At 72.3% G+C, this 114775-nt stretch carries 100 protein-coding genes, 2 tRNA genes, 1 pseudogene and 1 riboswitch (2 of these 104 cut by a window edge); of the genes and pseudogenes, 62 read left to right on the forward strand and 41 right to left on the reverse strand.

What is annotated here, in order from left to right; all coding sequences use genetic code 11:
* Nucleotides 1–429: the 5' portion of a magnesium and cobalt transport protein CorA gene (locus ACWCWD_RS09730; RefSeq protein ID WP_450771554.1), read on the reverse strand. Its footprint begins 699 nt before the window's first position; 429 of the gene's 1128 nt are visible here — the first part of the coding sequence; its start codon is at nt 427–429; the stop codon falls past the left edge of the window.
* A gap of 417 nt (nt 430–846) precedes the next feature.
* Here ACWCWD_RS09730 and ACWCWD_RS09735 point away from each other — a divergent pair, with 417 nt between their 5' ends.
* Nucleotides 847–1431: a suppressor of fused domain protein gene (locus tag ACWCWD_RS09735; protein ID WP_450771556.1), complete on the forward strand. Its 585-nt coding sequence runs from the start codon at nt 847–849 to the stop codon at nt 1429–1431.
* Nucleotides 1432–1554: 123 nt separating this feature from the next.
* Here the strand turns inward: ACWCWD_RS09735 and ACWCWD_RS09740 are convergent, their stop codons facing one another.
* Entirely contained in the window at nt 1555–2787 is a 1233-nt protein-coding gene (locus ACWCWD_RS09740) for an MFS transporter (RefSeq protein ID WP_450771557.1), read from the reverse strand.
* 220 nt (nt 2788–3007) lie between these two features.
* Between ACWCWD_RS09740 and ACWCWD_RS09745 the strand changes: the two genes are divergently transcribed.
* From ACWCWD_RS09745 to ACWCWD_RS09755, 3 genes are all read left to right on the forward strand, one after another.
* A complete protein-coding gene (locus ACWCWD_RS09745; RefSeq protein ID WP_450771559.1) occupies nt 3008–3685 on the forward strand; it encodes a DUF6758 family protein in 678 nt (225 codons plus the stop codon).
* Nucleotides 3686–3903: 218 nt separating this feature from the next.
* Entirely contained in the window at nt 3904–4770 is an 867-nt protein-coding gene (locus ACWCWD_RS09750) for a PHP domain-containing protein (RefSeq protein WP_450771561.1), read from the forward strand.
* 250 nt (nt 4771–5020) lie between these two features.
* A complete protein-coding gene (locus ACWCWD_RS09755) occupies nt 5021–5626 on the forward strand; it encodes a MarC family protein (protein WP_450771563.1) in 606 nt (201 codons plus the stop codon).
* A 106-nt stretch (nt 5627–5732) separates the two neighbouring features.
* On the opposite strand, the gene ACWCWD_RS09760 is transcribed toward ACWCWD_RS09755, so the two are convergent.
* Nucleotides 5733–5885 (reverse strand): hypothetical protein, encoded by a 153-nt coding sequence (locus ACWCWD_RS09760; RefSeq protein ID WP_327177840.1) that lies wholly within the window; start codon nt 5883–5885, stop codon nt 5733–5735.
* 211 nt (nt 5886–6096) lie between these two features.
* On the opposite strand from ACWCWD_RS09760, the gene ACWCWD_RS09765 reads away from it, so the two are divergent.
* Nucleotides 6097–7005 (forward strand): NYN domain-containing protein, encoded by a 909-nt coding sequence (locus ACWCWD_RS09765; protein WP_450771564.1) that lies wholly within the window; start codon nt 6097–6099, stop codon nt 7003–7005.
* 160 nt (nt 7006–7165) lie between these two features.
* Here the strand turns inward: ACWCWD_RS09765 and ACWCWD_RS09770 are convergent, their stop codons facing one another.
* Both ACWCWD_RS09770 and ACWCWD_RS09775 read right to left on the reverse strand, forming a co-directional pair.
* Nucleotides 7166–8017: an alpha/beta fold hydrolase gene (locus ACWCWD_RS09770; RefSeq protein WP_450771566.1), complete on the reverse strand. Its 852-nt coding sequence runs from the start codon at nt 8015–8017 to the stop codon at nt 7166–7168.
* A gap of 211 nt (nt 8018–8228) precedes the next feature.
* The gene (locus ACWCWD_RS09775; RefSeq protein ID WP_450771568.1) at nt 8229–10322 is read right to left on the reverse strand and encodes a DEAD/DEAH box helicase; all 2094 of its coding nucleotides are present in this window, start codon (nt 10320–10322) and stop codon (nt 8229–8231) included.
* A 453-nt stretch (nt 10323–10775) separates the two neighbouring features.
* Here ACWCWD_RS09775 and ACWCWD_RS09780 point away from each other — a divergent pair, with 453 nt between their 5' ends.
* Nucleotides 10776–11522, forward strand: a complete 747-nt coding sequence (locus tag ACWCWD_RS09780; protein WP_450771570.1) for a ferritin-like fold-containing protein — start codon at nt 10776–10778, stop codon at nt 11520–11522.
* 23 nt (nt 11523–11545) lie between these two features.
* Here ACWCWD_RS09780 and ACWCWD_RS09785 read toward each other — a convergent pair whose 3' ends face one another.
* From ACWCWD_RS09785 to ACWCWD_RS09800, 4 genes are all read right to left on the reverse strand, one after another.
* The gene (locus tag ACWCWD_RS09785) at nt 11546–11821 is read right to left on the reverse strand and encodes a hypothetical protein (RefSeq protein WP_450771572.1); all 276 of its coding nucleotides are present in this window, start codon (nt 11819–11821) and stop codon (nt 11546–11548) included.
* A gap of 306 nt (nt 11822–12127) precedes the next feature.
* Nucleotides 12128–12355: a DUF3107 domain-containing protein gene (locus ACWCWD_RS09790; RefSeq protein ID WP_450771574.1), complete on the reverse strand. Its 228-nt coding sequence runs from the start codon at nt 12353–12355 to the stop codon at nt 12128–12130.
* 123 nt (nt 12356–12478) lie between these two features.
* The gene (locus ACWCWD_RS09795; protein WP_327177847.1) at nt 12479–13114 is read right to left on the reverse strand and encodes a TetR/AcrR family transcriptional regulator; all 636 of its coding nucleotides are present in this window, start codon (nt 13112–13114) and stop codon (nt 12479–12481) included.
* Nucleotides 13115–13432: 318 nt separating this feature from the next.
* Nucleotides 13433–13648 carry a hypothetical protein gene (locus tag ACWCWD_RS09800; RefSeq protein WP_450771576.1) on the reverse strand — a complete coding sequence of 72 codons (216 nt, stop codon included), beginning with the start codon at nt 13646–13648 and terminating at the stop codon, nt 13433–13435.
* A 114-nt stretch (nt 13649–13762) separates the two neighbouring features.
* Here ACWCWD_RS09800 and ACWCWD_RS09805 point away from each other — a divergent pair, with 114 nt between their 5' ends.
* From ACWCWD_RS09805 to moeZ, 12 genes are all read left to right on the forward strand, one after another.
* Complete coding sequence (locus ACWCWD_RS09805; protein ID WP_450771578.1) at nt 13763–14728, forward strand: alpha/beta fold hydrolase; 966 nt, start codon at nt 13763–13765, stop codon at nt 14726–14728.
* Nucleotides 14729–14736: 8 nt separating this feature from the next.
* Nucleotides 14737–16161: a DUF3152 domain-containing protein gene (locus ACWCWD_RS09810; RefSeq protein ID WP_450771580.1), complete on the forward strand. Its 1425-nt coding sequence runs from the start codon at nt 14737–14739 to the stop codon at nt 16159–16161.
* Nucleotides 16162–16239: 78 nt separating this feature from the next.
* Nucleotides 16240–16335 carry an Ms4533A family Cys-rich leader peptide gene (locus tag ACWCWD_RS09815; RefSeq protein ID WP_327177851.1) on the forward strand — a complete coding sequence of 32 codons (96 nt, stop codon included), beginning with the start codon at nt 16240–16242 and terminating at the stop codon, nt 16333–16335.
* 382 nt (nt 16336–16717) lie between these two features.
* Nucleotides 16718–18442: an ABC transporter substrate-binding protein gene (locus tag ACWCWD_RS09820; protein ID WP_450771582.1), complete on the forward strand. Its 1725-nt coding sequence runs from the start codon at nt 16718–16720 to the stop codon at nt 18440–18442.
* A gap of 2 nt (nt 18443–18444) precedes the next feature.
* Nucleotides 18445–19428 carry an ABC transporter permease gene (locus ACWCWD_RS09825; RefSeq protein ID WP_450771584.1) on the forward strand — a complete coding sequence of 328 codons (984 nt, stop codon included), beginning with the start codon at nt 18445–18447 and terminating at the stop codon, nt 19426–19428.
* A complete protein-coding gene (locus ACWCWD_RS09830) occupies nt 19425–20414 on the forward strand; it encodes an ABC transporter permease (protein WP_450771585.1) in 990 nt (329 codons plus the stop codon). Before ACWCWD_RS09825 ends, ACWCWD_RS09830 begins: the two co-directional genes overlap by 4 nt.
* Nucleotides 20411–22054 carry a dipeptide ABC transporter ATP-binding protein gene (locus ACWCWD_RS09835; protein WP_450771587.1) on the forward strand — a complete coding sequence of 548 codons (1644 nt, stop codon included), beginning with the start codon at nt 20411–20413 and terminating at the stop codon, nt 22052–22054. Before ACWCWD_RS09830 ends, ACWCWD_RS09835 begins: the two co-directional genes overlap by 4 nt.
* Before the next feature lie 198 nt (nt 22055–22252).
* Nucleotides 22253–24235: a DUF3492 domain-containing protein gene (locus ACWCWD_RS09840; protein WP_450771589.1), complete on the forward strand. Its 1983-nt coding sequence runs from the start codon at nt 22253–22255 to the stop codon at nt 24233–24235.
* Nucleotides 24228–25640 carry a hypothetical protein gene (locus tag ACWCWD_RS09845; protein ID WP_450771590.1) on the forward strand — a complete coding sequence of 471 codons (1413 nt, stop codon included), beginning with the start codon at nt 24228–24230 and terminating at the stop codon, nt 25638–25640. The genes ACWCWD_RS09840 and ACWCWD_RS09845 overlap by 8 nt, the downstream gene beginning before the upstream one ends.
* A gap of 332 nt (nt 25641–25972) precedes the next feature.
* Nucleotides 25973–26938: an NAD-dependent epimerase/dehydratase family protein gene (locus ACWCWD_RS09850; RefSeq protein WP_450771591.1), complete on the forward strand. Its 966-nt coding sequence runs from the start codon at nt 25973–25975 to the stop codon at nt 26936–26938.
* Entirely contained in the window at nt 26926–27759 is an 834-nt protein-coding gene (locus ACWCWD_RS09855) for a spherulation-specific family 4 protein (RefSeq protein ID WP_450771593.1), read from the forward strand. The genes ACWCWD_RS09850 and ACWCWD_RS09855 overlap by 13 nt, the downstream gene beginning before the upstream one ends.
* 85 nt (nt 27760–27844) lie before the next feature.
* Entirely contained in the window at nt 27845–29023 is a 1179-nt protein-coding gene (gene moeZ, locus ACWCWD_RS09860) for an adenylyltransferase/sulfurtransferase MoeZ (protein WP_450771595.1), read from the forward strand.
* An 80-nt stretch (nt 29024–29103) separates the two neighbouring features.
* Here the strand turns inward: moeZ and ACWCWD_RS09865 are convergent, their stop codons facing one another.
* Both ACWCWD_RS09865 and ACWCWD_RS09870 read right to left on the reverse strand, forming a co-directional pair.
* A complete protein-coding gene (locus tag ACWCWD_RS09865) occupies nt 29104–30690 on the reverse strand; it encodes an alpha/beta hydrolase (protein WP_450771597.1) in 1587 nt (528 codons plus the stop codon).
* Nucleotides 30691–30889: 199 nt separating this feature from the next.
* Complete coding sequence (locus ACWCWD_RS09870; RefSeq protein WP_450771599.1) at nt 30890–33691, reverse strand: lysylphosphatidylglycerol synthase domain-containing protein; 2802 nt, start codon at nt 33689–33691, stop codon at nt 30890–30892.
* A 276-nt stretch (nt 33692–33967) separates the two neighbouring features.
* Here ACWCWD_RS09870 and ACWCWD_RS09875 point away from each other — a divergent pair, with 276 nt between their 5' ends.
* The 5 genes from ACWCWD_RS09875 to nudC all read left to right on the forward strand — a co-directional run bounded on the left by ACWCWD_RS09875 (nt 33968) and on the right by nudC (nt 44502).
* Complete coding sequence (locus ACWCWD_RS09875; RefSeq protein ID WP_450771601.1) at nt 33968–34507, forward strand: MGMT family protein; 540 nt, start codon at nt 33968–33970, stop codon at nt 34505–34507.
* Between the two features lie 405 nt (nt 34508–34912).
* On the forward strand, nt 34913–38410 hold the full coding sequence (locus ACWCWD_RS09880; RefSeq protein WP_450771603.1) for an ATP-dependent helicase: 3498 nt from the start codon (nt 34913–34915) through the stop codon (nt 38408–38410).
* A 96-nt stretch (nt 38411–38506) separates the two neighbouring features.
* Nucleotides 38507–42103, forward strand: a complete 3597-nt coding sequence (locus tag ACWCWD_RS09885) for an ATP-dependent helicase (RefSeq protein ID WP_450771604.1) — start codon at nt 38507–38509, stop codon at nt 42101–42103.
* 10 nt (nt 42104–42113) lie between these two features.
* Nucleotides 42114–43517 carry a dipeptidase gene (locus tag ACWCWD_RS09890; protein ID WP_450771605.1) on the forward strand — a complete coding sequence of 468 codons (1404 nt, stop codon included), beginning with the start codon at nt 42114–42116 and terminating at the stop codon, nt 43515–43517.
* A gap of 37 nt (nt 43518–43554) precedes the next feature.
* Nucleotides 43555–44502, forward strand: a complete 948-nt coding sequence (nudC, locus tag ACWCWD_RS09895; RefSeq protein ID WP_386891944.1) for an NAD(+) diphosphatase — start codon at nt 43555–43557, stop codon at nt 44500–44502.
* A gap of 192 nt (nt 44503–44694) precedes the next feature.
* Here the strand turns inward: nudC and ACWCWD_RS09900 are convergent, their stop codons facing one another.
* Nucleotides 44695–44952, reverse strand: a complete 258-nt coding sequence (locus ACWCWD_RS09900; protein ID WP_266708857.1) for a glutaredoxin domain-containing protein — start codon at nt 44950–44952, stop codon at nt 44695–44697.
* Between the two features lie 291 nt (nt 44953–45243).
* Here ACWCWD_RS09900 and ACWCWD_RS09905 point away from each other — a divergent pair, with 291 nt between their 5' ends.
* The 5 genes from ACWCWD_RS09905 (at nt 45244) to ACWCWD_RS09925 (ending at nt 49443) form a co-directional block, all read left to right on the forward strand.
* Nucleotides 45244–47466 carry an ATP-dependent DNA helicase UvrD2 gene (locus ACWCWD_RS09905; RefSeq protein WP_450771606.1) on the forward strand — a complete coding sequence of 741 codons (2223 nt, stop codon included), beginning with the start codon at nt 45244–45246 and terminating at the stop codon, nt 47464–47466.
* Between the two features lie 175 nt (nt 47467–47641).
* Complete coding sequence (locus tag ACWCWD_RS09910) at nt 47642–47977, forward strand: hypothetical protein (RefSeq protein ID WP_450771608.1); 336 nt, start codon at nt 47642–47644, stop codon at nt 47975–47977.
* A 172-nt stretch (nt 47978–48149) separates the two neighbouring features.
* Nucleotides 48150–48518, forward strand: coding sequence for a WhiB family transcriptional regulator (locus ACWCWD_RS09915; protein ID WP_450771610.1), 369 nt, complete (start codon nt 48150–48152; stop codon nt 48516–48518).
* Nucleotides 48519–48550: 32 nt separating this feature from the next.
* Complete coding sequence (locus ACWCWD_RS09920; protein WP_450771915.1) at nt 48551–48874, forward strand: hypothetical protein; 324 nt, start codon at nt 48551–48553, stop codon at nt 48872–48874.
* Between the two features lie 368 nt (nt 48875–49242).
* Nucleotides 49243–49443, forward strand: coding sequence for a hypothetical protein (locus tag ACWCWD_RS09925; RefSeq protein WP_450771612.1), 201 nt, complete (start codon nt 49243–49245; stop codon nt 49441–49443).
* 208 nt (nt 49444–49651) lie between these two features.
* Here the strand turns inward: ACWCWD_RS09925 and ACWCWD_RS09930 are convergent, their stop codons facing one another.
* Nucleotides 49652–51196: an ABC1 kinase family protein gene (locus ACWCWD_RS09930; protein ID WP_450771614.1), complete on the reverse strand. Its 1545-nt coding sequence runs from the start codon at nt 51194–51196 to the stop codon at nt 49652–49654.
* Between the two features lie 71 nt (nt 51197–51267).
* Entirely contained in the window at nt 51268–52428 is a 1161-nt protein-coding gene (locus ACWCWD_RS09935; RefSeq protein WP_450771616.1) for a ThiF family adenylyltransferase, read from the reverse strand.
* Nucleotides 52429–52654: 226 nt separating this feature from the next.
* Between ACWCWD_RS09935 and ACWCWD_RS09940 the strand changes: the two genes are divergently transcribed.
* From ACWCWD_RS09940 to ACWCWD_RS09955, 4 genes are all read left to right on the forward strand, one after another.
* The gene (locus ACWCWD_RS09940) at nt 52655–53275 is read left to right on the forward strand and encodes a M48 metallopeptidase family protein (protein ID WP_450771618.1); all 621 of its coding nucleotides are present in this window, start codon (nt 52655–52657) and stop codon (nt 53273–53275) included.
* 107 nt (nt 53276–53382) lie between these two features.
* Nucleotides 53383–54999 carry a TerD family protein gene (locus ACWCWD_RS09945; RefSeq protein WP_450771619.1) on the forward strand — a complete coding sequence of 539 codons (1617 nt, stop codon included), beginning with the start codon at nt 53383–53385 and terminating at the stop codon, nt 54997–54999.
* An 11-nt stretch (nt 55000–55010) separates the two neighbouring features.
* Nucleotides 55011–55691 carry an AIM24 family protein gene (locus tag ACWCWD_RS09950; RefSeq protein ID WP_450771621.1) on the forward strand — a complete coding sequence of 227 codons (681 nt, stop codon included), beginning with the start codon at nt 55011–55013 and terminating at the stop codon, nt 55689–55691.
* 19 nt (nt 55692–55710) lie between these two features.
* Nucleotides 55711–56457 carry an AIM24 family protein gene (locus ACWCWD_RS09955; RefSeq protein ID WP_450771623.1) on the forward strand — a complete coding sequence of 249 codons (747 nt, stop codon included), beginning with the start codon at nt 55711–55713 and terminating at the stop codon, nt 56455–56457.
* Between the two features lie 87 nt (nt 56458–56544).
* Here ACWCWD_RS09955 and ACWCWD_RS09960 read toward each other — a convergent pair whose 3' ends face one another.
* Both ACWCWD_RS09960 and ACWCWD_RS09965 read right to left on the reverse strand, forming a co-directional pair.
* A complete protein-coding gene (locus ACWCWD_RS09960) occupies nt 56545–57081 on the reverse strand; it encodes an NUDIX hydrolase (RefSeq protein ID WP_450771625.1) in 537 nt (178 codons plus the stop codon).
* Complete coding sequence (locus tag ACWCWD_RS09965; protein ID WP_450771627.1) at nt 57078–58553, reverse strand: zinc-dependent metalloprotease; 1476 nt, start codon at nt 58551–58553, stop codon at nt 57078–57080. The genes ACWCWD_RS09960 and ACWCWD_RS09965 overlap by 4 nt, the downstream gene beginning before the upstream one ends.
* A 192-nt stretch (nt 58554–58745) precedes the next feature.
* Here ACWCWD_RS09965 and ACWCWD_RS09970 point away from each other — a divergent pair, with 192 nt between their 5' ends.
* The 4 genes from ACWCWD_RS09970 (at nt 58746) to ACWCWD_RS09985 (ending at nt 62062) form a co-directional block, all read left to right on the forward strand.
* The gene (locus tag ACWCWD_RS09970; protein ID WP_450771629.1) at nt 58746–59888 is read left to right on the forward strand and encodes an SDR family oxidoreductase; all 1143 of its coding nucleotides are present in this window, start codon (nt 58746–58748) and stop codon (nt 59886–59888) included.
* Nucleotides 59889–59981: 93 nt separating this feature from the next.
* Entirely contained in the window at nt 59982–60443 is a 462-nt protein-coding gene (locus tag ACWCWD_RS09975; protein ID WP_450771631.1) for a molybdenum cofactor biosynthesis protein MoaE, read from the forward strand.
* Nucleotides 60444–60602: 159 nt separating this feature from the next.
* On the forward strand, nt 60603–60773 hold the full coding sequence (locus ACWCWD_RS09980; RefSeq protein WP_266708887.1) for a hypothetical protein: 171 nt from the start codon (nt 60603–60605) through the stop codon (nt 60771–60773).
* Nucleotides 60774–60973: 200 nt separating this feature from the next.
* Complete coding sequence (locus ACWCWD_RS09985) at nt 60974–62062, forward strand: YlbL family protein (protein ID WP_450771632.1); 1089 nt, start codon at nt 60974–60976, stop codon at nt 62060–62062.
* 75 nt (nt 62063–62137) lie between these two features.
* Here the strand turns inward: ACWCWD_RS09985 and ACWCWD_RS09990 are convergent, their stop codons facing one another.
* Nucleotides 62138–62698 carry a PPA1309 family protein gene (locus ACWCWD_RS09990; protein WP_450771634.1) on the reverse strand — a complete coding sequence of 187 codons (561 nt, stop codon included), beginning with the start codon at nt 62696–62698 and terminating at the stop codon, nt 62138–62140.
* A 135-nt stretch (nt 62699–62833) separates the two neighbouring features.
* On the opposite strand from ACWCWD_RS09990, the gene ACWCWD_RS09995 reads away from it, so the two are divergent.
* The 4 genes from ACWCWD_RS09995 (at nt 62834) to ACWCWD_RS10010 (ending at nt 68429) form a co-directional block, all read left to right on the forward strand.
* Entirely contained in the window at nt 62834–65782 is a 2949-nt protein-coding gene (locus ACWCWD_RS09995; RefSeq protein ID WP_450771917.1) for a UPF0182 family membrane protein, read from the forward strand.
* A gap of 78 nt (nt 65783–65860) precedes the next feature.
* Nucleotides 65861–65934, forward strand: a tRNA-Met gene (locus tag ACWCWD_RS10000).
* Nucleotides 65935–66143: 209 nt separating this feature from the next.
* The gene (locus ACWCWD_RS10005) at nt 66144–68255 is read left to right on the forward strand and encodes a tetratricopeptide repeat protein (protein WP_450771636.1); all 2112 of its coding nucleotides are present in this window, start codon (nt 66144–66146) and stop codon (nt 68253–68255) included.
* A 100-nt stretch (nt 68256–68355) separates the two neighbouring features.
* A tRNA-Met gene (locus ACWCWD_RS10010) sits at nt 68356–68429 on the forward strand.
* 111 nt (nt 68430–68540) lie between these two features.
* On the opposite strand, the gene ACWCWD_RS10015 is transcribed toward ACWCWD_RS10010, so the two are convergent.
* Nucleotides 68541–68963, reverse strand: coding sequence for a Fur family transcriptional regulator (locus ACWCWD_RS10015; RefSeq protein WP_450771637.1), 423 nt, complete (start codon nt 68961–68963; stop codon nt 68541–68543).
* Between the two features lie 154 nt (nt 68964–69117).
* Between ACWCWD_RS10015 and ACWCWD_RS10020 the strand changes: the two genes are divergently transcribed.
* Entirely contained in the window at nt 69118–70587 is a 1470-nt protein-coding gene (locus ACWCWD_RS10020; RefSeq protein WP_450771919.1) for a catalase, read from the forward strand.
* Between the two features lie 102 nt (nt 70588–70689).
* Here ACWCWD_RS10020 and ACWCWD_RS10025 read toward each other — a convergent pair whose 3' ends face one another.
* Nucleotides 70690–71091, reverse strand: a complete 402-nt coding sequence (locus ACWCWD_RS10025) for a CBS domain-containing protein (protein ID WP_450771638.1) — start codon at nt 71089–71091, stop codon at nt 70690–70692.
* A gap of 591 nt (nt 71092–71682) precedes the next feature.
* On the opposite strand from ACWCWD_RS10025, the gene ACWCWD_RS10030 reads away from it, so the two are divergent.
* Together ACWCWD_RS10030 and ACWCWD_RS10035 are read left to right on the forward strand one after the other, a co-directional pair.
* Nucleotides 71683–71826 carry a hypothetical protein gene (locus ACWCWD_RS10030; RefSeq protein ID WP_450771639.1) on the forward strand — a complete coding sequence of 48 codons (144 nt, stop codon included), beginning with the start codon at nt 71683–71685 and terminating at the stop codon, nt 71824–71826.
* A 349-nt stretch (nt 71827–72175) separates the two neighbouring features.
* Nucleotides 72176–72453, forward strand: a pseudogene (locus tag ACWCWD_RS10035) (tyrosine-type recombinase/integrase); the annotation flags it as partial.
* A 37-nt stretch (nt 72454–72490) separates the two neighbouring features.
* Here the strand turns inward: ACWCWD_RS10035 and hisN are convergent.
* The 5 genes from hisN to ACWCWD_RS10060 all read right to left on the reverse strand — a co-directional run bounded on the left by hisN (nt 72491) and on the right by ACWCWD_RS10060 (nt 76982).
* Entirely contained in the window at nt 72491–73291 is an 801-nt protein-coding gene (gene hisN / locus ACWCWD_RS10040; RefSeq protein WP_450771640.1) for a histidinol-phosphatase, read from the reverse strand.
* A gap of 82 nt (nt 73292–73373) precedes the next feature.
* Nucleotides 73374–73697, reverse strand: a complete 324-nt coding sequence (locus tag ACWCWD_RS10045) for a DMT family transporter (protein WP_327177888.1) — start codon at nt 73695–73697, stop codon at nt 73374–73376.
* 144 nt (nt 73698–73841) lie between these two features.
* Complete coding sequence (gene rsgA, locus ACWCWD_RS10050; protein WP_450771643.1) at nt 73842–74858, reverse strand: ribosome small subunit-dependent GTPase A; 1017 nt, start codon at nt 74856–74858, stop codon at nt 73842–73844.
* Nucleotides 74859–74861: 3 nt separating this feature from the next.
* Nucleotides 74862–76208, reverse strand: coding sequence for a 3-phosphoshikimate 1-carboxyvinyltransferase (aroA, locus tag ACWCWD_RS10055; protein WP_450771645.1), 1347 nt, complete (start codon nt 76206–76208; stop codon nt 74862–74864).
* A 60-nt stretch (nt 76209–76268) separates the two neighbouring features.
* Nucleotides 76269–76982, reverse strand: a complete 714-nt coding sequence (locus ACWCWD_RS10060; protein ID WP_450771646.1) for a M50 family metallopeptidase — start codon at nt 76980–76982, stop codon at nt 76269–76271.
* A gap of 53 nt (nt 76983–77035) precedes the next feature.
* Here ACWCWD_RS10060 and ACWCWD_RS10065 point away from each other — a divergent pair, with 53 nt between their 5' ends.
* The 9 genes from ACWCWD_RS10065 (at nt 77036) to ACWCWD_RS10105 (ending at nt 85809) form a co-directional block, all read left to right on the forward strand.
* Complete coding sequence (locus tag ACWCWD_RS10065) at nt 77036–77851, forward strand: SOS response-associated peptidase (RefSeq protein WP_450771648.1); 816 nt, start codon at nt 77036–77038, stop codon at nt 77849–77851.
* A 31-nt stretch (nt 77852–77882) separates the two neighbouring features.
* On the forward strand, nt 77883–78542 hold the full coding sequence (locus ACWCWD_RS10070) for an alpha/beta hydrolase family protein (protein ID WP_450771650.1): 660 nt from the start codon (nt 77883–77885) through the stop codon (nt 78540–78542).
* Between the two features lie 371 nt (nt 78543–78913).
* Complete coding sequence (locus tag ACWCWD_RS10075) at nt 78914–79570, forward strand: sigma-70 family RNA polymerase sigma factor (RefSeq protein WP_266708915.1); 657 nt, start codon at nt 78914–78916, stop codon at nt 79568–79570.
* Nucleotides 79567–79887, forward strand: coding sequence for a mycothiol system anti-sigma-R factor (rsrA, locus tag ACWCWD_RS10080; RefSeq protein ID WP_266708917.1), 321 nt, complete (start codon nt 79567–79569; stop codon nt 79885–79887). The genes ACWCWD_RS10075 and rsrA overlap by 4 nt, the downstream gene beginning before the upstream one ends.
* A gap of 243 nt (nt 79888–80130) precedes the next feature.
* Nucleotides 80131–81591, forward strand: coding sequence for an HD-GYP domain-containing protein (locus tag ACWCWD_RS10085; RefSeq protein ID WP_450771652.1), 1461 nt, complete (start codon nt 80131–80133; stop codon nt 81589–81591).
* A gap of 95 nt (nt 81592–81686) precedes the next feature.
* Nucleotides 81687–82997, forward strand: a complete 1311-nt coding sequence (locus ACWCWD_RS10090; protein ID WP_450771921.1) for an HD-GYP domain-containing protein — start codon at nt 81687–81689, stop codon at nt 82995–82997.
* A gap of 81 nt (nt 82998–83078) precedes the next feature.
* Nucleotides 83079–84071, forward strand: coding sequence for a tetratricopeptide repeat protein (locus ACWCWD_RS10095; protein ID WP_328719507.1), 993 nt, complete (start codon nt 83079–83081; stop codon nt 84069–84071).
* A 123-nt stretch (nt 84072–84194) separates the two neighbouring features.
* A complete protein-coding gene (gene def, locus ACWCWD_RS10100; protein ID WP_450771654.1) occupies nt 84195–84833 on the forward strand; it encodes a peptide deformylase in 639 nt (212 codons plus the stop codon).
* A gap of 238 nt (nt 84834–85071) precedes the next feature.
* The gene (locus ACWCWD_RS10105) at nt 85072–85809 is read left to right on the forward strand and encodes a D-Ala-D-Ala carboxypeptidase family metallohydrolase (RefSeq protein WP_450771656.1); all 738 of its coding nucleotides are present in this window, start codon (nt 85072–85074) and stop codon (nt 85807–85809) included.
* 64 nt (nt 85810–85873) lie between these two features.
* On the opposite strand, the gene ACWCWD_RS10110 is transcribed toward ACWCWD_RS10105, so the two are convergent.
* Nucleotides 85874–86848 (reverse strand): GlxA family transcriptional regulator, encoded by a 975-nt coding sequence (locus tag ACWCWD_RS10110; RefSeq protein WP_450771658.1) that lies wholly within the window; start codon nt 86846–86848, stop codon nt 85874–85876.
* A gap of 92 nt (nt 86849–86940) precedes the next feature.
* On the opposite strand from ACWCWD_RS10110, the gene ACWCWD_RS10115 reads away from it, so the two are divergent.
* The gene (locus tag ACWCWD_RS10115) at nt 86941–87150 is read left to right on the forward strand and encodes a hypothetical protein (protein ID WP_450771660.1); all 210 of its coding nucleotides are present in this window, start codon (nt 86941–86943) and stop codon (nt 87148–87150) included.
* 125 nt (nt 87151–87275) lie between these two features.
* The gene (locus tag ACWCWD_RS10120) at nt 87276–87953 is read left to right on the forward strand and encodes a maltokinase N-terminal cap-like domain-containing protein (RefSeq protein ID WP_450771661.1); all 678 of its coding nucleotides are present in this window, start codon (nt 87276–87278) and stop codon (nt 87951–87953) included.
* 67 nt (nt 87954–88020) lie between these two features.
* Here the strand turns inward: ACWCWD_RS10120 and ACWCWD_RS10125 are convergent, their stop codons facing one another.
* The 7 genes from ACWCWD_RS10125 to ACWCWD_RS10155 all read right to left on the reverse strand — a co-directional run bounded on the left by ACWCWD_RS10125 (nt 88021) and on the right by ACWCWD_RS10155 (nt 96198).
* Complete coding sequence (locus ACWCWD_RS10125; protein WP_450771663.1) at nt 88021–89046, reverse strand: ribonucleotide-diphosphate reductase subunit beta; 1026 nt, start codon at nt 89044–89046, stop codon at nt 88021–88023.
* The gene (locus ACWCWD_RS10130) at nt 89046–91457 is read right to left on the reverse strand and encodes a ribonucleoside-diphosphate reductase subunit alpha (protein WP_450771665.1); all 2412 of its coding nucleotides are present in this window, start codon (nt 91455–91457) and stop codon (nt 89046–89048) included. The genes ACWCWD_RS10125 and ACWCWD_RS10130 overlap by 1 nt, the downstream gene beginning before the upstream one ends.
* A gap of 142 nt (nt 91458–91599) precedes the next feature.
* Nucleotides 91600–91722: riboswitch (cobalamin riboswitch) on the reverse strand.
* A 162-nt stretch (nt 91723–91884) separates the two neighbouring features.
* Nucleotides 91885–92397: a GNAT family N-acetyltransferase gene (locus ACWCWD_RS10135; RefSeq protein WP_450771667.1), complete on the reverse strand. Its 513-nt coding sequence runs from the start codon at nt 92395–92397 to the stop codon at nt 91885–91887.
* A gap of 55 nt (nt 92398–92452) precedes the next feature.
* On the reverse strand, nt 92453–93097 hold the full coding sequence (locus ACWCWD_RS10140) for a hypothetical protein (RefSeq protein ID WP_450771668.1): 645 nt from the start codon (nt 93095–93097) through the stop codon (nt 92453–92455).
* Nucleotides 93098–93271: 174 nt separating this feature from the next.
* Nucleotides 93272–94906, reverse strand: coding sequence for a monocarboxylate uptake permease MctP (gene mctP / locus ACWCWD_RS10145; protein WP_450771669.1), 1635 nt, complete (start codon nt 94904–94906; stop codon nt 93272–93274).
* Nucleotides 94903–95175 (reverse strand): DUF3311 domain-containing protein, encoded by a 273-nt coding sequence (locus tag ACWCWD_RS10150; protein ID WP_450771671.1) that lies wholly within the window; start codon nt 95173–95175, stop codon nt 94903–94905. Before ACWCWD_RS10150 ends, mctP begins: the two co-directional genes overlap by 4 nt.
* 258 nt (nt 95176–95433) lie before the next feature.
* A complete protein-coding gene (locus ACWCWD_RS10155; protein WP_450771673.1) occupies nt 95434–96198 on the reverse strand; it encodes a GntR family transcriptional regulator in 765 nt (254 codons plus the stop codon).
* 346 nt (nt 96199–96544) lie between these two features.
* On the opposite strand from ACWCWD_RS10155, the gene ACWCWD_RS10160 reads away from it, so the two are divergent.
* The 4 genes from ACWCWD_RS10160 (at nt 96545) to ACWCWD_RS10175 (ending at nt 101382) form a co-directional block, all read left to right on the forward strand.
* A complete protein-coding gene (locus ACWCWD_RS10160; RefSeq protein ID WP_450771674.1) occupies nt 96545–97846 on the forward strand; it encodes a sugar ABC transporter substrate-binding protein in 1302 nt (433 codons plus the stop codon).
* Nucleotides 97847–97982: 136 nt separating this feature from the next.
* Entirely contained in the window at nt 97983–98978 is a 996-nt protein-coding gene (locus tag ACWCWD_RS10165) for a carbohydrate ABC transporter permease (protein WP_450771676.1), read from the forward strand.
* The gene (locus ACWCWD_RS10170) at nt 98975–99832 is read left to right on the forward strand and encodes a carbohydrate ABC transporter permease (RefSeq protein WP_450771678.1); all 858 of its coding nucleotides are present in this window, start codon (nt 98975–98977) and stop codon (nt 99830–99832) included. The genes ACWCWD_RS10165 and ACWCWD_RS10170 overlap by 4 nt, the downstream gene beginning before the upstream one ends.
* An 8-nt stretch (nt 99833–99840) precedes the next feature.
* Nucleotides 99841–101382: a glycoside hydrolase family 3 protein gene (locus ACWCWD_RS10175; RefSeq protein ID WP_450771923.1), complete on the forward strand. Its 1542-nt coding sequence runs from the start codon at nt 99841–99843 to the stop codon at nt 101380–101382.
* A gap of 98 nt (nt 101383–101480) precedes the next feature.
* On the opposite strand, the gene nagB is transcribed toward ACWCWD_RS10175, so the two are convergent.
* On the reverse strand, nt 101481–102266 hold the full coding sequence (gene nagB / locus ACWCWD_RS10180; RefSeq protein ID WP_450771924.1) for a glucosamine-6-phosphate deaminase: 786 nt from the start codon (nt 102264–102266) through the stop codon (nt 101481–101483).
* A 769-nt stretch (nt 102267–103035) separates the two neighbouring features.
* Here nagB and ACWCWD_RS10185 point away from each other — a divergent pair.
* On the forward strand, nt 103036–104502 hold the full coding sequence (locus ACWCWD_RS10185; protein WP_450771925.1) for a sensor histidine kinase: 1467 nt from the start codon (nt 103036–103038) through the stop codon (nt 104500–104502).
* A gap of 226 nt (nt 104503–104728) precedes the next feature.
* Here the strand turns inward: ACWCWD_RS10185 and ACWCWD_RS10190 are convergent, their stop codons facing one another.
* Nucleotides 104729–104986, reverse strand: coding sequence for a WhiB family transcriptional regulator (locus ACWCWD_RS10190; RefSeq protein ID WP_003953983.1), 258 nt, complete (start codon nt 104984–104986; stop codon nt 104729–104731).
* 318 nt (nt 104987–105304) lie between these two features.
* On the reverse strand, nt 105305–106270 hold the full coding sequence (locus ACWCWD_RS10195; protein ID WP_450771680.1) for a diacylglycerol/lipid kinase family protein: 966 nt from the start codon (nt 106268–106270) through the stop codon (nt 105305–105307).
* A 168-nt stretch (nt 106271–106438) separates the two neighbouring features.
* Here ACWCWD_RS10195 and ACWCWD_RS10200 point away from each other — a divergent pair, with 168 nt between their 5' ends.
* Entirely contained in the window at nt 106439–106906 is a 468-nt protein-coding gene (locus tag ACWCWD_RS10200) for a hypothetical protein (RefSeq protein ID WP_450771682.1), read from the forward strand.
* Nucleotides 106907–106979: 73 nt separating this feature from the next.
* On the opposite strand, the gene ACWCWD_RS10205 is transcribed toward ACWCWD_RS10200, so the two are convergent.
* The 3 genes from ACWCWD_RS10205 to ACWCWD_RS10215 all read right to left on the reverse strand — a co-directional run bounded on the left by ACWCWD_RS10205 (nt 106980) and on the right by ACWCWD_RS10215 (nt 108905).
* Nucleotides 106980–107918 (reverse strand): RNA polymerase sigma factor SigF, encoded by a 939-nt coding sequence (locus ACWCWD_RS10205; protein ID WP_450771684.1) that lies wholly within the window; start codon nt 107916–107918, stop codon nt 106980–106982.
* Between the two features lie 23 nt (nt 107919–107941).
* A complete protein-coding gene (locus tag ACWCWD_RS10210) occupies nt 107942–108355 on the reverse strand; it encodes an ATP-binding protein (RefSeq protein WP_266708962.1) in 414 nt (137 codons plus the stop codon).
* Nucleotides 108356–108644: 289 nt separating this feature from the next.
* Complete coding sequence (locus tag ACWCWD_RS10215) at nt 108645–108905, reverse strand: UBP-type zinc finger domain-containing protein (protein ID WP_450771686.1); 261 nt, start codon at nt 108903–108905, stop codon at nt 108645–108647.
* A gap of 35 nt (nt 108906–108940) precedes the next feature.
* Here ACWCWD_RS10215 and ACWCWD_RS10220 point away from each other — a divergent pair, with 35 nt between their 5' ends.
* Nucleotides 108941–110542 carry a Na+/H+ antiporter gene (locus ACWCWD_RS10220; protein ID WP_450771688.1) on the forward strand — a complete coding sequence of 534 codons (1602 nt, stop codon included), beginning with the start codon at nt 108941–108943 and terminating at the stop codon, nt 110540–110542.
* On the opposite strand, the gene ACWCWD_RS10225 is transcribed toward ACWCWD_RS10220, so the two are convergent.
* The 3 genes from ACWCWD_RS10225 to ACWCWD_RS10235 all read right to left on the reverse strand — a co-directional run bounded on the left by ACWCWD_RS10225 (nt 110518) and on the right by ACWCWD_RS10235 (nt 113341).
* Nucleotides 110518–111420: a 1-aminocyclopropane-1-carboxylate deaminase/D-cysteine desulfhydrase gene (locus tag ACWCWD_RS10225; RefSeq protein ID WP_450771927.1), complete on the reverse strand. Its 903-nt coding sequence runs from the start codon at nt 111418–111420 to the stop codon at nt 110518–110520. The genes ACWCWD_RS10220 and ACWCWD_RS10225 overlap by 25 nt on opposite strands.
* A gap of 166 nt (nt 111421–111586) precedes the next feature.
* Nucleotides 111587–112789, reverse strand: a complete 1203-nt coding sequence (locus ACWCWD_RS10230) for a globin domain-containing protein (protein ID WP_450771690.1) — start codon at nt 112787–112789, stop codon at nt 111587–111589.
* Between the two features lie 102 nt (nt 112790–112891).
* Nucleotides 112892–113341 (reverse strand): Rrf2 family transcriptional regulator, encoded by a 450-nt coding sequence (locus ACWCWD_RS10235; protein WP_450771692.1) that lies wholly within the window; start codon nt 113339–113341, stop codon nt 112892–112894.
* A gap of 180 nt (nt 113342–113521) precedes the next feature.
* Between ACWCWD_RS10235 and ACWCWD_RS10240 the strand changes: the two genes are divergently transcribed.
* Nucleotides 113522–114775, forward strand: the 5' portion of a protein-coding gene (locus tag ACWCWD_RS10240; RefSeq protein ID WP_450771694.1) for a family 2B encapsulin nanocompartment shell protein. 153 nt of this gene lie beyond the right edge of the window; only the first 1254 of its 1407 coding nucleotides appear in the window; the start codon lies at nt 113522–113524; its stop codon lies off the right edge, out of view.

Genomic DNA, 114775 nt, shown 5'->3' on the forward strand with positions numbered 1-114775 from the left:
CTCGACGACCTCGCTGGTCGCGGTGAGCTCGGCGTGCTCGACGTAGTGGATGGTCTTGAAGACCGTGAAGAGCGTGTCGTCGTACCGCTCCAGCTTCGGCCGCTGGTGGGCGTGGACCGCGTCCTCCACCGCCAGTGGGTGCAGCCCGAACTCCCGTGCGATGACGGCGAATTCGGCCTCGGTGGGCTCGTGCAGCCCGATCCAGGCGAAGCCGCCGCCCTCGCGCACCCGAAGCATCGCCTCGTGCGGGGTCTGGCAGGCGGACGCCTCCATGCGACGGCCGTCGCGGTAGACCGCGCAGTCCACCACGGCACTGGAGGCGGACGGGTCACGGGTGGTGTCGTAACCGTTGTGCGGGACGGGTTCCTTGCGGAGGGACGGACGCAGGGAGGGGCGCACGGCGGCGCGCAGGTCACGGATCATGGACATGGCTGGCTCCTACACGAAAGGGCCGTGCGGTGCGCGCAGGCGGAACAGCCCGGAATGGAGACGTGTGAACCACGTCCGCAAAGCGGGCGGCACCGCGGAGCGGTGGCGACGGCGTTCGCTACAGACAGGCAAAAACGGGATGCTCTTCCGCCGTGCGACAAGCCACGAGCCCTGACCGAGAGGGCTTAAGAAATCACCGGGATACGGTGGAGACGGAAGAGCGCTTGGTACTGCACGGTCGACTTGGATCCATGGCAGTCCCCACCTCCTCCGGCCGGTCCCCCGTGGGGGACGACGTGCTGTCGGGACGGAGAGGGCGCCGCGTCGCGCGCTGTCCCGACCGGCGGCCAGGCTATCAGCCCGGCCAAGGGTCAATCCCTTACTTTGCCCGTTCGATACGCGTTCTATGCTCGCGACATGGAAGAAATTCTCGCGCTCGTCGAAGCCCGGCTGTGCACCGCCCTCGGGGAGCCGGACGCCCGCGCCGCCGTGACCTTCCTCGGTACGGACCGCATCGAAGTGCTGCGCTTCCTCGACGGCGACGTGGTCCGCTACGCCACCCTCGGCATGTCCGCCCAGCCCATGGCGGACCCCACCTCGCCGCTCGCCGACCCGGTGAAGGGCCCCCGCGCCGAGCTGGTGCTCTCCGTACGCGCCGGGCTCGCCGACACCGACCAGGTGCTCCGCCCGCTCGCCGTACTCGCGGCGTCCCCGCAGGTCGAAGGAGTGATCGTGGCACCCGGCGCCTCCCTCGACGTGGGCGACCCGCTCTGGCCGTCCGCCCCCTTCTCCTCGGTGCTGGTCGCCGAGTCCGGCGGGCTGGTGGAGGACCTGGAGCTGGACGAGCCGATGGACCCGGTGCGCTTCCTGCCGCTGCTCCCGATGACCGCGAACGAGGCCGCCTGGAAGCGGGTCCGGGGAGGCCAGGAGCTCCAGGAGCGCTGGCTCTCGCACGGCACGGACCTGCGCGACCCGCTGCGTACCTCCGTACCGCTGGACTGACCGCGTACCGCCGTACCGCTGAGCTGACCGCCCCGGTTCGGGGCCGCGGTCGTACGAAGAGGGGCCCCGCCGGCCGTGTCCGGTCGGCGGGGCCCCTCTTTTCCTGTCCGCTCTCCGGGGCCGTCAGCCCGCGAAGGCCGAGACGCCGTCCTCGGTGGCGTGCCGGGGCTGGACCTCCTCGGCCTCGTGGGTGAGCGCGGAGCGGCGTACCCAGACGATCAGGGCACCGGCCACGGCCGCGACGGCGGCGACCACGAACGGGACGCGCGCATCGCTCCACTCCTCGATCTTCGGCGCGAGGTAGGGGGCGGCGGCCGCGGCGAACCAGCGGACGAAGTTGTAGCCGGCGCTCGCCACCGGGCGGGGTGCGTCGGAGACGCCGAGGGCGAGCTCGGTGTAGACGGTGTTGTTCATGCCGATGAAGGCGCCCGAGACGATCGTGCAGACGATCGCGGTGACGTGGTCGCCGTACCCGAGGACCAGCAGGTCGGCCGCGAAGAGCACGAGCGAGGCGCCCAGCACCTTCAGTGAGCCGAAGCGCGCCTGGAGCCGCGGGGCGACGAAGACCGAGAAGACCGCGAGCAGCAGGCCCCAGGCGAAGAAGACCGCGCCCGACTTGTACGGGGTCATGTCCAGCACGAACGGGGTGAACGCGAGGATGGTGAAGAACGCGTAGTTGTAGAAGAACGCCGAGCCCGCGACCGAGGCCAGTCCGCCGTGGCCGAGCGCCCTGACCGGGTCGAGCAGCGAGGTCTTCCTGGCCGGCTTCGGCTGCTCCCTCAGGAACGCGCCGATGCAGACGAACCCGATCGCCATCAGGGCGGCGGTACCGAAGAACGGGTAGCGCCAGCTGGCGTTGCCGAGCAGCGCGCCCACCAGCGGGCCGCACGCCATGCCGAGGCCGAGCGCCGCCTCGTACAGCAGGATCGCCGCCGCGCTGCCACCGGCGGCGGCGCCGACGATCACGGCCAGCGCGGTGGAGACGAAGAGCGCGTTGCCGAGCCCCCAGCCGGCCCGGAAGCCGACCAGCTCGCCGACCGAGGAGGACGTACCGGAGAGCGCGGCGAACACCACGACCAGCGCCAGCCCGGCCAGCAGGGTCTTCTTCCCGCCGATGCGGCTGGAGACGAAGCCGGTGACGAGCATCGCGAACGCGGTGATCAGGAAGTACGAGGTGAACAGCAGCGACACCTGGCTCGGCGTCGCGTCCAGTCCCTTGGCGATGGACGGCAGAATCGGGTCGACCAGACCGATGCCCATGAACGCCACGACCGAGGCGCCGGCGGTCGCCCAGACCGCCTTGGGCTGGCGAAGGATGCTGGTGGCCCCTTCGTCGAACGGATCCTCTCCCTGCATGGTGTTCCCACTCTCCTCATGGCGGCTGCGGTCCTGACGGCCGCAAGGCCCCGGCGCACCGCCCGTGGCGCACGGTCCGGGACAGATGCCTGTGCGATACACAGAATAAGTTAGGTCCGCTAATAGATGCAAGCTACATCTATTGCCCCTGGTGGGAGCCACGCTGCGGACGGGTGACCGTCCTTGACGTGGCGACCCGGGAGGGGGACCGTGGGTCGCTATGAGGGGCGAACCCAGTTGCCCGAAGTGCGGTGGCCGGGTCAGGGCGCCCGGTCTCTTCGCCGACTCCTGGCAGTGCCCCGCGCACGGTCCGGTCCATCCGATGCAACCGGTGGTCCCGCCCAGCGTGGAGGCCCTCGGAGTGGTGGTCCACCGCGCACAGGTGCCGGTGTGGATGCCGTGGCCGCTGCCGGTCGGCTGGCTGTTCACGGGCGTGGCACACGCCGGCGACGACCGCAGCGGCGGCCGCGCCACCGCACTGGCCTGCTCGGGACCGGGACCGCTCGGCGGGATGGGCGAGATGCTGCTGGTCGCCGAGGAGCTCGGCGTCGGGCTCGGCGCCCGCTACGCCGGGATCGAAGGCCCCGACCCCGGCCCCCGGATGCGCGTCGACGGTCCCCCCGTGGCCAAGGTGCTCGCCGCCGGACGTCCGACCCCGCTCTGGCAGGTGCACGGCGTACCCGAGGACCGGGCCGTCTTCGCGGGCGAGGCGCGCGGGCTCTGGCTCTGGGCGATCGTCTGGCCCCAGCAGTCGGCGCTGCTCATGTACGACGAACTGGTCCTCACCGACCTCCGCGACGCCGGCGCCGAAACGGACCTGGTGCCCTGCGGCGCCCTCACCCCGCGCCTGCTCGGCATCCCCGAAGGCCCGCCCCGGCAGGGCCCCGCACCGCGCTGACGGCAGTGGGCATCGGGCGGGCCGGGCCCGGCCGTTCCCGTCGGCGCAGGGCCCCGCACCGCGCTGACGGCAGTGGGCAGTCCCTGGGCCGGGCCCACTGGGCCGTACCCGGCACCGCCCGGCGGCGGGGCGGGTCCGTGCGGCCGTCCGGGTGAGGTCGCGGCGTTCGTTATCCTGGAGCGTCCCCACCGTCCGCCGCGAGCACAGGAGTCACCGTCGTGCGTATCGACCTGCACACGCACTCCACCGCGTCCGACGGTACGGACACCCCGGCCCAGCTGGTCGCCAAGGCGGCCGCCGCCGGACTCGACGTCGTCGCCCTCACCGACCACGACACCGTGCGCGGCCACGCCGAGGCGCTCGCCGCCCTCCCCGAGGGCCTCACCCTCGTCACCGGCGCCGAACTCTCCTGCCGCCTCGACGGGGTGAGCCTGCACATGCTGGCGTACCTCTTCGACCCCGAGGAGCCCGTCTTCGCCCGCGAGCGCGAACTGGTCCGGGACGACCGGGTGCCGCGCGCCCGGGCCATGGTGGGCAAGCTCCAGGCGCTCGGCGTGCCGGTGACCTGGGACCAGGTCGCGAGGATCGCCGGGGACGGCTCGGTGGGCCGCCCGCACGTCGCCGCCGCTCTCGTCGAACTGGGCGTCGTCCCCACCGTCTCCGACGCGTTCACCCCCGAGTGGCTCGCCGACGGCGGCCGGGCGCACGCGGGCAAGCACGAACTCGACCCCTTCGACGCCGTCCGGCTCGTCAAGGCGGCGGGCGGGGTCACCGTCTTCGCCCACCCGGCGGCCGTCAAGCGCGGCTCCGTCGTCCCCGAATCGGCCATCGCCCGGCTCGCCGCCGCGGGACTCGACGGGATCGAGGTCGACCACATGGACCACGACACCGCCACCCGCGCCCGGCTGCGCGGCCTCGCCGCCGACGTGGGGCTGCTCACCACCGGCTCCAGCGACTACCACGGCAGCCGCAAGACCGTCGCGCTCGGCGAGTACACCACCGACCCCGAGATCTACGGCGAGATCACCCGGCGCGCCACGGGAGCCTTCCCGGTGCCGGGCGCCGGTGGAGCCCTCCACCGCTGAGGGCCGCATCCCTTTCTTCCGGGTTCTCCGGAAGCTTCCTCCGGGTTCCCCGGTTCTTCCGGGTTCTCCGGCGGCCGGATCTCCGGCCGCCGCAGCCGTACCCGGCCGCACCCCGGTGCCGCGCGCCCTCCGCACCCTCTCCCGCCGTCACCGCACCCCGGCCGGTCCCGTAGCCCCGCGCTCCGGTGGGCCGGGGCCGCCCGCGCGGCCGCCCCCGACCTGCTCGTTCTCTTCTCCCGCAAGGCTCACCGTGTTCGACGTCGCTGTTTTCGGTTCCCTCTTCCTCACCCTCTTCGTGATCATGGACCCGCCGGGGATCACACCGATCTTCCTGGCCCTCACCGCGGGCCGCCCCGCGAAGACCCAGCGCAGGATGGCGCTCCAGGCGGTCGCGGTCGCCTTCGGGGTGATCGCCGTCTTCGGCGTCCTCGGCCAGCAGATCCTGGACTACCTGCACGTCTCCGTACCCGCGCTGATGATCTCCGGCGGTCTGCTCCTGCTGCTCATCGCGCTGGACCTGCTCACCGGCAAGACGGACGAGCCGACGCAGACGAAGGACGTCAACGTGGCGCTCGTACCCCTCGGCATGCCGCTGCTCGCCGGACCCGGCGCGATCGTCTCGGTGATCCTCGCCGTGCAGCACGCGCACACCGTGAGCAGCCAGATCTCGGTCTGGGCGGCGATCGTCGTCATGCACGTGGTGCTCTGGCTGACCATGCGCTACTCGCTGCTGATCATCCGGGTCATCAAGGACGGCGGTGTGGTGCTGGTGACCCGGCTCGCCGGAATGATGCTCTCCGCCATCGCGGTGCAGCAGATCATCAACGGCGTCACCCAGGTCATCCAGAACAGCTGAACCGGTCCCCGGCCGCCCGGGACCGGCCCCGGACGCACAGCGCCCCCGTACGGAGATCCGTACGGGGGCGACTCGTCATCTCATCAAGGCGTACTGCCGGAAGGTGTTACGAGGCCGGGCTTTCGGCCGGCCGAATGTAGATGCGCTGGCCCATTGCCGCGGCCTGCTGCACGATCCGGTTGACGGAGGCGGCGTCTACGACGGTGCTGTCCACGGCGGTACCGTCGACATCGTCGAGTCGCATGATCTCGAAGCGCACAGGGCTTCCCTTCGTCCGATCCTCCTGCTGGAGAACTACTGGTCGGACGGGGATTCCCGTCCGCAAGGATAAGGAAGCGAGGCCGCACGGTCCCGCTCCCTACGAGGGGTACAACGGCGCACCCCACGGAAAACATTCCCTACGCTAAGGAAATTTTTTGGATGTCTAAGTACCCGCAGGTAGTCGCCCCGACACGGACGTCGAGCCGCCCATGACCGAAGCCGGTTTCCCCACCACCCCGGACGACATCCGCGACCGCCTGGACCTGACGAACCAACTCCTCCAGCGCGTCCTCGCCGAGGTCTCGAAGACCCCCTCCACCCACGCGATCTTCGTCGACGCGGGTTACGTCTACGCCGCCGCCGGACTCCTCGTCACCGGGACCGAGGACCGCCGCTCCTTCGACCTCGACTCCGGAGGTCTGATCGAGGCGTTCATCGAACAGGCCCGCACGATCTTCGCGGACAGCCGGCTGCTCCGCGTCTACTGGTACGACGGCGCCCGGCGCCGCATCCACACCACCGAGCAGCAGTCCATCGCCGAACTGCCCGACGTCAAGGTGCGCCTCGGCAACCTCAACGCCAACAACCAGCAGAAGGGCGTCGACTCCCTCATCCGGACCGACCTCGAATCGCTCGCCCGCCACCGCGCCATCAGCGACGCCGCGCTCGTCGGCGGCGACGAGGACCTCGTCTCGGCCGTGGAGGCCGCCCAGGGGTACGGCGCCCGCGTGCACCTCTGGGGCATCGAGGCCGGCGAGGGCCGCAACCAGGCCGAGCCGCTGCTCTGGGAGGTGGACAGCCAGCGCACCTTCGACCTGGACTTCTGTCGCCCGTACGTCACCCGCCGCCCGGTCACCACGTACGAGGACGAGGGCCCGGCGCCCTCCCGCGAGGACGTTCGCTTCGTCGGGGCGCAGGTCGCCGCCGCCTGGCTCGCCGCCAAGGGCCGCGAGTCCCTGGTCGACCTGATGCCGGGCCACCCGTACCTGCCGGGCTCCGTCGACCAGGACCTCCTGGTCGAGGCGGAACGCCTGCTCCAGCACTCCCTGCGCGGGCACGCCCCGCTGCGCCGGGCGCTGCGCGACGGCTTCTGGCAGCACCTCCAGGCGCAGTTCTAGCCGCAGACGTCAGGGAGGGCCGGGAGTCTGCGGGCTTCGGGGAGGGCCGGGAGTCTGCGGGCTTCGGGGTAGGCCGGGAGTCTGCGGGCTTCGGGGAGGGCCGGGAGTCTGCGGGCCGGGCCCGGGAGTCTGCGGCGAAGCCCGGGAGGCTCCGGGGGGATCAGAGGCTCTCCCAGAACGCCACCAGCGCCGCCGCCGTCTCCTCGGGGCGCGCGGTGTTGGGGGAGTGCTCCGCGCCCGCGACCGTGGTGCGGCGGGCACCCAGCCGGCCGGCCATCGCGGTGAGCAGCCCGACCGGCCACACGTCGTCGCGCTCACCGGACAGGACGTGGACGGGCAGGCCGGTCGCGGCCAGCTCGTCCACCCGGTCCGGCTCCACGGACAACTGGCGGCCGGTGGCGATCAGCTGCGCGGGGTCGTTCATCAGCCACCGGCGGCGCAGATCCTCGCCGCCGCCGGTGGCCGCGTCCTCCGGCGGGTCCAGCGCCCGCATCGCGTCCCACACCTGATCCATGGTCAGCGCGGCCAGCGCGTCGCCGAGCAGCTTCACCTTGTCCCGCTGCCCGGCGGAGACTTCGGCCGGTCCGGACGACATCAGCGTCAGCGAGCGGAACGGCGCGGAGTCGATGAGCACGGCCGCACGGGCGATCTGGCCGCCCAGCGAGTGGCCGAGCAGGTGCGTCGGCGTGCCGTCGGCCGTATCGGCCGCCAGCGCCTGCGCGAGGACGTCCAGCGCCAACTCGCCCTGCGCGTACGTCTCCTGACGACCCGTTCCCCGGCTTTCGTACTGCCCCCGGCCGTCCACGGCGACGGCGCGGAAACCGGCGGCGGTCAGCGGTTCGAGGAGGGCGACGAAGTCCTCCTTGCTCCCGGTGTAGCCGGGGAGCATCAGGACCGTGCCGCGCGGGTCCGTACGCGGCATGGCGTCCAGCACGGCGAAGTCGCCGCGCGCGGTACGCAGCGCGCGGGCACGGGCACAGGGAGGCGGGGTGAAGGTCGGCGGCCGGCTCATGGGACGAGGTTAGGCGGTGTCCGGTGATTCCCGTCGGGCGGGCGGGGGCGTGCCGACGGGCGCGCGTGCCGGGCGGACGCGTGGGCCGGTGGGCGCGTGACGGGCGGACGCGTGGGCCGGTGGGGGCCCGTGCACCGGAAACGCCGGACGGCCCCGCCCCCCGGTGTGCGGGGAGCGGGGCCGTCCGGCGTTCGGTGCGGAGCCGCGAGCGTCAGCTCTCGGTCGACGCGGCCTCGGCGGTCGCCGGGCGGGTCGTCCGTCGGCGGCGGGTCCGGGGGGCCGGAGCCTCGGCCGCTTCGCCCGCCACGGCCTCCGCCTCGGCGACCACCGTGGTCTCCGGCTTGGCGACGGCGCGGCGACGGCGCTTCGGCTTCTCCTCCGCGGCGTCGGCGGCCGGTGCGGCCACGGCCGCCTCGGGCTCGGCCTTCACGGCGGTCTTCGGCGCGGCGGCCTTGCGGGTCCGGGGCTTCGCCTCGGCCTTCGTCTCCGTGGCCGGCTTGGCGGCCGTACGGGGACGGCGGCGCGGGCGGCTCTCGGACTCGGGCTCCGAGGGCGGGGCGATCTGGAAGTCGACCTCGTCCTCGGCGGGCTTCACGACCCGGGGACGGCGGCGCGGCTTCGTCTCGGCCTTGACCTCGGCGGCGGGCTCGGTGAAGCCCACGGCGACGGCGGCCACCGTCTGGAACTCCGGCTCGGCCGGAGCGGCGGCACGGGTGCGGCGGCGACGGGCCGGCTTGGCGGGCTCGACGGCCACGGGGGCCTCGACGACGACGGCCTCGGGCGCCTTCGCGACCGGTGCGGGAGCCTCCGCCACGGCGACGGCTGCAGCCTCGGCGGCGACGGCCTCCGCGACACCGACCCGGCCACGACGGCGGCGGCGCGGGGTGCGCGGCTCCGTCGCCCCGGCGCTCTCCGGCGCCGGTACGGCCTCGGTGGCGGGTGCGGGCACCGTGGCGGCGCCCTCCTCCTGGCCGGCTCCGCCACGGGTGCGGCGGCGCTGACGCGGGGTGCGCGCGGGGCGCTCCTCACGGGCCTCACGAGTCTCCCGGGCGGGACCCGAGGAGGCGGGAGCCTTGCGGCCCCGGCCACCGGTCTCGCCGAGGTCTTCGAGCTCCTCCGCGCGCAGACCCGCACGGGTCCGCTCGGCACGCGGCAGTATGCCCTTGGTGCCCTCGGGGATGCCGAGGTCCGAGAACAGGTGCGGCGAGGTGGAGTACGTCTCCGGGGGGTCCGGGAACTTCAGGTCCAGCGCCTTGTTGATCAGCTGCCAGCGCGGGATGTCGTCCCAGTCCACCAGCGTGACGGCGGTGCCCTTGGCGCCCGCGCGGCCGGTACGGCCGATGCGGTGCAGGTAGGTCTTCTCGTCCTCGGGGGACTGGTAGTTGATGACGTGGGTCACACCCTCGACATCGATACCGCGTGCCGCGACGTCGGTGCAGACGAGGACGTCGACCTTGCCGTTGCGGAAGGCGCGCAGCGCCTGCTCACGGGCGCCCTGACCGAGGTCTCCGTGGACCGCGCCGGAGGCGAAGCCGCGCTTCTCCAGCTGCTCCGCGATGTCGGCGGCGGTGCGCTTGGTGCGGCAGAAGATCATCGCCAGTCCCCGGCCGTCGGCCTGGAGGATGCGCGAGACCATCTCGGGCTTGTCCATGTTGTGCGCCCGGTACACGAACTGGGTCGTGTTCTTGACCGTCGTGCCCTCGTCGTCGGGCGACGTGGCGTTGATGTGCGTGGGCTGCGACATGTAGCGGCGGGCGAGGCTGATCACGGCGCCGGGCATCGTCGCCGAGAAGAGCATGGTCTGACGCTTGGCCGGCAGCATCGTGAGGATGCGCTCGACGTCGGGCAGGAAGCCCAGGTCCAGCATCTCGTCGGCCTCGTCGAGGACGAGGGCGCGGACGTGGGACAGGTCCAGCTTGCGCTGGCCCGCCAGGTCGAGCAGCCGGCCGGGGGTGCCGACGACCACGTCGACGCCCTTCTTCAGCGCCTCGACCTGGGGCTCGTACGCCCGGCCGCCGTAGATGGCCTGGACGCGGACGTTACGGACCTTGCCCGCGGTGAGGAGGTCGTTGGTGACCTGCTGGCAGAGCTCGCGGGTGGGCACGACGACGAGCGCCTGCGGCGCGTCCGTCAGCTTCTCGGGCGCGGCCCGGCCCGCCTCGACGTCGGCGGGGACGGTGACGCGCTCCAGCAGCGGCAGGCCGAAGCCCAGCGTCTTGCCGGTACCGGTCTTCGCCTGGCCGATGACATCGCTGCCGGAGAGCGCTACGGGGAGCGTCATCTCCTGGATCGGGAAGGGGGACATGATGCCGACGGCTTCGAGGGCCTCGGCCGTCTCGGGGAGAATCCCGAGGTCGCGGAAGGTAGTCAGGGTGCTGCCTCTTCTGTGAGACGCGGACCGAGGCGAACGCTGGGGGTCGTACCGTGCCGGGGTTGGTCATCCGGCCCTCGGGGAGGGCGCGGGTGGCGCGGGACCACTGCCGTCGCTCGAGCGCTCGTGCCGCTGAGGGGGCCCCTCATCTGCGGTCGTACGGTGTGTACGACCCGCGTGGAGGGCTGTCGGGTCGGAGCCGATCGGGCCACCGACCGGGCATCCTCATTCAAGGGCGCGCCTCTGGCATACGAAAATGCTCAGTAAGCGCAATACCACTGTACCCCGGATTCGCGCATGTGTGTTGGGCGAATTCATCGGAACGGTGTGATCTCGGTGGTGGACCGGGCCCTTACCACCAGGGCCGTGCGGGCTATTGTGCGCTCCATGGAGACGCCTGACAACGCCGCTCGCACGCCCGACGAAGCCCCCGCACCGACCGGCACCGCTGCCGGAAGCTGGTCGACGGCATCGGTCGACCCGCAGTACCGCGCCGCCGTGGTGGATCTGCTGGGCGCCCTCGCGTACGGGGAACTGGCCGCTTTCGAGCGGCTCGCCGAGGACGCCAAACTCGCGCCGACCCTCGGCGACAAGGCGGAACTGGCGAAGATGGCCTCCGCGGAATTCCATCATTTCGAGCAGCTCACCGACCGGCTCTCGGCGATCGGTGAGAACCCGACCGGGGCCATGGAGCCGTTCGCCAAGGCGCTGGACGACTTCCACCGCCAGACCGCCCCCTCCGACTGGCTGGAGGGCCTGGTGAAGGCGTACGTCGGCGACTCGATCGCCAGCGACTTCTACCGCGAGGTCGCCATCCGGCTCGACACGGACACCCGGGACCTGGTGCTCGCCGTCCTGGACGACACCGGTCACGGGAACTTCGCGGTGGAGAAGGTACGGGCCGCGATCGAGGCCGACCCCCGCGTCGGCGGCCGGCTCGCCCTCTGGGCCCGGCGGCTGATGGGCGAGGCGCTCTCGCAGGCCCAGCGGGTGGTCGCCGACCGCGACGCGCTCTCCACGATGCTGGTGGGCGGGGTGGCGGACGGCTTCGACCTCGCCGAGGTCGGCCGGATGTTCTCCCGGATCACCGAGGCGCACACCAAGCGGATGGCCGCCCTGGGCCTCGCGGCCTGAGGTACCGCGGACGGGGGCGGTGACTACCGCGCCGCCGCCGAACCGGTGATCCGGCTCCGGCCGCGCGGCCGGATCAGCAGCGACAGCGTCACCGCTCCGACCACCAGCGCGCCGGCCACCGTCGCCGTGGCGTGCCCGGAGTAGAGCACACCGTCCGTCAGATACGCCCCGAACAGGGCTCCCAGGGCGCCGGAGGGGTACACCGCACGGGCCGACGGAAGCCGGCCGGGCAGGACGCGGAGGGCGGCCCAGGACAGGGCGAGACCGACCACGGCGGAGCCGAAGGATTCCCAGATCACGGAGCATCACCTCGCGGAGTTCGTGGTTCCGTCCCCGCGGTCGCGGGGGCGACGGAGAGGGCTTCTCAGCCCTGGAGCCTTCCGTCCGGATCGAGTGGAAGGCCCTGTGCCGTCCTACCCGTGACCTGCGTCACGCAACCCTTCCGCGGCCTGGGGAAACCTTTCGGCGGAGCGCCGCGTTCCGCCGGGTCGACGCGCGGGGCGGCGCGCTTCCCGAACGTGCGGAGCGGTGTGCTCCCCGAACGCGCGGAGCGGCCCGGCGGGACATCCCGCCGGGCCGCTCCGTCGTGCCGCGCCTGGTGCCGCTTAGAGCGCGCCGAACCCGACACGCCGGGCCGCCGGCTCGCCGATCTCGACGTACGCGATCCGGTCGGCCGGCACCAGGACCTTGCGGCCCTTGTCGTCCGTGAGGCTGAGCAGCCGCGCCTTGCCGCCGAGCGCCTCGGTGACCGCGCTCTCGACGTCCTCGGCGGAAAGCCCGCTCTCCAGAACGATCTCGCGGGGCGTGTGCTGCACCCCGATCTTGACCTCCACGGCTATGTCCCTCCGACGGTCAGTCCCTGCGCGGTAGCCGCGCCGTACGCAGCCACATTAGCCCGGTGGGCCGAGCGCTCAGGGCCCGACCGGCCACGCCCGCAGCGAACACGCCGGGTGCCGCTATTCGGCCCCGTGCAGCGGGAAGCCCGCGATGCCGCGCCAGGCGAGCGAGGTGAGCAGCTGCACGGCCGTGTCGCGCGGGATGCCGGAGGGGCTGGAGAGCCAGTAGCGGGCCACCACCTGCGCGACCCCGCCCAGCCCGACGGCCAGCAGCATCGATTCGTCTTTGGACTGGCCGGTGTCGCCCGCGATGACGTCCGAGATCGCCTCCGCGCACTGGAGCGACACCCGGTCCACCCGCTCGCGCACGGCGGGCTCGTTGGTCAGGTCCGACTCGAAGACCAGGCGGAAGGCGCCGCCCTCGTCCTCCACGTACGCGAAATACGCGTCCATGGTGGCTTCGACGCGCTGCTTGTTCTCCGTCGTCGACGCGAGCGCGGTGCGCACGGCCTGGAGCAGCGACTCGCAGTGCTGGTCGAGAAGGGCCAGGTACAGCTCCAGCTTCCCGGGGAAGTGCTGGTACAGGACCGGCTTGCTGACACCGGCCCGCTCGGCGATGTCGTCCATCGCGGCGGCGTGGTACCCCTGTGCGACGAAGACCTCCTGGGCGGCGCCCAGGAGCTGGTTGCGTCGGGCGCGGCGGGGCAGGCGAGTGCCCCGCGGGCGCGCTGCCTCTGTCTGCTCGATGGCGCTCACGCCGCCTCCCAAATGTGTGTTCCGACACGGTGTCCACTGCTGACCGCGCCGCATGGCCATCGTACTTTTGGGTAACCCGGGTGCGCGCGGCGCGGACGCAGAATTTCACGGACCGGACAACTCCGGTAGCCATGGACCGGGGCCGCGACCTCGTCCGTGCCGGGACGAAGCGGTCCTGACATGCACGTTTCGTGGGTAATCATCCATGGCGGGGCGAGTTTCGGTCATTTCTCGGCCGCTCCTGCGGGCGGCCCGGCCCACACCGCCCCGTCACCGGCCGCGGTGGCGGCCGGTGACGGGGCGGTGTGGGGCACGACCTCAGCGGTAGTCGTCCTCGTCCTCGACGACCACCTTGGTCTGCTCCGCGACGTCGGCCGCGTCGGCCTCCTCGCCGCCGGCCTCCGTCAGCGGGTCGTCGTCCTCCTGCCGGACCTCCGTCCGCTGCTCCGCGGTGTCCGCGTCGGGGGCCTCCAGTCCCGGCGGGGCCGGCTGCTCCTTCTCGAACGTCTCCGGGTCGCTCGGGTCGACCGTCATGGTGACTCCCTTCCGTCCCTCATCCGAAGCCTATGAGCTCGACTCCTGCCCCGCGATGCGGCCTGTGACCGCGAACACATGAATCAGCGCGTGATCGTCTCGTAACATTGCCGCATGTCTTCGACCGAGCTGCCGGGTGTCCAGGCCGCCGCCGCGGCGGTCGCCCCCACGGTCAGTGCCGTGCACGTCGGGTCCGGGGAGAGTCTGCGCACCGTCCCCCTGGCCGGGCTGAGCCTGACCGTCCGTTCCCGGCCCGGCGCGCGCGCCGGGCTCCCTCCGGCGCTGTACGTGCACGGGCTGGGCGGGTCCTCGCAGAACTGGTCCGCCCTGATGCCGCTGCTGGCCGACGTGGTGGACGGCGAGGCGGTCGATCTGCCCGGGTTCGGCGACTCCCCGCCGCCGGACGACGGCGCCTACTCGGTGACCGCGCACGCCCGGGCGGTCATCCGGCTGCTCGACGCGCAGGGGCGCGGCCCGGTCCACCTCGTCGGCAACTCGCTGGGCGGCGCGGTCTCCACCCGGGTCGCGGCCGTCCGCCCCGACCTGGTGCGCACCCTCACCCTGGTCTCGCCCGCCCTGCCCGAGATCCGCGTCCAGCGCCCGGCCGTGCCGACCGGGCTGCTGGCGCTCCCCGGGGTCGCCGCGCTCTTCTCCCGGCTCAGCCGGGGCATGACCGCCGAACAGCGCACCCGCGGTGTCATGGCACTCTGTTACGGCGATCCCTCGCGGATCACCGAGGAGGGGTTCCGCCAGGCGGTGGCCGAGATGGAGCGACGGCTGGAACTGCCGTACTTCTGGGACGCCATGGCGCGCTCCGCCCGTGGCATCGTCGACGCGTACACGCTCGGCGGGCAGCAGGGGCTGTGGCGCCAGGCCGAGCGGGTGCTCGCGCCGACGCTCCTGGTGTACGGCGGACGGGACAAGCTCGTCTCGTACCGGATGGCGCGCAAGGCGTCCGGGGCGTTCCGCGACTCGCGCCTGCTGTCGCTGCCCGAGGCCGGGCACGTGGCGATGATGGAGTACCCGGAGGCGGTCGCCCAGGCGATCCGGGAATTGGTGGAAGACAACGACGGGAGCTGATCCGGGGCGTGGGACGACACAGCCGAAGGGGCGCCGGGGCCGAAGGTCCGGCGGGCGAAGCCGCACCGGACCGGGCCGGTGCGCCGGGGGCGGGCTCCGGCAGTGGCCGCCGCAGGCGGGCGCCCGAACCGGCGCCCCCCGGGCGCGACGGACAGCGGCCGCCCGAGGCGCCCGCGGACACCCCGTTCCAGGGCGTCCCGCAGGTGCGCGGCGGCCACCCCGAACAGCGTGAACCTGGTGGCGGCTGGGGCACGGGACCGCAGCCGCGCTACGGCCGGGGCGAGGCCCCGCAGGCCGGACGGCCCGCACAGCCCGTAGGCCCGGCCCGGCAGCAGACACGTTCGGGCGAATTCCCGCCCAGCAGGGCGGCCGGCGCGGGTGCGTCGGTCGGCCGGTCGGTGTCGCGGCCCGCGCCCGGCGGTACGCCGCTGATACCTGGCCCCCGGCCCGAGTTCGTAGAGGCGTTCGACGCCCGGTCCGCCGGACTTCCGGTGCGGCCCGTCCCCTCGCGGGTGTCCGCACCCGCCGAGGCGCCCGCCTCCGGGGACCGGCGCGACGACGGTCCGGACGGCGGCGGCGGAGACGGCGCCGAAGGCGCGGACGGCACCCCGGGCAAGGGTGGCCGGGGCGGCAAGGGACGGACGTTCACCGGTATCGCGGCGGCCGCGGTGACCACCGTGCTCGCCGTGGTCGTGGCCGGGCAGGTGGCCCAGGGGCACGGCGGCGACGGTTCCCCGCAGGCGTCCGGCACCCGGGGGAGTGGTCAGGGGGCCTCGCGGTCCGACGACCGCCCGACCCCCGGGACGGCCACGCCCGCACCGCTGAAGGCCATGTCGTACGAGGAGAAGATGGCCACGCCCTTCCCGCTCGCCGCCGATCTGGCGGGCGGCGGGAAGTTCGAGGTCGTCCCGGGTGCGGCCAAGGCTCCCGGCACCGGGCACAAGTACCGCTACCGGATCGACGTGGAGGTGGGACTCGGCCTCGACCCGTCCCTCTTCGCCGAGGCCGTGCAGAAGACCCTGAACGACGACCGGAGTTGGGCGCACCACGGGGACATGACCTTCGAGCGGATCTCCACGGGCACACCCGACTTCGTCATCACCCTGGCCAGCCCCGGCACCACCGGGGTCTGGTGCGCGAAGTCCGGTCTGGACACCACCGAGGACAACGTCTCCTGCGACTCCGCGTCCACCGAGCGCGTCATGATCAACGCCTACCGGTGGGCCCAGGGTTCGGTCACCTTCGGCCCCGACAAGCTTCTGCCCTACCGGCAGATGCTCATCAACCACGAGGTCGGACACCGGCTCGGGCACAACCACGTGAGCTGCCGGACCCCGGGAACGCTCGCGCCCGTGATGCAGCAGCAGACGAAATCGCTCGACATCGACGGCATCCCGTGCAAGCCCAACCCTTGGGTCTATCCGGTCAGTTGATCCGTCCTGTCCATATATTGGTACGACCGTCTCATTTCGCATTGACATGCGGATGAGCGGTCGTTCATATTTCTCCGCATGTCACGCATCCTGATCACCTCCGAGAGCGCCGCCCTGGAGCGCGCGCTCATCGGCGTGACCAGGCACTGCGTCGCCGACATTCTCTGTCGCTGACCCCTGCCCGGTCGTGCTCCGACCGCCGTCCGAAGCCCGAAGGGCATCCGGTGCGGCGCTCCGGCCCACGTCCCCGGCGCCCACCGGTCCGCAGGCGCGGCCTCTTCCGGCAGATGCCCCGGACCCGGTTCCTCCCGGGTCGGACCCGCCCGGCACGCGCCGGCCGGCCCGGCGGACCTCCTCCCCTCCCCGGGCCTCGCGCGACACGTACGGGTACCCGGTGAGGCGCGCCGCGCTCCCGCGGTCCCCGTTTCCCGGGCCGTCTCCCGACGTGCGTGTCCTCCTGCGCTTTCTCCTGCTTTCTCCCGCTTTCTCCTGTGTTCTCCGCCCCGCCGATCCGCCCCGCCGAACCGGCCGGGCAGTACCGAGAGGTCCCCTTCCGATGCGTCAGCCGTCCGCCATATCCCGCCGCGTCTCAGCGGCCGTCGTGGTTCTCGTCGTGGGCTCGGCCGTCGCGGCCTGCGGCCCGAAGGAGAGCGGGAGCGACGCCGGTTCCGGTGCCTCCTCGGCCGCTCCCGCCAAGGGCGGCACCCTCAGCGTCCTCAACCGCGCTCCCCAGGCGAACTTCGACCCGGCGCGGCTCTACACCTCCGGCGGCGGCGCCGTCCCGTCGCTGGTCTTCCGCACCCTCACCACCCGCAACCGCGAGGCCGGTGCCGCCGGTGCCGAGGTGGTCCCCGACCTGGCGACCGACCTGGGCACGCCCAGCGAGAACGCCACCGTGTGGACGTACACGCTCAAGGACGGGCTGAAGTACGAGGACGGCACCGCGATCACCAGCGCGGACGTCAAGTACGGCATCGAGCGCTCCTTCGCCGCCGAACTCTCCGGCGGCGCACCCTACTTGCGCGACTGGCTGATCGGCGGCGCCGACTACGCGGGCCCGTACAAGGACAAGAAGGGCCTCGCCTCGATCGAGACGCCCGACGACCGGACCATCGTCTTCCACCTGAACAAGCCGGAGGGCGAGTTCCCCTACCTGGCGACGCAGACCCAGACCACACCGGTACCGCAGGCCAAGGACACCGGCGCGTCCTACGAGAACCACCCCGTCTCCTCGGGGCCGTACAAGGTCGTCTCCAACGATGGCGACGGCGAGCACCTCGTCCTGGAGCGCAACCCCTACTGGTCCGAGAAGACCGACTCCGAGCGCAAGGCATACCCGGACAAGATCGACGTCCGCTCCGGTCTGGACCCGGCCGTCATCAACCAGCGCCTCTCCGCCTCGCGCGGGGCCGACGCCGCCGCCGTCACCACCGACACCAACCTGGGCCCGGCCGAACTCGCCAAGGTCACCGGCGACAAGGCCCTCGCCGCCCGCGTCGGCGAAGGCCACTTCGGCTACACCAACTACATCGCCTTCAACCCGAAGGTGAAGCCGTTCGACAACCCGAAGGTGCGCCAGGCGATCTCGTACGCCGTCAACCGCACCTCCGTCATCAACGCGGCCGGCGGTTCCTCGCTCGCCGAGCCCGCCACCACCTTCCTGCCCGAGCAGAAGTCCTTCGGGTACACGGCGTACGACGCCTTCCCCTCCGGCGCCACGGGTGACGCCGCCAAGGCCAAGGAAGTGCTGAAGGAGGCCGGTTACCCGAACGGGCTGACCGTCACCCTCACGCACGACAACGAGAAGAACTTCGCCACCAGCCCCGAGGTCGCCACCGCCATCCAGGAAGCCCTGAAGAAGGCCGGGATCACGGTCGAGCTCAAGGGCCTGGAGGACAACGCCTACTCGGAGACCGCGTACAACGTGAAGTCCGAGCCCGGCTTCTTCCTCGCCGGCTGGGGCGCCGACTGGCCCTCCGGCGGCCCGTTCCTCGCGCCGATCTTCGACGGCCGGCAGATCGTCGAGGACGGCTACAACTTCAACACCGGCCGGCTGGACGACGCCTCGGTCAACAAGGAGATCGACGAGATCAACAAGCTGACCGACCTCGACGCCGCCGCCGCCCGCTGGGGCGCCCTGGACAAGAAGATCGGTGAGCAGGCACTGACCGTGCCGCTCTTCCACCCGGTCTACCAGCGCCTCTACGGCGCGGACGTGAAGAACGTCGTCATCAGCGACTGGACCGGCGTACTCGACATCGCGCTGGTCTCGGTCAAGTAGCCATGGCCGAAGCACTGCTGGTCACGGAGGCGGGGACCGACACGGCCCCCGCCTCCGGGGCGCTCCCGTTCTGGCGCCGGCTCCGCGCCCGCCGCTCCGCACTCGTGGCGGCCGTCGTCGTCGCGCTGCTCGCCCTCATCGCCCTGGCCGCCCCGCTGCTCGCGGCGGCCGAGGGCCAGGACCCCAACGCCTTCCACGCCGACCTGGTGGACTCCGCGACCGGCGGCGTCCCCCTCGGCTCCTTCGGCGGGATCAGCGCCGAACACTGGCTCGGCGTCGAACCCCTCACCGGCCGCGACCTGTTCGCCCGCGTCGTCTACGGCGCCCGCGTCTCGCTCGGCGTGGCGCTCGCCGCCACCCTGGTCCAGGTCGCCATCGGCGTCACCCTCGGCATGGCGGCCGGACTCGGCCACCGCCTCGTCGACCAGCTGATCAGCCGTGCCACCGACATCGTCGTCGCCCTCCCCGTCATGGTCACCGCACTCGGCGCGCTCGCCGTGGTCCCCGCGGGCTTCCCCCGCCCCGTGCTGATCGCGGGCATGGTCGGGCTCGTCGGCTGGACCCACCTCTCCAAGGTCGTACGCGCCCAGACCCTCGCCCTCAAACGGACCGACCACGTCTCCGCCGCCCGGCTCAGCGGCTGGAGCGGCACGCGGATCGCCCGCCGCGAACTGCTGCCCGGCCTCGCCGCACCCGTCATCACGTACGCCGTGCTGCTCTTCCCCGGCAACATCGTCATGGAGGCCGCGCTGTCCTTCCTCGGCGTCGGCATCAAGCCGCCCACACCGTCCTGGGGACAGATGCTCAGCGACGCGGACACCTGGTACCAGGCCGCGCCGACCTACCTGCTCGTCCCCGCCCTGCTCCTCTTCGTCACCGTGCTGGCGCTGACGGTGCTGGGCGAGGGAGTGCGCAACGCCCTCGACCCCCGGGTCGCCTCGCGGCTGCGGGTCGGCACCGGCACCAAGAAGGAGGCCGGCGCGTGACCCGGTTCCTGCTGCGGCGCCTCGGCGGAGCGCTCCTCGTGCTCTTCGCCCTCAGCGTCGTCGTGTACGCCGTCTTCTACGTTGCCCCGGGCGACGTCGCGCAGATCGCCTGCGGCCCGCGCTGCTCGCCCGCGCAGGTCGCCCAGGTCACCGCGCAACTCCGGCTCGACGACCCGGTGTACGTGCAGTACGCCCACTTTGTCCAGTCCCTCTTCACCGGCCACGACTACTCGACCGGCACCGGCACCGAGCACTGCCCGGCACCCTGCCTCGGCCGCTCCTACCGGGACGACGAGCAGGTCACGGAGCTGATCGTCACCAAGCTCCCCGCCACCGCCTCGCTCGCCGCCGGCGCCTTCGTGCTCTGGGTCCTCGTCGGCGTCGGCACCGGGCTGCTCTCGGTGTGGCGGCGCGGCCGGGCGACCGAGCGCATCCTCACCGGGGTGACGCTCGCGGGCATGTCGACGCCCGTCTTCGTGCTCGGTCTGATGCTGATCATCGTCTGCTGCTCGACGCTGCAGATCCTCCCGTTCCCGGTCTACGTCCCGCTGACCGACGACCCCGAGCAGTGGTTCTGGAACCTGCTGCTGCCCTGGGTCTCGCTGGCCCTCGTCTCCGCGGCCCCGTACGCCCGGATGACCCGCGCGGCGATGCTGGAGACGCTCGCCGAGGACCATGTGCGCACCTTCCGCGCCTACGGGGTGAGCGAGCGGCGGATCGTCGTCCGGCACGCCCTGCGCGGAGCACTCGCACCGGTGATCGCACTCGGCGCGGTGGACATCGGCGCGATGTTCGGCGGCGCCGTGCTCACCGAATCGCTCTTCAACATCCCCGGCGTCGGCCGGGAACTCGTCGACGCCGTGCAGACCGTCGATCTCCCCGTCGTCGTCGGACTGGTGCTCGTCACCGGGTTCTTCGTCGTCCTCGCCAACGTCGTCGCGGACATCCTCCACGCGGCGGCCGACCGTCGGGTGGTGCTGTCATGAGCCTGGTCGAGGTATCCGGTCTCACCATCGACTTCGGCGGCGTCCGCGCCGTCGACGACCTCTCCTTCACCCTGGAGAAGGGCGCCGCCCTCGGGGTCGTCGGGGAGTCCGGCTCCGGAAAGAGCGCCTCCGCGTACGCCCTGCTCGGCCTCCACCGGGGAACCGGGGCGGTCGTGGGCGGCTCGGTCACCGTGGCCGGAGTGGACGTGCAGGCCGCGGACGACGCGGGACTGCGGGCGCTGCGCGGAGCCAAGGCGGCCATGGTGTTCCAGGACCCGCTCTCCTCGCTCGACCCCTACTACGCCGTCGGCGACCAGATCGCCGAGGTGTACCGGGTGCACCACCGGGTCTCCCGGCGCGCCGCCCGGGCCCGCGCGGTGGACGTCCTCGGCCGGGTCGGCATCCCGGACCCGGTGCGCCGCTCGCGCTCCCGGCCGCACGAGTTCTCCGGCGGCATGCGCCAGCGGGTCCTCATCGCGATGGCGCTGGCCTGCGAGCCCGAACTGCTCATCGCTGACGAACCGACCACCGCACTGGACGTCACCGTGCAGGCGCAGGTCCTCGACCTGCTCCACGACCTCCGCCGGGAGACCGGCATGGGACTGCTGCTCGTCACCCACGACGTCGGGGTCGCCGCCTCGACCGTCGACGACATCCTGGTGATGCGGGGCGGCCGGGACGTCGAACGCGGCCCGGTCGCGGAGGTACTGGGCGCCCCCCGGCACCCGTACACCCGCGCACTGCTGTCGGCCGTTCCCCGCGTCGACGCGCCGCGCGACCGGCGCGTCCCCGCGGTCCCGGTGTCCGGGGCCGCCGAGGCGGGCGAGCCACTGCTCGAAGCGGTGGACCTGCGGTGCGAGTTCGGCCGGGGACGCGACCGGGTCACCGCCGTGGACGGCGTGTCCCTCACCCTCCGGGCCGGCGAGACGCTCGGCATCGTCGGCGAGAGCGGGAGCGGTAAGACCACCCTCGGACGCATGCTGGTACGGCTCCTCGACCCGACCGGCGGCCGGCTCCGCTACGCGGGCACGGAGATCGGCTCGCTGTCGGCGAGGGAAATGCGCCCGCACCGGCGCGAGCTCCAGATGATCTTCCAGGACCCGGTCGCCTCCCTCAACCCGAGGCGGTCCGTGGGCGAGTCCGTCGCCGACCCGCTGCGTGCGGCGGGCGAACTCGACGACACCCGCATCCGGCACCGGGTCGGCGAACTCCTGGAACGGGTGGGGCTGGACGCGGCCCGGTACGACAGCTACCCGCACGAGTTCAGCGGCGGGCAGCGCCAGCGCGTCGGGATCGCCCGCGCGCTCGCCGCCGAACCCCGGATCATCGTCTGCGACGAGCCCGTCTCCGCGCTCGACGTCACCACCCAGGCCCAGGTCGTCGCGCTCCTCGCCGAACTCCAGCGGGAGCTCGGCATCGGCCTCGTCTTCATCGCCCACGACCTCGCCGTGGTCCGGCAGGTCAGCGACCGGGTCGCGGTCATGCGCCACGGCCGGATCGTCGAACACGGGGCCGTCGACGAGGTGTACGGCTCTCCCGAGGACCCGTACACCCGGCAGCTCCTGGCCGCCGTGCCCGCCCCCGATCCGGGGGAGGCGGCGGCCCGGCGGGCCGCGCGCAGGGAGCTCGCAGCGGCCTGACGGGGCGTGGAGCGGAGGCGCCCGGAGGGGTGTTTCGCGGCGAAACGCACAAAGACCGGGAAAGTTACGCCGGTTCACCCCTTCTGGTGGCGTGACGGACAACCGTCCGTCGCGCCACCGGCGTATCCGCTTACGGTCGTCCCGACGCTGGTCACCGGCCAACGGTGGCTGCCCACATGGGAGATCGGGGGTGTACTCGTGCGTATCGGCCTGCTCACCGACGGCGGTTATCCGTATGCGGACGGTGAGTCCAGACTGTGGTGCGACCGCTTGGTACGTGGTCTGCCCCAGCACGAGTTCGACCTCTACGCGCTGAGCCGCTCCGCCCGCCAGGAGAAGCTCGGGTGGGTGAGCCTGCCGCCCCAGGTGGGGCAGGTACGGACCGCGCCGCTCTGGACCGCGCCGCCCGGAACCCCGGACGCGAGCGCGCGTCAGGACGATCGGGGCGGCTGCCTCACCCGGCTCGTGACGGGCGGCGGGGGCGCCTACGGCCGCCGCGAGCGCCGGCGCTTCACGGCGCATCTGACGGCGCTCGCCACGGCGGTCAGCGCCTCCGGTGCCGGTGTCGGTGCCGGTGTACCGGTATCCGCCGGGAGCGACGCACCGGGCGGGGCCGGCCGGGCGGCCGACGGGCCGGCCGGACTCTTCGCCGAATCTCTCTACGGACTCGCCGATCTGGCCCGGGAACACGGCGGACTGCCCACCGCGCTCCGTTCCGAGACGGCCCTGCGCGTGCTGGAATCGGCCTGCCGCGCCCGGGGTACCGGCCGTACCGTCCAGCGCGCCACCGTCACCGACCACCTGGCCTTCGCCACCGAACTCGCCCGTCTGCTGCTGCCGCTCTCGCTCGACTGGTACACCGCCGAGGCGCTCGGCGGCGTCGACGTCTGCCACGCGGCCTCCGGTGGCACCGCCGCCCTCCCCGGACTGCTGGCCAAACGCTTCTTCGGTGTTCCCCTCCTGGTCACCGAGCACGGCCTGCCGCTCCGCACGCACTACCTCTCCGCCACGGACACGCCGTTCGGCGCGCCGGTACGCACCCTGCTCGCCAACTTCCACGCACTGCTCGCGGCCGAGGTCTACTGCCAGGCCGCCGTTGTCACCCCCGGCAACACCCACGTACGCCGCTGGCAGCAGCGCTGCGGCGCGGACGCGGCGAAGCTGCGCACGGTGTACCCGGGCATGGAGACCGGGCGCTTCCCGCAGGTGGGCGAGGGCGACAGCGCCGGTCCGGACACCCTGGTGTGGGTGGGCCGGGTCGAGCCCGCCAAGGACCTCGTCGCCCTGCTGCACGCCTTCGCCGAGGTGCACCGGGCCGAACCCGGGACCCGGCTGCGGATCTTCGGTGTCCCCGCCGAGGGCCCCGAAGGCGCCGCGTACCTCGCGCACTGCCGCGCCCTGGCGGAGCTGCTCTTCCCCGGGACCACCGCCGGGGACACGGCCGAGTCCGGGGACCGGGCGGGGGACGGGGACACGCGGGGGGCGGGGAGGTCCGGTGCCGGAGAGCCCGGGGCCGTGGAACGCCCGGTCTCCTTCGAGGAGATCGGCGGAGCCTCCGGAACGGACGACCTCGCCGGGGCGTACGCGGCGGGCGGGGTCGTCGTGCTGTCCAGTGTGGTCGAGGGTTTTCCGATCAGCCTGGTGGAAGCGATGTTCTGCGGCCGGGCCACCGTCTCGACGGACGTGGGCGCGGTGGTCGAAGTCATCGGCGGTACAGGGCTGGTGGTCCCCCCGCGCGACACCCCGGCGCTCGCGGACGCCTGCCTCGCGCTGCTGCGCGACCCGGAGCGCCGTGCGCGCCTGGGCGAGGCGGCGCGGGAGCGCGCCCTCGAACTCTTCACCGTGGAGCAGAACCTCGCGGCCTTCCGTGCGCTCTACCAGGAGCTGACCACGGGCCATCCGCCGCACCCGACGGGCACCGCCCCCGCCGCCGGCCGCCCGGCGGCCGGGAGCGGCGGAGCGCCGGACGCCTCGGCGCCCCGCCCGTTCGCGGTCCCGCCCGAGGAGTACGTACGCCACGGCCGGCCCCGTACCGAACCGGTGGGGCGACGGCCCGTCAGGGCAGCCGCCGGGCGGACCCCGGCCTGGGCCGCGGCACCGGAGAAGGCCGCCCCCGGGAAGACCGTGCCCGGGAAGGTCGGCGCCGCCGCGACGGCCGGAGCGGGGGACGGCGATGCGTGACCCCCTCGACCACCTGTCCGCCCCGGGCAACGAACCGTACGGAGGAACCCTCATGGGCCGCGCGCCCGAAGCCCTCGACGTGCCGAACGGTCCCTCGCCCGCCCCCGCGTCACCCGCCCCGGCGGCCGAGCACGTCCCGGCCGACAACCTCCCGGCCGAGCGCGTTCCGGAGGAGGAGCACGCGAGGACGGAACCCGTGGAGGAGCCAGGCACCAAGGCGCCAGGCACCAAGGCGCCAGGCACCACGGAGGCGGACACCACGGAGGCGGACACCGCACCGACCGTCCCCGCGCCGACCGTCGCCGTGCGGCCGGTCATCCCCTCCCCGAGGGCCGTCCCCACGCCGGCCGACCCCGTTCGCGCCCTGCTCCACCGCCACCGCGAGCTCTGCGAACGCGCCGTCGACCCGCTGGAGATCGCCGCCGGTCTGGAGGCGCACGGGCTCACCGACCGGGCCGCCGCCCGCTACCGCCACCGGGACGTCTTCTCGCTGGCCGAGGAGCTCTACGCCCGGGTCCCCCGGCCCGCCACCGGTCCGGTCCGGGCGGCGGCCGACCGGCGGACCGGGCACGAGCCCGACCACCGTGCCGCCTGGACCCTGCACGTCCTGCTGCCCGGGGCCGCCTGCCTCGCCACCGTGGGGGCGCTCCGGGTGACGGAGGGGGTGCTCGGCGCCGGCGCACGGAACGTCCTGACGACCGCCGGTGTCCTGCTGGTCTTCCTGGCGCTCCGGTCCGCCCTGGCCGCCGGCCCGCTGCACGCCCCGGCGGGCTCCGGCCGGACCGCCCGCTACACCTGCTGGCTCCTCGGCTACGCGGTGTACGGGGAGGAGCTGCTCGCCCAGGTCCTCAGCGGTGGCCCGGACGGCCATTGGCCCGGCACCCCGGCCCCGCTCCTCGGCCTCTCCCTCGCCGTGGCCCCGGCCGCCTGGTGCGCCCACCTCTTCGCCGTACGCGCCCGGCGCAAACTCGGTGGCAGCCGCGCGCTGGAGGAGTTCAGCGCGGGGGTGCGCCCGGTGCTGCTGACGAGCGTCGCGCTCTTCCTCGCCGCTCTTCTGCCGCTCATGCTCCTCGCCGGCCTCGGGTACGGCGGACACGGCGTCCCGCTCTCGGCCTACGCCCTCGGGCTGCTGCTCTTCCTGGCCCGGCTGGAGACCGCGCACGGCCTCCTGGCCCCAGCCGTCACCGCGTTGGCCGCCGCCAGCGCGGTCGAGGCGGCGGCCCCGCTCCTCGTGCTGAGCGGCCGGCTGCCCGGCCTCGGTCTCCTGGCCCGGCCCGTCGACCTGCTGGTGATGGCGGGCGGTACCGGCGCCGTACCCACTCTGGCCTGCGGCGGGGCCGCGCTCGGGCTGCTGGCGCACGCAGCCGTGGCGCTCGCCCGTGCCTCCGCCCACCACCGCCACTGACCCCCACCCGCCGACACCGGGCGCACCGGCCCCGCGCACCGAGCGCCGACGTACCGCGCGCACCGGCGGCGAGGGGCGCCGCCGCAGGGACCGTGCCCGGTCCGGTCCGAAGACCGCACCACCACGCACGACCCCGCACCACCGCGCCCCATCCCGTACCACCCCGCCCCACCCCGTACTTCCCACCGCCCCACCCCGTACTTCCCACCGCCCGCGGAGCCGACGCCGCGGGAGATCCGTACCGCACACGCCTTTCCCACCAAGGAGAAACCGGACATGACCCGCCGACCCGCCGCACCGGCCACGCGCCGCCGGCACCCAGGGAGCGCACGATGAGGGTTCTGCTGCTCGGCGCCAACGGATTCCTCGGCCGCTTCGTCGCGGACCGCCTGCTGGCCGACCCGGCCGTCCACCTCACGGCCCTGGGCCGGGGCGACGACGCCGACGTACGGTTCGACCTCGCGGGCGGCAGCCCCGGGGCGCTCACCCGCTTCCTGGACGCCGTCCACCCCGGGGTCGTCGTCAACTGCGCCGGGGCCACCCGGGGCCAGGCCCGCGAACTGACCCGGCACAACACCGTCGCCGTCGCCACCGTCTGCGAGGCACTGCGCCGCAGCGGCTGCGGGGCGCGGCTCGTCCAGGTCGGCTGTGCCTCGGAGTACGGGCCCTCGCAGCCGGGGTCCTCCACCGCCGAGGACGCCGTGCCGCGCCCCGGTGGCCCGTACGGCGTCAGCAAGCTCGCCGCCACCGAACTCGTCCTCGGATCCGGGCTCGACGCGGTCGTGCTGCGGGTCTTCTCGCCGGTCGGCCCCGGCACCCCGGCCGGCTCCCCGCTCGGCCGGCTCGCCGAGGCCATGCGCCGCGCGATGCAGTCCGGCGACGGCGAGCTGAAGCTCAGCGGGCTCGGCGTCCAGCGCGACTTCGTGGACGTACGGGACGTGGCGCGGGCCGTGCACGCCGCCTCGCTCTCCGCCGCCCAGGGTGTCGTCAACATCGGTACCGGCCGGGCCGTCCGGCTGCGCGACGCCGCCGCCGTCCTCGCCCGGGTCTCCGGGTTCGCCGGTGTGCTCCACGAGTTGGAGCTGCCGCCGGGTCGCCTCCCGATCGGCGCCCAGCGCACCTCCGCCGAATCGGTGATGGAGCACCTCGCGGCCACCCCGTCGCCCTACCCGGACGGCTGCGGTGCCTGGCAGCAGGCCGACGTGCGCACCGCCCGCGACCGACTGGGCTGGCGCCCCCGGATCAACTTGGAGGAGTCCCTTGCCGATATCTGGATGGAGGCGGCGTGCCGCATCTGACCGGCACGGGAACGGCCCGCCGGGCGAGCGGCAATGAGCAGATGGGTTTCGGTGTGCCTGGATACGCTCACCCGTTGCTCGCTCCCACGGAGTGGGCGGAACTCACCCGCCCCGGGACACCGTTGCACTGGGCGGTCCTCAACATCGCGGACGGGCCGGGCACCCGGCCCGACCCGCACTGCCTGGAGGCGGCCGGAAAGCTGCACAACGCCCGGGAGCGCGCCCTGCAGGGGTGCGCTCCCGGCGCCGCCGCCCCGGGCGGCCTGCTGCTCGGACACCTCGATCTGGTCCACGGGGCACGGCCGTTCGGCGATCTCGTCGTCGACGCCAAGCGGTTCCTGGACTGGTACCGGGTCGGCGGCTTCTACCTCGGCCGCTGCCCCACCGAGCGGGCCGGCCTCCCGGCGGTCCGCCGGCTCACCGCCACCCTGCGCGAACTGGTCGCGCAGAGCGAGGCCGACCGGGGTGCCCCGGCGGCCGACGGCGGGCGGATCGTGCTGGGGCTCGGCACCCATCCGTACCCCGGTTACGCCGAGGCGGCCGACCAACTCGTCACCTTCCGGGGGTCCTGGCCCGACTACCGCTGGTCGCAGGTGGCCCAGTGGACCGCCGAGTACCCGCCCGAGCGGTTCGCGCACTTCGTCCACGGCGTCCCCCGTACCCACCTGGACGAGGCGATGCGCATCGCGCGGTGGCAGGGCGCCGGCACGATCTTCTTCACCGACCGGGACGGACGTAACCGGCAAACCGATCCATTCGCGGCGCTGCCCGGTTACTGGGACGAAATCGTCTCGCGGATCGGACCGGGTATCTCGGAATGACTGCGGGCGTGGCAGTGTTACCGGGAGAACAACCGTACGTAACTGAAGTACGTAGAAACCGACCACCTGCATTGTTGAGGTTCCTGTGTCGCTGCCACCCTTGGTCGAGCCGGCTGCCGAGCTCACCGTCGATGAGGTCCGCAGGTACTCCCGCCACCTGATCATCCCGGATGTCGGGATGGACGGACAGAAGCGGCTGAAGAACGCGAAGGTGCTCTGTGTCGGCGCCGGCGGCCTCGGCTCGCCCGCGCTGATGTACCTGGCCGCCGCTGGTGTCGGCACGCTCGGCATCGTGGAGTTCGACGAGGTCGACGAGTCGAACCTGCAGCGCCAGATCATCCACAGCCAGGCCGACATCGGCCGCTCCAAGGCCGAATCGGCCAAGGACTCGGTGCTGGGCATCAACCCGTACGTGAACGTGATCCTGCACGAAGAGCGGCTCGAAGCCGAGAACGTGATGGAGATCTTCGCCCAGTACGACCTGATCGTGGACGGCACGGACAACTTCGCCACCCGCTATCTCGTCAACGACGCGGCCGTACTGCTGAACAAGCCGTACGTCTGGGGCTCCATCTACCGGTTCGACGGACAGGCGTCCGTGTTCTGGTCCGAGCACGGTCCCTGCTACCGCTGCCTCTACCCGGAGCCGCCCCCGCCGGGCATGGTTCCCTCCTGCTCCGAGGGCGGGGTGCTGGGCGTGCTCTGCGCGTCCATCGGCTCCATCCAGGTCACCGAGGCCATCAAGCTGCTCGCCGGTGTCGGCGACCCGCTCGTCGGCCGACTGATGATCTACGACGCGCTGGAGATGCAGTACCGCCAGGTCAAGGTGCGCAAGGACCCCGACTGCGCGGTCTGCGGCGAGAACCCGACCGTCACCGAGCTCATCGACTACGAGGCCTTCTGCGGCGTCGTGTCCGAGGAGGCGCAGGAGGCGGCGCTCGGCTCCACGATCACTCCCAAGCAGCTCAAGGCGTGGATCGACGCCGACGAGAAGATCGAGATCATCGACGTCCGCGAGCCGAACGAGTACGAGATCGTCTCGATCCCGGGCGCCAAGCTGATCCCGAAGAACGAGTTCCTGATGGGCAACGCCCTCCAGGGCCTGCCGCAGGACAAGCGCATCGTCCTGCACTGCAAGACCGGTGTCCGCAGCGCCGAGGTCCTCGCGGTCCTCAAGTCGGCGGGCTTCGCCGACGCGGTGCACGTGGGCGGCGGCGTCATCGGCTGGGTCAACCAGATCGAGCCGTCGAAGCCGGTCTACTAGACCTGCGACGTGTGTGGAGGGGCCCCGCCGCGAGGTGATCGTGGCGGGGCCCCTCCACGCGCATCCGGACCCGGACCGCGTCAGGACGAGCAGACCGAGCCGTCCGCCGGGACCTTCCCGTCGAGGAAGTAGGCGTCCGTCTTCGCGGTCACGCAGGTGCCGTGGCCGTAGGAGCCGTGGCCCTCACCCTTGTTGGTGAGCATCACGCCGACGCCCTCGCCGAGTTCGTCCGCCATCCGCTTCGCGCCCTCGTACGGGGTCGCCGGGTCGCCGGTCGTCCCGATCACCAGGATCGGCGCCGCACCCGGGGCGCTCGCCTCCGGGGTGTCGTGCTCCCCGGCCACCGGCCAGCCGGCGCACCACCCGGCGGTGTCCCAGGCGAGGAACGGGCCGAAGACCGGCGAGAGCTTCCGGAACTCCGGCAGTAGCGCCCGGGCCTCGTCGGCGGTCGGCCGTGCGGTGCTGTCCGCGCAGGAGATGGCCCGCTGGGACTGCGACTGCGTGTCGTAATGCCCGTTCTCGTCCCGGCCGTTGTACGCGTCGGCCAGCGCGAGCAGCGTGTTGCCGGTGCCGTTGTTCTCCGCCTCGTCGAGCGCCTGCGTCAGCGCCGGCCAGCTGCTCTGCGAGTACAGGGGCGCCACGATGCCGGTGACGGCGAGCGACTCGCTGAGCATGCGGCCGGAGTCGGTCGGCAGCGGGTCCTTGTCCAGCTTCGCGAGCAGCCGGGCGATGCGCGCGCTCCCCGCCTCCGGGTCCTCGCCCCGGTCCTCGAGGTAGTTCTCCAGCGCGCGCTGGAAGCCCGTCGCCTGGTTCCGGGCGTGCCCGAGCGAGTTCGCCGTAGGGTCCACGACCGCGTCCAGCACCACCCGGCCGACGTTCTCCGGGAAGAGATGGGCGTACGTGCCGCCCAGCTCCGTGCCGTACGACATGCCGAAGTAGTACAGCTTCCGGTCGCCGAGCACCTGGCGGATCAGGTCCATGTCGCGGGCGGTGTTGGTGGTCGTCAGGTACGGCAGGACCTTGCCGGAGCCCTTCTCGCAGCCGGAGCCCATGTCCGCGCCGTCCTTCAGGAACGCCGCCTCCTCGGCGGGCGTGTCCGGGGTCATGTCGACGCGTTTCAGGGCCGCTTCGGTCGCGCCGTCGCTCCGGCAGTCCACGCCCTCGCTGGCGGCGACGCCGCGCGGGTCGAACCCCACCAGGTCGTAACGGGAGTTGAGCTTCCCGTACGCGGTCGCCGCCTGGGGCAGGATGCTCACACCGGAGCCGCCCGGACCGCCGAAGTTGAAGAGCAGTGAACCGATCCGCCGTCCGGTGGAGGTCGCCTGACGCTTGATCAGGGCGATGCCGATCGTGTCCCCGTCCGGCTTTTGGTAGTCCAGCGGCACCTGGACGGTGGCGCACCGCCAGCGGCTGCCGGGGGCCTCACCGCCCTCGGGGGCCTCGCACTTCTTCCAATCGGCCCTCTGCGAGGTGAGCGCGGCCGGCAGCGCGGTGGAGGCGGGTGCGGGCGTGGCGGTCGCGGTGGCGGCCGGAGTCCCGGCGGTCGCGCTGCCCTTGTCCGAAGGGGCGGCCTCCGTGGAGCTGTCGCAGCCCGCGAGCGCGACCGCGGTCAGCAGCGCCGCCCCCGTCAGAGCCGTGACGCGGCGGGCGCGTGGGTGCATGTGCATGGTGTCGTCGTCCTCCCCGATGCCCGGAGCGGTGGACCGCCCGGGCACGACATGTGTGCGGCCACGGTAGTTGGGCCATGGACACCGCCCGCCGCCGGGAGTGGCACGCACCACGGGTTCCGGCGGCGGGCGGTGGCCCGGCGCGCCGTACGCCCTCCCGGCGCCGTACGCACTCCCGGCGTGCCGAACGCCCTCCCGGTTACAACTGGCCCCGGCGCGTCAGCTGGTTGAAGCAGAGCCAGCCGGGCAGCACCGGCAGCCAGAGCGTCATCACGCGGAAGAGCAGCACCGCCGGAGCCGCGACCTCCTTGGGCAGCCCGACCGCGATGAGGCCGATCGTCAGCGCACCCTCCACCGCGCCCATGCCGCCCGGGGTGGGCGCCGCCGAACCCAGGGCGTTGCCCGCGAGGAAGACCACCGCGACGCTCGCGTACGACAGCGTCGGCACGTCCGGCCCGCTGAACGCCCGGACCGACGCGTCCAGGCAGAGCACGAACAGCACCGTCAGCAGCAGCATCCCGCCGATCCCGGTGGCCAGCTTCTGCGGACGCTGCACCACGTCCAGCATGCGCGGCACGACCCCCGCGAACAGCGACCGCACCCGCGTCACCACGAACTTCCGCAGGAACGGGATGGCCGTCACCACCAGCACCAGCACCGCGACCGTGAGCAGCCCGGCGATGACCGTACGGGACGGGGTCAGCGAGTCCGGCGTCTTCTCCGTACCCGTCAGATACCCGAACAGGGCCAGCAGCAGGATGTGGCAGCCCAGGCCGAACAGCTGCGAGGCGCCCACGCTCGCGACCGCGAGACCCGGCCGCACCCCCTGGCGCTGGAGGAAGCGGGTGTTCAGCGCCACCCCGCCGACCGCCGCCGGAGCCACGATCTTCACGAACGACCCGGCCACCTGGGCCAGCACCGTGCGCCGGAACGGCACCCGCTCGGGCACGAAGCCCAGCAGGCTCATCGCGGCGGCCACGTAACTCAGTGCCGAGAAGCCCAGCGCCGCCGCCACCCAGCCCCACTCGGCCTGCTCCACCACCGTGCCGAAGTCGGCCTGGGTGATCTGCGAGATCACGAAGTACGCGGCGATGGACCCGGCGATGAAGCTCAGCAGGGTGCGCGGCTTGATGCGCTCCAGCCGGACCGGTTCGACCGGGGCCTGCGGGCGGATCAGCAGCACCTGGCGGCGGATCTGGGTGAGCAGGTCCTCCTCCCGGGCCTCCTCCCGCGCATCGTCCAGAGCCCGCTTCTCGGCCTGCTTCTCCGTCCGCTGCGTCTTCCGCTCGGACTTCTTCCGGTCCGCGGGGGAGGCCACCGTGGAGGAGGCGGACTCCGCACGGTCCCGGCGCGCCGCGTCCGAGGCCTCCAGCGCCGCCTCGCGCTCCCGCTGCGCGCGTTCCCGGGCGAGCCTGCGCAGGGTCGCCCGGGTGGAGCGGGTCAGCGCGATCGGCTGGAGCAGCGGCAGACACCCCGCCACCGCGTCCGGCCCCAGCACGGCGAGCGCCCCGGCCACCGACCGCTCGGCCCCCACCCGCAGACCGAGCGTGGTCAGCAACTGGGCCACGTCCATCCGCAGGATCAGGTCACCCGCCGCGATCTCACCGCCGCGCAGATCGGTGACGTACACCTCGCCCTCGTCGTCCACCAGGATCGCGTCCCCCGCGAGCCTGCGGTGCGCGATCCGCCGCGACTGGAGCGACCGGACCTGCTCCCAGGCGCCGCGCACCAGCTCGTCGGTGATCTCCGAGTCCTCCAGGGAATCCAGCGACCGGCCGCCGATGTGCTCGTACACCAGCATCACCGCGTCCGGGCCCAGCTCGGAGGTGGCGATCAGCTTCGGAGCGTTCGCCCCCGCCGCGATGGCCGCGTACGCGAGCAGCGCCTCCTGTTCCAGGGCCTGGCGCAGCGACTGGACGGTCCGCCGCTGCGTGATGGAGCGCAGCGTGATCCGCCGCCAGGCCCGGTAGAAGAACCCCTGGGCCTGCTGCTCCCGGTCCACGACCGTCACGTCGAGCGGCGGGCCGTCCTCCAGGGTGACCCGGTAGCGACGCCCCCGGTCGGTCTGGTCCGGGTTCTCCGGCGCCTCCTCGGCGCGCAGCGCGGCGACCGGCCGGAAACCGACGTGCCGCAGACCGGCCATCAGGTGCTGGCCGGTGGGCCGGACGTTCGGGGAGCCGACCCCGTACAGCGTTCCGTACGCGACGGTCCAGCCGATCAGCACGGTGAGGACGATCGAGAACGGGGTGGTGTACCCGCCCACCAGCATCGCGAACGCGTCGAGCAGCAGCACCACCCAGAGCACGACCCGCCAGCGCGGGCGCCGCGCCATGCCGACCGCCGTCATGTACGCGATGACGGGCGCGAGGTAGCCGTGCACCGGGTCGGTCAGCGCGTGACCGGGCTGCTGCTGGGTCAGCGCGTCCTGGATCGAGCCGGGGGCGGACCGTGAGACCCAGAGATCGGTGGCGAGCGTCACCCCGTGCGCGAGCACCGCGGCGAGCACCCCGTCCGCGATGCGCAGCCCGTCGCGTTTGATCAGACGCTCGATGGCGAAGGCGACCGGGACGAGCAGCACCGCGATGCTGGACACCAGCCCGGCGATCTTGATCAGGAGATCGGGCGCCTGCTCGGTGCCCCGGGAGATGTCGTCCTCCAGGCCCGTCGTGGTGCCCTGGGCGAAGGCGGCGACGGCCAGCAGCACCACGATGGCGAGCACGCCGACGAGCAGCCGCAGCAGGTCGGACGGGCGGTGCACCCGGGCGGCGAGCAGCGGCTCGTCGCCCGAGACGCGTTCGGCGGGCCCGTCGCCGGTGCCCGCACGCGTCGAGCCGGTCAGGCGCGGGGGGCCGTCGGGGGCTGTCCCGGGGGCGCCGGGTGCCTCGCCGGTGGCTGCGTCCTTCTCCGTACGGGTGGGGTCACCGGTGGGGTCCGGCGTGGAGCCGGAGCCGCCTGGCTGCGAGTCGGCATCGGAGGCGTCCGCCGCCCGGGATGGCTGCACGCCCTGCTCCTTCGTCGCATCTGGTCGATCTTCGTGTTCTCGTATCACCGGTCACCGCCCGCACGATGGTGGCACGGCGGGAGGACACACGGAGCCATCAGGGTGCATTGCCCGCGCGCGCGAGGGGCAGGATTCGCTCCTTTGCACGGGCGCGCGTTCCCGGCCGACGCGGTCCGCGCGCCCCCTGCCGGGAGTTTCCGCGCGCCCCCTGCCGGGAGGTACGGACATGTCCGTACGAGCGCCCCGATGTCGGTGGCGTACGGCAGGATGGGACGGATGAGACAGGACCGGACGCCCCGGCACGGCGACGCGGACGACGGCGTGAACGACGGCGTGAACGACGGCGTGAACGACCGCGCGGGCGACGGTGCGGGCGACGGCACCTCCCGCCGCCGGTCGGCGGACGGCGGCACCGCCGGCGCCCCGGCCACGCAGGCCCACGCCGAGCTCCCCGAGTACGCCGAGCGGGTCCTCGACGTCGCCGACCTGATCCCGCCCGGCCACGTCATGACCTACGGCGACGTCGCCGAGTGGCTGGGCGACGGCGGACCGCGCCAGGTCGGCCGGGCGATGGCGCTCTACGGCTCCGCCGTGCCCTGGTGGCGCGTCGTCCGGTCGGACGGCACGCTCCTGCCCGGCCACGAACTCCGCGCGCTGGCCCACTACCGCGACGAGGGCACCCCGCTGCGCGGTGCCGCCCGCTCGGCGGAGGGGCATCTGCCGCGGATCGACATGCGGCGCGCACGGTGGGACGGCGGGACCGGGGAGCCCGGCGGGACCGCCGGACCGGACAGGGGCGAGGAAGCTCACACCTGACAGCTTCGGCCATCGGAGCCCGGCAGTCGCCCTCCTCCGGTCCCGTATCCCACGCGTCGCCGGACGGGCCCCGCGGGGCCGGGGACACCCCGGGCGGGCCGGGACGAACCGCACACGTGACGAGCGACGCAGCGGACCCGCGCCCGCCCGCGCCCCCACTGGCGTAGCGTCGATGCCCGACGCGGACCCGAGCCCCTGCCGCACCGCTTCCATCCGCGTACCTCTCCGTTCCTCTCCGTTCCTCTCCCGACCCACCCCGGGACCGCCCCCGGCCGGTGCACCACCGGCCCGCACCACCAGCCGGCGCGTCACGTGCCGGAGCACCACCAGCCGGCGCTCACGTGCCGGTGCACCTTCAGCCAGCGCACCACCAGTCAGCGCACCACCGACAGGACCGGCGAACCAGTGAGCTCCTCCTCCACCACCCGGCACGACCCGCCCCGCGAAACGCGACGGCGGGCGCCGGGCGCGTACCGGCTGGTGCGCACGCCCCCCGGGTCGGTGGAGCCCCCTGTGCTGGACGCCGCGCAGCGCGCGGTGGTTGACCACCCGGGCGGACCGCTCCTCGTGCTCGCCGGACCCGGCACGGGCAAGACCACGACGCTCGTGGAGTCCGTCGCCGCCCGGGTGGCCGCCGGTACGGACCCGGCCCGCATCCTCGTGCTCACCTTCAGCCGCAAGGCCGCCGTGGAACTGCGCGACCGGATGGCGGCCCGGCTCGGCGCGGCGCGCGGACCGCAGGCCACCACCTTCCACTCGTACTGCTACGCCCTGGTCCGCGCCCACCAGGACGCCGACCTCTTCGCCGATCCGCTGCGCCTGCTCTCCGGGCCCGAACAGGACGTCACCGTCCGCGAGCTGCTGGCGGGCCAGGTCGACCTGGAGAAGTCCGGCCACGCCCACATCCGCTGGCCCGACGAACTGCGGGCCTGCCTGACCACCCGCGGCTTCGCCGACGAGGTGCGCGCCGTCCTGGCCCGCAGCCGCGAGCTGGGCCTCGACGCGGACGCCCTGGCCGACTTCGCCCGCCGCACCGGCCGCCCCGACTGGGGCGCGGCGGCCCAGTTCCTCGCGGAGTACCTCGACGTGCTGGACGCGCAGGGCGTCCTCGACTACGCCGAACTGGTGCACCGCGCGGTCCTGCTCGCCGAGCGCCCCGAGGTCGCGGAGCGGCTGGCCGGGGAGTACGACGCCGTGTACGTCGACGAGTACCAGGACACCGACCCGTCCCAGGTGCGGCTGCTGCACGCGCTGGCCGGCAACCGCGTGGGGCGTACGCCGGCGGGCACGGGTCCCGGCGCGGGCGCGGGCGTGCGGGGCGGTACGGGCCCCGGCGCGGGCGCGGGCGTGCCGGGCGGTCGGGCGCGGGGCGGCGGCCGGACGCTGATCGCGTTCGGCGACCCGGACCAGTCCATCTACGCCTTCCGGGGCGCCGACGTGAACGGCATCCTCGACTTCCCCGACGCCTTCCGGCGCGCGGACGGGGCCCCCGCGCCCGTGGGCGTCCTCACCACCTCGCGCCGCTCCGGCGCCGGCCTGCTCGCCGCGACCCGGCTGCTCACCCGCCGGATGCCGCTCACCCGGCTGCCCGCCGACAAGGTGCGCGCCCACCGCGAACTCTCCGCGGTCCGGGACGGCGGCCAGGCCGAGGCGTACACCTACCCGACCGCCTCCACCGAGCTCGACAACATCGCCGACCTGCTGCGCCGCGCCCATCTGGAGGACGGCGTGCCGTGGAACGAGATGGCGGTGCTGGTACGCGCCGGTGGGCGCTCGATGCCCTCCGTGCGCCGGGCGCTGACCTCCGCCGGGGTGCCGCTGGAGGTCGACGGTGACGACCTCCCGCTCCGCCACGAACCCGCCGTCGCCCCGCTGCTGACCGCCCTGCGCGTGGTGGCCGAGGCCGCCCTGCGGCAGCCGCCGGCCGACACCGCCGATACCCACACCGACGACGCCGGCGCCACCGACAGCGCCGACGCCACCGACGCCACCGCCGCCGACGCGGCGGCCGTGACCGGTCCCGCGAGGAGCGTGCTGGACGAGGAGACCGCCCTCACCCTGCTCACCTCCCCGCTCGGCGCCATGGACGCCGCCGACCTGCGCCGCCTCGGCCGGGCCCTGCGCGACGACGAGCGGGCCGCCGGCAACCGCGTACCGCCGCCCTCCGGCGAGCTGCTCGCGCTGGCCCTCGCCGAACCCGAGCGCCTCGCCACCCACGACCCCTCCCACGCCCGGGGCGCCCAGCGCCTCGGCACCCTGCTGGCCCGGGCCCGGACCCTCCTCCAGGAAGGAGGCACCGCCGAGGAAGCGCTCTGGACCCTCTGGAACGGCACCCCCTGGCCCAGCCGCCTGGAGCGCGCCGCGCTGCGCGGGGGCGCCGCCGGGCGCAACGCCGACCGCGACCTGGACGCCGTGTGCGCCCTCTTCGAGACGGCGGCCCGCGCCGAGGAACGCACCGGCGGGCGCGGGGCGCTCAACTTCCTGGAAGAGGTCGACGCCCAGGACATCGCCGCCGACACCCTGTCGCGCCGGGTCGTCCGGCCCGACGCGGTCCGCCTGATGACCGCCCACCGCTCCAAGGGCTTGGAGTGGCGGCTCGTCGTGGTCGCCGGGGTGCAGGAGGGCCTCTGGCCCGACCTGCGCCGCCGGGGCTCCCTGCTGGAAGCCGACCGGATCGGCCGCGACGGACTCGCCGAACCCCTGACGCCCGGCGCGCTCCTCACCGAGGAACGCCGGCTCTTCTACGTCGCCGCGACCCGCGCCCGCGAACGCCTGATCGTCACCGCCGTCAAGGCACCCGCCGACGACGGCGACCAGCCGTCCCGGTTCCTGGCCGAACTGGGCGTCGAGCCCCGCGACGTCACCGGCCGCCCCCGCAGGCCGCTCGCCGTGGCCTCCCTCGTCGCCGAGCTGCGCGCCACCACCGTGGACCCCGCCGCCTCCGACGCGCTGCGCGAGGCCGCCGCCCAGCGCCTCGCCCGGCTCGCCGCGCTCACCGACGACGAGGACCGCCCGCTGGTTCCCGCCGCCCACCCGCACCGCTGGTGGGGCCTGGACGAACCGACCCGGTCCGCCGTCCCGCTCCGCGACCGGGACCAGCCCGTCGTGCTGTCCGGCAGCGCCCTCGACCAGCTCGCCCACACCTGCGCGCTCCAGTGGTTCCTCGGCCGCGAGGTCAAGGCCGACGCCCCCGCCACCGCCGCCCAGGGCTTCGGCAACGTGGTGCACGTACTCGCCGACGAGGTGGCCTCCGGCCGCACCCCCGCCGACCTGGACGTCCTGATGGAACGCCTCGACACCGTCTGGAACGGCCTGGCCTTCGACGCCCCCTGGAAGTCCGACCAGGAGAAGGGCCAGGCCCGCGCCGCCCTCGAACGCTTCCTCCACTGGCACGTCATGGACCGCTCCGGCCGCACCCCCGTCGCCGGGGAGCACGGCTTCGACGTGACCCTCGAAGCGGGGGAGTACGCCGTCCGCATCCGGGGCTCCATGGACCGCGTCGAACGCGACGCCGAGGACCGGGCGTACGTCGTCGACTTCAAGACCGGCAAGGCGGCACCCACCAAGGACGAGGTGGCCCGCCACCCGCAGCTCGCCGTCTACCAGCTGGCCGTCCGCGAAGGCGCCGTCGACGAGGTCTTCGACGGCCGGCGCCCCGAACCCGGCGGCGCCGAACTCGTCCAGCTGCGCCGCCCCGCCCCCAAGAAGGAGGGCGGCGAGACCTCGCCCCAGGTGCAGGCCCAGCAGCCGCTCGCCGGGGAGTGGGTCTCCGACCTGCTCGCCACCGCCGCCGGACGCGTCCTCGACGAACGCTTCACCCCCACCACCGGCACGCACTGCGGCCACTGCACCTTCCGCGCCTCCTGCAGCGCCCAGCCCGAGGGGAAGCATGTGGTGGAGTGAGGCCGGCCACGGCCCCGTCCCCGCAGGTCTTACGGCCCACGGGGAAGCGACCACGGGCCGGGACACGATGTCGGCGCGTCCGGTTACCGTTCTTGGGTGTCCTCACGTCTCACCGATCCCGAGCAGCTCAAGGAGCTGCTGGGCATCCCCTTCACCCCGGAGCAGACGGCCTGCATCACCGCGCCGCCCGCCCCGCAGGTGATCGTGGCCGGAGCCGGCTCCGGCAAGACGACCGTGATGGCCGCCCGCGTGGTCTGGCTCGTCGGCACCGGCCAGGTCGCCCCCGAACAGGTCCTCGGCCTCACCTTCACCAACAAGGCCGCCGGGGAGCTCGCCGAACGCGTCCGCAAGGCCCTGATCGCCGCCGGGGTCACCGACCCCGACGCCATCGACCCGGACAACCCGCCCGGCGAGCCGAGCATCTCCACGTACCACGCCTTCGCCGGCCGGCTGCTCACCGACCACGGGCTGCGGATCGGGCTCGAACCCACCACCCGGCTGCTCGCCGACGCCACCCGCTACCAGCTCGCCGCCCGGGTGCTGCGGGACGCGCCGGGCCCCTACCCGGCGCTCACCCACTCCTTCCCCACCCTCGTCGGCGACCTCCTCGCGCTCGACGCCGAGCTCGCCGAGCACCTGGTCGAGCCCGACGCCCTCGCCGCGTACGACACCGGCCTCCTCCGCACGCTCGAAAGCGCCAAGCTCTCCAACGAACAGCTGCGCAAACTCCCCGAGACGGCCCGGGCCCGGGGCGAACTCCTCGCCCTCACCGAGCGGTACCGGCAGGCCAAGCGCGGCCGGGACCTCGTCGACTTCGGCGACCAGATCGCCCTCTCCGCCCGGCTCGCCCTCACCCGGCCCGAGGTCGGAGCCCTGCTGCGCGACGAGTTCCGGGTGGTGCTCCTGGACGAGTACCAGGACACCTCCGTCGCCCAGCGGCTGCTCCTCTCGGCCCTCTTCGGCCACGGACCCGGCGGCACCACCGGCCACGCCGTCACCGCCGTCGGCGACCCCTGCCAGGCGATCTACGGCTGGCGCGGCGCCTCCGTCGCCAACCTCGACGACTTCCCCCACCACTTCCCGCACGCCGACGGCACCCCCGCCACCCGCCACAGCCTCAGCGAGAACCGCCGCAGCGGAGGACGCCTCCTCCAGCTCGCCAACGGCCTCGCCGAACCGCTGCGCGCCCGGCACGAGGGCGTCGAGGCGCTGCGGCCCGCCCCCGGGGCCGAACACGACGGGATCGTCCGCTGCGCCCTGCTCCGGACCCACGCCGAGGAGATCGACTGGCTCGCCGACTCCCTCGCCCACCTCGTGCGGACCGGCACCGAGCCCGCCGAGATCGCCGTGCTCTGCCGCACCGCCTCCGACTTCCCGCAGATCCAGGCCGCGCTGGTGGCCCGCGACGTCCCCGTCGAGGTCGTCGGGCTCTCCGGGCTGCTCCACCTCCCCGAGGTCGCCGACCTGGTCGCCGTCTGCCAGGTCCTCCAGGACCCGGGGGCCAACGCCTCCCTCGTCCGGCTGCTCACCGGCCCGCGCTGGCGCATCGGCCCCCGCGACCTCGCCCTGCTCGGCCGCCGGGCCCGCCTCCTCGTCCACCGCGCCTCCCCGGGCGACGGGGACGCCGACGCCGACCTGCGGCTCGCCGAAGCCGTCGAGGGCACCGACCCGGCCGAGGTGATCTCGCTCGCCGACGCCCTGGACACCTTCCTGGACCAGGGCGGCGACGAGGACGACGGGCTGCCCTTCTCCGCCGAGGCCCGGGTCCGGTTCGCCCGCCTCGCCGCCGAACTCCGCGACCTGCGCCGCTCGCTCGCCGACCCCCTGATGGACGTCCTGCACCGGGTCCTCGCCACCACCGGCCTCGAAGTCGAGCTCTCCGCCTCCCCGCACGCGCTCGCCGCCCGCCGCCGCGAGACCCTCGCCAACTTCCTCGACGTCGCGGCCGGTTTCGCCTCCCTCGACGGCGAGGCCACCCTCCTCGCCTTCCTCGGCTTCCTGCGCACCGCCGCCCAGTACGAGAAGGGGCTCGACAACGCCCTGCCCGGCGGCGAGAACACCGTCAAGGTGCTCACCGCCCACAAGTCCAAGGGCCTGGAGTGGGACGTGGTCGCCGTCCCCGGTCTGGTCACCGGCCAGTTCCCCAGCAGCCGCGCCCGCGAATCCTGGACCTCCCAGGCGCAGGTGCTCCCGCACGCCCTGCGCGGCGACGCGGCCACCCTCCCGGCGCTGGACACCTACGACGCCCGCACGCTCAAGGCGTACCAGCAGGAGATGAAGGAGCACCAGCACACCGAGGAGCTCCGCCTCGGCTACGTCACCTTCACCCGCCCCCGCTCCCTGCTGCTCGGCTCCGGCCACTGGTGGGGCCCCTCGCAGAAGAAGACCCGGGGCCCGTCGGCGTTCCTGGACGCGCTGTACGAGCACTGCGCCGCCGGGTACGGCGAGATCGAGGTCTGGGCCGAGGAGCCGGACGCCGACGAGGAGAACCCGGCGCTCGCCGCCCAGGACGCCGACATCGCCTGGCCGCTGCCCCTGGACGCCACCGCGACCGCCCGCCGCCGCGCGGCCCGGGACACGGTCCTCGCGTACCTGGACGCCCGGGCGGGCGCGGAAGGGCAGCCGCACGCCGGACCGGAGCCGGTGCCCGCACCCGCCGGAGGAGAGGACGACGGGGAGCCCTACGAGGCGCCGTACGAGGAGCCGTACGAGGAAGAGCTGGACTGGGACGACTGGGACTCCCTCGCCACCGAGCGGGACCCTCTCGCCACCGAGGGGGACCCTCTCACCACCGAGCGGGACCCTCTCGCCACCGAGCGGGACTCTCCGGCCACCGGCCGGGACTCCCTCGCCACCGGCCGGCCCGAGGTGCTCCCGCCCCCGCAGGCCGCCGCCGACGCCCCCGCCGAGACGGCCGGACCCGCAGGCCCCCTCCCGTACGTCCCCGCCGCCCGGCCTTCCAGCGAGGCCCCCGGGAGCGAGCTGACTCCCGAGGAGAGCCGCACCCTCGCCTCCTGGGACCGCGACCTCGACGCCCTCGCCGGCGAGCTGCGGCGCGCCCGCGCCACCGTGCGGGACGTCGTCGTACCCGCCTCCCTCTCCGCCACCCAGCTGCTCCTCCTCGCCGAGGACCCGGACGCCTTCGCGCGCGAACTCGCCCGCCCGATGCCCCGCCCGCCGCAGCCCGCCGCCCGCCGGGGCACCCGCTTCCACGCCTGGGTCGAGTCCCGCTGGGAGGAGCTCCCGCTGCCGATGCTCGGCTTCGACGAACTCCCCGGCGCCTCAGGTGACGAGAACGACATCGACATCGCGGACGAGCGCGAGCTCGCCGAGCTGAAGGAAGCGTTCGAACGGACCGAGTACGCCCGCCGCACCCCGTACCGGGTCGAGACCCCGTTCCAGATCTCGCTCGCGGGGCGGACCGTCCGGGGCCGGATCGACGCGGTGTACCGCGCCGACGACGGCAGTCACGAGATCGTCGACTGGAAGACCAGCCGCCACCGCACCGCCGACCCGCTCCAGCTCGCCGTCTACCGGCTCGCCTGGGCCGAACTCCACGACCTGCCGCTCGACTCCGTGACCGCGACCTTCCTCTACGTACGCACCGGCGAGACCGTCCGGCCCCGCTCCCTGCCCGGCCGGCCGGAGCTGGAGCGGCTGCTCCGGGACGAGCCACCTTCGCGGGCCCGTTAGGCTCAATGGCATGAGCGACACCCCGGACAGCGCCGTCCAGCCGTACATAGAGCAGCACCGCGAGTCCTTCCTCGACGACCTCGCGGCATGGCTCCGCATCCCCTCCGTCTCCGCCCAGCCGGAGCACGCAGAGGACGTACGGCGCAGCGCCGCATGGCTGTCCGACAAGCTCAGGGAGACCGGATTCCCGGTCTCCGAGGTCTGGGAGACGCCCGGCGCCCCGGCCGTCTTCGCCGAGTGGCCCTCCGACGACCCCGAGGCCCCCGTCGTCCTGGTCTACGGCCACCACGACGTACAGCCCGCCGCCCGCGAGGACGGCTGGCACACCGACCCGTTCGAACCGGTCGTCCGGGACGGCCGGATGTACGGAAGGGGCGCCGCGGACGACAAGGGCCAGGTGTTCTTCCACACACTCGGCGTCCGCGCGCACCTCGCCGCGACCGGCCGCACCACCCCGGCCGTCCACCTCAAGCTGCTGATCGAGGGCGAGGAGGAGTCCGGGTCCCCGCACTTCCGCGCCCTGGTCGAGGAGCGCGCCGACCGCCTCGCCGCCGACGTCGTGATCGTCTCCGACACCGGCATGTGGGACGAGGACACCCCGACCGTCTGCACCGGCATGCGCGGCGTCGCCGAGTGCGAGATCGAGCTGTACGGCCCCGAGCAGGACATCCACTCCGGATCGTTCGGCGGCGCCGTCCCCAACCCCGCGACCGAGGTCGCCCGGCTGGTCGCCGCCCTCCACGACGAGCGGGGCCGCGTCGCCGTCCCCGGGTTCTACGACGGTGTGGCCGAGCTCACGGACACCGAGCGCGCCCTCTTCGCCGAGCTGCCCTTCGACGAGGCCACCTGGCTGCGTACCGCCAAGTCCACCGCCGCCTCCGGCGAGGACGGCTACACCACCCTCGAACGCGTCTGGGCCCGCCCCACCGCCGAGGTCAACGGCATCGGCGGCGGTTACCAGGGCGACGGCAGCAAGACGATCATCCCCGCCTCCGCCCTGGTCAAGATCAGCTTCCGGCTGGTCGCCGGCCAGGAACCGGACCTGGTGGAGAAGCTCGTACGGGCCTGGGCCGAGAGCAGGATTCCGGCGGGCATCCGCCACCGGATCACGTTCGCGCCCGCGACCCGCCCCTGCCTGACCCCGCTCGGCCACCCCGCCCTCCAGGCGCTGGCCCGGGCCATGGGACGGGCCTTCGGCAAACAGGTCCTCTTCACCCGCGAAGGGGGCTCCGGCCCCGCCGCCGATCTTCAGGACGTGCTCGGCGCACCCGTCCTCTTCCTCGGCATCTCCGTACCGTCCGACGGCTGGCACGCACCCGACGAGAAAGTCGAGCTCGGCCTCCTTTTCAAGGGCGTGGAGACCACCGCCCACCTCTGGGGTGAGCTGGCCGCCGCACTCCGCCGAACCAACTGAGTACCCGATCCGCCCCGGGGGAGTAGGAAGCAGCACCTTGAGTACCTTCGACAACGACCACATCGACCGTCCCATCGGCCTCACCGCACCGAGCGGCATCGACCGCGCTGCCCACCACCGCCTGGACGAGGCGTGGCTCGCCGTCGCCTGGAGCCACCCCACCACCAAGGTCTTCGTCGTCTCCGGCGGCCAGGTCCTGGTCGACGACACCGCCGACGGCGGCACCGAGATCGTCATGACGCCGGCCTTCGAGGCCCCGCTGACCGAGACCCACCGCTACTTCCTCGGCACCGACGAGGACGGCGTCAGCTACTTCGCCCTCCAGAAGGACTCCCTGCCCGGCCGGATGGACCAGCAGGCCCGGCCGGCCGGACTGCGCGAGGCGGGCCTGCTCCTCAGCGCCCGCGACGCCGGTCTGATGGTGCACGCGGTGGCCCTGGAGAACTGGCAGCGGCTGCACCGTTTCTGCTCCCGCTGCGGCGAGCGCACCATGATCGCGGCGGCCGGGCACATCCGCCGCTGCCAGGCGTGCGGCGCCGAGCACTACCCCCGTACCGACCCCGCCGTGATCATGCTGGTCATCGACGACCAGGACCGCGCCCTCCTCGGCCGCCAGGTGCACTGGCCCGAAGGCCGGTTCTCGACCCTCGCCGGGTTCGTGGAGCCGGGTGAGTCGATCGAGCAGTCGGTCGCCCGCGAGGTGCTGGAAGAGGCCGGGATCACCATCGGTGAGGTCGAGTACGTCGCCAGCCAGCCCTGGCCCTTCCCCTCCAGCCTGATGCTCGGCTTCTTCGCGCGGGCGACCACGTCCAAGATCGACGTGGACGGCGACGAGATCGAGGAGGCCCGCTGGTTCTCCCGCGACGAGCTGACGCAGGCCTTCGAGTCGGGTGAGGTGCTGCCCCCGAACGGCATCTCGATCGCGGCCCGGCTCATCGAGATGTGGTACGGCAAGCCCCTCCCGAAGGCCCGCCCGCTGGGCTGAGCCCGTCCGAGCGGTCCGAGCAGTCCGAGCGGTCGGGGCTCGGCCTGCGGGAACACCGGGGCCTGCGGGGCCCGCGGGAACACCGGGGCCTTCCGTCGCGGCGAACGCACGAGGCCCCCGCCGGGTTCTTCACCGGCGGGGGCCTCGTGCGTCGCGTACGGCGTGGGGCGTACGGCGGGCGGAGCGTGGCGGTCAGGCGCCGAGCGCCTGCTTGACCTGGGCCAGGCTCGGGTTGGTCATGACGACCTCGGAGCCGCCCTGCGCCGGAACGATCCGGACGGTGGGAACCGTCTGGTTTCCGCCGTTCGCCTTCTCGACGAAGGCGGCCGACTCCGGGTCCAGCTCGATGTTGATCTCGGTGTACCCGATGCCCTCGCGGTCCATCTGGCCCTTGAGGCGGCGGCAGTAGCCGCACCACGTGGTGCTGTACATCGTCACAGTGCCCGGCATGTCGCTGGTGCTCCTCTGGTCGTCTCGTCCGTTTCGCCGCACGCCCGAAGCCGGAAAAGGCCGAAAAGGTGCGGTGTCCGGGTCTCCGCACGCCGCACCCGTGACGGGACGGCGAACGCGGGACCCGCTGGCACAACGCTCGCACCCCTGCCACCATTCCCGGGCTCCGTCCCTGGCCGTCCGTCCCGGGCTCGCTGACGTCCGTCCCGGGACGCCGCTCCGGTATGACTGATGGGTCACCCCTGTGGACAACAATTCCGGTGCCCTCCGGCGACCTGGCAGCATGGCAGGGTGACAGCAGCAACGCACTCCACCCTCTTCCCCCAGGTACCCGAGTCCCCGGACGCGGTCCTGGACGGGCTCGATCCCGAGCAGCGCGAGGTCGCCCTCGCCCTGCACGGGCCGGTGTGCGTGCTGGCCGGAGCGGGGACCGGCAAGACCCGCGCGATCACCCACCGCATCGCGTACGGCGTCCGGGCCGGGATCCTCCAGCCCTCGACCGTGCTGGCCGTCACGTTCACCAACCGTGCCGCCGGGGAGATGCGCGGACGCCTCCGCCAGCTCGGCGCTTCCGGGGTGCAGGCGCGTACGTTCCACTCCGCCGCGCTGCGCCAGCTCCAGTACTTCTGGCCGAAAGCAGTCGGTGGCGAGCTGCCCCGGCTGCTGGAGCGCAAGGTGCAGCTGGTCGCCGAGGCGGCGGCCCGCTGCGAGGTCCGCCTCGACCGCAACGAGCTCCGTGACGCCACGAGCGAGATCGAGTGGTCCAAGGTCACCCAGACCGTCCCGGCGGACTACCCGGCGGCCGTCGCCAAGAGCCTCCGCGACGCCCCCCGCGACCCGGCGGAGCTCGCCAAGATCTACGCGATGTACGAACAGCTGAAGCGCGACCGGTCGGTGATCGACTTCGAGGACGTGCTGCTGCTCACCGTCGCGATCCTCCAGGACCGCCGGGACATCGCCGACCACGTCCGCGCCCAGTACCAGCACTTCGTGGTCGACGAGTACCAGGACGTCAGCCCGCTCCAGCAGCGGCTGCTCGACCTCTGGGTGGGCGGCCGGGACAACCTCTGCGTCGTGGGCGACGCCAGCCAGACGATCTACTCCTTCACCGGCGCCACCCCCGACCACCTGCTGAACTTCCGCACCGCCCACCCGAACGCCACCGTGATCAAACTGGTCCGGGACTACCGCTCCACCCCCCAGGTCGTCCACCTCGCCAACGGGCTGCTGAGCCAGGCGAGCGGACGGGCCGCCGAGCACCGCCTCGAACTCGTCTCCCAGCGCGACAAGGGCCCGGAGCCGGTCTACACGGAGTACGCGGACGAGCCGGCCGAGGCGGAGGGCACCGCCCGCCGCATCCGCGACCTCATCGCCGCGGGCGTCCCGGCGGGAGAGATCGCCGTCCTCTACCGGGTGAACTCCCAGTCCGAGGTCTACGAACAGGCGCTCGCCGACGCCGGGGTGCCCTACCAGCTGCGCGGCGCCGAGCGGTTCTTCGAACGCCGGGAGGTCCGGGAGGCGGAGGTCGCCCTGAGGGGCGCCGCCCGCGCCGGGGGGAACGACGCCCTGCTCGACGGCGCCGAGGGCCTGCCCTCGCAGGTGCGGGCCGTGCTCTCCACCCAGGGCTGGACGCACCGCCCGCCCGCGGGTTCGGGGGCGGTGCGCGACCGCTGGGAGTCGCTGGCCGCACTGGTCCGGCTGGCCGAGGACTTCGAACGCGCGAAGCCCGACGCGACGCTCGCCGATCTCGTCCGGGAACTCGCCGAGCGTGCCGCCGCCCAGCACGCGCCGACCGTGCAGGGCGTCACCCTGGCATCGCTGCACGCGGCCAAGGGCCTGGAGTGGGACGCGGTGTTCCTGGTCGGGCTGACCGAGGGCATGATGCCGATCGCCTACGCCAAGACCGACGAGCAGGTCGAGGAGGAGCGCCGCCTCCTCTACGTCGGGATCACCCGGGCCCGCTTCCACCTCGCGCTCTCCTGGGCGGTGTCGCGTTCCCCGGGAGGCCGGGCCGGCCGTCGGCCCACCCGGTTCCTCAACGGACTCCGCACCGGCTCCGGGGGCGCCCGGGGCGGCGCCGGCGGCGGCGGAGGCATCGATCGCGGTACGCGCACGGGGACCGCCACCACGGCCGCCCGCGCCGAGGGCACCGTCCAGCGCAAGAAGTGGGGCCCGGTGCGGTGCCGGGTCTGCGGCCGGACCCTGACCGAGGCAGGCGAGATGAAGCTGATGCGCTGCGAGGACTGCCCCTCGGACATGGACGAGGCGCTCTACGAGAGGCTCCACACCTGGCGGGCCGCCCGCGCCGGGGAACTCTCCCAGCCCGCCTGGTGCGTGTTCACCGACAAGACCCTGATGGCCATCGCGGAGGCCGTCCCCGGCAGCGAACGCGAGCTCGTCGTCATCGCGGGCGTCGGCAACCGCAAGATGAGCCGCTTCGGGAGCGACGTACTGGCCATCTGCGCAGGTGAAGACGTGGATGAGGAAGATCGGGAGGGTGCCGGCGAGGAGTGAGGAAAACTCGTCGGAAAAATAGTTTGCGCCCGCACCAGTCGTCACCATAGGTTCTTAACCACGGAAACAACGGCTTCTCCGAAGCCCGCCTTCCGTGCTGTACTTGGCTGTACCCATCCGAATACGCAGGACCGGCCCGACCGGTCCCCCGAGACGCCGAGAGGAGGCGATTCCAGTGATCAGCATCATCAAGACCATCAAAATGACCGATCGCCCCGTCGTCTCCGCATGCTCGCTCGGCCTCCTCGGCTCCTCGGATGTCTCGCTCAACAGCACCGGTCTGTCCGGTATTTCCGCCGTGCGTCCGCTGCCTCTGGCGTCCCTGCCCGTAGTCCGGGAGCGCAATGAGCGACCGGTGCAGGCATCGGCGGCAGCAGGAGCGAAGGCGGAAACGGCTCAGGCCTATGCCTTTGCGGCAGCCGGTGCCGGATTCGCCAGCAAGAACCAGATGACGCACCACCACACGATGTGGGCCTTCCGTGGGCCTGAACCCTGGAGCGATCCAGCCTGATCCAGCATCAGGTCGGCACCTTCAGGGCCGCGGAACCCCACTCGGGATCCGCGGCCCTTTTGTTTTGTCCGAACGGATGAGACGGAACGAAGGAGCCTCGGGACAAGCAGTACCTGGTACCAGCCGACAACCGGCCAACAGCCGGAACGACCAGACGAGGACACCACTCACCGTGCAACTCGAAGCGCACGCCCCGTCCGTACCGCCTTCCGACATGATCGCCCCGCCCGGTTCCACGGAGGACCCCACCTTGTTCCCCCTCTCCACCCTCACCGCTCTCGACGACGCCATCGAGAATCTCGGCACCCCGGTGCCCTGCCGCTCCTACGACCCCGAGGTCTTCTTCGCCGAGTCGCCGGCCGACGTCGAGTACGCCAAGTCCCTCTGCCGGACCTGCCCGCTCGTCGAGGCATGCCTCGCCGGCGCCCAGGACCGCCGCGAGCCTTGGGGCGTCTGGGGCGGCGAGCTCTTCGTCCAGGGCGTCGTCGTCGCCCGGAAGCGCCCCCGGGGCCGTCCGCGCAAGAACCCGGTCGCGGCGTGACCGCCGACCTGGGAGCGATGTCTCCCGCAGTACTGCACCTGGTCGGCACCATCGACCGCCCCCACACACATGACCCGCGAAATCAGGCACCCATGACCACCCCCACGAAGGAGCCCGTCGGCTCTGCCACCCCCGATGTCACCACCTCCGGCGCGAACGACTCGCGTCAGAACAGGAACCGCGAGATGCAACTCATCCCAGAAGCCATGGCTCGTGCGCATATGCACGACCGCCTGGCCGTCGCCGAGGCGGAACGCCGGGCCGTCCGCCTGGTTTACGCCCGGCGGATGCAGCGCAAGGCCGAGCGTGCGTCGCTGCGCGCCCGCCGCGCGCTCGCCATGGCGGTCATGCAGTAATGGCGGTCATGCAGTAGGGCATGCGGCAGGAGCCACACGCTCCCCGGAGCGGAGTGCCCCACGCACGAGCCACCGCACGTACGCACCACTCCGCGCAGGAGTCACCACCCCGCCCGCCAGGGCCCGCCGAACAGGGCCGGCCCCGGCGGGCGGGGTCGTCCGTACGCGGACGAGTGAGCCGGAGAGCGGACGAGTGAGCCGCGTTAGCGACGAGTGCGCCGCAGAAGAGAGGGGCGCACAGGAGCGCGGAGAAGCCCCGGAGGTGAGCAGGGCGTGGGGTTTCGTCCATGTGTCGGGCGGGCCCCGGTCTCGTTTCCTGCCGTGCGTTCCGCCGCGCCGCCCGTCAGCTGCGGAGTTATCGTCACGGCGTGGACGAGGAGACGTATTACCCCCCGCTGCCGGAAGCCGCCCCAACGCACTGCGCGCGGTGCGGCACCACCGCCGGAACGAGCGCACCACCCACCTGGATGTGTGCGGTGGAGCAGGGTGTGCGCCGGTATTTCTGCGAGAACTGCGCCCGTACCCACATCCGGGCCATCGAAAGCCGGCTCGACCCCGCCTCCTGGTGAGCCCGAGCCACCGCGCCCGAGCCACCGACCCCGAGCCCTGGTGAGCCGCCCGAGCCACCGCGCCGCCCGGGCCGCCGAGCCTCCCGGGCCCCGAGCGGCCGGGCGGCTCGGGCCGGGCCCGGCCCCTGGTGCCCCCGGCATTCGTGGTCGCGCCCCCGACAGAAGGGTGAAGGGGCTTTCCGCGCCCGCAGCTGCGCCGCTCGGGCTCCTACACCTCCTCGGCTGCCAGCTCCTTCTGTCCGGAACCACCGGAACCACCCGGACCGTCCAGAGCACCCGGACCCTCCAGAGCACCCGGATCACCCGGGCCGACCGGGTCACCCGGGCCGACCGGGCCGGTGAAGCCGGGAAGCCACGCATCGAGCTCGTCCCGCAGCCGTACCGTCGCGCCGAGCTGGCACAGCACACCGATCGTGCTCAGCGTCACCCGGTGTATGAGGAGATAGGCCGGCGGAAGGTTCAACTGCCTCCCGAGCCGGTGCGCGGGGGAGCGGGGATCGGCGATCCGGGCCGCCTGCGTACGCAGCCACCCCCGGCTGAAGGTGAACGCCTCCAACTGCGCCGGTTCGATCACGGGGAGCAGATAGTCCAGGACCGCGTCGGGGTCCAGGTCCACCGACTCCGGTACAAAACCCGCCCGCCGCAGCAGCGCGTACACCTCCTCCGCCTCGCCCAGCAGCGTCATCCGCAGGGCCTCACCGATGATCTCGGGCAGCCCGCCCGGCAACCGGTCGACGGTGCCGAAGTCCAGCACTCCGAGCCGCCACTCCCGCGCCCCGCCGCAGCCGGGTGAGTCCTCCGACCGCGGCCCCTCCGACGCCGGCGCCTCCTGCGCGGAGTCCTCCGGCGACGTGGCTGCGGGCGGCTCCTCCCCGGCGGGCGGCAGGAGGCGGAAGTTCCCCGGGTGCGGGTCGGCGTGGAGCAGGCCGGTCCGGGCCGGTCCGGAGAAGAGGAAGCGCGCGAGCAACTGGCCCGCCCGGTCGCGCTGCTCCGGCGTCCCCCGCTCGATCACCTCGGACAGCGGGACGCCGTCCATCCACTCCGTCACGAGCACCTGGTCCGACCGGAACACCACCCCCGGCACCACCACGTCGGGGTCGTCCGCGAACTCGGCCGCGTGTTCTTCCTGGGCCCGCGCCTCCAGGGCGTAGTCCAGCTCCTCCGACACCCGGTCGCGCATTTCCTTGATCAACGGCTTGATGTCCATGCCGGGGATCAGCGGCCCGAGAAGCCGCGCGAACCTGCTGAGCTGGGTGAGATCCGACAGCAGCGCCTCCCCGGCGCCCGGATACTGCACCTTCACGGCGACCTCGCGCCCGTCGCTCCAGACCGCCCGGTGCACCTGACCGATGGAGGCCGCGGCGGCGGGCTGGTCGTCGAACGAGAGGAAGAGGTCGCGCCAGTCCTCGCCGAGCCGCTCCGCGAGCACCCCGTGGACCGTGCGCACCGGCATCGGGGGAGCGGCTTCCTGGAGCTTCGTCAGCGCCGCCCGGTACGGTCCGGCCACCTCCTCCGGCAGGGCGGACTCGAACACGGAGAGCGCCTGCCCGAGTTTCATGGCGCCGCCCTTCAGCTCGCCCAGGGTCTTGAACAGCTGGTCCGCCGTGCGCTGCTGCACCTCCCGGGCCACCAGCTCGGCCGGTCTGCCGCCGATCCGCTTGCCCAGGCCCCACGTGGCACGGCCGGCGAAGCCGAGCGGCAGCGCGGCCAGTTTCGCGGTGCGGGTGACCGCCTTGCGGGGAAGATCAGACATGTGCTCCTCCAGTTCGCGAACTGCCGTGCCGGGGCGCCCTCGCGTCGATCCGACGACGGCGGTCACGGCGGTCACCCGGCCATTGTGTCGTGAGCCGGGCCCGAGGCGGGGGAAAGCGCCCCGGTGGTGCGAGCGGCGCCGCACACACACGCCTGGTGTGGCGCGATCCGTTCGCTGCGCCACTCCAGGAGGGGCAGGGCGGCTTCCCAGCGGGCACCCGTGGTCGCCGGCAGCTCGCCGTCCAGGAAGGAGAGGGCGTGCGCAGCGGCGAGCCCGGCCACCGCCGCCGACAGCGCGAGGTCGCACGCCGGAACCGCCCCCCTGCGCCCGGTCCGCCACTGAGCCACCATGCGCGGCCACTGGGCGTCCTGGTCCGCCCGGTGCAGCCCCAGGCAGCCCGCGCACCCCGTGCCGCCGGGCAGCACCAGCGGGCCGACCACCCCGGTGGCCTCGATCACCCCGGCGTACAGGTGGGGGGTGCCCGAGGAGATCCACGGCTCGGCGGTCCCCGGGTCGGGGGCGTACACCGCGAGGCCGTCGCGCGGGGCGACCACGACCAGGGAGAGGCCGGGGCCGCCGCTCTCCGCCCCTGCACCTGCCCCCGCACCCGCGCCCGTCTCCGTCGCGCGCGGTGGAGCCCCGGCGGCCGACCGGCGCACCAGCCGGCGGGCCGAGGCGTCCCGGCGCTCTCCGACGGCCGAGGGCGGGAGGCCCCCCGGTGCCACGTCCCAGGGCTCCGTCAGGCCACCGTCCAGCACGTCCACCCGGCCCACCCCCGACCCCGAGAGCAGAGCCGCGACGGCCGCTCCGACCCGCCCCGCGCCCCGGACCTGCACGCGCATCGCCCGCCGCGCGGCGAGCCGACGGACCGCGCTCCCCGGTTCGGGATGCACCACGGAGAGCGAGGCGACGTCCGGGCGCTGCCGGTCCAGCACATCGGCCCGGCGGCGTAAGGCCGCGGCCTGCGGGCCGCCCGCGTGCGGATCGTCCAGGAGCCCGGCGTCCGCGAGCCGCTCGACGAGCACGTCCACATGGCGCTCCGCCAGGTCCAGGGAGCGGGCCTCCTCCTTCAGCAGGGGCAGCCCCCGGGTGCCATCGAGAAGCTCCAGGAAACTCCCCGTGGCGATATCCAGAGGCCCGAAGGTGACGGCATGCGCGGGCGTGACCCCGAATTGCACGGTGCTCCGTCCACGCCAAGCGCGGCGCAGCGCGGGCTTCAGCATCGGATGCATCTCTTTCTCCCTTTACGGTCCGGTCGCACTCCGCAACCCGGGATCGTCGGGCCGGTCTTCTCCGTCCCTCTCCCCGCTCACAGAATGCCGTCGGAGCCCGAAACCCGCCGAAAGTTATCCACAGGGGATGGAATTAGTCGTTCAAATGGTGTGCTTCCTGGGGGGATCGATGAGGAACCGCTGGGGAGGCGGGACTTCCGCCAGCAACAGCGGGTAACGTCGAGGCGTGCCCGCCGACCCGTCACCCGGCCTCGCCGGGGAGATTCCCGCGCGCTCCGCCACTGCCCTGCAGCGCGGTGCCACCCGCCCGGTCCGTCCCGCCGCGACGAGCCCGGTGGAGGTACGCAGGAGCGACCGGCGCCGCAGGACGGTCTCCGCCTACCGCGAGGGCGATCGCACCATCGTGCTGATCCCCGCCCGGATGTCGGAGGCCGAGGAGCGCCGCTGGGTCGGGGTGATGCTCGACAAGCTGGCGGCCCAGGAGAGCCGGCGGGTGCTCGGCGACGGCGCGCTCGTCGAGCGTGCGGCGAGCCTGTCCGCCCAGTACCTCGACGGCCGGGCCCGGCCCGCTTCGGTGCGCTGGGTCACCAACCAGAACACCCGCTGGGGCTCCTGCACACCGGCCGAGGGCAGTATCCGCCTCTCGCACCGGCTGCAGGGGATGCCCGAGTACGTCGTCGACTACGTGCTCGTCCACGAACTCGCCCACCTGCTCGTACCCGGCCACGGGCCCGACTTCTGGCGTCTGCTGGAGGCGTACCCGCGTACCGAGCGGGCCCGGGGGTACCTCGAAGGCGTGGTGGCCGCGGGCCGGTTGCCGCATCTGCCCACCGCGCGGGAGGAGTGACGACCGGTGGCTCTGTACCGAGTGTGTACCGACTTGGCTCAATGTCGTAGTTTGCGGATAGCCTGACGCGACGCATTCACATTCGGGATGGGGGACGGTCGTTACGCATGGCCAGGGAATTCCAACGCGGCCACAAGGCCAAGATCAGCGATCTCACGGCTGGGACGGATCTGTACGTAGGTGTGCAGATCGCAGGCCCCGGACTGACCTTCGACATCAGCTGCTTCGGCCTCGACGCCGATGAACAGCTGTCGGACGACCGGTATTTCATCTTCTTCAATCAGCCGAAATCACCCGAGGAGTCCATTCAGCTGCTCGGCGCGCAGTCCGGTGACACCGAGTCGTTCCGGGTGACGTTGGATCGTATTCCGGCCAACATCCACAAGTTGTCGTTCACCGCGACCGTGGACGGCGCCGGCCAGATGTCACAGGTCGGGCCCGGATACATCCGGATCGTCGCGGGCGGCGAAGAAGTGGTGAGGTACGCCTTCACCGGCTCCGAATTCACCACCGAACGCGCGGTCATGCTCGGGGACTTCTACCTGAAGGACGTCTGGCGGTTCGCCGCGGTCGGCCAGGGATTCGACGGCGGACTCGACGCGCTCCTGCGCAACTTCGGCGGCGAGGTCGCCGAAGAGGAGGCGCCGGCCGCCCCGCAGCAGGCCGCGCCCTCCTTCGCCCCGCCGGCCCAGGCGTCCGCGCCCCCGGCCTTCGGCGCGCCCGCCGCCCCCCACGCACCGCAGCCCGCACCGTCGTTCGGAGCCCCGGCCCCCGCCCCGGTCCAGCCGGTCCAGCCGATGCACCAGGCGCCCACGGTCACCGCTCCCGTCGCACCGCAGGCCCCCGCCCCGTACGGCCAGCCGCCGCAGCAGCCGCAGTTCGGGCAGGTCCCCGGACAGGCCGCGCCACAGTTCGGCCAGCAGGCCCCGGCCCAGCCGTTCGGCCAGCAGCCCCCGCAGGCGTACGGGCAGCCGCAGTTCGGCCAGCAGCCGCAGGTGCCGTTCGGCCAGCAGCCCCCCGGCGGCCTCCCGCAGGGCGTACCCCAGGGTGCGCCGGCGACCGGAGCCGGACTGGTGGCGGCCCTCCAGCCGTACAAGGAGAAGCCGACCGGTCAGCGCTGGACCCCGCAGAACCAGCAGCTCATGCGGGTCGATCTCACCCTCGGCGGCAACCCCGTGCTGGCCCGTCAGGGCAGCATGGTGATGTACCAGGGCAAGGTCGACTTCGGGTACAAGGGCGCCGGATTCACCGGCCGGGTGGTCGGCAACGCCACCGGCCAGGAGATGCAGCTCATGCGCTGTACGGGCCGCGGGCAGGTCTTCCTCGCCGAGGAGGGCGCCCACCTGCACCCCATCGAACTCCAGGGCGACGGCATCTGCGTCTCCGCGGAGAACGTCCTAGCCTTCGACGAGTCGCTCAGTTACGAGGTCCGCAGGGTGGAGGGACACGGCATCCCCGGCGGAGCCCTGTTCACCATGCAGTTCCAGGGCACCGGCACGGTGGTCGTCAAGACCCACGGCACGCCGGTCGTCCTGCCGGTCACGCCGACCACCTTCGCCGACTGCAACGCCGTCGTCGCCTGGTCGTCGGCCGCCCAGGTCATCATCTCCAGCCAGGTCCGGCTGCGCCGCAACGCGTACCCCGGCCACAGCGGGGAGACCGTGAACCTCCAGTTCCGGGGAGCCCCCGGCAACTTCATCGTCGTCCAGCCCTACGAGGTCTGAGGGAGCCTGCCATGAACCAGCAACTCGCGGGCTACGCCCCGACCCCCGTCACCGCGCGGATGGAGAACCACGGCCACTCGATGCTCAAGGTGGCCATGGCCACCGGCCAGGACCTCTACGCCCGTACGGGTTCGATGGTGGCCTACGAAGGCTTCATCCAGTACGAACCCAACCCGCCCGCCGTCCGGCAGATCGCCTCCCAGTGGGTCACCGGCGAGGGCACCCCCGTCATGAAGTGCTCCGGCGACGGGCTGCTCTACCTCGCCGACTACGGCGCCGACGTGGTCGTCATCAACCTCAACAACGAGTCGATCTCGGTCAACGGCACCAACCTCCTCGCCTTCGACGCCCACCTTGGCTGGGGCGTGGAGCGGGTCAAGGGGATGGCGAAGTTCGCCGGCCAGGGCCTGTGGAACGTGGTCGTGGAGGGCACCGGATGGGTGGCCATCACCTCCCGGGGCACCCCGATCGTGGTCGACTGCGGGCGGGGCGAGGACGAGACGTACGTCGACCCGGACGCGCTCGTCGCCTGGTCGCCGAATCTCAAGGTCAAGGGCAAGCGGAGCTTCAAGGCGAGCGCGCTCATCGGGCGCGGCAGCGGCGAGGCGTACCAGATGGCCTTCTCGGGCCAGGGCATCGTCGTCGTCCAGCCGAGCGAGGACAGCACCGACCGCCTCCGCGTCCGGTCCTGAAGGGAGGGAGAGACACACCATGCAGAGTCCGCTTTTCGCCCACACCGAGCAGCAGTCCTCGGAGCGGTACACCATCCAGAACCCGCAGTTGCTGCGGGTCTCCCTGACGGGCAGCGACGCCGTGCTGGCCCGCAAGGGCGCCATGGTCGCCTACCAGGGGCTGATGGAGTTCGACGGCGAGTACCAGTCGAGCTCGCAGCGCAACGCCCGCGCCCGCACGGGCGAGGGTCTCGACCTGATGCGCTGCACCGGCCAGGGCACCGTGTACTTCGCCAACCTCGCGCAGTACATCCACGTCCTCGACGTCGACCACGCGGGGCTGACGGTCGACAGCGCCTACGTCCTGGCGCTCGACTCCTCGCTGCACACCGAGGTCATCGCCGTGGACAGCCAGTACGGCATCTCCGGCACCGGCAAGTACCAGCTCAACATCACCGGCACCGGCAAGATCGCGCTGATGACCTCGGGCCAGCCGCTGATGCTCCAGGTCACGCCGGACAAGTATGTCAACGCCGACGCGGACGCCATCGTCGCCTGGTCCAGCTCGCTCCGGGTCCAGATGCAGGCGCAGACGCACTCCTCGGGCGTCATGCGCAGGCGGGGCAACACCGGCGAGGGCTGGGAGCTCAGCTTCCTCGGCGAGGGCTTCGCGCTGGTCCAGCCCAGCGAGGTCATGCCCCCGCAGAACGCCCAGATCGGCCAGGGCATCCGCGGCCAGTACGGCGTCGGCTCGCAGAACCAGAACCAGAACAACGCCTGGAACTGATCACCAGCGACCACACGCCGGGTACGCCACAGGGGCGGCTCCTCCACGACGGAGGGACCGCCCCTGTTGGCGTACCCGGGACCCTGGTCAGAGCGCGGCGCGGGCCGCCTCCAGCAGCTTGACCACCGACGTGTCGGCCACCCCGGCGACCTCGTCGTACGCGAACCAGCGCAGGTCCAGCGACTCCTCGCTGATCCGCTGCGTGGCACCGGCCGGGGCCAGCGCGGCGTACTGGACGTCGAGGTGCCAGTGGCAGGGGGCCGGGATCGGATGCCGGTCCAGGCGCACCGGGCCGCCGGCCAGCAGCACCAGGCCGTCGATGCCGGACTCCTCGGTGGCCTCCCGCAGCGCGGCGTCCGCGAGCGTGGCGTCCTCCGGCTCGCAGTGGCCGCCCATCTGGAGCCACATGCCGAGCTTCTTGTGCAAGGTGAGCAGCACCCGGCCCGCCGCCGGGTCCAGCACCAGCGCGCTGGCGGTCAGGTGCCCCGTCCCGCACGCCTTCCACATCCCGTCGGGATGGGCGTCCAGGTGGTCGAGGTAGGTCCGGCGGAGCTCCGCCTGACCTGCGTCCGTGCCTCCCTCGTACGCCTGGAGCACGAGGGAGGCGTCGTGGTGCAGGCTCACCGGTCCGTGTCGCCCTTCGGGTCCGAGCCGTCCCGGCCGTCGCCTTCGGCGTCGTCGGCAGACGTGTCCTCGGCCGCCGTGTCCTCGGGCGCCGCGTCCTTGGACGAGGCGCCGCCGCTCGCGGCCTCGCCGAGCATCTTGTCGAGCTCGGAGAAGTCCAGCTGCTCGTGGTGGACGAAGCCGTCCGGGTCGTCCAGGTCCTGGGCGGTCGGCAGCATGTCCGGGTGCTCCCAGAGGCCGTCACGGCCCTCCATGCCCCGGGCGTCGGTGAGCGAGGCCCACAGGCGCGAGGCGTCCCGCAGCCGGCGCGGGCGCAGCTTCAGCCCGATGAGCGTGGCGAAGGTCTGCTCCGCGGGACCGCCCGACGCACGGCGACGGCGCATCGTCTCGCGCAGGGCGTCCGCCGAGCCCAGACGCGGCTTGGCCGCCTCGTGGACCACCGCGTCGACCCAGCCCTCGACCAGCGCGAGCGCCGTCTCCAGACGGGCCAGCGAGGCCTTCTGCTCCGGGGTGTCCTCGGGCTGGAACATGCCCTGCTGAAGGGCGTCCTGGAGCTGCTGGGGCTCCGAGGGGTCGAACTGCCCGACGACGTCCTCCAGCTTGGAGGTGTCGACCTTGATGCCGCGCGCGTACGACTCGACGGCGCCGTACAGGTGGGAGCGGAGCCACGGGACGTGCGCGAAGAGACGCTGGTGGGCGGCCTCGCGCAGGGCGAGGTAGAGCCGCACCTCCTCCAGCGGGACGCTCAGGTCCTTGCCGAGGCGCTCGACGTTCAGCGGGAGCAGCGCGGCCTTGCCGGCCGGACCGAGCGGCAGCCCGATGTCCGTGGAACCGACGACCTCACCCGCGAGGACGCCCACCGCCTGCCCGATCTGCTGGCCGAACATGGCGCCGCCCATCGACCGCATCATGCCGATCAGCGGGCCGGCCATCGCCTGCATCTCCTCGGGCAGCACGTTGCCCATGGCCATGCCGACCCGCTCGGCGACCGGGTCGACCAGCTGCTGCCACGCCGGGAGGGACGCCTCGACCCACTCCGCGCGGCTCCAGGCCACGGTGGTGACCGCGCCGGAGGGCAGCGAGGTCACGCCGTCCAGCCAGTGGTCGGCCAGCCGCAGGGCCTCGTCGACGGCGGCGCGCTCGGCCGGACCGACGCTCGCGTCCTTGCTGCCGTCCTGGGTGCCCTGCGAGACCGTCTGGCGGGCGATCTGCTTGGCCATGTCCCAGTTGACCGGACCGCCCTCGTAGCTCAGCATCTGGCCGAGCTGCTGGAAGGCGGCGCCCAGGTCGTTCGGGTTCATCGAACCGAACATGGCCGCGAACGGGTTGTCCCCGGCGGCACCGGGACCGAAGCCGAACGGGTTCGCCGGTCCGCTCTGACCCTGCCCACCTTCGATGGGGTCCTTCTTCTTGCCGTCGCCGTTCTCCGGCTCCTCCGGCGGAAGGCCGAATCCGAATGGGGTGTCACTCACGGGTTTCCTCGGCTCGTAGGGCCGCCGGCTGGAACCGGCGGCGATGCCCGGCTTGTCACCATCCAGCGTAGACACCCGCTCCGGCTCAGGGGCTCAGTGCTCCGCCGGGACGCGGGCTGCGGCAGGATGGACGCCACCAGGTACGCACGCCTCACTCGGGTACGTACTGAAGACAACCGCTGGAGACGCCTGGTGAGTTCCCCAGATCCTCAGGTTCGCGGAGCGCGAAACCTGACCGACCCCACGACCGGCAGGAAGCCCGAGAAAAACATTTCCGGGAAGCGGGGCCCCGTCGTCGCGATCACCGGCGCGGCGACCGGAGTGGGGGCGCTGCTGACCGCGCACCTCGCCGCGTCGGACGAGATCGGGCGGGTCGTCGCGATCGACGAGCGGCGCGCGGACGTCCCCGGGGTGACCTGGCACGTCCTCGACGTGCGGGACCCCGCCATCGCCGAGAAACTGCGCGGCGCGGACGTCGTGGTGCACCTCGCCGTCGACCTCGACCTGGAGACCGACGCGGCGGCCCGTACGGCGTACAACGTGCGCGGCACCCAGACCGTGCTGACCGCCGCCGCGGCCGTGGGCGTCCACCGGGTCGTGCTCTGCACCTCCGCGATGGTCTACGGCGCCCTGCCCGACAACGACATCCCGCTCTCCGAGGACGCCGAACTGCGTGCCACGGCGGAGGCCACCGGCGTCGGCGACCTGCTGGAGATCGAACGCCTGGGCCGCCGCGCCCCGCGCGCCCACCCCGGCCTGAACGTCACCGTCGTCCGCCCGGCCGTCCTGGTCGGCGGTACGGACACCGCGCTCACCCGCTACTTCGAGTCGCCCCGGCTGCTGGTGGTGGCCGGATCGCGGCCCACCTGGCAGTTCTGCCACGTGGAGGACCTGGTCAGCGCCCTGGAGTACGCGGCGCTGGAATTGATCGACGGCGAGTTCGCCGTCGGCTGCGACGGATGGCTGGAGCAGGAGCAGGTCGAGGAGCTCAGCGGGGTACGCCGGATGGAGCTGCCCTCCGCCGTCGCGCTGGGCGCCGCGGCCCGGCTGCACCGGATCGGGCTGACCCCTTCTCCGGCCGGCGACCTCGCCTACACGATGCACCCCTGGGTGGTCAGCGTGGGCCGGCTGCACGACGCCGGCTGGCGGCCCCGCTGGACCAACGAGGACGTGCTGGCCGCGCTCCTCGAAGAGGTGGAGGGCCGCCACACCCTGGCCGGCCGCCGGCTCGGCCGCAAGGACGCCACCGCGGCGGGCGCCGCCGGGGCGACGGTCGCGCTGCTCGGCACCGCCGCCCTGGTCCGCCGCGCCCGCAAGGCCCGCCGCCGGATCTGAGGACGGCCGCGGGGCAGGCGACCCGGTACCCGACGGAACGCGCGGCAGAACACGTGTTTCCGTCGCGGCCGCCGCGTGCGGCACCATGGCCCCATGGCATCTCTCGACGATCACCCCGGCGAGCGGGCGGCGGCCGACCCCGTCCGGCTCCTCGCGATCCGCGACACCCCGCTCTCCGTCGACGAGGTCTTCCGGGCGGTGGGCGACGACGCGGCCGGCGGGATCGCGCTCTTCGTGGGTACGGTGCGCAACCACGACGGGGGCCAGGACGTCGGGGCGCTCGGCTACTCCTGCCATCCGTCCGCCGAGGACGAGCTCCGCAGGGTCGCCGAGAAGGTCGTCGCGGACTTCCCGGTCCGGGCGCTGGCCGCCGTCCATCGAGTGGGTGAACTGGCTGTGGGCGATCTGGCGGTCGTGGTGGCCGTGGCCTGCCCGCACCGCGCGGAGGCGTTCGACGCCTGCCGGAAGCTGATCGACGACCTCAAGCACGAGGTCCCGATCTGGAAGCACCAGCGCTTCCTGGACGGGACCGAGGAGTGGGTCGGAGCCTGCTGAACCGGCGGTACGACCGGTCCGAAGATCCACGGCCGCAAACCGTACGGGCACGGATCAGGCCCGATTTGCGTAACCGCCCCCCTGCCACGAGCGTTGGTCCTGCCGCTGGTTAATCTGCAGACCGTCAGTTGCGGTCGCTCATGGGGTAGGGAGGTCGTAGTGGCAGCACTCGCATGGCTCTTGATTCCGCTTTTCGCCGCTCTCGGCGCGGCGATATGGGGAGGCTGGGCCGCACGTAACCGCACGACCGGCGATGTCACCGAACTCGCCGGGTACGCCCGCTTCCGAGAAGCGATGGAGAGATCGCACTCCGGTTCCGACGCCGTCTGACGCATGACGGCCCCCGGAGTTGCCGCGCCGGACGTACGCGATCGCCAACCGGGCGTCGCCCCGAGACGCCCCCGCTCCCACCGCGCATGTCCCGCGCCACGAGCGGACCGTGGGCCTCCGCAACGCCTTCCCGGCCCCGCCGGCCCCGTACGGACCGGCCCCGGCGGTGGACTGACAGGTGCTTCCCGTACTGTCGTTCCATGCCACGCCGCACCGCGACGATGCTCGCCTCGACTCTCATCTTCATCGCGCTCGTCTGTGCGGGTCTGCTGTTCCCCGTTCCGTACGCGGAGATGTCCCCCGGGCCGACCGTCAACACGCTGGGGAACGCGAACGGCGATCCGGTACTCAAGATCTCCGGTCGCAAGACGTACCCGACCTCCGGACATCTCAACATGACGACGGTCCGCGTCACCGGTGCGGACTACAACATGAACCTGGTCGAGGCCCTGTGGGGCTGGCTGGCCCACGACAGCGTGATCGTGCCGCACGACACCCTCTACCCGGACGGGAAGACCGAGGAGCAGTCGACGCAGGAGAACGCCGAGGAGTTCAGCCAGTCCCAGGAGAGCGCCAAGGTCGCCGCCCTGAAGGAGCTGGGCATCCCGGTGACTTCCCGCGTCATCGTGTCGACCGTCGTGAAGGGCGGCGCGGCCGAGGGCAAGCTCCACGCGGGCGACGTGATCGAGTCGGTGGACGGTACCCGGATCAAGGACCCGGCGGACGTCGCCGAGGTGGTGAGCAAGCACGATCCCGGCCAGGACGTCACGTTCACGGTCGTCCCGGCCGAGCGCGCCGCCGCGGCGGAGAAGGCCGGGAAAGAGCCCGAGGGCACCAACGACGTCACCGTCACCACCCGCAAGGCGGACGACGACGGCCGCGCGATCGTCGGCATCCAGGCCGGGACCGACCACACCTTCCCGTTCGACATCGACATCAACCTCGCCGACGTCGGCGGCCCGAGCGCCGGACTGATGTTCTCGCTCGGCATCGTCGACAAGCTCACCCCGGGGCAGCTCACCGGCGGGAAGTTCGTCGCGGGCACCGGCACCATCGACGACGACGGCACGGTCGGCCCGATCGGCGGCATCGCCCTGAAGCTGATCGGCGCGCGGAACGCCGGGGCGAGGTACTTCCTCACCCCCGACGAGAACTGCGCCGCCGCCGCGGCCGACACCCCGTCCGGTCTCACCCTGGTCCGGGTCAAGACGATGGCCGACGCCAAGAAGTCCCTGGACAAGATCCGCACCGGGGACACCGCCGCGCTGCCGAGCTGCTCGAAGAGCTGATCCACGAGCTGATCCCGAGGGCCGTCCTCCGGCTCCGGAGTCCCCCGCGCGGCGGCGGACTCCGGAGGACCGTCCTCAGGACTCGAAGGTCGCCGCCAGCGCGTCGGCCAGCCCCGGGACGAGCGCCGGGCCCGTGAGGACCTCGCTCGCGGAGTCCTTCTCCCGCAGCCGGATCGCGGACTCGCGCTTGCCGTTCCGCAGCACGGCCACCGTCATCCGGACCTCCTGCCGTTCCGGGTGCGCCGCCACCCACGCGGTCAGCTTCTTGCCGCTGAGCCCTTCGGGCACGGATGCCTCGGCGGACGGCGGCAGCATGAGCCGCTCCACCGTCAGCGCGCACCCCGCCACCCCGGCCGGCCAGGCGATCGTGGCGAGGAACTCGTCCAGCGGCTTCCCCTTGGGGATCTCCTCCTGCTCGACGGGGGTGAAGGCGGCGGGCACCTTGCCGTCCGCGCCGAGCCCGAGCTGGGCGGCGAGGCCCGGCTCCTGGACGCGCAGGCTGGCGGTGTCGACGAGGGCGAAGAGGCGGGCGGGGCGGTCCCATCCGAGACCGGCTGCGTACTCGTCGATTTCGAGCACCGCGACGGTGAGGGGATTCGAGGCCATCGGAGGGCCTGAGGCAGAAACGTTGGGCATGGCAATATCCTGCCTCCTTTCGCACCCGGAACGGGAACTAGGTAAAGCCTCCGTAAGTTGCAAGGAAGGGCTCTACGATCGCTGAGCCCGTTCCACACGACCCCGAAGTACGAGGTGCGCACGTTGGCTTTCCAGATGCCGGACCGCGGCGGAGGCCCGACCGGGCCACGGATCAGAGTCGGCCGCCCGTCCCGGCGTGCCCGTACCCTTCTCATGACGCTCGGCGTCCTCGCGGCGCTCGGTATGGCGTTCGTCATGTTCTCCGGGTTCTGGACCGACTGGCTCTGGTACCGCTCGGTGTCGTACTCGTCGGTCTTCACCACGACGCTGTGGACCAAGATCGGTCTGTTCCTCGTCTTCGGACTGCTGATGGCGCTCGCCGTCGGTCTCAACGTCTGGCTCGCCTACCGGCTCCGGCCACCGCTGAGCGCGATGTCGCTGGAGCAGCAGAGCCTGGACCGCTACCGCATGGGTGTCGCCCCGTTCAAGAAGTGGGTGCTCCTCGCGGTCACCGCGCTCGTCGGGCTGATCTCCGGGGCCTCCGCCTCGGGCCAGTGGCGCACCTGGCTGATGTACGTCAACGGCGTCTCCTTCGGGCAGAAGGACCCCCAGTTCAAGCTGGACGTCTCCTTCTACGCCTTCGACCTGCCGTGGTACCGCTTCCTGCTCGGCTTCGGCTTCGCCGCGGTCGTGCTGTCGCTCATCGCCGCGGCCCTGACGCACTACCTCTACGGCGGCCTGCGGATCACCAGCCCCGGCGCCCGCGCGACCGGCGCGGCCACCGGCCACCTCTCGGTGCTGCTGGGCATCTTCGTCTCGCTGAAGGCCGTGGCGTACTGGCTGGACCGGTACGGACTGGCCGTGAAGTCCAGTGACTTCAAGGCCACCGACAACTGGACCGGCCTGCGGTACGTCGACGCCAACGCCTACCTTCCGGCGAAGACGATCCTGTTCTGCATCGCCGTGATCTGCGCGGTGCTCTTCTTCGCGACGCTCTGGCGGCGCACCTGGCAGCTCCCGGTGATCGGCTTCGGGCTGATGGTCCTCTCGGCCATCCTGATCGGCGGGCTCTACCCGGCGATCGTCCAGAAGTTCCAGGTCCAGCCGAACGAGCAGGCCAAGGAAGCCCCGTTCATCCAGAAGAACATCAAGGCCACACGCGACGCGTACGACATCGACGACGCACAGGTCGACGACTACGCGGGCAAGAGCACGGAGACCGAGGGCGCCGCACTGCGCACCCAGGCCGACGCCGCCGCGAGTTACCGCGTGATGGACCCCAACGTCGTCTCCCCGGCGTTCCAGCAGCTCCAGCAGAAGCGGAACTACTACCAGTTCCCGGCGACGCTGGACGTGGACCGCTACGAAGAGGACGGCAAGGAGCAGGACACCGTCGTCGGTCTGCGCGAGCTCAACCTCGCGGGCCTGCCCAAGCGGAACTGGATCAACGACCACTTCACGTACACCCACGGCTACGGCGTCATCGCGGCCAAGGGAACCAGCACGGGCACCAACCCCGTCGGCTCCCCGGACTTCACCGAGTCCGGACTGCCGACGACGGGCAAGCTCGGCGAGTACGAGCAGCGGATCTACTACGGCGAGAAGACCGAGCAGTACTCCATCGTCGGCGGGCCCCAGAAGGAGCTCGACTACGAGGACGACGGCGAGAAGACCACCAGTTACAAGGGTGACAGCGGGGTCAGTCTCGCCAGCGCCTTCAACCGCGCCGCCTACGCGGTCTCGTTCAGCGAGCCGCAGATCCTCTACTCGGGGGCCATCGGCGACGGCTCGCGGATCCTCTACAACCGCACGCCCAAGGAGCGCGTCGAGGCGGTCGCCCCGTGGCTGACCATCGACGGCGACGCCTACCCGGCCGTCGTCGACCACCGGATCCAGTGGATCGTCGACGCGTACACCACGACCAACGGCTACCCGTACGCCTCGCGTACGACGCTGGGCGACACCACGGCCGACTCGCTGACGACCAACCAGCGCGCGGTCGTCGCCCAGCAGAACCAGGTCAACTACATCCGCAACTCGGTGAAGGCCACCGTCGACGCGTACGACGGCACCGTCACGCTCTACGAGTGGGACACGAAGGACCCGGTCCTCAAGACCTGGCGCAAGGCGTTCCCCGGGACGGTCAAGGACAGGTCCGCCATCCCGAAGGAGCTCATGGACCACCTGCGGTACCCGCAGGACCTGTTCAAGGTCCAGCGGGAGCTGCTGACCCGCTACCACGTCACCAACCCCGCGCAGTTCTACAGCGGCAGTGACGCGTGGCAGGTTCCGGACGACCCGACCAACAAGGAACCGGGCTCCGTTCCGCCGTACTACCTCTCCATGAAGATGCCGGACCAGGACCAGCAGACGTTCTCGCTGACCACGACGTTCACCCCGAGAGGCCGCCCCGACCTGGGGGCGTTCATGGCGGTGGACGCCGACGCGGCCAGCGACGACTACGGCACGATCAGACTCCTCAGAGTCACCAACACGGTGAAGGGTCCCGGGCAGGTACAGAGCGAGCTCAACGGCAACGACGACGTCGCCGAGTTCGTGCGGAACCTCAAGGGCACCGACTCGGACATCGAGTACGGCAACCTCCTCACCGTGCCCCTGGACGGCGGGTTCCTCTACATCGAGCCGGTCTACACGCGCGGTGGCAACCAGAACTACCCGCTGCTGCGCAAGGTGGCCGCCTCGTTCGGATCGAAGATCGTCTTCGAGAACAGTCTCGACGAGGCGCTGAACGCGGTCTTCGACGTCGACGGCGGCACCACCCAGCCGACCGAGCCCACCGAGCCGACGAAGCCGACCGAGCCGACCAAGCCGCCGGCCACCGGTGACGCGGCGCTCAAGGCGGCCATCGCGGACGCCCAGAAGGCGTACGACGCCGGCCAGGAGGCGCTCCAGAAGCAGGACTGGACGGCCTACGGAGAGGCCCAGGAGGACCTGCAGAGCGCCCTGAAGCGGGCCGCCGAGGCCCAGTCCGGTGCGGGCGGCTCCACGGCCGGCTCGGGCTCCGGCGGTACGGCCGGGGACACGGCCGCCTCGGCCGAGGGGGCCACCGACCAGGGCAGCTGAGAGGGCGGCAGGGTTCCCGGCCGGGAGACCGGCCGGGAAAACCCACCCCCGCGTCGTGGTACTGTTTGAACACAACGACGCGGGGTGGAGCAGCTCGGTAGCTCGCTGGGCTCATAACCCAGAGGTCGCAGGTTCAAATCCTGTCCCCGCTACTGAAAGACGAAGGCCCGGATCCACTGGATCCGGGCCTTCGTCATGTCGTGATGCCTTCGTGGAGAGTGGGCGTGAAGTGCGGTTCGCGGGGCACCAGTTGCCCGGGGCCGTGTTTGACTTGTCTCTCTGTGGGCATGTCGACAAAACGCTGAAGTGACCTCACTGTCCGCGATATACCAGGTGTACGCGGGTTACAGGTGGTGCGACGATGGTATTTATGGGGGACAGGGCAACTCTGTTGGAGACAGGGCGGTTTGTGCAACGGCGGACACGGGGCCCCGAGGGGGCGCCGGCCGCGGCGTCGGCCGTGGTCACCGCCGGGGCGGCGGGGGCCGCCGAGCAGGCCGTGGACAGTGACGACTTCACCACCGGGGCCACCGAGACGACGGGGGTCACCGTCACGCCAGGAAGCACGGACGCCACCGCCGGGTTCTCGGGCGCGGCCGACATGACCGACGCCGGGGACACCGCCGGACCGATCGGCACCGCCGATCCGGCCGGGTCCACCGAGACCGCCGAGTCCGCCGAAGCCGAGGAGCGCCACCGGCGTGCCGCCGACGCGGGCGACACCGCTTCGATGAGCGTCGTCGGCGCGCTGCTGCTGCGCCGGGGCGAACTCGACGCCGCCGAGCCCTATCTGCGCGGGGCCACCGCCGACGGCGACCGGGCCGCCGCCAACAACCTCGGCGTCCTGCTGCACCAGCGCGGCTACCCGGACGAGGCGGCCGGCTGGTGGCGCATCGCGGCCGTCGCCGGCTCCGCCTCCGCCGCGCACGCCCTCGGCCGACACCTGCGCGAGCGGGGCGACGAGCCGGGCGCCGAGTACTGGCTGCGCCAGTCCGCCGAACAGGGCCACGCGCTGGGCGCCTACGCCCTCGCCGATCTGCTGGAGCACCGCAGCGACGTGGGCGCCGAGCGCTGGCTGCGCGCCGCCGCCGAGCAGGGGCACCGGGAGGCCGCGTACCGCCTGGCCCGGACCATCGAGCGCAACGCCGTCGAGGACCCGCACCAGGCCTTCGGGCTCGGGCGGGCGCCCGTCGAGACCGTCGAGCCCCCGGTGAACGCCGTCGGCGCCCCCGGCGACGGCCCGGTCGCGGGACCCGCCGAGGGGCGCGTCGGTGAGGCCGAGCAGTGGTACCGGCAGGCCGCGGCCCGCGGGCACCGCCGTGCCGCGCTGCACCTCGGCGCCATCCTGGAGCGGCGCGGCGAGCTCAAGGAGGCCGGCCGCTGGTACCTCACCGCCGCACGGGCCGGCGAGGCCCGCGCGGCGTGCGCCCTCGCCTTCCTGCTCCGTGACGTCGGCGACGTGGAGAGCGCCGCCGTGTGGTGGCTGCGCGCCGCCCAGGAGGGCGACGGCAACGCCGCCAACGCGCTGGGCGCCCTGCACGCCGACCGGGGCGAGCCGCAGACCGCAGAGCGGTGGTACCGGGCCGCCCTGGACGCGGGCGACGTGAACGGGGCGTACAACCTCGGGCTGCTCTGCGCCGCCCAGGACCGCACCCCGCAGGCCGAGCAGTGGTACCGCCGGGCCGCCTACGCGGGCCACCGCGAGGCGTCCAACGCGCTCGCCGTACTCCTCCTCCAGGCCGGGGACGCGACCGGCGCCGAACCCTGGTTCTCCAAGGCGGCCGAGGCGGGCAGCGTGGACGCCGCCTTCAACCTCGGCATCCTGCACGCGGGCCGGGACGAGGACCTCGCGGCGCTGAGCTGGTACAAGCGCGCGGCAGCCGCCGGGCACACCGACGCGGCGCTCCAGGTCGCCATGGCGCTGCTGCGCCGGGGCGAGGACCAGGAGGCCGAACGCCATCTGCGTACCGCCGCCGGCGGGGGCAGCGCCGAGGCCGCCTTCCGGTTGGCCGGGGTCCTCGACGCGCGGCGCCCGCCGCGCGCGACGCCGGTGCTCGGCGAGCCGATGCCGGAGAAGACCGAGTGCGAGGAGTGGTACGAGCGCGCCGCCGAGCAGGGCCACCGCCGCGCCCAGGTCCGGGTCGGCATGCTCTGCGCCGCCCGCGGCGACGTGGAGAGCGCCGCACGTTGGTACCGCGAGGCCGCCGAGGCGGGCAGCCGCAACGGCGCCTTCAACCTCGGGCTGCTGCTGGCCCGCGAGGGCAGCGAGCGCGAGGCGGCCCTCTGGTGGAGCCGCGCCGCCAACGACGGCCACGGCCGGGCGGCGCTCCGCCTCGCGCTGCTCGCCGCCCGCCGGGGCGAGCTCACCGAGGGGCAGCGCTGGTGCGCCCGCGCGGTCGAGCTGGGGCCCGCCGAGGTGGCCGAGCGCGCCGCCCGCCTCCAGGAGGCACTGCACCAGGAGCTCACGGCGTGAGCGGGGGGCCTGCCGGGGACGCGTCGCGTGCCTCGGCAGGCACCCCCCGCTGAATGGATTTGCCACGGCCGAGCGGGTGACGTAATGTTGCATTCAACGGCGCGGGGTGGAGCAGCTCGGTAGCTCGCTGGGCTCATAACCCAGAGGTCGCAGGTTCAAATCCTGTCCCCGCTACTAAAGACGAAGGCCCGGATCCAGTGGATCCGGGCCTTCGTCGTGTGCGCGTACGCGGGCGCGCGGAGACGGCCGGCCGGTGAGGAACCCCGGCCGGCCGTGGTGAGCGGATCAGGCGGTCGTCGCCGCGCAGTTCGGACAGAGGCCGCGGTACGTCACCTCGACGCCCGACACCGTGAAGCCGAAGCGCTCCTCGGCCGGCAGGTCGGCCAGCGGGTTGCCGGTCGGGTGGACGTCGCGGATGGCTCCGCAGCCCGCGCAGACCAGGTGGTGGTGCGGGCGGCGGGCGTTCGGGTCGTACCGCTTGGCGCGGCGGTCCGTGGAGACCTCCAGCACCTCGCCGAGCGACACCATCTCGCCCAGGGTGTTGTACACGGTCGCCCGCGAGATCTCGGGCAGCCGGTCCACGGCCCTCGCGTGCACCTCGTCGGCCGTCAGGTGTACGTGTTCGCCGTCGAGGACCTCGGCGACCACGCGGCGCTGCGCCGTCATGCGCCAGCCGCGTCCACGGAGTCGTTCCAGCAGGTCACTCATGACATCAGCGTAACAGTGAGCGGAAGCGAGTCCCGAACTGATGTGACTTTGGATGTTCACTTGACTTGGACAAAGTCCATCGTAGGATCGGATCTGGCAGAAGCCGAGGGAACGGCCGTGCGTGCCGCCGGGAGACGGCGGGCGGGCGGCGCACATCACGCAGGAGGCGCACGTGACGCAGGGACCGCTCACCACGGAGGCCGGAGCGCCGGTCGCCGACAACCAGAACAGCGAGACGGCGGGCATCGGCGGTCCGGTCCTCGTGCAGGACCAGGCGCTGCTGGAGAAGCTCGCCCACTTCAACCGGGAGCGCATCCCGGAGCGCGTGGTGCACGCCCGCGGCGCCGGTGCGTACGGCACCTTCACGCTGACCCGTGACGTCTCGCAGTGGACGCGCGCCGCGTTCCTCTCCGAGGTCGGCAAGGAGACGGAGACCTTCCTCCGCTTCTCGACCGTCGCCGGGAACCTCGGCTCCGCCGACGCCGTACGCGACCCCCGCGGCTTCGCGCTGAAGTTCTACACCGAAGAGGGCAACTACGACCTCGTCGGCAACAACACCCCGGTGTTCTTCATCAAGGACGCCATCAAGTTCCCCGACTTCATCCACACCCAGAAGCGCGACCCGTACACCGGCTCGCAGGAGGCGGACAACGTCTGGGACTTCTGGGGCCTGTCGCCCGAGTCGACCCACCAGGTCACCTGGCTCTTCGGCGACCGCGGGATACCGGCCACGCTGCGCCACATGAACGGGTACGGCTCGCACACCTACCAGTGGAACAACGAGGCCGGCGAGGTCTTCTGGGTCAAGTACCACTTCAAGACCGACCAGGGCATCAAGAACCTCACCACCGACGAGGCCAACCGCCTCTCCGGCGTCGACCCCGACAGCCACCAGCGCGACCTGCGCGAGGCCATTGAGCGCGGCGACTTCCCGTCCTGGACCGTGCAGGTGCAGATCATGCCCGCGGCGGACGCGGCGACCTACCGCTTCAACCCGTTCGACCTCACCAAGGTGTGGCCGCACGAGGACTACCCGCCGGTCGAGATCGGGAAGCTGGAGCTCAACCGCAACCCGGAGAACATCTTCGCCGAGGTCGAGCAGTCCATCTTCAGCCCCGCGCACTTCGTGCCCGGCATCGGCCCGTCCCCGGACAAGATGCTCCAGGGCCGCCTCTTCGCGTACGGCGACGCCCACCGCTACCGCGTCGGCATCAACGCCGACCACCTGCCGGTGAACCGCCCGCACGCCACCGAGGCGCGGACCAACAGCCGTGACGGCTACCTCTACGACGGCCGTCACGCCGGTGCGAAGAACTACGAGCCGAACAGCTTCGGCGGCCCCGCCCAGACCGGCCGGCCGCTCTGGCAGCCCGTCCCGGTCGACGGTACAACCGGCAACCACGAGGCGCCGGTCCACGCCGAGGACGACGACTTCGTGCAGGCGGGCAACCTCTACCGGCTGCTCTCCGAGGACGAGAAGGCGCGGCTGATCGACAACCTCGCCCAGTTCATCGCCAAGGTCTCGCGCGACGGGATCGCCGAGCGAGCGGTGAACAACTTCCGCCAGGCCGACGGCGACTTCGGCAAGCGGCTGGAGGACGCGGTCCAGGCCCTGCGCGCCTGACCACCCCTCGCGTCGTATCGCGTCGCGTACGCGGGGACGGGCCGGACACCACGCATGGGTGTCCGGCCCGTCCCGGTGCCGCCGCCGGGTGCGCCGGGACGGTCAGCCGGCCAGCTCGACCGGGTGGCGGCGCACCGGAGCCCAGCAGCGGATGATGTCGCGGACCGACACCAGCCCGACCGGGCCGTCGTCGTTCAGCACGATCAGGTGCCGGAACCCGCCGTGCGTCATGGCCTCGGCGGCCTCCTCCAGGGTCCAGGTGGGAGCGGCGAAGACCACGTCCGTGGTGGTGTGGCCGGCCACGGCCTCCAGGTCGGGATCCTGGCCGAGCCCGACGGCGTCGAGGACGTCTCGTTCGGTGATGATGCCGAATCCGCAGGTGTCCGGGTCGTGGACGACGGCGGCCCCGACGCGGCGGGCCGACATCAGCGCGGCTGCCTGGCGGAGTGTGTGGGTGGGGCCGATGGTGAGCACCACGGTGGTCATGGCGTCTCGGACCAGCATGACGGGGGCACCTCCTCGGTGGACCGGCCGGAACGTGAGCCGATTCACAAGTTCACAAGCGGGGATTTCAGGATGGCACCCCACTCGCGGCCCGACAAGAGGTACGGGGAGCCACCGCAGGGCGTGCGCGCGCACGCCCCACGGTCCCCGGGCGCCCCGGGCGCTCCGCCGGTCGGGTCGGTACCCCCTGGCCCGGCGGTGCGGCCGTCAGTAGCGCTGGAAGTGATTCGACGAGTTCCTGACCTGCGGGCAGGTAGCCGATCAGCGTTTTGACCTGCGGCTGAGCTATCGGCAGTTGTCGGCATTGGTGGTCTTTGAGTTCCCCTTCACGGCCCCGACGCGGCCCCAAGAGGTTGCGTCAATGGCGGGTTGCCACGCTGTGCTCGTGGAGGCGGAAGTCTAACGATCCGCGAGTGCAGTTGGGCGAGGGAGGCGCCTTGACCCATGGGCTTTGGGGCGGCGATAATGCGAGGCACGCCTACTTCAGTGAGTTTGGTCCTGTGTAGGTCGAGGTGGAGCGTTGGGCAAATTGCGTTGCCCTACTTGTTGGCCACATTCGACTACACCCCGTTTCGTCAAAGGGTGTAGTCCGTGCTTTTCGAGATCGCAGCCATTTTGGGCGTCATACTCCATCCGGTGGTGCGTCTGGTTATCGGCGTTGTTGCGCTTTGCCGTTGCGACAGTCATGACGTGCCGGAAGTTGTTAAGGCTCTGGCCTTCGGCAAGAAGAAGTAATTCCTGGACTGAAGCCCTGAACCGGACGGTTTGGGGCTTCAGTTATGCCGCGCCACCCTGCCCCTGCACACCACTCTCCCCTGCTCCCATCCCGTCCGCTCGGCTCTGCCTGGGTCGGAGGTGGTCGGGATGGGAGCCACCACGACGCCCACCACGCTCCGGCCGGCACTCGCGAACGGCGCCCCCCCGGTGCCGGAGCGCCCCCGCCGGAGGCATGTCTTGAAGCCGCGGGCTCTGGTCTCGGCTCATCCCCTCCCGGCCTATCCACTGTGGGCGCGCGTCGGCGGCGGCGCGCCGAGCGGGTCGGAGGCAGGAGCGTGGGCGCGGCCAGAGCCGGGTGCTTGACATCAAGGCGTGGCAACCCGCCCTCGACACCGCTGGCGTGCCGCGGGGCCGAGAGAGCGGGATGCATGCGCTGAGGCATTTCTACGCGTCCGTGTTGCTGGACGCGGGGGAAAGCATCAAAGCCCTGTCCGAGTACCTGGGGCACCATGACCCTGGGTTCACCCTGCGTACGTATACCACCTGATGCCGAGCAGTGAGAAGCGTACGAAGGAGGCAGTGAACCGGGCCTTCGAGAGCGGCCCCGCCACGGATGACGGCCCCACGACGGCCCCGAGTGCGTGAGGGGATGAGAGAAGCCCAGGTCAGGCCCCAAGCAACGTCAGTAGCGCTGGTTGAGATAGCCCAGCAGTTCGTCGTGGAGCAGGCCGTTCGACGCGGCCGCGTTGCCGCCGCCCGGGCCGGGGACGCCGTCCAGGCCGGTGAAGCTGCCGCCGGCCTCCTGCACCACGATCGCGGTGGCCGCCATGTCCCAGAGCGAGAGCTCGGGCTCCGCACACATGTCCACGGCACCCTCGGCGACCATCATGTACGACCAGAAGTCGCCGTATCCCCGCGTCCGCCAGCAGGCCCGCGACAGGTCGAGGAAACCGTCCAGCCGCCCCTGCTCCTCCCAGCCGGTCAGCGAGGAGTACGCGAAGGAGGCGTCCGCGATCTGCCCGACCTTCGAGACCTGGAGCCGGGTCGCGGCGGTGAGGCTGCGGCCCGAGAACGCGCCGGAACCCTTCGCCGCCCACCAGCGCCGGCTGAGCGCGGGCGCGGAGACCACGCCGACCACCGGCTGGAAACCGTCCTCGCCCGCCTCCATCAGCGAGATCAGGGTCGCCCAGACCGGCACCCCGCGCACGTAGTTCTTGGTGCCGTCGATCGGGTCGATCACCCAGCGCCGGGGGCCGGTGCCCTCCAGCCCGTACTCCTCGCCGAGGATCGCGTCGCGCGGGCGGGCCCGGTGCAGATGGCCGCGGATCAGCTCCTCGGCGGCCTTGTCGGCCTCGCTCACCGGAGTCATGTCCGGTTTGGTCTCCACCTTGAGGTCGAGAGCCTTGAACCGGTCCATCGTCGCCGCGTCGGCGGCGTCCGCCAGTACGTGGGCGAGACGCAGATCATCGTGGTAGTCGGGCATGCCGTCACAGTATCCAGCCGGGTCCGCGCCGGGCCACACGGCCCGGGCGCCACCCGGTCGGAGCACGGGCCTGCGGCCGTGGTCAGTGCGCCGAGCCGGAGAGCTGGAGGCCGATCACACCGATGATCACCAGCGAGATCGAGACGAGCTTCAGGACGGACACCACGTCGTCCAGGAAGACCATGCCGTAGATCGCCGTACCGGCGGCCCCGATGCCGGTCCACACCGCGTAGGCGGGGCCCACGTCGAGCTTCCGCAGCGAGAGGGTCAGCAGACCGAAACTGGCGAGCGCGAACGCGGCGAACGCGATCGTCGGCCAGAGCCGGGTGAAACCGTGCGAGAGCTTCAGACACACGGCGAAGCCGGTCTCCAGCAGTCCTGCGACCACGACCAGCAGCCACGCCATCGTCCGTAGTCCTCCGCCTCGGTGACCGGTCCGCCCGCTCGGTGCGATTATGCCCCTACCACCGTCGCACGGTCGCAAACGTGCGCGAGTCGGGAGGAGCGGACCCGACGCGGCCCGTGACGCCCCGCCCGGAGGACCGGGAACTCAGTCGCCCTCACGCCGTTCGCGCGTCGCCAGCAGCCGGCGCAGCGAGTAGAGCCGTGCCGGGTCGGCGTGTCCGCCGGCCACCCACGCGTCGAGCGCGCACTCCGGCGCGTTGTCGTCGTGGGTGCAGCCGCGCGGGCAGTCCTCGGTGCCGGGCTGGAGGTCGGGGAACGCGTTGATCACCCGCGACGGGTCGATGTGGTGCAGCCCGAACGAGCGCACGCCCGGGGTGTCGACCACCCACCCCGCGCCGTCGGGCAGCGGCAGCGCCAGCGCGGACGTGGTGGTGTGCCGGCCCCGCCCGGTGACCGCGTTGACATGACCCGTCGTACGCCGCCGGTCCTCCGGCACCAGGGCGTTGACCAGCGTGGTCTTGCCGACCCCGGAGTGCCCGACGAAGGCGGTGATCTTGCCGTTCAGCTGCTCGCGCACCCGGTCGGCCGCGTCGCCGTTCGCCAGCTCGTCCCGGTTGGTGACGATGAACGGCACGCCCAGCGGGGTGTACGCCTCCAGGAGCTTGTCCGGGGACGCCAGGTCGGACTTGGTGAGCACCAGGAGCGGGGTCAGCCCGCCGTCGTACGCGGCGACGAGGCACCGGTCGATCATGCGCGGGCGCGGCTCCGGATCGGCGAGCGCCGTGACGATGGCGAGCTGGTCGGCGTTGGCCACCACCACCCGCTCGAACGGGTCGTCGTCGTCGGCCGTGCGCCGCAGCACCGAGCGGCGCTCGCCGATACGGACGATCCGCGCCAGGGTGTCCTTGTCGCCGGAGAGGTCCCCGACGATCGACACGGTGTCGCCGACCACGGCGGCCTTGCGGCCCAGCTCACGGGCCTTCATCGCGACGACCGTCCGCCCCTCGACGAGGCAGGTCAGCCGGCCCCGGTCGACCGTGAGGACCATGCCGTCCTCGGCGTCCTCGTGCTTGGGCCGGGTGTGGGTGCGGGGGCGGTTGCCCTTGCGGTTCGGACGGACGCGGATGTCGTCCTCGTCGGGGTTCTTCCCGTAGCGGCGCATCCTCTAGGCTCCGGCACCGAGCATGCCGGTCCACATGTCCGGGAAGTCCGGCAGGGTCTTCGCGGTCGTCCCCACGTTCTCGATCTCCACCCCGGGCACCACCAGCCCGATGATCGCGCCCGCCGTCGCCATCCGGTGGTCGTCGTAGGTGTGGAACACCCCGCCGCGCAGCGGACGCGGCCGGATGTGCAGCCCGTCCGCCGTCTCGGTGACGTCGCCGCCGAGCTCGTTGATCTCCTTGGTGAGCGCCGCCAGCCGGTCCGTCTCGTGCAGCCGCAGATGGGCGACCCCGCGCAGCGTGGACGGGGAGTCGGCGAGCGCCGCGACGGCCGCGATGCCCGGCGTCAGCTCACCGACCTCGCTCAGGTCCGCGTCGATGCCGTGGATCCGGCCCGAACCCGTGAAGGTGAGGCCCTGCGGCGTCAGCTCGCAGGAACCGCCCATCGCCGTGAACAGCTCGCGCAGCGCGTCCCCGGGCTGCGTGGTGCGCTCCGGCCAGTCGCGTACGGTCACCCGCCCGCCGGTCACCAGGGCGGCGGCCAGGAACGGCTGGGCGTTGGAGAGGTCGGGCTCGATCGTCAGGTCGCGGCCGAGCAGCGCGGAGGGGGAGACCCGCCAGACGTCCGGCTCGCCGCCCGTCTCCGGCTCGTCCACCTGGGCGCCGACCGCGCGCAGCATCTCCACCGTCATCCGGATGTGTGGCATCGACGGCAGCGACGAACCCACGTGCCGTACCTCCACGCCCTGGTTGAACCGGGGGGCGGAGAGCAGCAGCGCCGAGACGAACTGCGAGGAGGCTGAGGCGTCGATGCGTACCGGACCGCCCTCCAGCGCACCCGCGCCGTGCACCGTCAGCGGGAGCGAGCCGCGCCCGCCGTCCTCGATCCGGGCGCCCAGCGCGCGCAGCGCGTCGATGACGCCGTGCAGCGGACGCTCGTACGAACGCGGGTCGCCGTCGAAGTGGACCGGGCCGTCCGCGAGCGTGGCGACCGGGGGCAGGAAGCGCATGACCGTACCGGCGTTGCCGACGTCGACGGTGACCGGGCCGCGCAGCCCGGCCGGGATGACCCGCCACGCCTCGCCGGTGACGTCCGGGCCGCCGGTGGCCGACGAGCTCGACGACACGGTCTCCTCGATGCCGACGCCCATCGCGCGCAGCGCCTGGGCCATCAGCAGGGTGTCGCGGGAGCGCAGCGGCCGGCGGAGCCAGCCGGGCTCGGCGGCGAGGGCGGCCAGGACCAGCGCGCGGTTGGTGACCGACTTGGAACCGGGCACGGTGACGGTCGCGTCGACGGGGCCGCTCGCGTAGGGGGCGGGCCAGAGGGCGGGGTGCACGGAACTTTCGGTCATGCCCTCACTTTAGGGCCTGGCGATCCGGTCGGGCCGGGCCCGGGGCTCCGCACACGCCGGTCAGACCCCCAGCAGCCAGCGTCCGCCGCCGATGAGCGAGCAGAGCGACACCGCGTGGAAGAGGAACACCCAGAGCCAGGCCGGGGCGTCCGTCAGCCGGGCCAGCTGGTCGGCGTCGGAGTCGGGAGCGCCGCCGTGCCGCCGCTTGGACTGGAGCTCGAAGACCGGCCGGACCCCGCCCATCAGCAGGAACCAGACCACCGCGTACGCGAACGCCGACTGCACGGCGGCCGAGGTCAGCCAGGAGACCAGCAGGAAGAGGGAGCCCGTGAAGATCACGGTCAGCGCCCCGTACAGGTTGCGGATCATCACCAGCATCACCGCGAGCAGCGCGGTGGCCAGCCACAGCAGCAGCGTGATGCGGCCGTTGGTCAGCAGCCAGGCGCCGCCGAGGCCGAGCAGCGAGGGCGCGGTGTAGCCGGCGGCGGCGGTCAGGATCATGCCGATGCCGGTCGGCTTCCCCCGGCTGACGGTCAGCCCGCTGGTGTCCGAGTGCAGCCGGATGCCGGAGAGCCGGCGCCCGGTGAGCAGGGCGATCAGCCCGTGCCCGCCCTCGTGCGCGATGGTGATCGAGTTACGGGTCAGCCGCCACAGGACGTTGGGTACGACGGCGACGAGCGCGGCGGTCGCGGTCACCACCACCAGCCACTGCTCCGGAGCGGGCTGGGTGCCGAACACCCGGTCCCACAGGGCGCCCAGTTCGTTGCTGTCCATTGCGGCTGGGACTCCTTGCGGCGGGGGAGGGGTTTCGTGGCAGGCTGGCAGACATGTGCGGACGTTATGCGGCGAGCCGGCGGCCCGAGGACCTGACCGGACTCTTCCAGGTGGAGCGGTGGGACCCGGACGAGACCCTGGACCCCGACTGGAACGTGGCGCCGACCAAGGAGGTCTACGCCGTACTCGAGCGTCCCTTGAAAGACGCGGCGGACCGCCGTCCGGTTCGCCAGCTCCGTACCCTCAAGTGGGGCCTCGTACCCTCCTGGTCCAAGACGCCGGAGGGCGCCGCGCGGATGATCAACGCCCGCGCCGAGACCGTCCACGAGAAGCCCTCCTTCCGCAAGGCATTCCTCCAGCGCCGCTGCATCCTCCCCGCCGACGGCTACTACGAGTGGATGACCGGCGCCGACGAGCGGCAGCTGGAGGAGGAGGGGAAGAAGAAGCGGCCCCGCAAGCAGCCGTACTTCGTGACCCCCGCCGACGGGTCCGTCTTCGCGATGGCCGGGCTCTACGAGTTCTGGCGCGACGCCACCCTCCCGCCCGGCCACCCGCAGGCGTGGTGGGCGACCTGCTCCGTGCTCACCACCGAGGCGGAGACCACCCCGCTCGCCGTCGCCCCCGCCGAGGGCCCGTCCGCGCTCGCCGACATCCACCCCCGGATGCCCCTGATGCTGACGCCCGACCGCTGGGACGCCTGGCTCGACCCCGCGCGCACCGACAGCGAGGAGCTGCGCGCGCTGACCGCCCCGCCCGAGGGCGGACTGATGCGCGCCTACCCCGTCGCCACCGCTGTCAGCAACGTCCGCAACAACGGCCCCGAACTCCAGGAGGAGCTGGCCGCGCCCGAGGAGGCCACGCTGTTCTGACGGCGGGCCGGACACCGGCAGGATGGGGTCCATGAGCAGCGAGCGAAACGTCGAGGGCGGGCGGCCCGTCACCGTCGAAACCCCCGCGGGGGAGGCCCGGATCACCTGGTTCCCGGCGCCCGGCGCCCGGCTGGTGCTGGCCCTCGGCCACGGCGCCGGCGGCGGCATCGAGGCACGGGACCTGGCGGCCCTGGCCGCCGCCGCACCCGGACACGGGGTGAGCGTCGCCCTGGTGGAGCAGCCCTGGCGGGTCGCCGGCAAGAAGGTCGCCCCGGCCCCGAAGACCCTGGACACCGGCTGGCGGGCCCTCTGGCCCGAGCTCGCCGCCCCCGGCCTGCCGGTCGTCGCGGGCGGGCGGAGCGCCGGGGCGCGGGTCGCCTGCCGCACGGCAGGCGAGCTCGGCGCCCACGCCGTCCTCGCGCTCAGCTTCCCGCTGCACCCGCCGGGCAGGCCCGAGAAGTCCCGCGCCGACGAGCTGCTGGGCACCGGCGTCCCCACCCTGGTGGTGCAGGCCGGCAACGACCCCTTCGGCCGCCCCGCCGAATTCCCCGCCGGTACGTACGAGATGGCCGAGGTCCCGCACGGCGACCACGGCTTCGCGGTGCCCAAGCGCTCCGGCCTGACGGAGGCCCAGACGATGGAGATCCTGACCGGGGCCGTCGGCGGCTGGCTGGACCGGCTCCCCGTCTGAGCCGGCCGGCACCCCGCGGGAGTGGTCCCCGTCACACCCGGCCGGGGGCCCACGGGCGTGGGGAATGCGGGCCGAGGGGCCGCTGTTGTTCGGTACATCGGCGCCCGGTACGCCGAGGCGATCGGTACACCGGCACTCCGGTACACCGGCACACGTCTTCTGGTTGTGGAGAGGGAGTCCGTCGCATGGGTTCGACCATCTGCCCGCGCCGCTCGAACGGCGCGGACCTGGAGTGGACGGTGCTCCACGCGCCGAAGGTCACTCCCGAGCGCGCGCCGGGCGGAAGCAACCGACCGCACGCGCGGAACCAAGGTCGACTATTCTCCGAGGCGAGCGGGTCCGGTTTCGGCCCCGCAACAGCGTTGGAGGAGGTGGGTCCGGTCACTGGTAACGACACAGGGACCGACGACGGCCGCCCGGAGGAGACGACGGACGAGCGGAACGCACGTTTCGAGCGGGACGCGCTCGTCTTTCTCGACCAGATGTACTCCGCGGCGCTGCGCATGACGCGCAACCCCGCGGACGCCGAGGACCTGGTCCAGGAGACCTACGCGAAGGCGTACGGCTCCTTCCACCAGTTCCGCGAGGGCACCAACCTCAAGGCGTGGATGTACCGCATTCTCACCAACACCTTCATCAACTCGTACCGCAAGAAGCAGCGTGAGCCCCAGCGAAGCGCCGCCGAGGAGATCGAGGACTGGCAGCTGGCGCGGGCCGAGTCGCACATGTCGACCGGACTGCGATCGGCCGAGTCCCAGGCTCTCGACCACCTCCCGGACTCCGACGTGAAGTCGGCGCTCCAGGCGATCCCCGAGGAATTCCGCATAGCGGTCTATCTCGCGGACGTCGAGGGCTTTGCCTACAAGGAGATCGCGGACATCATGGGGACTCCCATCGGTACGGTGATGTCCCGACTGCACCGCGGACGCCGCCAGCTGCGCGGCATGCTGGAGGACTACGCCCGCGAGCGCGGGCTGGTTCCCGCCGGCGCCGGTGAGTCGGACGATCGGAAAGGCTCGGCCTCATGAGCTGCGGAGAGCCGCACGAGACGGACTGCTCAGAGGTTCTCGACCATCTCTACGAGTTCCTCGACCACGAGATGCCCGAGGGCGACTGCACCAAGTTCGAGACGCACTTCGGTGAGTGCTCCCCGTGCCTGGAGAAGTACGGCCTGGAGCAGGCCGTGAAGAAGCTGGTCAAGCGCTGCTGCGGTCAGGACGACGTCCCGACCGACCTGCGCTCGAAGGTGATGGGGCGGATCGACCTGATCCGCTCCGGCCAGGCCGTGCCGGACCAGGACGTGTCGCTGGGCGACACGGGCCGTCCGGCGGCCACCGCCGAATAGCACCTGAACGACGCCCGGGAGGCGCACCGCGCGGGACGCGGTGCGCCTCCCGCGCGTTCCGGGCGGTCGCGGGGCCCTCTTCCGGTCCGTCGCCCGCCCGCCCGCGCGTGACGGCGAGGTCCGCTTAGCATCCGCCCCCCGGCCGCATCACCCGAACGCGCTAATCAGGATCGTTGCGCCACCTGCGCTCCGTCCACTCGCTAGCGTGACGCCTCCATCGACCACGCGGGGGCGGGTGCAGGCATGAGGAGAACACCGGTCGCGGCACGCGCGTTCATCGCGGCCGTGGCGGTCTGCGCCCTGGGCTGCCTCGGTCCCGTACTCACCCAGGTCCCCTGGACCGGACCGGAGCGCGCCGGGAGCGGCGGGACGCCGGTGGCCTGGCACACGCTCGGCCTGCTGGCCGCGGTCTACCTGGCGGGCGAACTCCCCGGCCGCTGCCCCTTCTTCGGCGAGCGGGTGCCCGTCCGGGCCGGATCGTTCTTCCCGTTCCTGTTCGCGGCCGCCTTCCTGCTGCCGCCCTCGGCCGCCGCGCTCGTCGCCGTACCCGGAGCGCTGGCCGGCCGGGTCGAGCACCGGCCGGCCGCCGCACGCAGGATCTGGCGGGCCGCGCAGCTCGCGGTGACCGTCTGGGCCGCCTCCTCGGTCTACGGGGCGTTCGCCGGTGCGGGCGCGCTGGGCGGTCCGCACGGGCCGGGCGGGCAGCGGGGTGCCGCGCCGGACTTCCCGTACGTGCTGCTGCCCGCCTGCGCCGCCGCCCTCGTCTTCAGCCTCGTCCTCGCCCTGCTCGACGGCGCCATCCGGGTACCGGCCGAACACCTCCCCGTCAGGAGCGCCTGGCACGGGCTGTTCGCCTCCTCGACCGGGCCGCACCTCGTGCACGCGCTCGCCGGGCTGATGATGGCGGTGCTGTGGCGCGGCCCGTACGGCCCGCTCTCCTCGCTCTTCGTCCTGCTGCCGATGTACATCTCCTGCTGGGTCTTCGCCCAGTACCACCGGGAGCACGCCGCGCACCGGGCCACCATCCGCGCCCTCGTGCAGGCCGTCGACATCAAGGACACCTACACGCGCGGCCACAGCGAGCGCGTCGGCCGCGCCTCCGTCCTCATCGCCCGTGAGATCGGCATGGCGCCCGAGCGGGTGGAGGCCCTCCGCTTCGCCGGCATCCTGCACGACGTCGGCAAGCTCGGCGTACCGACCCGGGTGCTGCGCAAGGACGGGCCGCTCACCCCGGAGGAACGGCGGGTCATCGAACTGCACCCCGAGTACGGCCACGAGATCGTGCGGGGCATCGACTTCCTCGACGAGGCCAGGGCGGCGATCCTCCACCACCACGAGCGGCTGGACGGAACCGGCTACCCGCACGGGCTCCGGGGCGCCCACATCCCCGAGTTCGCCCGGGTGGTCGCCGTCGCCGACGCCTTCGACGCCATGACCTCCAACCGCTCCTACCGGCGCGGGCGCCCGGTGGAGGCCGCCGTGGAGGAGCTGCTCCGCTGCGCGGGCAGCCAGTTCGACCCCCGGATGGTGCGGGCCCTGGTGCGTGCCGTGGACCGGTACGGCTGGTCCGCGGCGACGGTCGCCGTGACCTCGGACGAGGCCACGCTGCCGCCCCCGCGCGGGCAGGCGCCGGCCGCCGGGGGAGCGGCGGGAGCGGCGGGCACCGGCCGGACCGCCGAGGGCGACGGACGGAGCGAACGGTGACCGGCTTCCCACGCGTTCCCGGCTTCTCCGGCACCCCCGGCTTCTCCGGTGGAGGGTCGCCGTCCGGTGGCGGGTCGCCGCCCGCCGTCCGCGCGCTGCACCTCGCCGCCCTGGCGCTGACGCTCGTCGCCGTGGTCCACACCCTCCGGTCCGGGTTCGCCGAACCCGGCCATGCCCTCGCCTTCGGCGCGCTCGTCGCCCTCGGCGAGCTGGCGGCCCTGGTCCGGTACGGGCAGGGGGCGCGGGGACGGGTGCCCGGCGAGCGGGAACCCGCGCCGCTCGGTGCCGCCGGGGCCCTCGCGTACGCCCTGCTCGGGCGCAGCGCCGGGGAGCCGACCGGGCAGGGGGTGCTCCAGGTGGTCACCGTCGTCGTCGCGGCCCAGCTCCTCGCCGCCGTGCCGCTGCTCAGGGGTGTGCCGAAAGTCCCGCCCGTCCCGCGTTCCGGGCGGAAGGCGCCGCTTCCGGCGCCCGGCCCGGTGCGCGGCGGCGGTCCCGAGTCCGACCGGGCGGCCCGCCGGGTCCTGACCGTCGCCTTCGCCGCCGTCTGCTTCCAGCCGTTGCGCGATGCCGAGCAGTTCACCGGTGCGCTGGGGGAGGGGCCCGCGTACGCCGCCTTCCTGGTCGGGCTGCTGGGGCTGACGGCGCTGTGCGACGCGGTGCTCGCCGCGTTCGTGGAGGCGGCGCGGACCCGCTATCCGTTCGGCTCGCACCTGCGCGACGAGCTTTGCGGCCTGCCCGGCATCGGCTCGGCGGTCTGCGCGACCGGCGCGGTGATGGCGCTCGGGGTGGCGGTCGCCGGGCTGTGGGCGCTGCCCGTGGTGTGCGTCCCGCTCCTCCTCACGCAGGTCTCCTTCCGCCGGTACGCGGCGGTCCGCGCGACCTACCGGCAGACCATCGCCTCGCTGGCCCGCGCGACCGAGATCGCCGGGTACACCCCGCACGGCCACGCCCGCCGGGTCGCCGAGCTCTGCACGGCGGTCGGGCGCGAGCTGGGGCTGGCGGGCGGCGAGCTGACCGTGCTGGAGTACGCGGCGCTGATGCACGACATCGGCCAGCTCTCCCTCGTCGATCCGCTGGCGGACGGGGCCACCGCCCGGCTGCCCGCCGCCGAGCAGCGCCGGATCGCGCTGCTGGGCGGGGCCGTGGTGCGGCAGACCGGGGTGGACGCGAAGGTGGCGGTGGTGGTGGAACGGCAGGCGGACCCGTACCGGGAGCAGCCGCTCACCGCGCGGATCGTCCGTACCGTCAACGCGTACGAGGACCTGCGCGGGGAAGGCGTGGGAGGGGCTCTGGAGGCTCTGGAGCAGTTGCGCATCGGCACCGGCCACGACTACCAGCCGCAGGTGGTCGAGGCACTGGCCGGAGTCCTGGCGAGGGGCGGCCCGCCCCGGGTACGGGCGGGGTAACCCATGGGTAATGAGCGGGCGTCCGGCCGGGCATGGTTGGATGCGAAAGAAGAGGGTGTCCATTCGGGACAGGCGGGAATCGTGAGGATCTTCGGGAAGGCACGGCATCGGCCGTCCGCCTCGTGGCGGCAGGCCACGGACCGCGCGTTCACGCTGATCGGCGACGGCCGGTACGAGGACGCGGGAGCGCTGCTGACGCGCGCGGCGGACCTGGAACCCTGGCTCTCCGAGTCCTGGTTCAACCTGGCGCTGCTGCACAAGTTCCGGCACGACTGGGAGCAGGCGCGGTCGGCGGGACTGCGGGCCGTCGCACTGCTGGACCGCGAGTCCGGTGCGCCGGACTGGTGGAACGTCGGCATCGCCGCGACCGCGCTGCAGGACTGGCCGCTGGCCCGCCGGGCCTGGCAGGCGTACGGGCTGAAGGTGCCCGGCACCGGGGCGCAGGGCGCCGCCGCCACCACCGAGCCGACCGGTATGGAGCTGGGCAGCGCCGCGGTGCGGCTGTCGCCGGAGGGCGAGGCCGAGGTGGTCTGGGGGCGCCGGCTCGACCCGGCCCGGATCGAGGTGCTGTCGATCCCGCTGCCGTCCTCCGGACGCCGCTGGGGCGAGGTCGTGCTGCACGACGGGGTGCCCAACGGGGAGCGGGTGACCGCGGCCGGTCCGTCGTACCCGGTCTTCGACGAGATCGAGCTGTGGGCGCCCTCGCCGGTGCCGACCTGGGTGGTGCTGCTGGAGGCGGCCACCGAGGAGGACCGGGACGCGCTGGAGAAGCTCGCCTCGGACGCCGGGTTCGCCGCCGAGGACTGGTCCTCGTCGGTGCGGCTGCTCTGCCGGTCCTGTTCGGAGAGCCGGATGGAGAGCGACGAGGGCGACGGCGAGCACCTCGACCCGCACGACCACAGTGAGCCCGGCCACCCCGGCCCGCTGGGGCACCGTACGGCGGGCGGCCTCTGGGCCCCCGAACGCGAGTGCGGTCTCGCCGCCCCGGCCGGGCTGGTGCGGGGGCTGCTGGACGGCTGGGTCGCCGACAGCCCGGACAGCCGCGAGTGGCGGGATCTCGAAGAGGTCTGCTGACCGTGCTCCCGGTCCCGGTCTCCCCGTAGGCTGTACCGGCACCGGATTGCGCGGTGCGGATCTGCCCGGACTCGGGTTTCGGGTTTTCGGGGTACACGGTTTGCAGGAAGGCGTACGGCGGACATGTCGCAGCAGGAGACGGACGAGCGGATCGGCGTGGACGACGAGGGTTTCGTCGTGGACACGGAGGACTGCGAGGAGCGTGAGGCGGCGTACCGCGAGCGCGGGACCTCCCGTCCGATCACGGTCGTCGGCAACCCGGTCCTGCACAAGGAGTGCCAGGACGTCACGGAGTTCGGTGACGAGCTGGCGCGGCTGATCGACGACATGTTCGCCAGCCAGCGGACCGCCGAGGGCGTGGGCCTGGCCGCGAACCAGATCGGTGTGGACCAGAAGGTCTTCGTCTACGACTGCCCGGACGACGACGGGGTGCGGCACGTGGGTGTCGTCGTCAACCCGGTCCTGGAGGAGCTGCCCCCGGAGGCCCGGGTGCTGGACGACTCCAACGAGGGCTGCCTGTCGGTCCCGACCGCCTACGCCGAGCTGGCCCGCCCGGACTACGCCGTGGTGAGCGGCCGGGACGCGCAGGGCAACCCGATCAAGGTGCGGGGCACCGGCTACTTCGCGCGCTGCCTCCAGCACGAGACGGACCACCTCTACGGCTACCTCTACATCGACCGGCTGTCGAAGCGGGACCGCAAGGAGGCGCTGAAGCAGATGGCCGAGGGCACCCCGCGCTACGAGATCGTCGCCAACGGCTGATCAGGGCGCGTGCGTCGACGGAAAGGGGCCCGGCCGCCGGAGAACACTTCGGCGTCCGGGCCCCTTTCGGGTGCTGGATGCATCAATCAGGCTTTCTCCAGGGGGAGTTGACGCGCGTCGACCGCTGCGACAGGCTCGCTGTCACATCGCACCGCGAGCACCTCGCAACGCGAGTACATCGCGCCACGGGTCGCATGCGGCCGCGAGTCACACTCCACCGCGAGAGGGAGCACCCCACATGCTCAGGCGTACCGCGCGTGTCCTGCTCGGATTTGTCATGACCATCTCACTGGCGTGGGGCGGGGCCGTACTCACGGCCGGAACCGCCCACGCGGACGGCTGTTTCACCTTCACCCGCACCCTGTCCTCCGGCGCCACCGGCAACGACGTCACCCAGCTCCAGATCCGGGTCGCCGGATACCCCGGGTACAACTCGGTGCTCGCCGTCGACGGCTCGTACGGCCCCGCCACCACCGCCGCCGTCAAGCGCTTCCAGGCCGCGTACGGCCTCACCGCCGACGGTATCGCCGGACCGGCCACCCAGGCCAAGATCTACGCGCTCCAGGACGACGACTGCACCCCGGTCCACTTCACGTACGCGGAGCTGAACACCTGCAACAGCACCTGGGCGGGCGGGGCGGTCGCGGCCGGGACGGCGAAGGCCAACGCCCTCTCCAGCATGTGGAAGCTGGAGGCGCTGCGGCACGCCCTCGGCGACCAGCCGATCCGCGTCACCAGCGGTTTCCGGTCCACCTCCTGCAACTCGGCGGTGGGCGGCGCCTCGGGCAGCCGCCATCTGTACGGCGACGCCGTCGACCTCGGGGTCGGGGCGCACTCGCTCTGCACCATGGCGCTCCAGGCCCGCAACCACGGCTTCAACGGAATCCTCGGCCCGGGCTACCCGGACCACGGCGACCACGTGCACGTCAACCAGGGGCCGAGCCACTTCTGGTCGGCCTCCAGCTGCGGCATCTGACCGGCCGCACCCCCACGCGTACGCACGGCCCCGCGGACACCGACCGTGGGGCCGTGCACCGCTCTCAGGCCATCTCCGGCACCTCGGACGGGCCCCGGAACGTCCGCCGGTAGGCGTTCGGGGTCGTACCCAGCGAGCGTACGAACTGGTGCCGCAGGGCCGCCGCGTTGCCGAAGCCGGTCTGCCCCGCGATCGCCTCCATGGTCTCGTCGGAGGTCTCCAGCAGGTGCTGGGCCAGCAGCACCCGCTGCCGCAGCAGCCAGCGGTAGGGGGTGGTGCCCGTCTCCTGCTGGAAGCGGCGCGCGTAGGTGCGGGGCGACATGTGGGCGAGGGCCGCGAGCTGGTCGACGGTCATCTCCTGGTCGAGGTGGTTCTCCATCCACGCCAGGGTGTCCCCGACGGTGTCGCAACGGGTGCGCGGCAACGGACGCTTCACGTACTGCGCCTGGCCGCCGTCCCGGTGCGGGGGGACCACCATCCGGCGGGCGATGACGTTGGCGACATCCTGGCCGTACTCCTGGCGCACCAGATGCAGACATGCGTCGATGCCGGCCGCCGTCCCGGCCGAGGTGATCACCTGGCCCTCGTCGACGTAGAGCACGTCCGGCTCCACCCGGGCCAGCGGGAAGCGCCGGGCCAGCTCGTCGGAGTGCCGCCAGTGCGTGGTGCAGCGGCGGCCGTCCAGCAGCCCCGCCGCTCCGAGGACGAACGCGCCGGAGCAGACGCTGAGTACCCGCGCGCCCCGGTCCACCGCCCGGCGCAGCGCGTCCAGCACCTCGGCCGGGTACTCCCGGGCGATGAAGTGGCTGCCGGCCGGCACGGCGACGAGGTCGGCCTCCTCCAGCCGTTCGAGGCCGTGCGGGGTGGTGAGGGTGAAACCGGCGTGGGTGCGCAGCGACGGGCCCTCCGCCGACACCACCGCGAAATCGTGCACCGGCAGCCCCTCGTCGCTGCGGTCGAGGCCGAACACCTCGCACAGCACGCCGAGTTCGAAGGGATGGACCTCGTCCAGCAGCAGGGCGGCGACGTTTTTCAGCATGAGGGCAGTGTGCCAGGAGTGTGGCAGCAATTCGAGGGTTGGTGACAGTCCTGCCACTGCCGGGACGGGTTCCCGGCGGTCAGAGTGGAGCCATGAACACACTCCTGAACGTCCTCGGTGTCACCGTCCTCGCCGCCCTCGTCCTGCTCCCCGCCCTCCTCGGGTTCGCCCGGGAGCGCCGCATCTCCCGCGAGCTGCGCGCGGCGGAGCACGCCCGCCGCACCGACCCGCCCGCTCCGGCGGCCGCCCCGCCCCGGCGCGCCGCACGGACCCCGAACCTCCGGTCCTGGGCGCGGGTCTGAGGGAGCCGCGCGCCGACGCGTGCCGCCCCCACGAGCGAACGGGCGGCACGGCCATCATGGGAGAGCCCCGGCCGGGCGGACGGACCCGCGCGGCCGGATCGGCCCACCACGGACGAAGAGAGAACATGGCTGTCATCCACCGCACCACCCTCAACCCCGGCAAGCTCGACCTGGTCGCCGCCTGGCTGCCGTCCCAGCCCTGGTACGCCGGTGGCGGCGCCCCCGAACTGGCGAAGGCCGGCGGCTTCCGGCTCGACGACCCGGAGGGCGAGGTGGGCATCGAGTTCATGGTGGTCGCCGATGCCTCGGCGGGCCGCCCGGTCCCGTACCACGTGCCCGTCACCTACCGGGGCGCCCCGCTCGACGGCGCGGAGGCGGCCCTGATCGGCACCAGCGAACACGGGGTGCTGGGCACCCGCTGGGTGTACGACGGGGCCCATGACGCCGTGCTGACCGGCCGGCTCCTCGCGCTGCTCCACGGCCGCGCCGAACCTCAGGCGCAGAGCGAGTCGGACACCCTCGACCCGACCGTGCACAGCCGGTTCATGGGGGACGACATCCCCGGGAGCGCGGTCGTCGAGACCGTGCGGAGCGGGATGTACGGCACCGACGTCCTGCTGACGGACCCCGCGGGAGGCGGAAGCTGGACCCTGCGCGTGGTCCGGGCGCTGCGGGGCGATGCCGAAGAGGCCAAGGGCGACGCGGGACCGCTGCACGGCGAGGTCACCGCGCTCTGGGCCCCGCCGGGAGCGGAGCCGGCCCGGGCCCGGTTCGCCGAGGTGCGCGCCTCGGCCGAGGCCTGACACACGCGGCGGCGGGCACCCCCTGATCCCGGGGGTGCCCGCCGCCGCGTCGTTCGGCGGACAGCCTTTAGAAGTCGTCGTCGAAGCCGACCGTGCCCTCCACCGCGACCTGGTACGCCGACGGGCGGCGCTCGAAGAAGTTCGTCAGCTCCTGCACGCCCTGGAGCTCCATGAACGAGAACGGGTTCTCGGAGCCGTACAGCGCCGGGAAGCCCAGCCGGGTGAGCCGCTGGTCGGCGACGCACTCCAGGTACTGCCGCATCGACTCGGTGTTCATGCCCGGCAGGCCCTCGCCGCACAGGTCACGGCCGAACTGGAGCTCCGCCTCCACGGCCTCCTTCAGCATGTCGGTGACCTGCTGCTGGAGTTCGTCGTCGAAGAGGTCCGGCTCCTCCTTGCGGACGGTGTCCACGACCTCGAAGGCGAAGTTCATGTGCATCGTCTCGTCGCGGAACACCCAGTTGGTGCCCGTGGCGAGGCCGTGCAGCAGACCCCGCGAGCGGAACCAGTAGACGTACGCGAACGCGCCGTAGAAGAACAGCCCCTCGATGCAGGCCGCGAAGCAGATCAGGTTCAGCAGGAACCGGCGCCGGTCGGCCTTGGTCTCCAGTCGCTCGATCTTCTCGACCGAGTCCATCCAGCGGAAGCAGAACTGCGCCTTCTCGCGGATCGACGGGATCTCCTCCACCGCGTCGAACGCGGCGGCACGGTCGTCCGGGTCGGGCAGGTAGGTGTCGAGCAGCGTCAGATAGAACTGGACGTGCACGGCCTCCTCGAACAGCTGCCGCGACAGGTACAGCCGCGCCTCGGGGGAGTTGATGTGCTTGTACAGCGTCAGCACGAGGTTGTTGGAGACGATCGAGTCGCCCGTGGCGAAGAACGCCACCAGCCGGCCGATCATGTGCTGCTCGCCCGGGGTGAGCTTGGCGAGGTCGGCCACGTCGGAGTGGAGGTCGACCTCCTCCACGGTCCAGGTGTTCTTGATCGCGTCCCGGTAGCGCTCGTAGAAGTCCGGGTAGCGCATGGGACGCAGGGTCAGTTCGAAGCCCGGGTCGAGCAGGTTCTTCGCGGCGGTGGGGTCGGTGGTGCTCATTACTGGCAGGCCTCGCAGGACTCGGGGTTTTCCAGGGAGCAGGCGAGGGCCTCCGCGTCGGAGTACGCCTGCTGCACGGGGACGGTGGCGGGCGCGGGGGCGGCGGCCTTCGCGGTGCCGGAGGCGGCACGCGCGATCCGGGTCGCCGGGCGCGAACGCAGGTAGTACGTCGTCTTCAGCCCCTGCTTCCAGGCGTACGCGTACATCGAGGAGAGCTTCCCGATGGTCGGCGTCTCCAGGAACAGGTTCAGCGACTGGCTCTGGTCGAGGTACGGCGTACGGGCCGCCGCCATGTCGATCAGGCCGCGCTGCGGGATCTCCCACGCCGTGCGGTACAGCGCGCGCACGTCCGCCGGGATCCAGCTGAAGCCCTGCACGGAGCCGCTCGCGTCGCGCAGCGCCTCACGGGTCCGCGCGTCCCACACGCCGAGCCGCTTCAGCTCGTCCACCAGGTACGCGTTGACCTGGAGGAACTCACCGCTGAGCGTCTCGCGCTTGAAGAGGTTGGAGACCTGCGGCTCGATGCACTCGTACACCCCGGCGATCGAGGCGATGGTGGCGGTCGGCGCGATGGCGAGCAGCAGGGAGTTGCGCATCCCGGTCTTCGCGATCCGGGCGCGCAGCGCCTCCCACCGTTCCGGCCAGGCCGGCGCCGTGTCGTAGTGGTCCGGGTGCAGCACCCCGCGCGCGGCACGGGTCTCGCTCCACGCGGGCAGCGGCCCGGACTTCTCGGCGAGGTCGCAGGAGGCCTCGTACGCGGCGAGCATGATCCGCTCCGAGATGCGGGTGGAGAGCTCACGGGCCTCGGCGGAGTCGAACGGCAGCCGCAGCTGGAAGAAGACGTCCTGGAGGCCCATCGCGCCCAGACCCACCGGCCGCCAGCGGGCGTTGGAGCGGCCGGACTGCTCGGTCGGGTAGAAGTTGATGTCGACGACCCGGTCCAGGAAGGTCACGGCGGTCCGCACGGTGGCGTCCAGCCGCTCCCAGTCGATCGTCCCGTCCGCCACGAAGGCGCCCAGGTTGACCGAGCCGAGGTTGCAGACGGCGGTCTCGCCGTCCTCGGTGACCTCCAGGATCTCCGTGCAGAGGTTCGAGGAGTGCACGACCCGGCCCGGCTCGGCGGTCTGGTTCGCGGTGCGGTTGGACGCGTCCTTGAACGTCATCCAGCCCTGGCCGGTCTGCGCCAGGGTGCGCATCATCCGGCCGTACAGCTCGCGTGCGGGGATCGTCCGGCGGGCCAGGCCCTTCGCCTCGGCGGCCCGGTAGGCGGCGTCGAACTCGTCGCCCCACAGGTCGACCAGCTCGGGGACGTCGGCGGGCGAGAAGAGCGACCAGGCGGAGTCGGCGTCGACCCGGCGCATGAACTCGTCGGGGATCCAGTGCGCCAGGTTCAGGTTGTGCGTACGCCGCTGGTCCTCACCGGTGTTGTCGCGCAGCTCCAGGAACTCCTCGATGTCCGCGTGCCAGGTCTCCAGGTAGACCGCGGCCGCGCCCTTGCGCCGGCCGCCCTGGTTGACGGCCGCGACGGAGGCGTCCAGCGTCTTCATGAACGGCACGATGCCGTTGGAGAGCCCGTTGGTGCCCCGGATCAGCGAACCGCGCGAGCGGATGCGGGAGAACGACAGACCGATGCCGCCCGCGTGCTTCGAGAGCCGCGCCACCTCGTGGTAGCGGCCGTAGATCGAGTCCAGCTCGTCCAGCGGGGAGTCCAGCAGGTAGCAGGAGGACATCTGCGGGTGGCGGGTGCCCGAGTTGAAGAGCGTGGGGGAGGAGGGCAGGTAGTCCAGCCGGCTCATCAGCCCGTAGAGCGCCGCGACCTCGTCCACCGCCCGCGCGGAGTCGTCCTCGGCGAGCCCGGCCGCGACCCGCAGCATGAAGTGCTGCGGGATCTCCACCACCTGGCGGGTGATCGGGTGGCGCAGCAGGTAGCGGCTGTAGAGGGTGCGCAGCCCGAAGTAGCCGAACCGGTCGTCGGCGCCGTCCGTCAGGGCTTCCTCGACCAGCGCGTCCAGCCGCTCGGCGTGCAGCGCCACGAACGCGGCCGTACGGTCCGCGATCAGGCCCTCGCGGTGGCCGACGGCGACCGACGCGGAGAACGACACCGCGCCCTCACCGGCCGCCTCGGCGGCGATGGTGCGGGTGAGCAGCCGCGCGGCGAGCCGCGAGTAGGCGGGGTCCTCCGCGATCAGGCCGGCGGCCGACTCGGTGGCCAGGGTCAGCAGCTCCGCCTCGTCGGCGTGCGCGCTGCGGCCCCGCAGCGCGGCGGCGGCGACCCTCCCCGGGTCGGTGTCCGGCAGGTCCGCGGTGAGGGCGGTCAGGGTGCGCAGCAGCGCGGCCCCGGGGCCGTCGACGGGCTCGGTGGCTGCGGTGGCTGCGGGCACGGACGCCGGATCGGCGGGCGCGATGGTCACGGTGGTGCTCTCCCTCGCTCGGCTCTGGACCGGCGGGGGGAGGCGAGGGCCGCGGGGCGCGCCACCTGGAGACGGGCAGCACCGCACACGGCGTCCACCGGCCCAACCGCGAGGCCCGGACGTACGGGCGTCCGGTTCGGGTGAGCCGGACGCGCTGTCGGCAGGTAGCCGGACTCGAAGGTGCGCGAAACGCGCGGTTCATACCGTTGCGGGACAGTTCCGGATTCGCACCGGATTCCCCTGCGACGACAGCGAGACGAGCATACATGTGGTGGCCGGGCAGCGAGAACGCCCCACATGTTGTGGCGGTGCGGGGCGGTGTTCCGGTACGCGGGAGGGTGCTGCGGGCCTTCCGGGGCGTGGCCGTGGCCCGTCCGGGTGGGGCGGGGAGGGTTCCGGACGGGGGTGCGACCAGGGCCGGGCTCTCTCAGCCGCCGCTGCCCAGGTCCAGCCGGTAGGTGAGCAGTGTCAGGTCCGGCACCGGCCGCCAGTCGCGTTCCGGGGTGCGTACGAAGCCGAGGCGGTGGTAGATCCGGTGTGCCCCGGCCATGGCGGGCTGGGTCGACAGGGCGAGCCCGGTGACCCCGGCGGTGGCGCGGGCCCGCGCCGCGCAGGCCCGTACGAGCGCTTCCCCGGCTCCCCGGCCGCGCCCCGCCCTGCCCACCGCCAGCATCCGGAACTCCGCCTCGTCCGGCGCCGCGACGTCGCACATGGGGCTGCCGGGCGGGGCGTAGGTGACTCCGCCGAGCACGGTGCCGGTGTCGTCCGCGGCCACCAGTACGTCCGCCACGGCGGCCCGGCCGGCCACGTCCCGCAGGCTGGCCAGATAGGGGTCGTCCTCGCCTCCGCCCAACAGCCCGTCACCGAGGTACGCGTGGGCCGTGATCTCGCCGAGGAGTGCGTACTCCCCGGGCTCGGCCCTTCTGATCGTCAGGTCCATGACCGTCATTCTGCGCGTCGTGCGGACGGGCGGACAGCCCGGCTCCGGGAACGGCTCAACCGCTCACGCCCACCTCGTTGTTCGGGGCTCCGTCGCCCTCCGGCGGGAGGTCGCCGCGCTGGATCGGCTGCGAGCCGGGGGCCTGGCCGAGGGGCGGGAGGATCCTGTCGAGCTCGGCGTCGTCCGCCAGGTGGGCCGCTTCGGCCGCCTCGCGCAGGGTGGCGCGGTCCACGCCGGGGAGTCCGGCGCTGACCGTCACGGAGACGTCCCCCTCGGTGCGGGCGTAGGCGTGGCCGAGGGAGGTCGCGCTGTACCAGCTCTCGCCCTCGCGTTCGCAGACGGTGTAGCCGGCCGAGCCGTCGGACACCGGCTTCTTGTTGCAGTCGGCGGGGGAGTAGTCGGCGCGCTCCACACCGAGTTGGATCACGTGCCCGTTCCTGTCCGTGTAGGAGCTGCCGAATCCGTCGTCACCGAGCACGCCCACCGACTGCGTCGCCAGGGTGTATCCGGCCACCTCGGTGATGTACACGTGGTCGGCCCGGGTCTGGAGGGCCGTCGCCCGCGCCTCCAGTTCGGCGTGGTCCGGTACGTCCGCGGCGGGGGACGCGCCGCCCGCGCCGGCGTGCTCGGTGCCGCAGCCGGCGAGGGTGAGGACCAGCAGGGCGGGCCAGAGGCCGCGCAACCGGGTGTGAGGTGGCATGAGCACATCCTTCCGTACGGGGCCGGCGGTCCGGGCCGGTGGCCCGGGCGTGGCGCGGGCGTGGGGCGGTCCGGTCGTGGGGCGGGTACGCCGACGGGCCGCCGCCCCTCCCCCTGGGGGGGAGGACGCGACGGCCCGGCGGACGGTTCTCGCCCGTGGGGTAGGGCAGCCGGGTCAGTGGCCGCCCGGCGCCCCCACGACGGCCGGCGGCAGTTCCGCCTGCACGCCCTTGTCGCCGACGTCCGCGGTGTAGTCCTCCGGCGAGGTCTCGTCGATGCCCGCCGGGGCCTTGAGCGCGTTGAGGACGAAGGTCACCACGACCACCACCACGACGTTCAGCACGAACGCGGTGAGGCCGATGTAGCCGATCTCGCCGATGCCCGGGATCTCCTTCGACGAGCCGCCGAAGTGCTTCTGGGTCGGGGAGGCCACACCGTACGCGGCGAGGGTGCCGTACAGCATGCCGGCCGCCCAGCCCGCGATGAGCGCCCAGCGGTGGAACCACCGGGTGAAGAGGCCGCCGACCAGCGAAGGCATCGTCTGGAGGATCCAGATCCCGCCCAGCAGCTGGAAGTTGATGGCCACCGTCTTGTCCATGGTGAGCACGAAGATCAGCGCGCCGACCTTCACCAGGAGCGAGACCAGCTTGGAGACCTTGGTCTCCTGCTCGGGCGTCGCGTCCGGTTTCAGGAACTCCTTGTAGATGTTCCGGGTGAAGAGGTTCGCGGCGGCGATGGACATGATGGCCGCGGGTACCAGTGCGCCGATCCCGATGGCCGCGAAGGCCACTCCGGCGAACCAGTCCGGGAACATGTTCTCGAAGAGCTGCGGGATGGCCAGCTGGCCGTTGGCCACCTTGACCCCGGCCGCGATGGCCATGAAGCCGAGCAGGGCCAGCAGCCCGAGCATCAGCGAGTACAGCGGCAGGATGGTGGTGTTGCGGCGGATCACCTCACGGCTGCGGCTGGAAAGCGTCGCCGTGATCGAGTGCGGGTACATGAAGAGCGCCAGCGCCGAGCCCAACGCCAGGGTGGCGTAACCCCATTGCCCGTTCACCCCGGGGACCACCCCGGCCACCGGTTTGCCCGCCGCCTCGTTGGCCGCGGAGAACTTCGCGCTCGCCCCGGCGAAGATGTCGTCGAAGCCGCCCAGCTTGATCGGGATGTAGATGATCGCCACCGCGATGACCAGGTAGATCAGCCCGTCCTTGATGAACGCGATCAGCGCGGGCGCGCGCAGGCCCGAGGAGTAGGTGTACGCGGCGAGCACCGCGAACGCGATCAGCAGCGGCAGGTCCTTGAGGAACCAGTTGGTGTCCTCGCCGCCGCCGACGCCCATGACGTCCAGCACGGCCTGGATGCCGACGAGCTGCAGCGCGATGTACGGCATCGTGGCGAGGATGCCGGTGAGCGCGACCGCCAGCGACAGGCCCTTCGAGCCGAAGCGGCCCCGGACGAAGTCGGAGGTGGTGACGTACCCGTGCTTGTGCGACACGGACCAGAGCCGCGGCAGGAAGGTGAAAATCAGCGGGTACACCAGGATCGTGTACGGAACGGCGAAGAAGCCCGAGGCCCCCGCGCCGTAGATCGCCGCCGGGACGGCGACGAAGGTGTACGCGGTGTAGAGGTCGCCGCCGAGCAGGAACCAGGTCACCCAGGTGCCGAACGACCGGCCGCCCAGGCCCCATTCGTCCAGGCTCAGCTCGTTCTCGGCGCGGCGCCAGCGGGCGGCCATGAAGCCGACCACGGTGACGGCCAGGAAGAAGAAGATGAAGACGCCGAGTGCGACGCCGTTCACGCCGTCCTTCATGCGGAGACACCTCCCTTGCGGGAGCGCTGGTCACGCTTCCACAGCGTGTACGCGAGCATGGTCAGTCCGGTCGAGACGACCACCCACAGCATCTGGTACCAGTAGAAGAACGGGATACCGATGAAGGTCGGGTCGACCTTGGCGTAGGAACCGACCCAGAGCAGCGCCACGAACGGGGCTGCCAGGCATATCGCGATGACCACCCGCGCCGGTGTCACCGTCGGGGGCGCCACCGCCGGGGGTGGGGTGGGTTCTGGCACTTCTGGCATGGACTGACTCCGTTCCTCGCTGGCCGCCGGTGGGTCCGGCCGGTGCCCCGGCCGGGCGCACCGGCCGTATGACTTCCCGGCGACGGGACTGTTTCCGTCAACGGCACGGAGAGAAAGCGGATTTGGTTCATGCTTGGCTTGAAATGATCGCCATGTTTTTTTTACGGCGCCACGCGCGGGTGAAATGGGCGCGACAGGGCGGTACGAGAAGTGCGTGCGGTATGAAGCGGTACGGGCGGGCGGGCTCGCCGGATCCGCTCAGTCGAGCGGCCGCTTGAGCCGGGCCACGAACTTGTACCGGTCGCCCCGGTAGACCGAGCGCACCCATTCCACCGGCTCGCCCCGCCCGTCGAGGGAGTGCCGGGAGAGCAGCAGCATGGGCAGGCCCACGTCGGTGCCGAGCAGCCCGGCCTCGCGCGGGGTGGCGAGCGAGGTCTCGATCGTCTCCTCGGCCTCCGCGAGCCGCACGTCGTACACCTCCGCCAGCGCGGTGTAGAGCGAGGTGTACTTCACCAGTGAACGGCGCAGCGCGGGGAAGCGTTTGGCCGAGAGGTGCGTGGTCTCGATGGCCATCGGCTCCCCGCTGGCGAGCCGCAGCCGTTCGATGCGCAGCACCCGCCCGCCGGCCGTGATGTCCAGCAGACCGGCCAGCGCCTGGTCCGCCGTCACGTAGCCGATGTCCAGCAGCTGGGAGGTGGGTTCGAGACCCTGGGCCCGCATGTCCTCGGTGTACGAGGTCAGTTGGAGTGCCTGCGAGACCTTCGGCTTGGCCACGAAGGTGCCCTTGCCCTGGATGCGTTCGAGCCGGCCCTCGACGACCAGCTCCTGGAGCGCCTGGCGCACCGTGGTGCGGGAGGTGTCGAACTCGGCCGCGAGGGTGCGCTCCGGGGGCACCGGTGTGCCGGGCGGCATGGTGTCCGTCATGTCGAGGAGGTGGCGCTTGAGCCGGTAGTACTTCGGTACGCGCGCGGTACGCGCACCCGCCCCCGTGCCGCCCGCTGGGCTGCCCTCGCCGGCGCTCATGGTCCCTCTCCCCGATTGCTGTGCTGCCGTCACCGGCTCCTCCGTACTTCGCGGCTCACATGGTGGCACGGCCCGGCCGAGGGGGCGTCGACCTCCCCTTCGGGCCGTGTCGTCGGCCCGCCGTCCCATGGGCGATCCAGGTGTGGGCGCTTTCGATCAAAAGCCCCTAGGTGTCGGTCCTATAACGGACGCGAGTGCACTTCTTATACACCCTTGACACCCCTAAAGGTCTAGGCCAAGCTCCGGTTGCTGGTCTAAACCATTTAAGACCAGGTCCAGCCCCAGCAGTACTCGTCGAATGTCTTCGCGGTGGGCGGGGTTGCAGCATCCCTGAGGAGGGTTTGACGTGAAGCGCAAGCTCATCGCGGCCATTGGTGTCGCGGGCATGATGATCTCGATCGCGGCATGTGGCTCGGACGACGACAAGGCGTCGTCGCAGGATCCCAAGGACCGCAAGGAAACCCTCACCGTCTGGCTGATGTCGGACGCCCAGAGCACCTGGCCCGAGCTGGTCGCCGACGTCAACAAGCAGTTCGCGGCCAAGTACCCGAACGTCAAGGTCAACGTCCAGTACCAGACCTGGGCGGACAAGACCAAGAAGCTCGACGCCTCGCTCGCCGGTGACAAGTTCCCGGACGTGGTCGAGCTCGGCAACACCGAGACCATGACGTACATCCTCAACGGGGCGCTCGGCGAGATCGACCCGAAGAAGTACGAGAACTCGGACACCTGGATCAAGGGCCTGAAGGACACCTGCGCCTTCGAGGGCAAGCAGTACTGCGTGCCCTACTACGCCGGTGCCCGCGTCGCGATCTACAACAAGGACATGTTCAAGGCCGGCACCGGCTCGGACGTCCTGCCCGCCACCCAGGACGAGCTGACCGCCGCGCTCGACAAGGTCGGCGCGAAGTACGGCAAGGACAAGGCGTTCTCGCCGCTCTACCTGCCGGGCCGTTACTGGTACGCCGCGATGTCCTACGTCGCCGCCGAGGGTGGCCAGATCGCCAAGTACGACGAGGGCAGCAAGGAGTGGAAGGCCACCCTCTCCACCCCGGAGGCCCAGAAGGGCATCCAGGACTTCGTCGACCTGGTCAACAAGTACAACCACGGCGACAAGACCAAGGACGAGGCGGACCACGCCAACGTCATGGCCAACGAGAAGACCGCCCTCCTCTACGGCAACGGCTGGGAGGCCGGCAGCGTCGTCGACCCGGCCGCCAACGGCAACCCGAAGCTGAAGGACAAGATCGGCACCGCGGGCATGCCCGGCCCGAACGGCAAGGCCCTCCCGTCCTTCATCGGCGGCTCCGACCTCGCCACCATCTCCAAGTCCAAGATCCAGGACCTCGGCGAGGAGTGGATCTCCCTCTTCACCAGCGAGAAGTCCGAAGAGGTCCTGGCCTCGAAGAACATCCTTCCCAACAACACCAAGCAGCTTGAGCCCCTGAAGGCCAAGCCCGAGACCGCGGCCATCGCCAACGCCGTCCCGGACGCCTGGTTCACTCCGATCGCCCCCGGCTGGACCGCGGTCGAGAAGAAGGAAACCCTCGAGATCATGCTGCTCGACATCATCAAGGGCAAGTCGGTCGCCGACGCCACCAAGGCGGCCGACGAGGAGATCGACTCCCTGATCAACAAGGAGTCCTGAGCCCCGGCTCATGAAGCGGCGGCGGTGAGCCTTCCTCACCGCCCCCGCCCGATCGTCCGCGGGGGTGGTGGCTTCTGAAGACGGAGGCCGCCACTCCCGTTGCTCCGGTATCTGGTCCGAACGGAAGGCCCGCACAGTGAGTGCCGCCGACATGAAAGCAGCCGACCCGCCGGTGTCCGTCCCGCGGGCCCCCGAGGGTGCAACACCCCAGCCCTCGAAGAGCGTGACCCGTAAACCGCGGAAGGCCGGCGCTCTGCTGCCGTACCTCCTGATAGCCCCGGCGTTCATCGCCATCGCCGCCGTCTTCGTCTGGCCCTTCATCAAGACGGTCATCATGTCCTTCCAGGACGTGGGCCGGCGTGAACTGTGGTCCGGATCGGCCGCCCCCTGGGTGGGATTCGACCAGTTCACCAGCATCCTGGGCGACAGCGAGTTCTGGGACGTCGTCTGGCGGACCATCATCTTCATGGTCGTCTGCGTCGCCGTCACCATGGCCGGCGGCCTCGGGCTCTCCATGATCATGCAGCGCATGTCCACCTGGGTGCGCCTGCTGCTGACCGCGGCACTGGTCGCCGCCTGGTCCATGCCGCTGCTGGTCGCCACCTCGATCTTCCGCTGGTTCGCCGACTCCGACTACGGCGTCCTCAACATGGTGCTGACCAAATACCTCGGGATCGACGCGCAGGGCCACAACTGGTTCCTCGACCCCAAGCAGGGCTTCGTCATCATCGGTTCGGTCGTCGTCTGGGGAGCCATCCCCTTCGTCTCCGTCACGCTCTACGCGGCGCTCACCCAGGTCCCGAAGGAACTGGAGGAGGCGGCCTCGCTCGACGGCGCCAGCGTGCCCGGCATCTTCCGTTACGTCACCTGGCCCGTCATCAAGCCGGTCTTCCAGATGGTCGCCACGCTCTCCGTGCTCTGGGACTTCAACGTCTTCGGCCAGATCTTCCTGATGCGCGGCAACAAGCCCGAGCCCGAATACTCCGTCCTCGGCATCTACTCGTTCGAGAAGGCCTTCGAGTCCAACTCGTTCAGCCAGGGCGCGGCGATCTCGCTCATCACGGTCCTGCTGCTGTCCGGCGTCGCCGTGTACTACCTGCGCCAGCTGCTCAAGATCGGAGAGGTCGAGTGAGCACCTCCACCCCCCAGGTTTACCGCCCGGACCGCAAGAAGAACCGTCTCGTCTACAACGTTCTGGGCCTGATCGCCTTCGTCCTGATGGCCTTCCCGGTCTACTGGCTGATCATCAGCTCGCTGCGCCCCAACGCGGAGATCCGCAGCTACGACCAGACGCTGTGGCCGACGTCGATCACCTTCGACAACTTCTCCCGCGCCATCAAGCAGCCGAACTTCGGCACGGCGATCGAGTCCAGCCTCATCGTCTGCGGCGTCGCCGTCGTCGTCGGCATGCTCCTCGCCACGATCGCCGCCTTCGCCATCGGCCGCTTCCAGTTCCGCGGCCGCAAGTTCTTCATGATCGTGCTGCTCGTCGTGCAGCTGCTGCCCCCGACGGCGATGCTCATCCCCATCTACATCCAGCTGAACGACCTCGGCGGGCTGAACGAGTACTGGGGCGTCATCGTCATCTACCTCGTCTCCACCCTGCCCTTCGCCACCTGGATGATCCGCGGCTTCGTGATCAACATCCCCCAGGAGCTGGAGGAGTCCGCGATGGTGGACGGCTGCAGCCGGATGGGCGCCTTCTGGCGGATCACCTTCCCGCTGCTCGCCCCCGGGCTGGCCGCCGCGGCGATCTTCTCGCTGATCACCGCCTGGAACGAGTACCTCCTCGCCTACGTCGTCCTCCAGGACAACGACAAGTACACCCTCAACGTGTGGCTGATGAACTTCACCACCTCCCGCGGCATCGACTACGGCGCGCTGATGGCCGCCTCGACGATGATCGCGATCCCGGTGGTGGCCTTCTTCCTCCTGGTCCAGAAGTACATGGCGACCGGGCTCACCTCCGGCGCAGTGAAGGGATGACGACGCAGATGACCACGCTCGTCTCCACCAACGACACCCTCACCCGCGACGCGCTCGCCGTCCTCCAGCCCGGCTTCACCGGTACCACCGCGCCGGACTGGCTGCTGCGACGCGTCGGCGAAGGGCTCACCTCCGTCGGCCTGTTCGGCCGCAACATCGTCACCCCCGAGCAGCTCGCGGCGCTCACCGCCCAGCTGCGCGCCGAGCGCGACGACGTGCTGGTCGCCATCGACGAGGAGGGCGGCGACGTCACCCGCCTTGAGGTGCGCGACGGTTCGTCCTTCCCGGGCAACCACGCCCTCGGCTCGGTGGACGACACCGCGCTGACCCGGGCCGTCGCCCACGAGCTGGGCCGCCGGCTCATCGAGTGCGGCGTCAACCTCAACTGGGCGCCCTCCGGCGACGTCAACTCCAACCCGGACAACCCGGTCATCGGCGTACGCTCCTTCGGCGCCGAGCCCGCCCTGGTGGCCCGGCACACCGCCGCGTACGTCGAGGGCCTCCAGGCCGCCGGAGTCGCCGCCTGCACCAAGCACTTCCCCGGCCACGGCGACACCGCGGTCGACTCGCACCACGCGCTGCCCCGGATCGACGTCGATCTGGAGACCCTGCACGCCCGCGAACTGGTGCCCTTCAAGGCCGCCATCGCGGCCGGGTCGAAGTCGGTGATGAGCGCGCACATCCTGCTCCCCGCGCTCGACCCGGACCGCCCCGCGACGCTCAGCCCGCAGATCCTCACCGGTCTGCTCCGCGGCGAACTCGGGTACGAGGGACTCATCGTCACCGACGCGGTGGAGATGCAGGCCATCGCGGCGACGTACGGGATCGAGCGCGGCTCGGTCCTCGCGATCGCGGCCGGCGCCGACGCCCTGTGCGTCGGCGGCGGGCTGGAGGACGACGCCACGGTGGAGCGGCTGCGCGACGCGCTGGTCGCCGCGGTGCGCGGCGGGGAGCTGGCCGAGGAGCGGCTCGCCGACGCCGCCGCACGAGTACGGGCACTCGCGTCCTGGACGCGCGGTGCGAGGGGGGCGGTCCCGGCGCCGGGTGCGGCAGTGCAGGAGGGGACCGCGCCCGGCACCGCGACCGGACGGCCCGACGGGTACGACGCGAACGTCGGTCTCGTCGCGGCCCGCCGGGCGGTACGGGTGACCGGCGACGGGCCCCGGCTCGGCGCCCCGGTCCACGTCGCCGCCTTCACCCCGGTGGCCAACGTCGCCGTCGGCGGCGAGACCCCGTGGGGCGTCGCCGCCGAGCTGACGCGTCTGCTGCCCGGCACCACCGCCGCGACCTGCCGGAGCGACGACGCGGACCCGGTGGCCGAGGTGCTGCGGGCCGCGGGGGAGCGGCGGGTCGTCGCGGTCGTACGCGACGCCCACCGCCACCCCTGGATGGCGGCGGCGGTCGACGCGCTGCTCGCGGCGCGCCCCGACACGGTGGTCGTGGAGATGGGCCTGCCGTACTCCGCCCCGAGGGGTGCGCTGTACGTGGAGACGCACGGCGCCGCCCGCGTCTGCGGCATCGCCGCGGCGGAGGCCCTCACCGGGGCGTGACGGCGCACGGCGCGTGAATCGCGCGCATCGCACGGAAGAGGGGCCGGTCACCTGGTGACCGGCCCCTCTTCGGCGTGTGTCCGCCGGTCCTACAGCCCCTACAGCCCCTGCCAGGAGGGCTTCGATGCGAAGGTGTGCCGGAAGTAGTCGGCCAGCTTCAGCTTGGAAGCGGCGGCCTCGTCCACCACGACCGTGGCGTGCGGGTGGAGTTGGAGCGCGGAGGCGGGCACGACCGAGGCGACCGGTCCCTCCACGGTCTGCGCGACCGCGTCGGCCTTGCCCTCGCCGGTGGCCAGCAGGATCGCGTGACGCGACTCCAGGATGGTGCCGATGCCCTGGGTGATGACGTGGTGCGGCACCTGGTCGATGTCGTCGTCGAAGAAGCGGGCGTTGTCCACCCGGGTCTGCTCGGTCAGCGTCTTGATCCGGGTGCGCGAGGCGAGCGAGGAGCAGGGCTCGTTGAACCCGATGTGCCCGTCCGTGCCGATGCCGAGCAGCTGGAGGTCGACGCCGCCGGCCTCGGTCAGCGCCCGGTCGTACGCCTCGCAGGCGGCCTGGACGTCCTCGGCCGAGCCGTCCGGGCCCATGAAGGAGGACTCGGTCAGGCCGAGCGGCTCCACGACCTCGCGCAGCACGACCGAACGGTAGGACTCCGGGTGCCCGGCGGGGAGCCCGACGTACTCGTCCAGCTGGCAGATCCGGGCGCGGGACGCGTCCACCGCGCCCGAGCGCACCTTTTCGGCCAGGGAGCGGTAGATGGGCAGCGGGGTCGAGCCGGTGGCGACGCCGAGCAGGGCGTAGGGCTTGCGGCTCAGCAGGGCGCCCATGGCCTCCGCGATGAGCTCGCCGCCTGCCGCTGCGTCCGGGACGATGACAACTTCCACGCTGTGCCTGCCGATCTGATCAGTGACGACGTATGTGGTATAGACCAATCTGGTCCAAATTTAACAGAGTGCGGCGCCTCCGGACCAGGTGCGTTCCGTTTTTGATCATCGCCCTGGGCTTCGGTTGCGGGACGCCGTGCGGCCGGGGGTGACTTGTGTCAATTGTCCGCAGATGTGCAGGGCGCGCGACCCGGACGGAAGACCCGTGGGGCGGGAGCGGGCGGGGGGAGCCGGCCGGGTTTCCGGTACGGACGTCGGCGGGGGCGGGTGCAGGTGTCCGGCGGGGATCCGGGGCGCGGGCCTCCAAGGCCCGCGGAGTGCCGGGGCCGGGTGTGGAGCGCCGTGCGCCGACCCGCGGGCCGCGGCACCGGGAGGGACCCTCAGCCCGCCCGGCACCGCAGCCCGGAGCTGCTCGGCCGGCGGTGTGCGGTGCCTCCGGCCGTACGAGGCACGGGCGCGATCAGGGCAGAGAGCGCGGGTGCCTCGGTCCGTCCTCCTGTGCGGGGAGGGCGGAGGTTCTTGTCTCCGTATTGTGGACTAGACCATTTGTCGGTGTCCATGCGTCTGCGGTATCGATTCTGCTGGCGCGGTGCCGATTCTGGCGGCGCGGAACCCTCCTGTACACGGGGCACCCGCTCTCCGCCGCGCCCCCGCCGCGCTCCCTGCCGTGCTCCATGCCCGCTCCCCGCCCGCTCTCCGCCGCCGAGCAGGGCGGCGCTCGGTTCGGAACCTCTCGGTATCCACGGGTACGCTCGCACATGTGCCCTCCATGAACGACCTCGTCCGCCAGCACACAGCCCTGAGCGACACCGATCTCGAATGGCTCCACCTGCTGGTCTCGGAGTGGCAGCTGCTCTCCGACCTGTCCTTCGCCGACCTCGTCCTCTGGGTCCCCACCCGGGACGGGACGCGGTACGTCTCCGTCGCGCAGATGCGCCCCAACACCGGACCGACCTCCTACCAGGACGACATGGTCGGCCACCTGGTGCCGCGCGGTCGCCGTCCCCTGCTGGACGCCGCCCTCGACGAGGGCCGGATCGTGCGCGAGGGCGACCCGGAGTGGCGTGAGGAGGTGCCGGTACGGGTCGAGTCCATCCCGGTCCGCCGCGAAGGCCGGGTCCTCGGCGTCATCGCGCGCAACACCAACCTGCTGACCGTGCGGACCCCTTCCCGGCTGGAACTCACCTACCTCCAGTCCGCCGCCGACCTCGCTCAGATGATCGCCACCGGGGCCTTCCCCTTCCCCGGCCAGCAGGTCGACATGGACGCCTCCCCGCGCGTCGGCGACGGTCTCATCCGGCTCGACGCCGACGGGATCGTCCAGTACGCCAGCCCCAACGGCCTCTCCGCCTATCACCGGCTCGGCCTCGCCTCCGACATCGTCGGCCTTCACCTCGGCCAGACCACCGCCGAACTCGCCCCGTCCCGGGGGCCGGTGGACGAAGCCCTGGCCAAGGTCGCGAGCGGTTACGCGCCCCGCGAGTTCGAGGTGGAGTGCACGAGCGGCGTCATCCAGTTCCGGGCGATCCCGCTCAAGCCCAAGGGGGTCCGGATCGGTTCGCTGGTACTCCTCCGGGACGTCACGGAACTGCGCCGTCGCGAGCGCGAGTTGATAACCAAGGACGCGACCATCCGGGAGATCCACCACCGGGTCAAGAACAACCTCCAGACGGTGGCAGCCCTGTTGCGCCTGCAGGCCCGCCGGATGGACTCCGTGCGGGGGCGAGAGGCGCTCAACGAGGCGGTGCGGCGCGTCGGTTCGATCGCCATCGTCCATGAGACGCTGTCCCAGAATCTGGACGAGCGCGTCGAGTTCGACGAGATCGCCGACCGGGTCATCTCCATGGTCGCCGAGATCTCGCCCGGCAAGGTCACCTGCCGGCGCACCGGACGCTTCGGCATCCTCGACGCCGACGTGGCCACTCCGCTCTCGATGGTGCTGACCGAAGTCCTGCAGAACGCACTGGAACACGCGTTCAAGGAGGGGGACAGCGGCACGGTCGAGGTCTCCGCGGTGCGGGGCGGATCCTCCCAGGACGGCCGGCTGCTCATCACCGTGCAGGACGACGGCTGCGGCCTCCCCGAGGGCTTCGACCCGAGGAAGGCCGGGAACCTCGGCCTCCAGATCGTACGGACCCTGGTCGAGGGCGAACTGGGCGGCACCTTCGACATGGTGCCCGCGCCGGAGCGCGGCACCCAGGTGCTGCTCGACCTGCCGGTCAGCGCGGACAGGTAGAAGTTCCACCGGCGGCGGGGGCTCCCGCCGCCGGTGGAAACCCCCGTCGGTGCACCGCAAGGCGCACCGGCACACCGAAAGGCCCGGACCGTGGTGACGGTCCGGGCCTTTCGGCTCAAGCAGGTTCTTCTGCGCTTCGGGGTACTGCGCGCTGCGACTCGAAGGCGGGGCTGTGCGTACGCTGCGTACGCGCCGCCGGGCTGAGGCTTGTCGCGGGGGCGTCGAATCAGGCGCTGGCGTTGCGCGCCCGGTTGCGAGCGGCGCGGCGCTTCATGGCGCGGCGCTCGTCCTCGCTGAGGCCACCCCAGACGCCGGAGTCCTGGCCGGACTCGAGCGCCCACTGCAGGCACTGCTCCATGACGGGGCAGCGACGGCAGACGGCCTTGGCTTCCTCGATCTGCAGCAGCGCAGGACCGGTGTTGCCGATGGGGAAGAACAGCTCGGGGTCTTCCTCACGACAAACGGCGTTGTGACGCCAGTCCATGGCTGCTACCTCTCCTTGGTATTACATGCTTGTTGCTTGTGAATGTGAACGCTTTCACGAATCCCCCCGCAGGTGAAGGGCCTACGCCCAGACGAACTGGTCGTGGTCTCACAGTGGGGAGGGGTTCTGGCTCTCAGTGGAGGCCGATGCTGCGGGCCGTCCCGATCGCCATGTAGAGATTCGCAAACCTCGGCGGCGGATACAACCCCTTCTGGAAAGTTTTTTTTGATTCCTCGGTGTCGGCTCCGTCACAGCCGTACTTCTAAGGGGTGGGAACCAGCCCAAACGTTCGAGTTAAAGGACTTTGGGCCCTTCCGCTCACACAATCACACGCAGTGCACGGCGTACGCCTGTGAACGTCACGCTCGTACGCAGCCCCAGGTGGTCGCCGTCCATCTGGAAGGGGAGTGGGACCTTTGAATGCAAGGTGAAGTCCGTGAGGTCATGTCGTGAAACGACGTGCTTTCCGCGCGGGCCCTTGTCCGGGCTGGAGGTCAGCAGCTGGGTGCCGTAGCGGGCCACCTGCGTGGTGGAGAGCCGCTTCAGGCCGAGGATGTCCAGGCCGGTGTCGAAGGACGCCTTCGGGGAGGCGTACATCGGGCGATTGCCCAGGTAGGTCCAGGGGGCGGTGTTGCAGATTATCGACAGTGCGAGCTCGTGCACCGGCTCCCGGCCGGGCTCCTCCAGGGTGATCACGCCCTGGCGGCGGTGCGGCTCGTCGATGAACTGCCGGAGCACCTGGCGCACGTAGAGCGCATGGGTCGAACGCTTGCCGCCTTCGCGCTTCTGTTCGACCCGGCCGATCACGCCGGCGTCGAAGCCGAGACCCGCGCAGAAGGTGAACCAGCGTTCGGGTACCGCCTCGTCGGCGGAGCCCGGCGTACCGAACGCACGTCCGAGTCCCACCGTCCGTGAACTGTCCTCGGCCAGCGCCTGGAGGATCGCGCCGGTCGCCTCCACCGGATCGTTCGGCAGCCCCAGCGCCCGGGCGAAGACGTTGGTCGAGCCGCCGGGAACCACCGCGAGACTCGGCAGTCCGTCGTCGGGCCCCTGGTCCAGCAGCCCGTTGACGACCTCGTTGACCGTGCCGTCGCCGCCCAGCGCGACCACCAGGTCGAAGGAGCCGGAGTCCGCGGCCCGGCGCCCCAGGTCCCGGGCGTGACCCCGGTACTCCGTGGTCACCGCCTCGATCTTCATCTCGCTCGCCAGTGCGTGGATGAGCACGTCGCGCGTCCGCGCACTGGTGGTGGTGGCGGCGGGATTGACCACGAGGAGAGCGCGCATGACTGCCAGCCTACCTACCGGACGGTACCGGGCAGCAGTCCCTCCCCCGAGCCTTCACTCAGCGTGACCGTCCGTACTCCGGTCACCCGGCGTGACCGGTCGTGCCGGGAAGCGGCGCACCGGCCCCCGGCTTCGCTTTCCGGGCGCGGGGATGCCAACCTGGCTGGCGTGAGTACTCAAGCGAACACGCCCTCCCCGTCTCCCGCGCCCGCGGCCGCGCCCGGGAAGCGGACCGGGAAGCCGGGGCGCATCGAGGCCCTCGCCGCGCTCACCGCCCTCGAAGGGGCGGCCCTCGTCGTCGGCGGGATCTACATGCTGGTGATGGGGCTGCTCGGACGGCCGGAGAGCCCCACGCAGGCGGTGACGGGCGGAGCCACCCTGATCGCGCTCGGCCTCATCCCGCTCGCGGGCGCCCGCGGACTGCTGCTGCGCCGCAGCTGGGGCCGGGGCCCCACGCTCATCACGCAGCTCATGGGCGTGCCCGTCGCCTACACGCTGCTCAAGTCCCAGGGCGCGCTGATCCCCACCGGGATCGTGCTCGCCGCCGTCGTGATCACCGCACTGGTCCTGGTCTTCAACCCGGCGACCACCCGGGAGCTGGGCATCACCCGGGGGGCGCGCCCGGAGGCCGACTGAGGGCCGTCACCGAGCGACGCACGACGAAGGGCCCCGGAGACCGTCGCGGTCTCCGGGGCCCTTCGTCATGCCGTCACTCCTCCACGAGCAGCCGCTCCCGCAGCTGGGCCAGCGTGCGGGCCAGCAGCCGGGAGACGTGCATCTGGGAGATGCCGACCTCCTGCGCGATCTGCGACTGGGTCATGTTGCCGAAGAACCGCAGCAGCAGGATCCGCTTCTCGCGCGGCGGCAGCCCCTCCAGCAGCGGTTTCAGGGACTCGCGGTACTCGACGCCCTCCAGCGCCTCGTCCTCCGAGCCCAGCGTGTCCGCGACGGCCGGCGACTCGTCGTCCGTGTCCGGCACGTCCAGCGAGAGGGTGCTGTAGGCATTGGCCGATTCCAGCCCCTCCAGCACCTCCTCCTCGGAGATGCCGAGCCGCTCCGCCAGCTCGTGCACGGTCGGCGAGCGGCCGTGCTGCTGGGAGAGCTCGGCGGTCGCCGTGGTCAGCGAGAGCCGCAGCTCCTGGAGGCGGCGCGGCACCCGCACCGCCCAGCCCTTGTCCCGGAAATGGCGCTTGATCTCCCCGACGACGGTCGGTGTCGCGTACGTGGAGAACTCCACGCCCCGGTCCGGATCGAACCGGTCCACCGACTTGATCAGGCCGATCGTGGCGACCTGTGTGAGGTCGTCCAGCGGCTCGCCCCGGTTGCGGAACCGGCGTGCCAGATGCTCCACCAGCGGCAGATGCATCCGGACCAGCCGGTTGCGCAGTTCGGCCTTCTCCGGCGAACCGTCCGGCAGTTCCCGGAGCACGACGAAGAGCGCCCGAGCCGCGCTGCGGTCGTTGGGATCGTGATGCCCGTGCTCGCTCATCTGGCCCGCCCGCTCCGCCTGCTCCGCCGCGGCCGCGACAATCCTGGGCTCGCCCGCACCGCCCGTCCCGTCCGCCCCGTCCACCGGGTGCGGCCGGGCCTGTTGCTCCGGGACGGCGTTGGGGTGCGCCGCCCCTGGTCGGATCGAATCGTCCCGCACAGCACCGTCCCCGTTCCCGTCGCTCACGCCGGCCCGGGTCCCGCGCCGCGTTGTTTGTGGAGGCTGATGCTGACCGTCCGGTCGTCGGCGACCGTGGATTCGACCTTGCCCGCCAGCGCGGCGAGCACCGTCCACGCGAAGGTGTCGCGCTCCGGTGCCCGGCCGTCCGTGGTCGGGGCCGACACGGTCACTTCGAGGGAGTCGTCCACGAGCCGGAACACGCAGCTGAGGACGGATCCCGGCACGGCCTGCTGGAGCAGGATCGCGCAGGCCTCGTCGACCGCGATGCGGAGGTCCTCGATCTCGTCGAGAGTGAAGTCCAAGCGCGCCGCGAGGCCGGCCGTGGCCGTACGCAGCACCGACAGGTAGGCACCCGCAGCGGGCAGCCGGACCTCCACGAAGTCCTGGTTCCCGGGTTCGCCTGCGATCTGGGACACCCTCACCTCCAAGGTGGCACAAACTCGTTCGAGGTTCCGGAACAGGTCCGGAACCGTTCGGTCGGTCGTCGGTTCTCGGTCGGGGCGACGCTATCGCGATCCATGATGCCGTGTCGCCGCGAGCCCAACCGGTGGGGGTCACACATGGTAAGCACGGAGATGCTGACAGTCGCTACTGTTGCGACCGGAGTTGTCAGCCCGTGGGGTGGACGGACCGCGCGGGCACGGGTGCCGGAGTTCGGCGTCGCCCAATTCCGAAGAACCGGCGCCGGTTTGACGTACCCAGACGTCAGACGATCGAACCGTCCTCGTAGCACCAGCGCCAGCTCTCGCCCGGCTCGAAGCTCCGCACCACGGGGTGCCCGCTCTCCCGGGCGTGTCCCGTTCCGTGCCTGAGCGGTGACGAATCGCAGCAGCCGACGTGCCCGCAGGTCAGGCAGAGACGCAGCTGCACCGGGTGTGTTCCGGCGTCCCGGCACTCCACGCAGGTGTCACTGAGCGGGGTGGGCTCGGGGCGGGGCAATTCGAATACGTGCGGGCACTCACTCATGATGGCCAGGTTACGACGGATGTGAGGACCGACCGATGGACGCATTGCCCCTGGTCGCACTGGTCGCGGCCAGTGCGGCGGTAGCCGGAGCCGCGCGGCGCACCCCGGTGCCCGCCCCGCTGCTGCTGGTGGCCGTAGGACTGCTGGCCGCCTACCTGCCGGGGGTGCCCCCGTACACGCTCGACGCGCACATCGTGCTGCCGCTGCTGCTGCCGCCCCTGCTGTACACCGCCGCCGTGGACAGCTCCTACCTGGACCTGCGGGCCAATGCCCGGCCCGTCGCGCTGCTGTCGGTCGGGTACGTCCTCTTCGCCACGCTCGCGGTCGGCTGGCTCGCCTATCTCCTGGTGCCGGACCTGCCGTTGCCCGCGGCCCTGGTGCTCGGCGCGGTCGTCGCCCCGCCCGACGCCGTGACCGCCGCCGCCATCGCGCGCCGGGTCGGCCTGCCGGCCCGGGTCACCACCATCCTCCAGGGCGAGTCCCTGGTGAACGACGCCACCGCGATCACCGCCTACAAGGTGGCCCTGGCCGCCGCCGTGGGCTCCGGGATGAGCTGGGGCGAAGGGGTGTGGGAGTTCCTGCTCGCCTCGGTCGGCGGCATCCTCGTCGGCCTCCTGCTGATGGTCCCGCTGCACTGGCTGCGCACCCACCTCAAGGAGGCGCTGCTCCAGAACACCCTCTCCCTGCTGATCCCCTTCGTCGCCTACGCGGCGGCCGAGCGGGTGCACGCCTCCGGAGTGCTCGCCGTGGTCGTCGTCGCCCTCTACCTCGGACACCGCTCCTGGCAGGTCGACTTCGCCACCCGGCTCCAGGAGGCCGCCGTCTGGAAGATGGTGGCCTTCGTGCTGGAATCCGCCGTCTTCGCCCTCATCGGGCTCCAGATGCCCTTCGTGCTGCGGGGCCTGGGCGCCTACGCCGTGTGGGACGCCGTCCGGTACGCCGTCGCGGTCTTCTTCGCCGTCGTCGTCGTCCGCTTCCTCTGGGTCTACCCCTCCACCTACCTGCCCCGCCTGCTCTCCTCCCGCATCAGGGAACGCGAGCCGGAGACCAACTGGACCTCCCCGCTGATCGTCGGCTGGGCCGGGATGCGCGGGGTCGTCTCGCTCGCCATCGCCTTCTCCATCCCGTACTTCACCGACGACGGCGAGCACTTCCCCGCCCGCAACCTGGTGCTCTTCCTGACCTTCACCACCGTCATCGGCACCCTGGTCATCCAGGGGCTCTCGCTGCCGCTGCTGGTCCGCCTGCTGAAGCTGCCCGGCCCCGACCCGCAGACCCAGACCCTCGCCGAGGCGCAGGCCCAGAGCGAGGCCTCGACGGCGGCCGAACAGCGGCTGGACGAGCTCCTCGCGGACGAGCGCAACAGCCTCCCCGGCCCCCTCGCGGACCGGCTGCGCACGGTCATGGAGCGCCGCCGCAACGCCGTCTGGGAGCGCCTCGGCGCCGCCAACCCGCTCACCGGCGAGTCCGCCGACGACACCTACCGCCGGCTCTCCCGCGACATGATCGAGGCCGAGCGCGAGGTCTTCGTACGCCTCCGCGACGACCGCCGCATCGACGACGAGATGCTGCGCACCCTGCTGCGCCGCCTCGACCTCGAAGAGGCCGCCGCCTACCGGGAGTCGGACCCCGACTGACCGGCGGCGCCCTCCTCGGCGGCCGGTTCCGGGCGCCCGGTGATCACCGCGGTCACCCGGGAGCCCGGGGCGAACGCGCCCTCCCCGGCCAGCCGGACCAGCGCGTACAGCAGCTTCGCCACGTAGATCCGCTCGACCGGCAGCCCGTGCCGGTCCTCGAAGTCGTCGGCGAAGGCGTGGAGTTCCGGGGTCGTACGGGCGTACCCGCCGAACGCGAAGCGGTCCTCCACCGACCACCGCCCGGCCGGACCGCCGAAGGCCTCGCGCTGGAGGCCGCGCACCGCGTCGGTGAGGAAGCCGCCGCGCAGCACCGCGACGCCGAGAGCCCGTTGATCCGGGTCCAGGCCGGCCGCCAGGCCCGCCAGGGTGCCGCCGGTGCCGCAGGCCACGGCCGCGACCCCGGTACGCCCCCGCAGCTCGCGTCCGAGCTCCGTACAGCCCTGTGCGGCCCGCGCGTTGCTGCCGCCCTCCGGAATGACCCGCGCGTCCCCGAAGCGGTCCAGCAGCGCCGCCAGCACCCGGGGATCGTCCTTCGCGCGGTACGTCCCCCGGTCCACGAAGTGCAGCCGCATCCCGTCGGCCGCGCACCGGGCGAGCGAGGGGTTCAGCGGGCGCCCGGCGAGTTCATCGCCGCGTACCACTCCGACGGTGGCGAAGCCCAGCAGCCGCCCGGCGGCGGCGGTCGCCCGCAGATGGTTCGAGTACGCCCCGCCGAAGGTCAGCACCGGGCGCCCGTCGAGGTCCGCGAGATTGGGCGCCAGCTTGCGCCACTTGTTGCCCGGCAGGTCCGGGTGGATCAGGTCGTCCCGCTTGAGCAGCAGCGTCACCCCGTGCCGGGCGAACCGCCCGTCGGCCACCTCCACCAGCGGGGAGGGCAGCCGGGGGCGGAGTACGGACGCGGGGTCCGGGGCGGCCGTGCCACGGCCGGGGTCCGGTGCGGCCGGGCGAGGGGCAGGGGCGGTGGGGCGATGGGCGGGGGCGGCGGGGTCGGTCGGGCTCACCCCTCCAGTGTCGCCGCCGTCCCCCCGCCCCGGTCCGCGCGGGTCAGTCCTGGGCGAGCCAGAGGTCGGGCCCGAACACCTCGTAGTGGATGTCCGCCGCCGGGACGCCCTTCGCCAGCAGCTGGGTCCGCACGGCGCGCATGAAGGGCAGCGGGCCGCAGAGGTAGGCGTGGGTGCCGGGGGCGACGGCCAGGTCGCCGAGGTCGACCAACCCGGTGCGCCCGGCGGGGTGGCCGGCCTCGGGGTGCTCGTACCAGAAGTGGGCGGTACCGCCCTTGAGAGCGGCGGTCAGCCGCGCGTGGTCGAGCCGCAGGGCGTGGTCGGCGGGGGACCGGTCGCCGTGCACCACGGTGACCGGGGCATCGTGGCCGGTGGCCGCGAGGTGCTCCAGGAACGACAGCATCGGGGTGCAGCCGATCCCCGCCGAGGCGAGCAGCAGCGGGGCGGCGCCGACGGACGCGCCGAGGGTCAGGTCCCCGTACGGCAGCGAGACGCGCAGCCGGTCGCCGGGGCGGACGTGCGCGTGCAGGTGCGCCGAGACCTCGCCGTCCGGCCCGTCGCCGCCGTGGACCCGCTTGACGGTGATCGAACGCAGCGCGGAGTCCGGGGCACCGGAGAGGCTGTACTGGCGTATCTGGCGCGCGCCGTCCGGGAGTTCGACCTGTACGGAGACGTACTGGCCGGGCCGGAAGGCCGGGGCCGGGGAGCCGTCGGCGGGGCGGAGCCGGAAGGTGGTGGCGTCGGCGGTCTCCGCGGTGCGCCCGGCCACCTCCCACTCCTGCCAGACCTGGCCCGCGGCGACGCCGCGTTCCGCGTAGAGCCGGTCCTCGGCGGCGATCAGGGCGTTGGCCATCAGCCAGTAGACCTCGTCCCAGGCGGCGGCGACCTCGGGGGTGACCGCGTCGCCCAGCACCTCCGCGATGGCGGCGAAGAGGTGGGTGTGCACCACCTCGTACTGCGCGGCCGTCACGCCGAGGGAGGCGTGCTTGTGGGCGATCCGGCCCAGCATCACGTCGGGCCGGGTGTCCGGGTGCTCGACCAGCATCGTCGCGAAGGCGGCGACCGAGCCGGCGAGGGCGCGCTGCTGGGTCGCGGCGGCCTGATTGCCCCGGTTGAAGAGGTCCCTCAGCAGCTCGGGGTGGGCGGCGAAGAGCTTCCGGTAGAAGAGATCGGCGATGTCCCCGATGGCGGCGCCGACGGCGGGGAGGGTGGCGCGGACGGTGGCGGTCGACGACTCGGAGAGCATCGGGACTCCTCGGATGTTGAATTGGTATCTGAGATGCGCATTTTTCGGGACGCGTGCGCCCGGTACGGCCCGTGGGGCGCGCACCCGGCGGTGCGGTGGGGTTCAGCCGGTGCCGGCGCGGGTCGCGCCGATGCCGACGAGCAGGGGCCCGGTGGGCGAGGCGACGAGCTCGGTGACGGTGATCGGGTCCAGCTCCGCGAAGAAGGCCTCCTGGGCCCGGCGCAGGGCGCCACGCAGCCGGCAGGCGGCGAGCAGCGGGCAGGGGGTGTCCCCCTCGCACTCCACGACGTCGCCGGCGCCTTCGAGTTCGCGGACGACGCCGCCGACCGAGGCGGTGCGGCCGGCCCCGGTGAGGGCGAGCCCGCCGCCGCGTCCCCGGCGCGCCTCGACCAGGCCGAGGTGCTGGAGCCGGGCGACCACCTTGGCGGTGTGGGTGTACGGCACGCGCATGACCGCCGCCACCTCCCGGGTGGTCGGAGCCTCGCCGTTCTCGACGACGGCGAGGCGCATCAGGACCCGCAGCGCCACGTCGGTGAATCTCGTCAGCCGCATGAGGGCACCGTAGATAACTGGTATCCGAGATGCAAATTATCGAACGCGGCAGGCGCCGTCCGGCCCCACTGCCCAGATCGAAGCACGTTTAGTCGCACTCTTTTGTGTAATGGCGTAGCGACACTCCGTGCTGAAAGGCTTCTTCGCGCAGCTCAGCCCATGATCGAGAGGACCCGTCAGATGTCCGTTGGTGAAGAGGTTCGCGACACGCAGGGCACGCCGCAGCAGAGTCTCGGCACGGCCGCTGCGAGGAACCTCGCGACGACCACCAAGTCCGCGCCGCAGATGCAGGAAATCACCTCCCGGTGGCTGCTGAAGACGCTGCCGTGGGTGCAGGTGCAGGGCGGCACGTACCGGGTGAACCGTCGGCTCAGCTACTCGGTCGGAGACGGACGGGTGACCTTCGTGCAGACCGGCGACCGGGTCGCCGTCATCCCCGCGGAGCTCGGCGAACTGCCCGCGCTCCGCGACTACGCGGACGAGGAGGCGCTCGCCGAGCTGGCCCGCCGCTGCGAGCAGCGCAACGTGGCCGCCGGGGAGGTCATCGCGGCCTCGGGGGACGCGGCGGACCGGGTCTACCTGCTGGCGCACGGCCGGGTCGAGAAGATCGGCACGGGCCCCTACGGGGACGAGACCGTCCTCGGAGTCCTCGCGGACGGCTCCTACTTCGGCGACCACTCCCTGGTGGAGGGCGACGCGCAGTGGGAGTTCACCACCCGCGCGGCCACCGCCTGCACCCTGCTGACCCTGAGCCGCGCCGACGTGCTCAACCTCGCCGAGCGGGTCCACACCCTCCGCGACCACCTCGCCGGGCTGCTCGCCATCCCGCAGCAGCGGACCAACAACTTCGGCGAGGCGGCGATCGACCTCTCCGCGGGACACGTCGGCGAAGCCGTCGTCCCGCACACCTTCGTGGACTACGACGCGGCGCCCCGCGAGTACGAACTCAGCGTCGCCCAGACCGTACTGAAGGTGCACAGCCGCGTCGCGGACCTGTACAACCAGCCGATGAACCAGACCGAGCAGCAGTTGCGGCTCACGGTCGAGGCGCTCCGCGAACGCCAGGAGCACGAGCTCATCAACAACCGGGAGTTCGGCCTCCTCAACAACTGCGACTACGGCCAGCGGCTCCAGCCGCACGACGGGGTGCCCAGCCCCGACGACATGGACGAACTCCTCTCCCGGCGGCGCGGATCGAAGCTCTTCCTCGCCCACCCCCGCGCCATCGCGGCCTTCGGCCGCGAGTGCAACCGGCGCGGACTCGTCCCGGAGAGCGTGGACGTCGGCGGCCACCACGTGCCGGCCTGGCGCGGGGTGCCGATCTTCCCGTCGAACAAGATCCCGGTCACCGAGGCCCGCACCACCTCCATCATCTGCATGAGGACCGGCGAGGCCGAACAGGGCGTCATCGGCCTCCACCAGACCGGCATCCCG

The sequence above is a fragment of the Streptomyces sp. NPDC001493 genome, from assembly GCF_053597235.1.

Bases quoted from the DNA above. Each gene is read 5' to 3' on its own strand.
- ACWCWD_RS09850 (WP_450771591.1), top strand. From the start codon at position 25,973: ATGAGGGTTCTGCTGCTCGGCGCCAACGGATTCCTCGGCCGCTTCGTC.
- ACWCWD_RS09765 (WP_450771564.1), top strand. From the start codon at position 6,097: ATGACCGAAGCCGGTTTCCCCACCACCCCGGACGACATCCGCGACCGC.
- ACWCWD_RS10230 (WP_450771690.1), bottom strand. From the start codon at position 112,789: ATGCTCTCCGAGTCGTCGACCGCCACCGTCCGCGCCACCCTCCCCGCC.
- ACWCWD_RS10220 (WP_450771688.1), top strand. From the start codon at position 108,941: ATGGACGCATTGCCCCTGGTCGCACTGGTCGCGGCCAGTGCGGCGGTA.
- ACWCWD_RS10015 (WP_450771637.1), bottom strand. From the start codon at position 68,963: ATGAGTGACCTGCTGGAACGACTCCGTGGACGCGGCTGGCGCATGACG.
- rsrA (WP_266708917.1), top strand. From the start codon at position 79,567: ATGAGCTGCGGAGAGCCGCACGAGACGGACTGCTCAGAGGTTCTCGAC.
- ACWCWD_RS09945 (WP_450771619.1), top strand. From the start codon at position 53,383: ATGGCCAGGGAATTCCAACGCGGCCACAAGGCCAAGATCAGCGATCTC.
- aroA (WP_450771645.1), bottom strand. From the start codon at position 76,208: ATGACCGAAAGTTCCGTGCACCCCGCCCTCTGGCCCGCCCCCTACGCG.
- ACWCWD_RS10140 (WP_450771668.1), bottom strand. From the start codon at position 93,097: ATGCCACCTCACACCCGGTTGCGCGGCCTCTGGCCCGCCCTGCTGGTC.
- ACWCWD_RS10105 (WP_450771656.1), top strand. From the start codon at position 85,072: ATGCTCAGGCGTACCGCGCGTGTCCTGCTCGGATTTGTCATGACCATC.
- ACWCWD_RS09975 (WP_450771631.1), top strand. From the start codon at position 59,982: ATGGCATCTCTCGACGATCACCCCGGCGAGCGGGCGGCGGCCGACCCC.
- ACWCWD_RS10120 (WP_450771661.1), top strand. From the start codon at position 87,276: ATGGCTGTCATCCACCGCACCACCCTCAACCCCGGCAAGCTCGACCTG.
- ACWCWD_RS10060 (WP_450771646.1), bottom strand. From the start codon at position 76,982: ATGGACAGCAACGAACTGGGCGCCCTGTGGGACCGGGTGTTCGGCACC.
- ACWCWD_RS09935 (WP_450771616.1), bottom strand. From the start codon at position 52,428: ATGCATCCGATGCTGAAGCCCGCGCTGCGCCGCGCTTGGCGTGGACGG.
- ACWCWD_RS09985 (WP_450771632.1), top strand. From the start codon at position 60,974: ATGCCACGCCGCACCGCGACGATGCTCGCCTCGACTCTCATCTTCATC.
- ACWCWD_RS10175 (WP_450771923.1), top strand. From the start codon at position 99,841: ATGACCACGCTCGTCTCCACCAACGACACCCTCACCCGCGACGCGCTC.
- ACWCWD_RS09835 (WP_450771587.1), top strand. From the start codon at position 20,411: ATGAGCCTGGTCGAGGTATCCGGTCTCACCATCGACTTCGGCGGCGTC.
- rsgA (WP_450771643.1), bottom strand. From the start codon at position 74,858: ATGCGCCGCTACGGGAAGAACCCCGACGAGGACGACATCCGCGTCCGT.
- ACWCWD_RS09775 (WP_450771568.1), bottom strand. From the start codon at position 10,322: ATGTCCCCCTTCCCGATCCAGGAGATGACGCTCCCCGTAGCGCTCTCC.
- ACWCWD_RS09770 (WP_450771566.1), bottom strand. From the start codon at position 8,017: ATGAGCCGGCCGCCGACCTTCACCCCGCCTCCCTGTGCCCGTGCCCGC.
- ACWCWD_RS10070 (WP_450771650.1), top strand. From the start codon at position 77,883: ATGAGCAGCGAGCGAAACGTCGAGGGCGGGCGGCCCGTCACCGTCGAA.
- ACWCWD_RS10150 (WP_450771671.1), bottom strand. From the start codon at position 95,175: ATGCCAGAAGTGCCAGAACCCACCCCACCCCCGGCGGTGGCGCCCCCG.
- ACWCWD_RS10115 (WP_450771660.1), top strand. From the start codon at position 86,941: ATGAACACACTCCTGAACGTCCTCGGTGTCACCGTCCTCGCCGCCCTC.
- ACWCWD_RS09805 (WP_450771578.1), top strand. From the start codon at position 13,763: ATGTCTTCGACCGAGCTGCCGGGTGTCCAGGCCGCCGCCGCGGCGGTC.
- ACWCWD_RS09820 (WP_450771582.1), top strand. From the start codon at position 16,718: ATGCGTCAGCCGTCCGCCATATCCCGCCGCGTCTCAGCGGCCGTCGTG.
- ACWCWD_RS10135 (WP_450771667.1), bottom strand. From the start codon at position 92,397: ATGGACCTGACGATCAGAAGGGCCGAGCCCGGGGAGTACGCACTCCTC.
- ACWCWD_RS09780 (WP_450771570.1), top strand. From the start codon at position 10,776: ATGGAGACGCCTGACAACGCCGCTCGCACGCCCGACGAAGCCCCCGCA.
- ACWCWD_RS09865 (WP_450771597.1), bottom strand. From the start codon at position 30,690: ATGCACATGCACCCACGCGCCCGCCGCGTCACGGCTCTGACGGGGGCG.
- hisN (WP_450771640.1), bottom strand. From the start codon at position 73,291: ATGCCCGACTACCACGATGATCTGCGTCTCGCCCACGTACTGGCGGAC.
- ACWCWD_RS09930 (WP_450771614.1), bottom strand. From the start codon at position 51,196: ATGTCTGATCTTCCCCGCAAGGCGGTCACCCGCACCGCGAAACTGGCC.
- ACWCWD_RS10215 (WP_450771686.1), bottom strand. From the start codon at position 108,905: ATGAGTGAGTGCCCGCACGTATTCGAATTGCCCCGCCCCGAGCCCACC.
- ACWCWD_RS10025 (WP_450771638.1), bottom strand. From the start codon at position 71,091: ATGCTGGTCCGAGACGCCATGACCACCGTGGTGCTCACCATCGGCCCC.
- ACWCWD_RS10065 (WP_450771648.1), top strand. From the start codon at position 77,036: ATGTGCGGACGTTATGCGGCGAGCCGGCGGCCCGAGGACCTGACCGGA.
- ACWCWD_RS09875 (WP_450771601.1), top strand. From the start codon at position 33,968: ATGAGACAGGACCGGACGCCCCGGCACGGCGACGCGGACGACGGCGTG.
- ACWCWD_RS10110 (WP_450771658.1), bottom strand. From the start codon at position 86,848: ATGCTGAAAAACGTCGCCGCCCTGCTGCTGGACGAGGTCCATCCCTTC.
- def (WP_450771654.1), top strand. From the start codon at position 84,195: ATGTCGCAGCAGGAGACGGACGAGCGGATCGGCGTGGACGACGAGGGT.
- ACWCWD_RS09995 (WP_450771917.1), top strand. From the start codon at position 62,834: ATGCCGGACCGCGGCGGAGGCCCGACCGGGCCACGGATCAGAGTCGGC.
- ACWCWD_RS10045 (WP_327177888.1), bottom strand. From the start codon at position 73,697: ATGGCGTGGCTGCTGGTCGTGGTCGCAGGACTGCTGGAGACCGGCTTC.
- ACWCWD_RS10005 (WP_450771636.1), top strand. From the start codon at position 66,144: ATGGTATTTATGGGGGACAGGGCAACTCTGTTGGAGACAGGGCGGTTT.
- ACWCWD_RS09990 (WP_450771634.1), bottom strand. From the start codon at position 62,698: ATGCCCAACGTTTCTGCCTCAGGCCCTCCGATGGCCTCGAATCCCCTC.
- ACWCWD_RS09845 (WP_450771590.1), top strand. From the start codon at position 24,228: ATGCGTGACCCCCTCGACCACCTGTCCGCCCCGGGCAACGAACCGTAC.
- ACWCWD_RS10185 (WP_450771925.1), top strand. From the start codon at position 103,036: ATGAACGACCTCGTCCGCCAGCACACAGCCCTGAGCGACACCGATCTC.
- ACWCWD_RS09815 (WP_327177851.1), top strand. From the start codon at position 16,240: ATGTCACGCATCCTGATCACCTCCGAGAGCGCCGCCCTGGAGCGCGCG.
- ACWCWD_RS10125 (WP_450771663.1), bottom strand. From the start codon at position 89,046: ATGAGCACCACCGACCCCACCGCCGCGAAGAACCTGCTCGACCCGGGC.
- ACWCWD_RS09955 (WP_450771623.1), top strand. From the start codon at position 55,711: ATGCAGAGTCCGCTTTTCGCCCACACCGAGCAGCAGTCCTCGGAGCGG.
- ACWCWD_RS09900 (WP_266708857.1), bottom strand. From the start codon at position 44,952: ATGCCGGGCACTGTGACGATGTACAGCACCACGTGGTGCGGCTACTGC.
- ACWCWD_RS09825 (WP_450771584.1), top strand. From the start codon at position 18,445: ATGGCCGAAGCACTGCTGGTCACGGAGGCGGGGACCGACACGGCCCCC.
- ACWCWD_RS10195 (WP_450771680.1), bottom strand. From the start codon at position 106,270: ATGCGCGCTCTCCTCGTGGTCAATCCCGCCGCCACCACCACCAGTGCG.
- ACWCWD_RS09740 (WP_450771557.1), bottom strand. From the start codon at position 2,787: ATGCAGGGAGAGGATCCGTTCGACGAAGGGGCCACCAGCATCCTTCGC.
- ACWCWD_RS09950 (WP_450771621.1), top strand. From the start codon at position 55,011: ATGAACCAGCAACTCGCGGGCTACGCCCCGACCCCCGTCACCGCGCGG.
- ACWCWD_RS10235 (WP_450771692.1), bottom strand. From the start codon at position 113,341: ATGCGGCTGACGAGATTCACCGACGTGGCGCTGCGGGTCCTGATGCGC.
- ACWCWD_RS09745 (WP_450771559.1), top strand. From the start codon at position 3,008: ATGAGGGGCGAACCCAGTTGCCCGAAGTGCGGTGGCCGGGTCAGGGCG.
- ACWCWD_RS10155 (WP_450771673.1), bottom strand. From the start codon at position 96,198: ATGAGCGCCGGCGAGGGCAGCCCAGCGGGCGGCACGGGGGCGGGTGCG.
- ACWCWD_RS09890 (WP_450771605.1), top strand. From the start codon at position 42,114: ATGAGCGACACCCCGGACAGCGCCGTCCAGCCGTACATAGAGCAGCAC.
- ACWCWD_RS10085 (WP_450771652.1), top strand. From the start codon at position 80,131: ATGAGGAGAACACCGGTCGCGGCACGCGCGTTCATCGCGGCCGTGGCG.
- ACWCWD_RS09735 (WP_450771556.1), top strand. From the start codon at position 847: ATGGAAGAAATTCTCGCGCTCGTCGAAGCCCGGCTGTGCACCGCCCTC.
- ACWCWD_RS09800 (WP_450771576.1), bottom strand. From the start codon at position 13,648: ATGACGGTCGACCCGAGCGACCCGGAGACGTTCGAGAAGGAGCAGCCG.
- mctP (WP_450771669.1), bottom strand. From the start codon at position 94,906: ATGAAGGACGGCGTGAACGGCGTCGCACTCGGCGTCTTCATCTTCTTC.
- ACWCWD_RS10190 (WP_003953983.1), bottom strand. From the start codon at position 104,986: ATGGACTGGCGTCACAACGCCGTTTGTCGTGAGGAAGACCCCGAGCTG.